The organism is Micromonospora sp. LOL_015, from assembly GCF_048060275.1.
Classification (GTDB): domain Bacteria; phylum Actinomycetota; class Actinomycetes; order Mycobacteriales; family Micromonosporaceae; genus Micromonospora_E.
In genome coordinates this window covers 115,344-230,686 of sequence record NZ_JBHMIO010000001.1, presented here as the reverse complement: position 1 = coordinate 230,686, position 115,343 = coordinate 115,344, and the positions used below count along the sequence as shown (strand labels likewise).

General features: G+C 71.3%; 100 protein-coding genes and 3 pseudogenes (1 of these 103 only partly in view). 76 read left to right on the top strand and 27 right to left on the bottom strand.

The window, feature by feature from the left end; all coding sequences use genetic code 11:
* The 7 genes and pseudogenes from mbhE to leuS form a co-directional block, all read left to right on the top strand.
* Nucleotides 1–1,475, top strand: the 3' portion of a protein-coding gene (gene mbhE, locus ACFHWU_RS00990) for a hydrogen gas-evolving membrane-bound hydrogenase subunit E (protein WP_416551812.1). It extends 1,369 nt beyond the left edge of the window; the window shows 1,475 of its 2,844 coding nt (coding positions 1,370–2,844); the start codon falls outside the window, past its left edge; its stop codon occupies nt 1,473–1,475.
* A pseudogene (locus ACFHWU_RS00985) lies at nt 1,472–1,795 on the top strand (sodium:proton antiporter); the annotation flags it as partial. The gene mbhE and the pseudogene ACFHWU_RS00985, both read left to right, overlap by 4 nt.
* Nucleotides 1,796–1,941: 146 nt before the next feature.
* Complete coding sequence (locus ACFHWU_RS00980; RefSeq protein WP_416589600.1) at nt 1,942–3,450, top strand: monovalent cation/H+ antiporter subunit D family protein; 1,509 nt, start codon at nt 1,942–1,944, stop codon at nt 3,448–3,450.
* Entirely contained in the window at nt 3,447–3,986 is a 540-nt protein-coding gene (locus tag ACFHWU_RS00975; protein ID WP_416589599.1) for a Na+/H+ antiporter subunit E, read from the top strand. Before ACFHWU_RS00980 ends, ACFHWU_RS00975 begins: the two co-directional genes overlap by 4 nt.
* Nucleotides 3,987–4,024: 38 nt before the next feature.
* Nucleotides 4,025–4,240 (top strand): monovalent cation/H+ antiporter complex subunit F, encoded by a 216-nt coding sequence (locus tag ACFHWU_RS00970; protein WP_416551814.1) that lies wholly within the window; start codon nt 4,025–4,027, stop codon nt 4,238–4,240.
* Complete coding sequence (mnhG, locus tag ACFHWU_RS00965; RefSeq protein WP_416551728.1) at nt 4,237–4,617, top strand: monovalent cation/H(+) antiporter subunit G; 381 nt, start codon at nt 4,237–4,239, stop codon at nt 4,615–4,617. Before ACFHWU_RS00970 ends, mnhG begins: the two co-directional genes overlap by 4 nt.
* Nucleotides 4,618–4,895: 278 nt before the next feature.
* Entirely contained in the window at nt 4,896–7,736 is a 2,841-nt protein-coding gene (leuS, locus tag ACFHWU_RS00960; RefSeq protein ID WP_416589598.1) for a leucine--tRNA ligase, read from the top strand.
* Here leuS and ACFHWU_RS00955 read toward each other — a convergent pair.
* Genes ACFHWU_RS00955 through ACFHWU_RS00945 form a run of 3 tightly spaced genes read right to left on the bottom strand, consistent with a single transcriptional unit; the run spans nt 7,720 to nt 10,419 of the window.
* Entirely contained in the window at nt 7,720–8,463 is a 744-nt protein-coding gene (locus tag ACFHWU_RS00955) for a TVP38/TMEM64 family protein (protein ID WP_416551730.1), read from the bottom strand. The genes leuS and ACFHWU_RS00955 overlap by 17 nt on opposite strands.
* Nucleotides 8,460–9,158, bottom strand: coding sequence for a type 1 glutamine amidotransferase (locus ACFHWU_RS00950; RefSeq protein WP_416551815.1), 699 nt, complete (start codon nt 9,156–9,158; stop codon nt 8,460–8,462). The genes ACFHWU_RS00955 and ACFHWU_RS00950 overlap by 4 nt, the downstream gene beginning before the upstream one ends.
* 40 nt (nt 9,159–9,198) lie before the next feature.
* A complete protein-coding gene (locus tag ACFHWU_RS00945; protein WP_416551816.1) occupies nt 9,199–10,419 on the bottom strand; it encodes a MurT ligase domain-containing protein in 1,221 nt (406 codons plus the stop codon).
* Between the two features lie 84 nt (nt 10,420–10,503).
* Between ACFHWU_RS00945 and ACFHWU_RS00940 the strand changes: the two genes are divergently transcribed.
* The 28 genes from ACFHWU_RS00940 to ACFHWU_RS00805 all read left to right on the top strand — a co-directional run bounded on the left by ACFHWU_RS00940 (nt 10,504) and on the right by ACFHWU_RS00805 (nt 40,877).
* Nucleotides 10,504–11,907: a hypothetical protein gene (locus tag ACFHWU_RS00940; RefSeq protein WP_416589597.1), complete on the top strand. Its 1,404-nt coding sequence runs from the start codon at nt 10,504–10,506 to the stop codon at nt 11,905–11,907.
* Entirely contained in the window at nt 11,904–13,244 is a 1,341-nt protein-coding gene (locus ACFHWU_RS00935) for an AAA domain-containing protein (RefSeq protein ID WP_416589596.1), read from the top strand. The genes ACFHWU_RS00940 and ACFHWU_RS00935 overlap by 4 nt, the downstream gene beginning before the upstream one ends.
* Nucleotides 13,196–13,627 carry a division/cell wall cluster transcriptional repressor MraZ gene (mraZ, locus tag ACFHWU_RS00930; RefSeq protein ID WP_123602607.1) on the top strand — a complete coding sequence of 144 codons (432 nt, stop codon included), beginning with the start codon at nt 13,196–13,198 and terminating at the stop codon, nt 13,625–13,627. The genes ACFHWU_RS00935 and mraZ overlap by 49 nt, the downstream gene beginning before the upstream one ends.
* Before the next feature lie 265 nt (nt 13,628–13,892).
* Complete coding sequence (gene rsmH, locus ACFHWU_RS00925; RefSeq protein WP_416589595.1) at nt 13,893–15,026, top strand: 16S rRNA (cytosine(1402)-N(4))-methyltransferase RsmH; 1,134 nt, start codon at nt 13,893–13,895, stop codon at nt 15,024–15,026.
* Between the two features lie 11 nt (nt 15,027–15,037).
* Entirely contained in the window at nt 15,038–15,616 is a 579-nt protein-coding gene (locus ACFHWU_RS00920; RefSeq protein WP_123602605.1) for a hypothetical protein, read from the top strand.
* Nucleotides 15,617–15,621: 5 nt separating this feature from the next.
* On the top strand, nt 15,622–17,856 hold the full coding sequence (locus ACFHWU_RS00915; RefSeq protein ID WP_416589594.1) for a penicillin-binding transpeptidase domain-containing protein: 2,235 nt from the start codon (nt 15,622–15,624) through the stop codon (nt 17,854–17,856).
* Between the two features lie 55 nt (nt 17,857–17,911).
* On the top strand, nt 17,912–19,501 hold the full coding sequence (locus tag ACFHWU_RS00910) for a UDP-N-acetylmuramoyl-L-alanyl-D-glutamate--2,6-diaminopimelate ligase (protein ID WP_416589593.1): 1,590 nt from the start codon (nt 17,912–17,914) through the stop codon (nt 19,499–19,501).
* Nucleotides 19,498–20,943 carry a UDP-N-acetylmuramoyl-tripeptide--D-alanyl-D-alanine ligase gene (locus ACFHWU_RS00905; RefSeq protein ID WP_416551736.1) on the top strand — a complete coding sequence of 482 codons (1,446 nt, stop codon included), beginning with the start codon at nt 19,498–19,500 and terminating at the stop codon, nt 20,941–20,943. The genes ACFHWU_RS00910 and ACFHWU_RS00905 overlap by 4 nt, the downstream gene beginning before the upstream one ends.
* Complete coding sequence (gene mraY, locus ACFHWU_RS00900) at nt 20,940–22,064, top strand: phospho-N-acetylmuramoyl-pentapeptide-transferase (protein ID WP_416551737.1); 1,125 nt, start codon at nt 20,940–20,942, stop codon at nt 22,062–22,064. The genes ACFHWU_RS00905 and mraY overlap by 4 nt, the downstream gene beginning before the upstream one ends.
* Before the next feature lie 228 nt (nt 22,065–22,292).
* Complete coding sequence (locus tag ACFHWU_RS00895) at nt 22,293–23,699, top strand: FtsW/RodA/SpoVE family cell cycle protein (protein ID WP_416551817.1); 1,407 nt, start codon at nt 22,293–22,295, stop codon at nt 23,697–23,699.
* Between the two features lie 127 nt (nt 23,700–23,826).
* On the top strand, nt 23,827–24,933 hold the full coding sequence (gene murG / locus ACFHWU_RS00890; protein WP_416589592.1) for an undecaprenyldiphospho-muramoylpentapeptide beta-N-acetylglucosaminyltransferase: 1,107 nt from the start codon (nt 23,827–23,829) through the stop codon (nt 24,931–24,933).
* A 21-nt stretch (nt 24,934–24,954) separates the two neighbouring features.
* Nucleotides 24,955–26,388: a UDP-N-acetylmuramate--L-alanine ligase gene (gene murC, locus ACFHWU_RS00885; RefSeq protein ID WP_416551739.1), complete on the top strand. Its 1,434-nt coding sequence runs from the start codon at nt 24,955–24,957 to the stop codon at nt 26,386–26,388.
* A gap of 188 nt (nt 26,389–26,576) precedes the next feature.
* Entirely contained in the window at nt 26,577–27,314 is a 738-nt protein-coding gene (locus ACFHWU_RS00880) for a cell division protein FtsQ/DivIB (protein WP_416551818.1), read from the top strand.
* A 290-nt stretch (nt 27,315–27,604) separates the two neighbouring features.
* A complete protein-coding gene (gene ftsZ / locus ACFHWU_RS00875; RefSeq protein ID WP_416551740.1) occupies nt 27,605–28,723 on the top strand; it encodes a cell division protein FtsZ in 1,119 nt (372 codons plus the stop codon).
* Nucleotides 28,720–29,460: a YggS family pyridoxal phosphate-dependent enzyme gene (locus ACFHWU_RS00870; RefSeq protein ID WP_416589591.1), complete on the top strand. Its 741-nt coding sequence runs from the start codon at nt 28,720–28,722 to the stop codon at nt 29,458–29,460. Before ftsZ ends, ACFHWU_RS00870 begins: the two co-directional genes overlap by 4 nt.
* A gap of 186 nt (nt 29,461–29,646) precedes the next feature.
* Nucleotides 29,647–30,324, top strand: coding sequence for a cell division protein SepF (locus tag ACFHWU_RS00865; RefSeq protein ID WP_416551742.1), 678 nt, complete (start codon nt 29,647–29,649; stop codon nt 30,322–30,324).
* A gap of 25 nt (nt 30,325–30,349) precedes the next feature.
* Nucleotides 30,350–30,655: a YggT family protein gene (locus ACFHWU_RS00860; protein WP_123602596.1), complete on the top strand. Its 306-nt coding sequence runs from the start codon at nt 30,350–30,352 to the stop codon at nt 30,653–30,655.
* 40 nt (nt 30,656–30,695) lie between these two features.
* A complete protein-coding gene (locus ACFHWU_RS00855; RefSeq protein WP_416589590.1) occupies nt 30,696–31,502 on the top strand; it encodes a DivIVA domain-containing protein in 807 nt (268 codons plus the stop codon).
* Between the two features lie 52 nt (nt 31,503–31,554).
* Nucleotides 31,555–32,127, top strand: a complete 573-nt coding sequence (locus ACFHWU_RS00850) for a hypothetical protein (RefSeq protein ID WP_416567981.1) — start codon at nt 31,555–31,557, stop codon at nt 32,125–32,127.
* Between the two features lie 85 nt (nt 32,128–32,212).
* Nucleotides 32,213–32,503 (top strand): DUF167 domain-containing protein, encoded by a 291-nt coding sequence (locus ACFHWU_RS00845; protein ID WP_416551819.1) that lies wholly within the window; start codon nt 32,213–32,215, stop codon nt 32,501–32,503.
* Nucleotides 32,504–32,900: 397 nt separating this feature from the next.
* On the top strand, nt 32,901–33,320 hold the full coding sequence (locus ACFHWU_RS00840; protein ID WP_278174555.1) for a TraR/DksA family transcriptional regulator: 420 nt from the start codon (nt 32,901–32,903) through the stop codon (nt 33,318–33,320).
* A 56-nt stretch (nt 33,321–33,376) separates the two neighbouring features.
* The gene (gene lspA / locus ACFHWU_RS00835; RefSeq protein WP_416551820.1) at nt 33,377–34,003 is read left to right on the top strand and encodes a signal peptidase II; all 627 of its coding nucleotides are present in this window, start codon (nt 33,377–33,379) and stop codon (nt 34,001–34,003) included.
* The gene (locus ACFHWU_RS00830; RefSeq protein WP_416551745.1) at nt 34,000–34,941 is read left to right on the top strand and encodes an RluA family pseudouridine synthase; all 942 of its coding nucleotides are present in this window, start codon (nt 34,000–34,002) and stop codon (nt 34,939–34,941) included. Before lspA ends, ACFHWU_RS00830 begins: the two co-directional genes overlap by 4 nt.
* Nucleotides 34,942–35,000: 59 nt before the next feature.
* Nucleotides 35,001–36,284, top strand: coding sequence for a hypothetical protein (locus tag ACFHWU_RS00825; RefSeq protein WP_416551746.1), 1,284 nt, complete (start codon nt 35,001–35,003; stop codon nt 36,282–36,284).
* Between the two features lie 200 nt (nt 36,285–36,484).
* The gene (locus tag ACFHWU_RS00820) at nt 36,485–37,963 is read left to right on the top strand and encodes an AAA family ATPase (RefSeq protein WP_416568011.1); all 1,479 of its coding nucleotides are present in this window, start codon (nt 36,485–36,487) and stop codon (nt 37,961–37,963) included.
* Between the two features lie 159 nt (nt 37,964–38,122).
* On the top strand, nt 38,123–38,437 hold the full coding sequence (locus tag ACFHWU_RS00815) for a hypothetical protein (RefSeq protein WP_416589589.1): 315 nt from the start codon (nt 38,123–38,125) through the stop codon (nt 38,435–38,437).
* Complete coding sequence (locus ACFHWU_RS00810; protein WP_416589588.1) at nt 38,434–40,512, top strand: hypothetical protein; 2,079 nt, start codon at nt 38,434–38,436, stop codon at nt 40,510–40,512. The genes ACFHWU_RS00815 and ACFHWU_RS00810 overlap by 4 nt, the downstream gene beginning before the upstream one ends.
* 56 nt (nt 40,513–40,568) lie before the next feature.
* Nucleotides 40,569–40,877, top strand: a complete 309-nt coding sequence (locus ACFHWU_RS00805; RefSeq protein WP_416589587.1) for a hypothetical protein — start codon at nt 40,569–40,571, stop codon at nt 40,875–40,877.
* A gap of 15 nt (nt 40,878–40,892) precedes the next feature.
* Here ACFHWU_RS00805 and ACFHWU_RS00800 read toward each other — a convergent pair whose 3' ends face one another.
* Nucleotides 40,893–42,476, bottom strand: coding sequence for a hypothetical protein (locus ACFHWU_RS00800; protein ID WP_416589586.1), 1,584 nt, complete (start codon nt 42,474–42,476; stop codon nt 40,893–40,895).
* 193 nt (nt 42,477–42,669) lie between these two features.
* Between ACFHWU_RS00800 and dnaE the strand changes: the two genes are divergently transcribed.
* Nucleotides 42,670–46,212, top strand: coding sequence for a DNA polymerase III subunit alpha (gene dnaE, locus ACFHWU_RS00795; protein ID WP_416551748.1), 3,543 nt, complete (start codon nt 42,670–42,672; stop codon nt 46,210–46,212).
* Nucleotides 46,213–46,233: 21 nt separating this feature from the next.
* Nucleotides 46,234–47,055 (top strand): DUF2567 domain-containing protein, encoded by an 822-nt coding sequence (locus ACFHWU_RS00790; RefSeq protein ID WP_416589585.1) that lies wholly within the window; start codon nt 46,234–46,236, stop codon nt 47,053–47,055.
* Here the strand turns inward: ACFHWU_RS00790 and ACFHWU_RS00785 are convergent.
* Nucleotides 46,970–47,671: an LON peptidase substrate-binding domain-containing protein gene (locus ACFHWU_RS00785; RefSeq protein WP_416551750.1), complete on the bottom strand. Its 702-nt coding sequence runs from the start codon at nt 47,669–47,671 to the stop codon at nt 46,970–46,972. The genes ACFHWU_RS00790 and ACFHWU_RS00785 overlap by 86 nt on opposite strands.
* Before the next feature lie 87 nt (nt 47,672–47,758).
* Between ACFHWU_RS00785 and hisD the strand changes: the two genes are divergently transcribed.
* Genes hisD through hisF form a run of 8 tightly spaced genes read left to right on the top strand, consistent with a single transcriptional unit; the run spans nt 47,759 to nt 53,646 of the window.
* Nucleotides 47,759–49,141, top strand: a complete 1,383-nt coding sequence (hisD, locus tag ACFHWU_RS00780; protein ID WP_416589584.1) for a histidinol dehydrogenase — start codon at nt 47,759–47,761, stop codon at nt 49,139–49,141.
* A complete protein-coding gene (locus ACFHWU_RS00775; protein ID WP_416551752.1) occupies nt 49,138–50,322 on the top strand; it encodes a histidinol-phosphate transaminase in 1,185 nt (394 codons plus the stop codon). Before hisD ends, ACFHWU_RS00775 begins: the two co-directional genes overlap by 4 nt.
* On the top strand, nt 50,322–50,933 hold the full coding sequence (gene hisB, locus ACFHWU_RS00770; RefSeq protein WP_416551753.1) for an imidazoleglycerol-phosphate dehydratase HisB: 612 nt from the start codon (nt 50,322–50,324) through the stop codon (nt 50,931–50,933). The genes ACFHWU_RS00775 and hisB overlap by 1 nt, the downstream gene beginning before the upstream one ends.
* Nucleotide 50,934: 1 nt before the next feature.
* Complete coding sequence (locus ACFHWU_RS00765; protein WP_416551754.1) at nt 50,935–51,105, top strand: hypothetical protein; 171 nt, start codon at nt 50,935–50,937, stop codon at nt 51,103–51,105.
* Nucleotides 51,105–51,770, top strand: a complete 666-nt coding sequence (gene hisH / locus ACFHWU_RS00760) for an imidazole glycerol phosphate synthase subunit HisH (RefSeq protein WP_416551755.1) — start codon at nt 51,105–51,107, stop codon at nt 51,768–51,770. Before ACFHWU_RS00765 ends, hisH begins: the two co-directional genes overlap by 1 nt.
* Complete coding sequence (locus ACFHWU_RS00755) at nt 51,767–52,093, top strand: hypothetical protein (RefSeq protein WP_416589583.1); 327 nt, start codon at nt 51,767–51,769, stop codon at nt 52,091–52,093. The genes hisH and ACFHWU_RS00755 overlap by 4 nt, the downstream gene beginning before the upstream one ends.
* Nucleotides 52,094–52,120: 27 nt before the next feature.
* A complete protein-coding gene (priA, locus tag ACFHWU_RS00750; RefSeq protein WP_416551757.1) occupies nt 52,121–52,867 on the top strand; it encodes a bifunctional 1-(5-phosphoribosyl)-5-((5-phosphoribosylamino)methylideneamino)imidazole-4-carboxamide isomerase/phosphoribosylanthranilate isomerase PriA in 747 nt (248 codons plus the stop codon).
* Nucleotides 52,864–53,646 carry an imidazole glycerol phosphate synthase subunit HisF gene (hisF, locus tag ACFHWU_RS00745; protein WP_416551758.1) on the top strand — a complete coding sequence of 261 codons (783 nt, stop codon included), beginning with the start codon at nt 52,864–52,866 and terminating at the stop codon, nt 53,644–53,646. Before priA ends, hisF begins: the two co-directional genes overlap by 4 nt.
* Nucleotides 53,647–53,679: 33 nt before the next feature.
* On the opposite strand, the gene ACFHWU_RS00740 is transcribed toward hisF, so the two are convergent.
* Complete coding sequence (locus tag ACFHWU_RS00740) at nt 53,680–54,156, bottom strand: hypothetical protein (RefSeq protein ID WP_416589582.1); 477 nt, start codon at nt 54,154–54,156, stop codon at nt 53,680–53,682.
* 56 nt (nt 54,157–54,212) lie between these two features.
* On the opposite strand from ACFHWU_RS00740, the gene ACFHWU_RS00735 reads away from it, so the two are divergent.
* Nucleotides 54,213–55,730: a beta-N-acetylhexosaminidase gene (locus ACFHWU_RS00735; protein WP_416589581.1), complete on the top strand. Its 1,518-nt coding sequence runs from the start codon at nt 54,213–54,215 to the stop codon at nt 55,728–55,730.
* On the opposite strand, the gene ACFHWU_RS00730 is transcribed toward ACFHWU_RS00735, so the two are convergent.
* Nucleotides 55,705–56,436, bottom strand: a complete 732-nt coding sequence (locus ACFHWU_RS00730; protein ID WP_416567978.1) for a YczE/YyaS/YitT family protein — start codon at nt 56,434–56,436, stop codon at nt 55,705–55,707. The two genes, ACFHWU_RS00735 and ACFHWU_RS00730, sit on opposite strands and share 26 nt — an antisense overlap.
* A gap of 59 nt (nt 56,437–56,495) precedes the next feature.
* On the opposite strand from ACFHWU_RS00730, the gene ACFHWU_RS00725 reads away from it, so the two are divergent.
* Nucleotides 56,496–57,956, top strand: a complete 1,461-nt coding sequence (locus ACFHWU_RS00725; RefSeq protein WP_416567977.1) for a PLP-dependent aminotransferase family protein — start codon at nt 56,496–56,498, stop codon at nt 57,954–57,956.
* A gap of 25 nt (nt 57,957–57,981) precedes the next feature.
* Here the strand turns inward: ACFHWU_RS00725 and ACFHWU_RS00720 are convergent, their stop codons facing one another.
* A complete protein-coding gene (locus ACFHWU_RS00720) occupies nt 57,982–59,808 on the bottom strand; it encodes an AMP-dependent synthetase/ligase (RefSeq protein WP_416568010.1) in 1,827 nt (608 codons plus the stop codon).
* A 370-nt stretch (nt 59,809–60,178) separates the two neighbouring features.
* On the opposite strand from ACFHWU_RS00720, the gene ACFHWU_RS00715 reads away from it, so the two are divergent.
* Nucleotides 60,179–61,393 (top strand): S8 family peptidase, encoded by a 1,215-nt coding sequence (locus tag ACFHWU_RS00715; protein WP_416567976.1) that lies wholly within the window; start codon nt 60,179–60,181, stop codon nt 61,391–61,393.
* 267 nt (nt 61,394–61,660) lie between these two features.
* The gene (locus tag ACFHWU_RS00710; RefSeq protein WP_416589580.1) at nt 61,661–63,055 is read left to right on the top strand and encodes a S8 family peptidase; all 1,395 of its coding nucleotides are present in this window, start codon (nt 61,661–61,663) and stop codon (nt 63,053–63,055) included.
* Nucleotides 63,056–63,213: 158 nt separating this feature from the next.
* On the opposite strand, the gene ACFHWU_RS00705 is transcribed toward ACFHWU_RS00710, so the two are convergent.
* The 3 genes from ACFHWU_RS00705 to ACFHWU_RS00695 all read right to left on the bottom strand — a co-directional run bounded on the left by ACFHWU_RS00705 (nt 63,214) and on the right by ACFHWU_RS00695 (nt 65,176).
* Complete coding sequence (locus ACFHWU_RS00705; RefSeq protein WP_416589579.1) at nt 63,214–63,342, bottom strand: hypothetical protein; 129 nt, start codon at nt 63,340–63,342, stop codon at nt 63,214–63,216.
* 172 nt (nt 63,343–63,514) lie between these two features.
* Complete coding sequence (locus ACFHWU_RS00700; RefSeq protein ID WP_416551765.1) at nt 63,515–64,459, bottom strand: terpene synthase family protein; 945 nt, start codon at nt 64,457–64,459, stop codon at nt 63,515–63,517.
* Nucleotides 64,460–64,546: 87 nt separating this feature from the next.
* Nucleotides 64,547–65,176 carry a TIGR03085 family metal-binding protein gene (locus tag ACFHWU_RS00695; protein WP_416589578.1) on the bottom strand — a complete coding sequence of 210 codons (630 nt, stop codon included), beginning with the start codon at nt 65,174–65,176 and terminating at the stop codon, nt 64,547–64,549.
* A 175-nt stretch (nt 65,177–65,351) separates the two neighbouring features.
* Between ACFHWU_RS00695 and ACFHWU_RS00690 the strand changes: the two genes are divergently transcribed.
* A complete protein-coding gene (locus ACFHWU_RS00690) occupies nt 65,352–67,283 on the top strand; it encodes an ABC transporter ATP-binding protein (protein WP_416589577.1) in 1,932 nt (643 codons plus the stop codon).
* A 113-nt stretch (nt 67,284–67,396) separates the two neighbouring features.
* Complete coding sequence (locus tag ACFHWU_RS00685; protein ID WP_278174553.1) at nt 67,397–69,130, top strand: ABC transporter ATP-binding protein; 1,734 nt, start codon at nt 67,397–67,399, stop codon at nt 69,128–69,130.
* Nucleotides 69,131–69,194: 64 nt separating this feature from the next.
* Here ACFHWU_RS00685 and rpsD read toward each other — a convergent pair whose 3' ends face one another.
* Nucleotides 69,195–69,806 (bottom strand): 30S ribosomal protein S4, encoded by a 612-nt coding sequence (gene rpsD, locus ACFHWU_RS00680; RefSeq protein WP_416551768.1) that lies wholly within the window; start codon nt 69,804–69,806, stop codon nt 69,195–69,197.
* A 74-nt stretch (nt 69,807–69,880) separates the two neighbouring features.
* Between rpsD and ACFHWU_RS00675 the strand changes: the two genes are divergently transcribed.
* Complete coding sequence (locus ACFHWU_RS00675; protein ID WP_416589576.1) at nt 69,881–70,630, top strand: DUF2470 domain-containing protein; 750 nt, start codon at nt 69,881–69,883, stop codon at nt 70,628–70,630.
* Nucleotides 70,631–70,646: 16 nt separating this feature from the next.
* On the opposite strand, the gene ACFHWU_RS00670 is transcribed toward ACFHWU_RS00675, so the two are convergent.
* The 4 genes from ACFHWU_RS00670 to ACFHWU_RS00655 form a co-directional block, all read right to left on the bottom strand.
* On the bottom strand, nt 70,647–71,273 hold the full coding sequence (locus ACFHWU_RS00670; RefSeq protein ID WP_416551770.1) for a TetR family transcriptional regulator: 627 nt from the start codon (nt 71,271–71,273) through the stop codon (nt 70,647–70,649).
* A 26-nt stretch (nt 71,274–71,299) separates the two neighbouring features.
* On the bottom strand, nt 71,300–72,055 hold the full coding sequence (locus tag ACFHWU_RS00665) for an ABC transporter permease (protein WP_416551771.1): 756 nt from the start codon (nt 72,053–72,055) through the stop codon (nt 71,300–71,302).
* Nucleotides 72,052–72,792: an ABC transporter ATP-binding protein gene (locus ACFHWU_RS00660; RefSeq protein ID WP_416551772.1), complete on the bottom strand. Its 741-nt coding sequence runs from the start codon at nt 72,790–72,792 to the stop codon at nt 72,052–72,054. Before ACFHWU_RS00660 ends, ACFHWU_RS00665 begins: the two co-directional genes overlap by 4 nt.
* Nucleotides 72,793–72,899: 107 nt before the next feature.
* Nucleotides 72,900–74,060, bottom strand: coding sequence for a hypothetical protein (locus tag ACFHWU_RS00655; RefSeq protein WP_416589575.1), 1,161 nt, complete (start codon nt 74,058–74,060; stop codon nt 72,900–72,902).
* Between the two features lie 372 nt (nt 74,061–74,432).
* Between ACFHWU_RS00655 and hisI the strand changes: the two genes are divergently transcribed.
* Genes hisI through ACFHWU_RS00640 form a run of 3 tightly spaced genes read left to right on the top strand, consistent with a single transcriptional unit; the run spans nt 74,433 to nt 77,076 of the window.
* Complete coding sequence (gene hisI, locus ACFHWU_RS00650) at nt 74,433–74,876, top strand: phosphoribosyl-AMP cyclohydrolase (protein WP_416551774.1); 444 nt, start codon at nt 74,433–74,435, stop codon at nt 74,874–74,876.
* On the top strand, nt 74,876–76,432 hold the full coding sequence (locus ACFHWU_RS00645; RefSeq protein WP_416589574.1) for an anthranilate synthase component I: 1,557 nt from the start codon (nt 74,876–74,878) through the stop codon (nt 76,430–76,432). The genes hisI and ACFHWU_RS00645 overlap by 1 nt, the downstream gene beginning before the upstream one ends.
* Nucleotides 76,429–77,076, top strand: coding sequence for a Trp biosynthesis-associated membrane protein (locus tag ACFHWU_RS00640; protein ID WP_416551776.1), 648 nt, complete (start codon nt 76,429–76,431; stop codon nt 77,074–77,076). The genes ACFHWU_RS00645 and ACFHWU_RS00640 overlap by 4 nt, the downstream gene beginning before the upstream one ends.
* Before the next feature lie 73 nt (nt 77,077–77,149).
* Here ACFHWU_RS00640 and ACFHWU_RS00635 read toward each other — a convergent pair.
* Nucleotides 77,150–77,392 (bottom strand): annotated as a pseudogene (locus tag ACFHWU_RS00635) (hypothetical protein); the annotation flags it as partial.
* A 435-nt stretch (nt 77,393–77,827) separates the two neighbouring features.
* On the opposite strand from ACFHWU_RS00635, the gene trpC reads away from it, so the two are divergent.
* From trpC to ACFHWU_RS00610, 5 genes are all read left to right on the top strand, one after another.
* On the top strand, nt 77,828–78,631 hold the full coding sequence (gene trpC, locus ACFHWU_RS00630) for an indole-3-glycerol phosphate synthase TrpC (RefSeq protein WP_416551824.1): 804 nt from the start codon (nt 77,828–77,830) through the stop codon (nt 78,629–78,631).
* Nucleotides 78,628–79,911: a tryptophan synthase subunit beta gene (gene trpB / locus ACFHWU_RS00625; protein ID WP_416589573.1), complete on the top strand. Its 1,284-nt coding sequence runs from the start codon at nt 78,628–78,630 to the stop codon at nt 79,909–79,911. Before trpC ends, trpB begins: the two co-directional genes overlap by 4 nt.
* Nucleotides 79,908–80,708, top strand: a complete 801-nt coding sequence (gene trpA / locus ACFHWU_RS00620) for a tryptophan synthase subunit alpha (RefSeq protein ID WP_416589572.1) — start codon at nt 79,908–79,910, stop codon at nt 80,706–80,708. Before trpB ends, trpA begins: the two co-directional genes overlap by 4 nt.
* Before the next feature lie 117 nt (nt 80,709–80,825).
* Entirely contained in the window at nt 80,826–82,085 is a 1,260-nt protein-coding gene (gene lgt, locus ACFHWU_RS00615) for a prolipoprotein diacylglyceryl transferase (protein ID WP_416589571.1), read from the top strand.
* Between the two features lie 44 nt (nt 82,086–82,129).
* Nucleotides 82,130–83,326 (top strand): FAD-dependent oxidoreductase, encoded by a 1,197-nt coding sequence (locus tag ACFHWU_RS00610; protein WP_416551780.1) that lies wholly within the window; start codon nt 82,130–82,132, stop codon nt 83,324–83,326.
* 49 nt (nt 83,327–83,375) lie between these two features.
* On the opposite strand, the gene ACFHWU_RS00605 is transcribed toward ACFHWU_RS00610, so the two are convergent.
* Nucleotides 83,376–84,335: a GNAT family N-acetyltransferase gene (locus ACFHWU_RS00605; RefSeq protein ID WP_416589570.1), complete on the bottom strand. Its 960-nt coding sequence runs from the start codon at nt 84,333–84,335 to the stop codon at nt 83,376–83,378.
* A gap of 146 nt (nt 84,336–84,481) precedes the next feature.
* On the opposite strand from ACFHWU_RS00605, the gene gltB reads away from it, so the two are divergent.
* The 3 genes from gltB to ACFHWU_RS00590 all read left to right on the top strand — a co-directional run bounded on the left by gltB (nt 84,482) and on the right by ACFHWU_RS00590 (nt 91,637).
* The gene (gltB, locus tag ACFHWU_RS00600; RefSeq protein WP_416551782.1) at nt 84,482–89,101 is read left to right on the top strand and encodes a glutamate synthase large subunit; all 4,620 of its coding nucleotides are present in this window, start codon (nt 84,482–84,484) and stop codon (nt 89,099–89,101) included.
* Nucleotides 89,094–90,662, top strand: a complete 1,569-nt coding sequence (locus ACFHWU_RS00595; protein ID WP_416551783.1) for a glutamate synthase subunit beta — start codon at nt 89,094–89,096, stop codon at nt 90,660–90,662. Before gltB ends, ACFHWU_RS00595 begins: the two co-directional genes overlap by 8 nt.
* Nucleotides 90,663–90,830: 168 nt before the next feature.
* The gene (locus tag ACFHWU_RS00590; protein ID WP_416551784.1) at nt 90,831–91,637 is read left to right on the top strand and encodes an SGNH/GDSL hydrolase family protein; all 807 of its coding nucleotides are present in this window, start codon (nt 90,831–90,833) and stop codon (nt 91,635–91,637) included.
* A gap of 75 nt (nt 91,638–91,712) precedes the next feature.
* On the opposite strand, the gene ACFHWU_RS00585 is transcribed toward ACFHWU_RS00590, so the two are convergent.
* Entirely contained in the window at nt 91,713–92,450 is a 738-nt protein-coding gene (locus ACFHWU_RS00585; RefSeq protein ID WP_416551785.1) for a hypothetical protein, read from the bottom strand.
* 246 nt (nt 92,451–92,696) lie between these two features.
* Here ACFHWU_RS00585 and ACFHWU_RS00580 point away from each other — a divergent pair, with 246 nt between their 5' ends.
* The 6 genes and pseudogenes from ACFHWU_RS00580 (at nt 92,697) to ACFHWU_RS00555 (ending at nt 101,711) form a co-directional block, all read left to right on the top strand.
* Nucleotides 92,697–93,380 (top strand): S1 family peptidase, encoded by a 684-nt coding sequence (locus tag ACFHWU_RS00580; RefSeq protein ID WP_416567965.1) that lies wholly within the window; start codon nt 92,697–92,699, stop codon nt 93,378–93,380.
* Nucleotides 93,381–93,510: 130 nt separating this feature from the next.
* The gene (locus ACFHWU_RS00575) at nt 93,511–96,084 is read left to right on the top strand and encodes an FtsK/SpoIIIE domain-containing protein (protein WP_416551787.1); all 2,574 of its coding nucleotides are present in this window, start codon (nt 93,511–93,513) and stop codon (nt 96,082–96,084) included.
* Between the two features lie 5 nt (nt 96,085–96,089).
* Nucleotides 96,090–97,061, top strand: coding sequence for a hypothetical protein (locus tag ACFHWU_RS00570; RefSeq protein WP_416589569.1), 972 nt, complete (start codon nt 96,090–96,092; stop codon nt 97,059–97,061).
* 244 nt (nt 97,062–97,305) lie between these two features.
* The gene (locus ACFHWU_RS00565; RefSeq protein ID WP_416551789.1) at nt 97,306–97,860 is read left to right on the top strand and encodes a Uma2 family endonuclease; all 555 of its coding nucleotides are present in this window, start codon (nt 97,306–97,308) and stop codon (nt 97,858–97,860) included.
* Nucleotides 97,861–97,936: 76 nt separating this feature from the next.
* Nucleotides 97,937–99,217: pseudogene (locus ACFHWU_RS00560) on the top strand (ATP-dependent 6-phosphofructokinase).
* A 61-nt stretch (nt 99,218–99,278) separates the two neighbouring features.
* Complete coding sequence (locus tag ACFHWU_RS00555; protein ID WP_416589568.1) at nt 99,279–101,711, top strand: ATP-binding protein; 2,433 nt, start codon at nt 99,279–99,281, stop codon at nt 101,709–101,711.
* Between the two features lie 92 nt (nt 101,712–101,803).
* Here the strand turns inward: ACFHWU_RS00555 and ACFHWU_RS00550 are convergent, their stop codons facing one another.
* Nucleotides 101,804–103,300, bottom strand: a complete 1,497-nt coding sequence (locus ACFHWU_RS00550) for a cellulose binding domain-containing protein (protein ID WP_416589567.1) — start codon at nt 103,298–103,300, stop codon at nt 101,804–101,806.
* A gap of 236 nt (nt 103,301–103,536) precedes the next feature.
* Between ACFHWU_RS00550 and ACFHWU_RS00545 the strand changes: the two genes are divergently transcribed.
* The gene (locus ACFHWU_RS00545; RefSeq protein WP_416589566.1) at nt 103,537–103,857 is read left to right on the top strand and encodes a DMT family transporter; all 321 of its coding nucleotides are present in this window, start codon (nt 103,537–103,539) and stop codon (nt 103,855–103,857) included.
* The gene (locus ACFHWU_RS00540) at nt 103,854–104,492 is read left to right on the top strand and encodes a TetR/AcrR family transcriptional regulator (RefSeq protein WP_416589565.1); all 639 of its coding nucleotides are present in this window, start codon (nt 103,854–103,856) and stop codon (nt 104,490–104,492) included. Before ACFHWU_RS00545 ends, ACFHWU_RS00540 begins: the two co-directional genes overlap by 4 nt.
* Here ACFHWU_RS00540 and ACFHWU_RS00535 read toward each other — a convergent pair.
* Nucleotides 104,419–104,823, bottom strand: a complete 405-nt coding sequence (locus tag ACFHWU_RS00535) for a hypothetical protein (protein ID WP_416589564.1) — start codon at nt 104,821–104,823, stop codon at nt 104,419–104,421. The two genes, ACFHWU_RS00540 and ACFHWU_RS00535, sit on opposite strands and share 74 nt — an antisense overlap.
* Before the next feature lie 1,976 nt (nt 104,824–106,799).
* On the opposite strand from ACFHWU_RS00535, the gene ACFHWU_RS00530 reads away from it, so the two are divergent.
* Complete coding sequence (locus ACFHWU_RS00530; protein ID WP_416589700.1) at nt 106,800–107,462, top strand: ATP-binding cassette domain-containing protein; 663 nt, start codon at nt 106,800–106,802, stop codon at nt 107,460–107,462.
* Entirely contained in the window at nt 107,459–108,697 is a 1,239-nt protein-coding gene (locus ACFHWU_RS00525; protein WP_416589563.1) for a hypothetical protein, read from the top strand. The genes ACFHWU_RS00530 and ACFHWU_RS00525 overlap by 4 nt, the downstream gene beginning before the upstream one ends.
* 740 nt (nt 108,698–109,437) lie before the next feature.
* Here the strand turns inward: ACFHWU_RS00525 and ACFHWU_RS00520 are convergent.
* The 3 genes from ACFHWU_RS00520 to ACFHWU_RS00510 are packed head-to-tail and all read right to left on the bottom strand — an operon-like array spanning nt 109,438 to nt 111,085.
* Nucleotides 109,438–109,962, bottom strand: coding sequence for a hypothetical protein (locus ACFHWU_RS00520; protein WP_416589562.1), 525 nt, complete (start codon nt 109,960–109,962; stop codon nt 109,438–109,440).
* A complete protein-coding gene (locus tag ACFHWU_RS00515; protein ID WP_416589561.1) occupies nt 109,959–110,747 on the bottom strand; it encodes a hypothetical protein in 789 nt (262 codons plus the stop codon). Before ACFHWU_RS00515 ends, ACFHWU_RS00520 begins: the two co-directional genes overlap by 4 nt.
* The gene (locus tag ACFHWU_RS00510) at nt 110,744–111,085 is read right to left on the bottom strand and encodes a hypothetical protein (protein WP_416589560.1); all 342 of its coding nucleotides are present in this window, start codon (nt 111,083–111,085) and stop codon (nt 110,744–110,746) included. Before ACFHWU_RS00510 ends, ACFHWU_RS00515 begins: the two co-directional genes overlap by 4 nt.
* A gap of 243 nt (nt 111,086–111,328) precedes the next feature.
* Between ACFHWU_RS00510 and ACFHWU_RS00505 the strand changes: the two genes are divergently transcribed.
* Together ACFHWU_RS00505 and ACFHWU_RS00500 are read left to right on the top strand one after the other, a co-directional pair.
* On the top strand, nt 111,329–111,580 hold the full coding sequence (locus ACFHWU_RS00505) for a winged helix-turn-helix domain-containing protein (protein WP_416589559.1): 252 nt from the start codon (nt 111,329–111,331) through the stop codon (nt 111,578–111,580).
* A 441-nt stretch (nt 111,581–112,021) separates the two neighbouring features.
* The gene (locus tag ACFHWU_RS00500; protein ID WP_416589558.1) at nt 112,022–112,480 is read left to right on the top strand and encodes a hypothetical protein; all 459 of its coding nucleotides are present in this window, start codon (nt 112,022–112,024) and stop codon (nt 112,478–112,480) included.
* A 148-nt stretch (nt 112,481–112,628) separates the two neighbouring features.
* On the opposite strand, the gene ACFHWU_RS00495 is transcribed toward ACFHWU_RS00500, so the two are convergent.
* From ACFHWU_RS00495 to ACFHWU_RS00485, 3 genes are read right to left on the bottom strand one after another with little or no spacing between them, the layout of a single operon-like run.
* Nucleotides 112,629–113,318: a hypothetical protein gene (locus tag ACFHWU_RS00495; protein WP_416589557.1), complete on the bottom strand. Its 690-nt coding sequence runs from the start codon at nt 113,316–113,318 to the stop codon at nt 112,629–112,631.
* Nucleotides 113,315–113,953, bottom strand: coding sequence for a hypothetical protein (locus tag ACFHWU_RS00490; protein ID WP_416589556.1), 639 nt, complete (start codon nt 113,951–113,953; stop codon nt 113,315–113,317). Before ACFHWU_RS00490 ends, ACFHWU_RS00495 begins: the two co-directional genes overlap by 4 nt.
* Before the next feature lie 20 nt (nt 113,954–113,973).
* On the bottom strand, nt 113,974–114,234 hold the full coding sequence (locus tag ACFHWU_RS00485; RefSeq protein ID WP_282231370.1) for a hypothetical protein: 261 nt from the start codon (nt 114,232–114,234) through the stop codon (nt 113,974–113,976).
* A 397-nt stretch (nt 114,235–114,631) separates the two neighbouring features.
* On the opposite strand from ACFHWU_RS00485, the gene ACFHWU_RS00480 reads away from it, so the two are divergent.
* Nucleotides 114,632–115,246, top strand: a complete 615-nt coding sequence (locus tag ACFHWU_RS00480) for a 3'-5' exonuclease (protein WP_416589555.1) — start codon at nt 114,632–114,634, stop codon at nt 115,244–115,246.
* The last annotated feature ends 97 nt before the right edge of the window (nt 115,247–115,343 follow it).

Here is a 115,343-nt window from a genome sequence, read left to right as displayed (position 1 = left end):
TGCTGAGCCTGCTGCTCGGCCCGGCGGCCGCGCTGCTCGGCCCGTTGATTGACCAGGCGACCGAAAACGCGTCCCCCGGCGGCGATCCGCCGTACGTGGCGTTCTGGCACGGCTTCAACCCGGCACTGGCGTTGTCGGCGCTCACCGTGCTGGCTGGTACGGCCCTGTTCATCGCCCGCAGCCGGGTCGACCAGCTGGTGCAGTCGGTCCGGCTGCCGCCCGCCGGGGCGGTCACCTTCGACCGTTGCTACGGCGCGCTGCTGAGACTGGGCGGGATCGTCGGCCGGCCGACCCGCTACGACTCGCCGGCCGCCCATCTGTTCCGGCCGGTGCTGCTGCTGGTGCTGCTCGGGGCGGCCGGCAGCGCCGCGCTGGGATCGATGCCGCCCTGGCCGGCCGCAAGCGCGGCGGCCGGCGACTGGCCGCTGTTGGTGCTGCTGGCGGTGGCCCTGGCCGGGATCGTGCTGGCCAGGTCGGCGCTCGCGGCGGTCGGGCTGCTGAGCCTGGTCGGTCTGATGGTCGCCACCTGGTTCCTGCTCGCCGGCGCGCCGGACGTGGCGCTGACCCTGATGCTCGTCGAGGTACTGACCGCAGTCGTCACGATGCTCGTCCTGCGCCGGCTGCCGGCCCGGCTGCCGGGCGCCGGGCGCCAGCCGGTCAGCTTTTTCGCCGCCGCGCTGGCCGTCGCCGCCGGGGCCGTCGCGGTGGCCGCGACGGTCGGGCTGACCGGTCGTCGTGACCTGTCCGCCCCAGGGGACTACTTCCTGCGGACTGCGAAACCGGCGACCGGGGGCGGCAACGTGGTCAACGTGATCCTGGTCGAGTTCCGGGCGTTCGACACCCTCGGTGAGGCGACCGTCCTCGTCGCCGTGGCACTCGGGCTGGTCGGGCTGTTCCGGACCACCGGACGCGGTGTCGTCGGCGGGCCTGGCGCCGCTGGCGGGCCTGGCGGCACCGCTGGGCGCGGCCGCACCGGAACCGGCCCGGCCGTACCGGATCCGGTGCTCCGGTTCGCGCACCGATTGCTCACCCCGGTGATGCTGGTGGTCTCGGCGTGGCTGTTCCTACGCGGCCACGACGAGCCCGGCGGCGGCTTCGTCGCCGCGCTGGTGGCCGGGATCGCGGTCGGGCTCGGCCAGCTGGCGTACGTGGCGTACGCCGGCCGCTCACCGATGGCGGCCGGCCGGCTGCGGCCCCGGCCGCTGCTCGCCGCAGGGCTGCTGACCTGTCTCGGGATCGGCCTGTCCGCGCTGCTGGCCGGTGAGCCGTTCCTGACGCCGTCGCCGGGACTGAAACTGTCGGTGCTCGGCTTCTCGGTGTCCCTGGTGACCTTCTTCGACCTCGGCGTCTATCTGATGGTGTTGGGCCTGATCACGGCGGCGGTACGGCGGCTCGGCACGGTGGTCCCGTCGGACGCTGGCGTCGCATCGGACGCGCCGGTCCCGCCGGACGCGGCGGGGGTGCGGGCACCGTGACCGTCGCGTTGGTGATCGGCCTGCTCACCGCGGCCGGCGTCTATCTGATCCTGCACCGCGGCCTGATCCGGGTCGTCATCGGCTTCGTCCTGCTCGGCCACGCCGTCAACATCCTGCTGCTCGCCTCGGGCGGGCTGTGGCGCCGGCAGCCGCCGTTCGGCGACATCGACCCGGCGGCGACGGCCGATCCGCTGCCCCAGGCCTTCGCGCTCACCGCCATCGTGATCACCTTCGGCATCACGATCTTCCTGCTCGCGCTCGCGGTGGTCGACCGGCCGCGGCCGGGCCGACCCGACTTGGAGCTGGGCGAGGCCGGTCCGGACGGCAGGGACGGTCCGGACGGCGCGGCGGGACCGGAGCCGGAACCCGGCCCGGAGCCGGTGCTGACCGAGCCACGGTCGATGTCCGACCAGGTCGCCGAACACGGTCGGACAGCGGCCGGCGGCGACACCGGGGAGCTGCCCCGATGAATGCGCCGCTGCCGCTGGTCGGTCCGATCGTGCTGCCACTGGTAGTGGCCGGACTACTGCTGGCCGTGCCGAGTCGGTTGACGCTGCACCGGATCGGCTGGCTGGGTACCGGCGCGGCTGTGCTCGCCCAGGGCGGTACGCTGCTGGCCGCGACCCGCCGTGGTGAGGTGCTGACCGAACGGATCGGTGGCTGGCCGGCCGGCTTCGCGATCACCCTGGCGGCGGACACCTTCAGCGCGCTGATGGTCACGGTCGTGGCGCTGGTCGTGCTGCTGTGCGGGGTCTTCGCCATCGGTTCCGGGGACGACCGACGGCCGTACCTGGTCCCACTGGCGCTGATGACGAGCGCCGGCGCGTTCGGGGCCTTCCTGACCGCCGACCTGTTCAACCTGTTCGTGCTGATCGAGGTCATGCTGGTGCCGTCTTACGTGCTGCTGACCGCCGGCGCCGGCCGGGAGCGGACGGTGGCCGGTCGGATCTACGTGACCGTCAATCTGCTGGCGTCCACGATCCTGCTGGCCGGGGTGGGGCTGGTCTACGCCGTCGCCGGCACCGTCGATCTCGGCGAACTGGCCGGGGCGGCCGGCCGCGACGGCGCGTTGGCCCTGGCCGGCACCGTGGTGCTGCTCGCCCTGGCGGTGAAGGCCGCGGTGGTGCCGCTGCACGGCTGGCTGCCCCGCAGTTACCCGTACGCGCCACCGGTGGTCACCGCGCTGTTCTCCGGCATCCTCACCAAGGTCGGCGGGTACGCGATCGTCCGGATCGTGGCGGTGGTCTACGACGGCGCGGTCGACTACCGGTGGGTGATCGGGCTGGCCGCCGCCGTGACCATGGTGATCGGCGTCCTCGGGGCGCTCGGCGAGACCACGATGCGTTCAGTGCTCGCGTTCCACATGGTCAGCCAGATCGGCTACCTGCTGATCGGGCTGGTGGTGTTCAGCCCGGCCGCACTCACCGCGGCGATCTTCTTCCTGGTGCAGTACATCCTGGTCAAGGCGGCGCTGTTCCTCTGCGCCGGTGCGGTGGTGGTCGGCTACGGCACCGATCGGCTGGACCGGCTCGGTGGGCTGGCCATGGCGCACCGGCTGCTCGCCCTGGCCTTCATCGGCGCGGGGCTGTCGCTGGCCGGGATGCCGCCGTTCTCCGGATTCCTGGCCAAGTTCCTGCTGCTGCGGGCCGCGGTCGCCGACGGCAACTATTTGATCTTCGCGGTCGCGGTGCTGGTCAGCCTCGGGACACTTATCTCGATGATCAAGATCTGGGATCTGGCGTTCTGGGGCGAACCCGCGCCCGCACCCCCGGACCCGGCCGGCCACCCGCCCGCCCGCACCACCGACGACGTACCGCCGCGGATCGCCACCTGGCTGACCGGGCCGGCGGTGCTGCTCGCGGCCCTCACCCTGCTGCTGGGGTCGGCCGCGCAGCCCCTGCTCGGTCTGGCGGCCACCGCAGCCGACGGACTGATCGACCCGAGTGCCTATGTAGAGGCGGTGACCGGACGGTGACCAGACGAACGCGACGGACGGAAGAGCCCCGTACCGGCCAGGTGGAGAGCCGCACCGGCCGGCGAGCCGGCGGTGGCCGGGCCGGCAGGCCGCGCCGGGGGCCGGTCCGGACGCTGCTGCACTGGCCGGTCCGGACGCTGCGCCGGGCCGGCCGGGTGCTGGGCTTTGTCGGCTACTTCACCGGTCGTCTGGTGGTGGCGAACGTGGTCGTCGCCCGGGAGATCGTCACGCCGGGCAGCGGGCTGTCGCCGGGGATCGTCGAGTTCCCGCTGCGGACCCGGACCGGCACCGAGATGGTGCTGATGGCGCTGGCCGTCGGACTGACCCCGGGCACACTCACCGTGGCGGTCCGGCCGCAACCGCCGACCCTGTTCGTGCACGGTATGCATGCCGAGGACCCGCAGCGGTTCCGTGCCGAACTCGCCCGGCTACAGGACCACCTGCTGCCCGCCGCGCGCCCGGTCGAGGCGGTCGACGCGGTCGACGCGGTCGAGCCGGTCGACCCGGCCGACCAGCCGGGGGGAGCCCGCCGGTGACCGGACTCGACCTCGTTCTCGCCGTCCTGGCCCTGGCGATGGCGACGGCGATCATCCGTCTGGTGATCGGCCCGACCGACGCCGACCGTGCCGCCGCCGTCGACTTCGGCTTCTTCGTCTTCATCGCCGGGGTGGCGGTCCTCGCCGCCCGGCTGCGGATCGCCGAACTGCTCGACATCGTGCTGACCGCGACCCTGGTCGGGTTCCTCGCCACGGTCGCGCTCGCCCGCCTGGTGCATCGGAGGAGCCGGTGACCGGCTGGAACGTGCTCGCCGGGGTACTGCTCGGTGCGGGCACCCTGCTGATCGGGATCACCGGGCTCGGCATGCTACGGCTGCCCGACGTCTACAACCGGATGAACGCGGTGGCGAAGGCGGCCAGCCTGGGCCTGGTGCTCATCCTGCTCGGCGTGCTGACCCTGCTGCCCAGCCCACGGACCGCGGCGGTGGTGACCCTGGCCGTGCTGCTGCAGGTGGTCACCGCGCCGGTCGGCGGGTACGCGCTGGCCCGGGCGGCCTACCTGTCCGGTGCGCCGATGAGCCCGCAGAGCAGGTTCGACGCCCTCGCCGAGCAGGGCGAGAGACGGCCGGGCGCGGTGCCGGAGGGACCGGGGGAGGCCAGCCGACCGTAGCCGTCGCCGTAGCCGTCGCCGTAGCCGTCGCCGTAGCCGTCGCCGTCGCCGGAGGCGGCGGTGAGGGCGGTCCACCTGGTTCTCCGACCCGGAGTACACTGGCGCCATGGCCGGCGCCTTCCTGCTCCTTCTCCGGCCGTGCTGACCCACCAGGCCGCCTGATCGGCGCAGCGGACGTCCGGCGGCGGCAGCACGGCGACCCCTCCTGTGGAGGGGTTTTTTCATGCCCACGACCAACACATCACAGCCCACAACCGACCCTGAGGTGGCGACCGACGATGAGCGAGGCAGTCGAGACCGCGGCGGACACCCCACCGTTCCGGTACACCGCCGCGATGGCCGGCGAGATCGAGCGACGGTGGCAGCAGCGGTGGGAACGTGACGGCACCTTCCATGCGCCCAACCCGGTCGGCCCGCTGGCCGACCCGGCCCACCCGCGCGCCGACGCCGAGAAGCTCTTCCTGCTGGACATGTTCCCGTACCCGTCCGGCGCGGGGCTGCACGTCGGCCACCCGCTGGGTTTCATCGGCACCGACTGCTACGGCCGCTACCAGCGGATGGCCGGCCGCAACGTGCTGCACGCGATGGGCTTCGACGCCTTCGGCCTGCCCGCCGAGCAGTACGCGGTGCAGACCGGACAGCACCCGCAGACCACCACCGAGGCCAACATCGAACGGTACCGGGCCCAGCTGCGGATGCTGGGGCTGGCCCACGACGACCGGCGGTCGGTGGCCACCACAGACGTGGAGTTCTACCGCTGGACCCAGTGGATCTTCCTGCAGGTCTTCAACTCGTGGTACGACACCGAGGCCGGCAAGGCCCGGCCGGTCAGTGACCTGATCGCCGCGTACGAGTCGGGTCGGCGCGCCACCACGGACGGACGTGCCTGGTCCGAGCTGACCGACCGGGAACGCCGCGAGCTGGTCGACGCGCACCGGCTGGCGTACGTCTCCGAGGCGCCGGTCAACTGGTGCCCCGGTCTGGGCACCGTGCTGGCCAATGAGGAGGTCACCGCCGACGGCCGGTCCGAGCGGGGCAACTTCCCGGTCTTCAAGCGCAACCTGCGGCAGTGGATGATGCGGATCACCACCTACGCCGACCGGCTGCTGACCGACCTGGACCTGCTGGACTGGCCCGAGCCGATCAAGCTGATGCAGCGCAACTGGATCGGCCGGTCCACCGGCGCCCACATCGTCTTCCCGACCGACGCCGCCCCGATCGAGGTCTTCACCACCCGACCGGACACCGTCTTCGGCGCCACCTACATGGTGCTGGCTCCCGAGCATGCCCTGGTCGACGAGCTGGTGCCGACCGCCTGGCCGGCGGGCACCCGGCCGGCGTGGACCGGCGGACACGCCACCCCGGCCGAGGCGGTCGAGGCGTACCGCAAGCAGGCGGCCGGGCGCACCGACGCCGAGCGGCAGGCCGAGACCCGCGACAAGTCCGGCGTCTTCGTCGGCGCGTACGCCACCAACCCGGTCAACGGCGCCCGGCTGCCGATCTTCATCGCCGACTACGTACTGGCCGGCTACGGCACCGGGGCGATCATGGCGGTGCCGGCGCAGGACGAGCGGGACTGGGACTTCGCCGAGGTGTTCGACCTGCCGATCGTGCGGACCGTGACGCCGCCGGCGGACTTTACCGGCAAGGCGTACACCGGTGACGGACCGGCGATGAACAGCGACTTCCTGAACGGTCTGGGCGTGACCGAGGCCAAGGAGCGGATCATCGCCTGGCTGGAGGCGGGCGGCCACGGCCGGGGCGCGGTCACCTACCGGCTGCGGGACTGGCTGTTCAGCCGGCAGCGCTACTGGGGCGAGCCGTTCCCGATCGTGTACGACGAAACCGGGCTGCCGATTCCGCTGCCGGAGGACATGCTGCCGCTGGAGCTGCCGGAGATCGACGACTTTTCGCCGCGTACCTTCGACCCTGACGACGCCGCATCCGACCCGGAGACCCCGCTGTCGCGAGCCGCCGACTGGGTCGAGGTGGAGCTGGACCTGACCGGGGTGCCGGGTGCGCCGGCCGGCCGGCGGCGCTACCGCCGGGAAACCAACACGATGCCGCAGTGGGCCGGCTCCTGCTGGTACGAGCTGCGCTACGCCGACCCGGCCAACAGCGACGCCTTCGTCGACCCGGCCAACGAGCGGTACTGGATGGGTCCGGCGTCGTCGGCCGACTGCGGCGGTGTCGACCTGTACGTCGGCGGGGTCGAGCACGCCGTGCTGCACCTGCTGTACGCCCGGTTCTGGCACAAGGTGCTGTTCGACCTGGGGCACGTGTCCAGCGTCGAGCCGTTCCGCCGCCTGTTCAACCAGGGCTACATCCAGGCATACGCGTACACCGACGCGCGCGGCGCGTACGTCGACGCGGCGGCGGTGACCGAGCGCGACGGCGGCTGGTTCCACGGCGACACCGCGGTCAACCGCGAGTACGGCAAGATGGGCAAGAGCCTGCGCAACGTGGTCACCCCGGACGAGATGTGCGAGGCGTACGGCGCCGACACGTTCCGGGTGTACGAGATGTCGATGGGCCCGCTGGAGGTGTCCCGCCCCTGGGAGACCCGGGCGGTGGTCGGCTCGTACCGGTTCCTGCAGCGGGTGTGGCGGGCCCTGGTCGACGAGCAGTCCGGGGCGTCCCGGGTGACCGACGACCCGGCCGACGACGAGCTGCGCCGGTTGACGCACCGGGTGATCGACGGCGTCCGGTCGGACATGGACGGGCTGCGGTTCAACACCGCGATCGCCAAGCTGATCGAGCTGACCAACGCGTTGACCCGGCTGCCGGCCACCCCCCGCGAGGTGGCTGAGCCGCTGGTGCTGATGCTGGCCCCGTTCGCCCCGCACGTCGCCGAGGAGCTGTGGCAGCGGCTCGGCCACACCGGTTCGCTGACCTACGCCGACTTCCCGTCGGCCGACCCGGCGCTGCTGCGGGCCGCGTCGGTGACCTATCCGGTGCAGGTGGCCGGCAAGGTCCGGGGCCGCGTCGAGGTGCCGGCCGAGGCCGCCGAGGACGAGGTACGGGCCGCCGCGTTGGACGCCGTCGCCGAGCACCTGGCCGGCCGTACGCCGCGCAAGGTGATCGTGGTCCCGGGCCGAATGGTCAGCGTGGTCCCGTGACCCGCAGCGCCGCGCGGTCCGCCCGGACCGCGCGGCGCCAGCGCAGCAGCAGCACGACGGTGGCCGCCGCACCCAGGCCGGCGGGCGCGGCGGCCAGCCAGTTGATCTCACCGGGGGCGACCACCGCCGCGCCGATCACCGCGTAGCCGACCGCGGTCGGCGCCGACGCCAGCACGCTGCCGATCAGGAACGGGACCAGCCGGGCACCGGTGGTGCCGTAGCCGTAGCTGACCATGCCGAACCCGCTGATCGGCAGCAGCCGGACCATGATCACGCCCAGCACGCTCTGGGTGGCGAACCAGCGGTCCAGCCGGGCCAGCCGTAACCTGATCCGGTCGGCTCGCCCGGCCAGGCCGGCCGGCGGGGCCGCCATCGAGGTCCGGCTGACGACGTACTCCCGGCCGAGCCACCGTCCGACAACGAAGCCGATCAGCGCAGCCAGCGCGGCCGCGGCGAGGCTGTAGCCGGCACCCGCCACCGGGCCGAACAGCGCTCCCCAGGTCAGGGTGATGAACGTGCGGGGGACCAGCACGGTCAGCAGCAGCGCGCCGCCGACCACGGCCAGCACCGGACCGGCCGCTCCGAGCTGGTCGGGCAGCCCGGTCAGTGCCGCCAACTCGGGCCGGGGAGCCAGCAGCACCAGCAGGGCGCAGCCACCGATCAGGGTGAGCAGGGCCGCGAACCGGGCCACCGCCGGCTCGCGCAGTGCCCGGCCCAGCCGCCTCACGTGCGGATCGCGGCCGTCCGTTCGGCCCGCAGCCGGTCGGCCCACAGGTCGTTGAGCGGCGGCAAGCTGGCCGCGCCGATCGCCCAGCGCAGCAGCAGATCCGCCAGCGCCGGGTTGCGGGCCAGCGCCGGGCCGTGCGCGTAGGTGCCCAGGATGTTGCCCCGCCAGGCGCCCTCGCTGGTCCCGTCGTTGCCGACCCCGGCGGTGACCCGGGCCAGCGGCGAGACGCCGTTGCCGAGATGGGTGCGCCCGCCGTGGTTCTCGAAACCGCTCAGCGGTGGTACGCCGAGCCGCGGGTCGATGTCGCCGGCGAGTTCGCCGACCGCCCGGCTCGGTCCCCGGTCGGAGTACAGGTCCAGCAACTCCAGGCCGGTGCACTGGGTGCCCTTGGCGAAGAACGAGGTGCCCAGCAACTGGTAGCCGGCGCAGACCGCGAAGATCACTGAGCCCTGGTCGACCGCGCGGTGCAACCCGGTGTCGGCCCGTAGCCGCTGGGCGGCCAGCGCCTGCGGGCCGTCCTCGCCGCCGCCGATCAGGTAGATGTCGGCCGACTGCGGCACCGGCTGGTCGGAGCGGATCTCGGTGAGCTCCACCGGTATGCCGCGCTGCTGGGCTCGACGGGCCAGGATCAGCAGGTTGCCCCGGTCGCCGTAGGTGGACAGCAGGTCGGGGTAGATCCAGACCAGGCGGAGCACGCTGGGCCCGCCGATCGACGGGCCGGTGGCCGGAAATGACTCAGTTGACACGGTCCAGCTCCGCTCGGATGTCCTGGAATGCGGTGTAGTTCGCGATGACCTCCAGTCGGCCGGGCGGCACCGAGGCGATCGCCGCGTTGAGCGACGGGACGTGCAGGAACGGCACGTCGTTGACCTCCAGCCGGACGGCGAGGTCGAAGGCGCGGTCCCCGGTGATCAGTACCTGGCGGCCGCGCAGCGGCGAGAAGTCGACATCGAACAGCCAGGAGGTGTCCAGTCCGTCGGGGTCGCGGGCGTTGATCGACAGCAGTGTCGGTGCCTGATCAGCCATGTCGAACGCCTCCAGCCAACTGGCCGGGTTCTTGGCCAGCAGCAGCCGGATGGTCCGCCCGTTGCGGACCACCTGCGCGTACCGGCCGGCCACCGAGGTGACCACCGCCAGCCGGGACACCGCGGCCACCGGGCGTACGCCGAACTCGGCGGCCACCGCCAGCGCGGTGGCGGCGTTGCCGATGTTGACCTGCCCGGGCAGTTGCAGCGTCACCTTGTGCCAGGCGCCGCTCGGGTCGATGACACCGTCCTCGTCGACCACCCACTCCGGGTCGGGCCGGCGCAGCGGGCAGCCGGCGCACCACCACTGGTTGTCGGAGCGTTCGATCGCCGAACCGCACTCCGGGCAGACCCACGAGTCGTCGTGCCAGCGCTGCCCGGCACTGAACCAGGAGACCGAGCCGGCGGTCGCGGCCGCCCACACCACCATCGGGTCGTCGGCGTTGGCCACCACCTTGATCTCGGGATGCTCGGCCAGCGCCACCTGCCACAGCTGGGCCATCATCGCCACCTCCTTAGCCCGGTCCAGCTGGTCCCGAGAGAGGTTCAGCAGGGCGACCACCCGGGGGCTGGTGGCCTCGAGTACCTGAGCCAGGTAATGCTCGTCCACTTCGAGCACCGCGTACGGCGTGGTGCCGGCCTTGGCCAGCGCGGAGGTGTGCCCGGTCGGCATGTTCGCGCCGTACGAGTTCGTCGCGACCCGGCCGAGTACGCCGACCGCCGCCGCGGCGAGCCGGGTGGTGGTGGTCTTGCCGTTGGTGCCGGAGACCAGCGCGACGGACCGCCCGGCGGCGAGATGCGCCAGCAGCTCCGGATCGATCTTGAGGCCGATCCAACCGCCGATCACCGACCCGTCACCTCGCCCAGCGGCCCGCGACAGCGCCGCAGCGGTGCGGGACACCGAGCTTGCCACCTTCGCCCGCAAGGGCATCTTCGCGTCCGTCACGCGAGCGAGGTTACCGGACCCTGTCCGGCGCCGATCGACGCACGGACGCGTTGGTACGGTCGACGACCGATGAGTAGCTCAACGGTCGCCACCGCGCTGCGGGCGTTGGCCGAGCTGGCGCCCGCCGCACCCGAGCGGATGTTGGACGTGACCCGGGGCGGCCAGCCGCTGCTCTGGCTCGCCGATCCGGACCGGCACCAGCGTGATGCCGCCACCGACCGGTTGGCCGCGGTCGACCTGTTGCACCGCGACGAGCGGATCCTGCGACGCGGCCTGGGTCTGGTCGTCGGCACCGTCGAACGGGACGGGGTCCGTCGCCGGGTCCGGCTGCCGTTGCTGTCCGAACCGGTCCGGTTGGAGCATGCGCTGCGTGGTTACCGGGTGGTGTCGGCCGGGGAGTTGGAGCTGACCTCCCTGGTCACGGATCGCGCCGTGGCGGCGAACCTGGAATCGGTGCCGGGTCTGGGCGGGCCGGGTTGGCTGACGGCGACCGGGACGCAGGCATGGCTGGCGGTGCTGTTCACCGTCCGGGATGTCTACGGGGTGGCGCTCGCCGACGGACTACGGGCCTGGGCCGGCCGGGACCTGACCGGCACCGCGCTGGCGGCGGTCTACCAGCCGACGCCGACCGGCGCTGGCGGCGGTGCCGGCGAAACAACGGCGGGGTATGCAGCCACGCCCGACGCCCGGTTCGACGCCGCTGCGGTCGAGTCACCGTTGCCGCTGACCGCCGCCCAGTCGGACGTGGTCCGGCGGGTCCGGCGGGAACGACTCACCGTCGTGTCGGGTCCGCCGGGCAACGGCAAGGGCCACACCGTGGTGGCCGCCGCCCTGGACACGGTCGACCGGGAGACCGGCCTGATCCGGCTAGCCCTGGAGACCGAGGAACTGGCCGCCGCAGCTACGTCGTGGGAGCCGCTGCTCGGTGCGCTGTCACTGACCGCACCGGGCGCGTTCGCCGCACCCGGGATGGACCTCGCCGGTGCCGCGCGCCAGGTCCGGCTGGCACGCGGCGCGGGCTGGAACTGGCGGACGAGGTGGCTGCGGCGGGCCGCCCGTCGCTGGCTGCGGCGTCGGCTCGGTGTCGCCGTCGACCTCGCCGGGGACACCGACGGTGCGTTGGACCAGGTCGCCGATGCGGTTGAGGCGGCCCGGGCGGTGGCGGCTCGGGCTCGGCTCGCCGCTGCGGGCGGCACTGATCTGGCGGCGTACTGGGACCGGCTCGATGAGGCCGACCGGGAGCTCGCCGAACGGGTCGCGACCGCGATGCGGGACCGCGCCGGCAGCGAGCGTCGATGGGATCCGGCGGCCCGGCGCAACGCCGGGGCGTTGGCGAGCTGGTCATCCTTGACGAGGCCTCGCACAGCGACCAGATCCGGGCTGCCCCGGCGCTGGCCCGGGCCCGGCGGGCGCTGGTCGTCGGTGACCCACGACAGTTGCGCTTCGTTTCCTTCGTCGCGGATGTGGACGTGACCGACACGCTGGACCGACACGGTCTGGACGACCGGCTCGACGTCCGCCGGGTCAGCGCCTTCGATCTCGCCGCTGCCAGCGCACCGGTGACCTGGCTCGACGAGCACCGCCGCTGCGTACCGCAGCTGATCGAGTTTGCGGCCCGGCGGTTCTACGCTGACCGGTTCGCGGTCATCACCCGCCACCCGGCGAACGAGTCGATCGACGTGATCGCGGTGCGGCAGGTGGTGTCGGCGGCCACCGTGGACGGGGTGAATACGGCGGGGGTGACCGCCACCGTCGAGGTGGTGCGGGAGCTCGCGACTTCCGGCCGGTCGCAGATCAGCGTCGTCACCCCGTTTCGCGCGCAGGCCGACGCGCTGGAGGCGGCACTGGTCGCAGAATTTCCGGTGGAGCGGATCGAGGAGCTGGGCCTGCGGGTCGGCACCGAGCACACGATCCAGGGCGGCGCGGCCGACACGGTGGTGGCGTCGTTCGCGGCAACCGACGACGATCCGCCGGCCAGGTTACGTTTCCTGGCCGATCCGCACCTGTTCAATGTCCTGATCACGCGGGCGCGCCGGCAGTTGGTGGTGGTGACCTCGCTGACCGCCGCCGACGGCCTGGTAAGGAAGTCTCTGCGGTACGCGCGCCAACCGCCGCCGGCGGTGCCGTGCGGTGGCGTGGCGACCACCGCCGGGGTCAGCGGTTGGGCTGAACAGCTCGGTGCCCGGCTGACCGAAAACGGCGGCGTGGTGCGGTTCGACTACCCGGTCGGACGGTGGACGGTGGACATCTGTCTCGGTGTCGGCGCCGACACCGTCGGTCTCAACCGTGTGGTCCATCCGGACGGTCCGCAAGCGCACCTGGCGCGGCAGCGGGCGTTGCGCCGGGCCGGTTGGGCGTTGGTCGACGCTTTCGCCTCCCGCTGGAACGGTGACCCGGTGCGGGCGGCGCTGGAGATCCTTGCCGGGCAGCGGGCCGCCATTGGGAGCCGACAGCCGCTACCGCGATCGGGAGCGGACAGCCCCTGCCATCGTCGCCGCGGGCGGTGTCGGTGTCCGCGCCGGACGGGAGAGAACGATGTCGCGCTGTCGGAAAGCGGACCGGCGCCCGCCCGCCCTCCACTCGGCACCACCCCCGCTGACGTGCAGTTTTGTCGGAGAGTTGGGCGTGTTTCGGTCGCGATTCTGGTTGCGGGTGGAGGGAAGTGGAGTAGAGTGGGGCGCGATGGCGGGGCCGGGAGGGCCCGCCGGCCCCGGGGGATGCGGCACCGCGAATGCCGTTCATGGGCAAGGGGGGTTGGGCCGTGTTTCTCGGCACCCATACTCCGCGCCTGGACGAAAAGGGCCGGTTGATCCTTCCAGCCAAGTTTCGGGACGAGCTGGCGGGAGGTGTCGTGATCACCAAGGGGCAGGAACGCTGTCTGTACGTGTTCCCGACGCCGGAGTTCCAGCGGATCGCCGAGCAGCTGCGCGAGCAACCGATGACGCACAAGGCGGCGCGGGCCTACAGCCGGGTCTTCTTTGCCAGCGCGCATGACGAGGTGCCCGACAAGCAGGGCCGGGTGACGATCCCGGCGCATCTGCGGGAGTACGCCGGGCTCGGCCGCGACCTCGTGGTGATCGGGGCGAGCAGCCGGGTGGAGATCTGGGACAAGCAGGCATGGGAGACATACCTCTCCGATAGCGAGGACGACTTCGCGGACATCGAAGAGGGGGTGCTGCCCGGCGGACTGTAGGGCAACGGATGATCGACCGCCCGGCTCTTCGTCGGGTGTCGGTGGCTGACGCGAGAGCCGCCGGTCGGCACCGGTCGTCCGACGTACTGCGAGATCTCCAGCCGCTCCCGCACCTGGCGCCACTTCCCCGGCGCCAGGCGCGTGTTTCGAGCACCGGTCCGGCACGGGCGGTGGGCGGGAGTAGAGCGGATGGGGATCTGGCGGTACGACGAGCGGCAACGCAGCAACCGGGCACGGCACGGCAGGCAGGCCACTGGGGGTCGACATGGGGGAGCTTCGCGGTACGCACGTACCGGTGCTGCTCGAGCGGTGTCTCGAGCTGCTCGCCCCCGCGCTGGACCGCGGTGACCGGCCGACCGTGCACGTCGATGCGACTCTCGGCCTGGGCGGTCACGCCCATGCGGTGCTGGCGGCGTTCCCGCTGGTCACCCTGGTAGGGCTGGACCGTGACCGGGAAGCGCTGGCACACGCCCGGGCGAGGTTGGCCGGGTTCGCCGACCGGGTCCATCTGGTCCACGCGGTCTACGACGAGTTGCCCGAGGTCCTTGACCAGCTCGAGCTGTCCGGGGTGGACAGCGTGTTGTTCGATCTGGGGGTGTCCTCACTGCAGCTCGACGCGCCCGAGCGCGGGTTCGCCTACTCCCGGGACGTCGCCCTGGACATGCGGATGGACCAGGGGCGGGGGACCACAGCTGAGGAGATCGTCAACGGCTACCCCCCGGGGGACCTGGTCCGGGTGCTGCGGGAGTACGGCGAGGAGCGGTTCGCCAGCCGGATCGTCTCGGCGATCGTGCGGGAGCGGCAGCGGCAGCCGATCACCTCGTCGACGCGACTGGCTGAACTGGTCGAGTCGGCGGTGCCGGCGGCTACCCGAAGAACTGGGGGAAACCCCGCGAAGAGAACGTTTCAAGCGTTGCGTATCGAGGTAAACGAGGAGCTGGCGGTGCTGCGCAGGGCGCTGCCGGCAGCGCTGGACGCGTTGCACGTCGGCGGACGCATGGTGGTGCTGTCCTACCACTCGCTGGAGGACCGGATCACCAAGCAGACGTTGGCTGGCCGGGCGCGCAGCACCGCACCGGTGGAGCTGCCGGTCGAGCTGCCGGGCACCGGCCCGACGCTGCGGTTGCTCGGCCGGGGTGCCGAGCAGGCCGGCGAGGCGGAGATCGCGGCCAATCCGCGGGCGGCGTCGGTACGGCTGCGCGCGGCGGAGCACATCGGACAGGCGGCGGTGCGCAGTGCCGGCACCGCCGGGCGGGGAAAGGGTGGGGCCGCCCGCGAACGGCCCCACCCGGGGAGAGCACCACACCGGCCCGACGCGGCGGCGTCCGGGCCATCCACACCGGACGGGATCGCCGGCCGGCGGAGACGTCACGATCGGGGTCGTGACGAGAAGGAGTAGGGGGAGGGGAGATGAACGTCGAGAAGCGCGACCGCTCGGGGCAGGTCGGTCAGCGCGGCGCCCGGGTGGGCGCACCGCGGTCGGGGGGCCGGACCGCGGCGCGGCGCAGCAACCCGTCAGGGGGCTACGTGACCCAGGGCAGCGCGGCGCTGCAGGAGCAGCCCACGACTCAGGACTCGGTCCGGGTCTGGGACAGCTCGGCGGAGCCGGCGCCGCCGCGACTGCGGGTCGCACCGCCGGCACCGGTGTCGGTGCCCCGGGCACCGTTCATCGCGATGATCCTGGTGGTCGTCGTCGGTGGGGTGCTCGGTGTGCTGCTGGTCAACACCAAGATCAACGAGAACGCGGTGCGGATCGGCACGCTGCAGCAGCAGCAGTCGAACCTGGATCTGCAGGAGCAGCAGCTGGAGAAGGAGATCGCGCAGTACGAGGCGCCGAACAACCTGGCCGCCCAGGCTCGCAAGCTCGGTCTGGTCGAGTCCGGTCCGCCAGCGTTCATCCGGCTGCCGGACGGACGGATCATCGGCGTACCGCAGCCGGCCACCGGTGAGCCGGCCATCACCAGCTCGCAGCAGGGGGCGGGGGAGTAAGCCGGGTGGCTGACCGTTCCGATCCGCCGCGCCGGGATCCACGTGGATCCCGGCGCGGCGGCGTCGGTGAACCCGGCCCGATCGGCGGCATCGCCGACGCCCGCGCCTACACCCCCCGGGGTAGGACGGTGCGCGAGTCTGCCGAGCAACGCCGCACCGGCCGCGCCGAACGCAGTCGGGATCCGTTCCGGCCCGCGCTGCAGGTGCTCGACGGGGGTCGGTCCACCAGCGGTCGGCCGCCAGCCCGGAGCGGTCCGGCGGACCCCGGCGACCGGGGTACCGGACCACGTCGCGACGCCGACCGGCGGAGCACGTCGCGCCGCGGCGTCGACCCGGACCGGGCAGCGCGGCGCGGAGCCGACTCCAACCGCCACCGGTCGACCACCGGCCATGCCGGGGCGGACGGCAAGTCCCGGCAGGCGTCGTCCGGCTCCGCCCGGCGTGCCCCGGGCCCGGCCCGACAGGGCACCCGGGGCCGCCCACGGCGGCCCGCCACCCTGCCCCGGCTGGCCGACCCCCGGCGCCGGCTGCGGCTGGGCACCTTTCTCACCCTGGCCATGTTCGTGGTGATCGGGATCCGGCTGATCGTGCTGCAGGTCGTTGACGCCCCGGCGTACGCCGACGGCGGCGTCTGGGACCGGATCGGCTCGGTCGTCGTGCCCGCCCCCCGGGGCAGCATCTACGACCGTACCGGCGCTGTGCTGGCACACAGCGTCGCCGCCCGGTTCGTCTACTCCGACCCGGGTCTGGTCGAGGATCCGCAGGCGACGGCGGAGGCGCTGTCACCGCTGCTCGGCATCCCCCGCTCCACGCTGCTGGACCGGCTGGTCCCGCAGACCCGCGAGGACGGGCAGGAGTCGCGGTTCGAGTTCCTGGCTCGTGGGGTGGACGTCGAGCTCGCCGACCAGGTGATGGACCTGGAACTGGCGGGTATCGGGGTGGACTACGACGAACGGCGCGAGGTGCCCGGCAACGACCTGGCCGCGAACCTGCTCGGCTTCGTCGGTCTGGACATGAACGGCCTGGAAGGCATCGAGGCGCGCTACGACGAGGTGCTGCGCGGGGTGAACGGGCAGCGGATCGCCGAGCAGGGCAACCGCGACCTGCGGTTGGCCGAGATTCCCGGCGGCTACCGGCAGGAGACCGAGCCGCAGCCCGGCAGTTCGCTGGTGCTCACCATTGACCGGGACCTGCAGTACGAGGTGCAACGGATCCTCAGCGCAACGCTGGAGCAGTGCGCCGTCAGTGTGGCCGCTGCGGTGGTGCTGGACCCGCGTACCGGGGAGGTTCTCGCCCAGGCCAGCGAGCCCACCTACAACGCCGCCGACGCGTGGTCCAGCGATCCGTCCGACCGGCAGGACATCGCCACCACGTTCACCGCCGAACCCGGCTCGGTGCACAAACCGCTGGTGCTCGGAGCTGCCCTGGAGGAAGGGCTGATCGGGCCGGACACCACACTCGACCTCGGTCCGACGATCCGCAAGGGCGACACCACCTTCCGGGACACCCGCCCGATCGAGGCGGGTGTCGCGACCAGCCTGGCCGGTATGCTGGCCTACTCGTCGAACGTCGGCACGATCAAGATCGCCGACCAGCTCGGGCCGGAGCGGCTGCACGCGTACCAGCAGGCGTTCGGTCTGGGCAGCCCGACCGGGGTCGGACTACCCGGCGAGGCCAGCGGCAGGGTGCTGCCGCTGGACGAGTGGAGCGCCTCGTCGTACGGGTCGGTGCCGCTCGGGCACAGCGTCGACGCCACCCCGCTGCAGATGGCCGCCGCCTACGCGGCGATCGCCAACGACGGCGTCTACGTACCGCCCCGACTGGTCCGGGAGATCGTTGACGAGCACGGGCAGCGCGCCCCGACCGAGGCGCCGACCACCCGCCGGGTGCTCAGTGCCGACAACGCCGCCGCGCTGCGCATGATCATGGAAGGCGTCACCACCATCCCTGGTGCCACCGGCACCGCGGCGGCGGTCCCCGGATACCGGGTGGCCGGCAAGACCGGCACCGGTCGGCGGATCGTCAACGGCTCCGTCGCCCCCGGTGCGGTGACGTCGTTCATCGGCATGGCGCCGGCCGACGACCCGCGCTACGTGGTCGCCGTGGTGTCGCACACCCCCGGTGGTGGCTGCGGGGACGTCGCCGCCCCAGCGTTTCGCGACATGATGCGCTTCACCCTGCTGCACTACCGGGTACCGCCGACCGGCACCGAGCCACCCGAGTTCGTGGTGCACCCGTGACGCTCCGTGCCCGGGCGACGTGCGGGAGTCACCCGTACGGACGAAACGCCGCGCGATGCGGAGCGACCGGTACGCCGCTGCGCGGGCCCGGACCGCGGACCGGGTAGGGTCTAGCGCCGTGCCCGGCAATCCACGACCCCGCACCAATCGTCCGATTCCGTTCGCGGAGCTCGCCGCGTCGCTGGCGGTGCCGCCACCGACCGCCGCAGCCCCGCTGATCAGCGGAATCACCCACGCCAGCAGCGACGTCAGGCCCGGTGACCTGTACGCCGCGCTGCCCGGAGCCCGCCGGCACGGCGCCGAGTTCGTCGCCGACGCCGGTGCCCGAGGCGCGGTGGCCGTGCTCACCGATCCAGCCGGCGCCCCGGCGGCTGCCGAAGCCGGGCTGCCCGCCCTGGTGGTCCCCGAGCCGAGGACGGTACTGGGCCGGGTCGCGGCGGTCGTCTACGGCGAGCCGACCCGGCACCTGGCCATGATCGGGTTGACCGGCACCGCCGGCAAGACCTCCACCGCGTACCTGGTCGAGTCGGGGCTGCGGGCCGCCGGCCAGTCGACCGGGTTGATCGGTACGGTCGAGACCCGCCTCGGCGACCTGATCGTGCCCAGTGTGCGGACCACCCCCGAGGCGACCGATCTGCACGCGATGTTGGCCGTGGCCCGCGAGCACGGCGTGGTTAGCGTGGTGATGGAGGTGTCGAGCCACGCGCTGGTCCTGGACCGGGTCGGCGGTGTGCGGTTCGCGGTCGGCGGCTACACCAACTTCGGGTCGGACCACCTCGACTTTCACGCCGACGCCGCCGATTACTTCGCCGCCAAGGCCCGGCTCTTCGACGGCCGCTGCGCGGTCGAGGTGCTCAATCACGACGACCCGGCCCTGGAGCCGCTGCGTCGTCCACACACGGTCACCTACTCGGCCGCCGGGGACGCCGCCGCCACCTGGCGGGCTGCGGCGGTCAGCGACGACGGCTACCGGCAACACTTCATCGCCCTGGGCCCGGACGGGATCTCCATCGAGGCCGCCGTCGGGCTGCCGGGGCGGCACAACGTGGCGAACGCGCTGCTGGCCATCGCGACCCTGGTCGCGCTCGGCGTCGATCCGGCCACGGCCGCCGCCGGAGTGGCCGACTGCCCCGGCGTACCCGGCCGGTTGGAACAGGTCGCCGCCCCCGGCCCGGTGCTCGGCGTGGTGGACTACGCGCACAAGCCGGACGCTATCGTCGCCGTGCTGACCGCGCTGCGCGGTCTCGCCGACTCCCGGCGGGGCCGGCTGATCTGCGTGATCGGGGCCGGGGGCGACCGGGACCGGGGTAAACGTCCGACGATGGGCGCCGCCGCCGCCCGCGGTGCCGACCTGGTGATCGTCACCGACGACAACCCGCGGACCGAGGACCCGGCGGCGATCCGGGCCGAGGTACGCCACGGGGCCGACGGCGTCGCTGGAGCCGAGGTGGTGGAGGTCGCCGGCCGGCGGGCGGCGATCGACGAGGCGGTCCGGCTTGCCGGGCCCACCGACGTGGTCGCGCTGCTCGGCAAGGGCCACGAGCAGGGACAGGAGATCGACGGCAACGTCCAGCCGTTCGACGACCGGGTGGAGCTCGCGGCGTCACTGACCGCCCGGTTCCCGGCACTGGTGAGGCAGGCATGATCACGATGACGCTGGCCGAGGTGGCCGAGGCGGTTGGTGGGCGGCTGCAGGACGCCGATCCAGCCAGCCGGGTCACCGGCGGGGTGGAGTTCGACTCCCGCAGGATCGGGCCCGGCGGGCTGTTCGTCGCCTTCGCCGGCGAGCGGGTCGACGGGCACGACTTCGCCGGCGCGGCGCTCGCCGCCGGAGCCGTCGCGGTGCTCGGCACCCGCCCGATCGCCGTCGACGGCGGCGCCACCCCGGTGCCGATGGTGCTCGTCGGCGATCCGCTCGACGCGATGGCCCGGCTGGCCCGGGCGGTCCTGGACCGACTGCCCCAGCTGACCGTGATCGGCCTGACCGGATCGTCGGGAAAGACCACGACCAAGGACCTGATCGCGCAGCTCGTCGCCGGGATCGGCCCGACGGTGGCGCCGGCCGGCTCGTTCAACAACGAGCTCGGCCACCCGTACACCGTGCTGCAGGCCGACGCCGAGACCCGGTTCCTGGTGCTTGAGATGGGCGCCCGGGGCATCGGCCACATCCGGCACCTGTGCGAAGTCGCGCCGCCCCGGATCGGCGTGGTGATCAACGTCGGGGTCGCGCACCTCGGGGAGTTCGGTTCGGTCGACGCCATCGCCACCGCAAAGGGCGAGCTGGTCGAGGCGTTGCCGGTTGACGGCGTCGCGGTGCTCAACGCCGACGACCCCCGGGTGCGGCAGATGGCTGAACGCACCGCCGGGCGGGTGGTGCTGGCCGGAGCGGACTCCGCGGCGACGGTGCGCGCCGAGAACGTCACAGTGGATGACCGCGGGAGGGCCGCGTACCAGCTGGTCACCCCGGCAGGGTCGGCGCCGGTGCGGCTAGCGGTGAGCGGCCGGCATCAGGTCGGTAACAGCCTGCTCGCCGCGGCCGTGGCGATCGAGCTGGGGATGTCCGACCCGGCGGAGCTGGCGGCCGGGCTCGGCCAGCTCCGGCTGGTCTCGACTCGTCGGATGGACGTGATCGATCGGGCGGACGGAATCACCGTGATCGACGATTCCTACAACGCCAACCCCGCCTCCACGGCGGCGGCGCTGCGGGCGTTGGTCGATCTCGGCTCGGGGCGACGGACCACCGCGGTGCTTGGCTATATGGCCGAGCTTGGCGAGTACGAGGAGCAGGGGCACGCCGAGGTTGGCAGGTTGGCTGCCGAGCTCGGCGTGCACCGGCTGCTGGTGGTGGGTGAACAGGCCGCGCCGATCCGGCATGGGGCGGCGGCGGTTGCGACGTGGGAAGGGGAGTCGGTGCTGGTCACCGATCAACAGGCGGCGATCGACCTGCTCCGGCGGGAACTCACCGACGGGGACGTGGTGCTGGTGAAGGGCTCGCGGTACCGCACCTGGGAGGTCGTCGACGCGCTGCGCGACGGATCGGCCTCCGAGGGTACGCCGGTGACCGGGGTCGGGGAGGCGACGGCGTGAGAGCGGTCATCGTCGCGGCGGCCGTGGCCTTCCTGGTGTCGCTGTTCGGCACCCCGGTGGCGATCAAAGTCTTCACGCGGCTCAAGGCCGGCCAGCCGATCCGGGCCGAAGGCCCGGTCATGCACCAGGGCAAGAAGGGCACGCCGACGATGGGCGGCGTGGTCTTCATTGTGGCGACGGTGGTCGCGTACGTCGCCGGTCACCTCGCCCTGACCACTTTGCCGGCCCAGCAGATCGCCCAGGTCGGGCCGACCATCACCGCGCTCGTATTGCTCGGCCTGTTGGTCTTCTCCGGGGCAGTCGGCTTTGTTGACGACTTCCTCAAGGTCCGCAAACGCAACAGCGCCGGGCTGAACAAGCGGGGCAAGCTACTCGGTCAGATCCTGGTCGGCGCGGTGTTCGGGGTGATCGCGCTGTACTTCCCGAGCACGATGGTGGACTCCACCGGCGACGCGACCAACACCGAGACGGTCGGCAGCACCACGCTGTCGTTCATCCGCGACATCGACGCCCTCGACGTCGGCAAGGCCGCGTCGGTGGTCATCTTCATCCTGGTGGTGATGGCCACGACCAACGGCGTCAACCTGACCGACGGGCTGGACGGTCTGGCCACCGGCGCGTCGGTGATGGTGCTCGGCACCTACGCGTTGATCGCCTTCTGGCAGTACCGGCACTGGTGCGCCGACCCGAACTACACCGCCCAGTACTGCTACCAGGTGCGCGACCCGCTGGAGATCGCGTTGATCGCTGGTGCGGCAGCCGGAGCCTGTGTCGGTTTCCTCTGGTGGAACACCTCGCCGGCGCGGATCTTCATGGGTGACACCGGCGCGCTCGGGCTCGGCGGGCTGATCGCCGGGATGGCGATGGCCACCAGGACCATGCTGCTGCTGCTGATCATCGGTGGGCTCTTCGTCATCATCACCATGTCGGTGGTGATCCAGATCATCTCGTTCCGCACCACCGGCAAGCGGGTGTTCCGGATGTCGCCTCTGCAGCACCATTTCGAACTGGCCGGGTGGAGCGAGGTCAACATCGTCGTCCGGTTCTGGATCATCGCCGGGATCGGCGTGGCGATCGGCCTCGGCCTGTTCTACAGCGAGTTCCTTGCGGTGATGGGCTAGCCCAGCCGGCCCGCGCCCGTTGCGGCGGCCGGCCCGACACGCCGGTGCGGTGTTGATGTCCGGCCGCCGAGGGCGGCAGCGCCGATGATGGACCGATGGCGACGACAGGTGGCGGCCCGGATGAGCGCTGACTCGGGCCGGTCCGTCACTGATCGGCCTGGCACCGCTGCGGACCGGCCTGTCCCAAATCGGCACGGCCCTGCGGCCCGGCTGGATCCGACCGGCGGACTGGCCGCGTTGCGTGGTCTGCTGGCCCGGCCGCTCGCGTCGTACTATCTGCTGATCTTCAGCAGCGGGCTGCTGCTGATGATCGGCCTGACCATGGTCTTCTCCGCGACCAGCATCAAGGCGTACATCGACGACGGCAGCGCGTTCAGCGTGCTGAGCCGGCAGGCGACCTTCGCGGTGATCGGTCTGGTCGCGTTCTGGATCTGCCAACGGCTGCCGGCAGCAACGTTTCGTAGTCTGGGCATCGTGGTGCTCGGCGCGGCGGTCGCCCTGCTGCTACTGCTCAACGGCCTGCTGCTGGTGTCCACGCTGGCGGGCTGGCAGGCCGCCCGGGTCGGTCCGGTGGAGGCGGAGCTGCTCTGGCTCTACTTCGGTTCCTTCCAGCTGCAACCGTCCGAGCTGGCCAAGCTCGGCCTGGTGCTGTGGGGTGCCGACGTCATCGCCCGCAAGGGTGCCGAGCTGGGTCACTGGCGGGAGTTGGCCATCCCGCTGTTCCCCGCCGTCGGCCTGCTGTTCCTCCTGGTCGGCTACAACGACCTGGGCACCATGCTGTGCATCCTGGCCCTGGTCGTCGGGCTGCTCTGGGCGGCCGGTGTACCGCTGCGGATCTTCGCCACGTTGGGCGCGGTCGGGCTGGTCGGCATCGGCCTGCTGATCGCCGCCGCCTGGCAGGGCGCCGGTTCCGGTGCCCAGGACGCGGACAACTACCGGCTGGCCCGGCTGACATCGTTCTTCACCCCACCGGACCAGTGCGTCGACGACTGCTACCAGGCGCTGCAGGCGAGGTACGCGATCGCGAACGGGGGATGGTTCGGTGAAGGGCTCGGCTCCAGCCGGTTGAAGTGGGGCTACCTGCCGCAGGCCGAGGACGATTTCATCTTCGCCATCGTCGCCGAGGAACTCGGGGTGGTCGGCTGCGTCGTGGTGCTGGCCCTGTTCGCGGTCCTCGCGTACACCGCGTTGCGGATCGCCCGTCGGGTGGACGACCCGTTCCGGCGACTTGCCGCCGCCGCGGCGGCCAGCTGGCTGATCAGTCAGGCGGTGATCAATATATCCGGGGTGATCGGGCTGCTGCCGATCACCGGTATTCCGCTGCCGTTCATCTCCGCCGGTGGCAGCGCGCTGGTGGTGACGCTCGCCGCGATCGGCATGCTGGCGTCGTTCGCCCGGGCCGAACCCGACGCCGCCCGAGCGCTCAACGCCCGTCCGCCGGCCCGCTGGGTGCGACTAGTTTGGGCCCCGCTGCCGCCGATGCCCCGCCAGCGCCACCCGGCCAAGCCGCGGATGACCGGCGTCGGACCGCGGCGGGCCGGCACCGGGCAGCCGGGCGGTCGCGGTACGTCACGGTCGGGTAGCCAGAGCGAATCGGCGCCGCCCCGTGTGCCACGGCGACGGGACGGGCGTTAACGTACCCCCGCGAAGCGCGCATCCGGGTCGACGGGCCCCGTACGCACCGCCCGGCGTGCCGCGTAAGCCGTCGGTGGTCCCGTCGGGTCCGCCGCGCGGCCACCGAGTCGAGCGAGAGGAGATGCTGATGGGTCCGCTGCGATCGGTGGTGCTGGCAGGTGGGGGGTCCGGTGGGCACATCTACCCGCTGTTGGCGTTCGCCGACTGTCTGCGTCGGCACGACCCGAGCGTGCAGATCACCTGTCTCGGTACCCCCAGAGGGCTAGAGAACGAGCTGATTCCGCCGAAAGGGTACGATCTGCGGTTGATCCCCGCACATCAGCTGCCTCGGTCGGTCAGCATGGACCTCGTGCGTACACCAGACCGGATGTTCAAGGCCGCCCGCGCCGCCGGCAAGGTCATCGACGAGGTACGGGCCGAGGTGGTGGTGGGCTTCGGCGGGTACGTGTCCGTACCGGCCTACCTGGCGGCGTGGCGTCGTGAGATGCCGATCGTGGTGCACGAGGTGAACGTGCCTCCGGGGGTGGCCAACCGGATGGGTATGAAGTTCACCAAGCACGTCGCGGTGGGCTTCCCACACCAGCCGGGCCAGGCCGAGTCGCTGCGCGACGCCCGGGTGGTCGGAGTGCCGCTGCGCCGATCCATCACCGGGCTGGACCGGGCGGCCACTCGGGAAGCCGCCCGAGCGCACTTCGGGCTGCGGCCGGATCTGCCGACGGTCTTCGTCTCCGGTGGATCCCAGGGTGCCCGGTCGATCAACCTGGCGGTTTCCGGTGCGGCCAAGGAGCTGGCTCGGGCCGGTGTCCAGGTGCTGCACGCGATCGGTGCCCGCAACGAGCCGGTCTCGGTACCCAGTGATCTGCCGGTGCCGTACGTGACGCTGCCGTACCTGTCGGAGATGGAGCTCGGGTACGCCGCAGCCGACCTGATGGTCTGCCGGGGGGGTGCGATGACCTGCGCCGAGGTCGCCGCGATCGGACTGCCTGCGGTCTACGTGCCCTATCCGCACAGCAATCAGGAGCAGAAGCGAAACGCGCTGCCGGTGGTCGAGGCCGGCGGCGGTCTGCTCGTCGATGATGCCGAACTGACCCCGGCCTGGGTGGAGCAGGTCGTGGTCCCGTTGGCCCGCGACCCGCAGCGGCTGGCCGCGATGGGCTCGGCGGCGGCGCAGTACGGTCGCCGCGACGGCGACGAGGCGCTGCTCGACTTCGTCTACGAGGCGGTGTCCCGATGACCCGCACGGGAAGGTGACCACGTGAACATCACCGAGTTCGCCCCCACCGGCACGCTCACCGCCGAGGAGCTGGGGACCGTACACCTGATCGGTATCGGCGGGGTCGGGATGAGCGGCCTGGCCCGCCTGCTGCTGACCAGGGGGATCCCGGTGACCGGCAGCGAACTGCGGGACTGGCCGTCGCTGGCGGTGCTACGGGCGCTCGGCGGCACCATTCACATGAGCCACGAGGAGGCCAATCTCGACGGGGTGGACACGGTGGTCTACTCCACCGCCATCCCGGCCGACCATGTGGAGCTGGCGGCCGCCCGTCGGCGCGGGCTGCGGGTGCTGCACCGGTCGGAGGCCCTTGCGGCGGCAATGACCGGCCGGCGGACCATCGCGGTCGCCGGCACCCACGGCAAGACCACGACCACCTCGATGGTGACCCTGACCCTGCAGCGGGCCGGCGAAGACCCGTCGTTCGTCATTGGCGGCGAGATTTCCGAGGTGGGTTCGAACGCCCACCACGGTACGGGTGAGTACTTCGTTGTCGAGGCCGACGAGAGTGACCGTTCGTTCCTGCTCTACCGCCCGTTCGTGTCGATCATCACCAACATCGACGCGGACCACCTGAACACGTACGGTGATCTGGCCGGGCTCGCTGCGGGTTTCGCCGAGTTCGCCGGGTTGACCGATCCGGACGGGTTCGTGGTGACCTGCGCGGACAACCCCGGGACCCGGCAGCTCACCGAGGCGCTGCGCGACCAGGGTCGGACCGTCTACACCTACGGCGAGTCCGCTGACGCAGATCTGCGGCTGTCCGAGATCACGTCGTCCGCAGCCGGGGTCCGCTATCTGGCCACGCTGGACGGTACGACGCTCGGCGAGATCGCCCTGCCGGTGCCCGGCCGGCATCTCGGGCTCAACAGCGCCGCTGCGGTGCTCACCGCGCTGCGCCTCGGGCTGCCGTTGAGTGACGTGGTCGCCGCCCTGGGCGCGTTTCCCGGGGTACGGCGCCGTTTCGAACGCAAGGGCTCGGTCGGCGGCGTCACCGTCTACGACGAGTACGCCTACCACCCGACGTCGATGACCGCGGCGCTGCACACCATGCGGGAGGTCGCCGGTGCCGGACGGCTGGTGGTGGTGTTCCAGCCCTACCGGGTCTACCGGACCCGGGACCTGCAGGCCGAGCTGGCCGCTGCCCTGGCGATCGCCGACGAGGTGATCGTGATGGAGGTGTTCGGACCGGGTGAGCTGCGGGAGCCGGGCGAGGGCGGGGTGGCGCTGACGGCGGACGTCCCGTTGTCGGACGATCAAAAGGTGTTCGTACCGTCCTGGGAGGACGTCCCGCCGGAGGTGGTCCGCCGCTGCCAGCCGGGTGACCTGGTGGTCACGATGGGCGCTCCACCGATTTCGTTGCTGGGTGACGAACTGCTCTCCGCGCTCGCCGTTGCGGCGGCTGACGCAGGATGACCCCGCCAGGTCGCTCGCCGCGGCCCGGCTCGGGCCGGTCCGGCGCCGGTCGGGTCGGCGATGTCCGCCCGGCAGGTCGGACTGGTCGGGCCGGGGTGCCTGCCGCCCGGTCCGGTCCGGCGGGAGCGGACAGCGGACACACCCGGCGCCAGCCGGGCGGCGCGGACGGGTCCACCGGCCGCTGGCGGCTGGTTCGAGCGAGCCGGGAGGCGGTGCCGCCGTCGGTCCGGCGGTTCATGCGCCGGGCCCGGCGACGACGGTTGCGGGCCGCGCTGCCCTGGGCGGTGGCCGGCGGCCTGGCGGCCCTGGCCGCGGTCGGCTGGTGGGTGGTCTCGGCGACCTCGGTGTTCGGCGTGGAACAGGTCCGGGTCGCTGGGGCGGAGCTGGTGACCGAGTCGGACGTACGGCAGGCCGCGCAGATTCCGCCGGGAACCCCACTGGCCCGGGTGGATCTGGTCGCGGTGGCTGACCGGGTCTCCGGCCTGGCTGCGGTGGAGCGGGTGGTGGCGAGCCGGGACTGGCCGGGTACGGTGGTGATCACCGTGGTGGAGCGGGTACCGGCCGCCGTGGTGCCCCGAGGCGACGCGTTCGTGGTGGTCGATGGGGCCGGGGTGGCTTTCCGGACACTGGCCGCGCGCCCGGACGACTTGGCGGTCGTCCGGCTGGATACGGCCGAGTTCGACCAGGCGCTGGTCCGCGACGCGGTCGGGGTGCTCGAGTCGCTGACCGCCCAGCTACGTGAGGTGCTGGTGGAGATGGTGGTCAGCGGCCCGGCCGGGATCGAGCTGCGGATCGCCGACGACCGGGTGGTGATCTGGGGTGACGCCACGGAGAATGCGGTCAAGGCCCGGGTCGCCGACGCGTTGCTGGTGCAGGACGGCAGCGTGATCGACGTCAGCGCGCCGGACGTGGTGACCATCCGCTGATCCGGCATGTCGTCTGGGTGATTTCAGGACGGCTCGGTGAAGAAGGTACATTACGGGCTGCCGAGACTGGCTCGGCCCGGCGCGGCCTGCGACACGCCCAGCATGGTCCTTGGATCACGCGGTACGTGCGCATACGTTGCCCGGAGAGGTTCAGTGGTTGACATAACTCTAAGCCTCTAGTAGAGGGTGAGGGTTCGCCCCCGCTCTCGTGTACCGACGGGTCTGTCCTCCGTGGTCCCAGTGGGCCGGGTCAGGCCGGCGCCCGCCACTCTCGAAGGGAAGGCACCCCGATGACACCTCCGCACAACTACCTGGCGGTCATCAAGGTCGTCGGCATCGGCGGAGGCGGAGTCAACGCCGTCAACCGGATGATCGAGGTTGGCCTCAAGGGCGTCGAGTTCATCGCGATCAACACCGACGCCCAGGCGTTGCTGATGAGTGACGCCGACGTCAAGCTCGACGTTGGCCGGGAGCTGACCCGGGGCCTCGGCGCCGGGGCGAACCCGGACGTCGGCAAGAACGCCGCGGAGGACCACCGCGACGAGATCGAAGAGGTGCTCAAGGGTGCCGACATGGTCTTCGTCACCTGCGGTGAAGGCGGTGGTACCGGCACCGGTGGGGCGCCGGTGGTGGCCAACATCGCCCGCAAGCTCGGTGCCCTGACGATCGGCGTGGTCACCCGGCCGTTCTCCTTCGAGGGCAAGCGACGCCAGGTGCAGGCCGAGGCCGGCATCGAGGAGCTGCGCAACCAGTGCGACACGCTGATCGTCATCCCGAACGATCGGCTGCTGGCCCTCGGTGACCGGGGGATCAGCATGATGGACGCCTTCCGGCAGGCCGACCAGGTGCTGCTCTCCGGTGTCCAGGGCATCACCGACCTGATCACCACGCCTGGCCTGATCAACCTGGACTTCGCCGACGTCAAGAGCGTGATGAGCGGGGCCGGCAGCGCGCTGATGGGGATCGGCAGTGCCCGGGGCGAGAACCGGGCGGTCGAGGCGGCCGAGGCGGCGATCTCCAGCCCACTGCTGGAGCAGAGCATGGACGGTGCCCGGGGGGTGCTGCTCTCCATCGCCGGTGGCTCCGATCTCGGCCTGTTCGAGATCAACGACGCGGCACAACTGGTCACCGACGCGGCGCACGCCGACGCCAACATCATCTTCGGGGCGGTCATCGACGACGCGCTGGGCGACGAGGTGCGGGTCACCGTCATCGCGGCCGGCTTCGACGGTGGGGCTCCCGCGTACAAGCCGGCCGAGGGTCCGCGTAAGGTCCCGGCCGCACCGGTATCACCGGCCGCGCCGGCCAGCCCGGCTGTCGCCCCGGCGCCTCAGACGCCGACCCAGCAGACCCGCCGGGTGCTCTTCGACGACGTTGACGTCCCGGACTTTCTCAAGAACGGGTCATGACCGTCGACACCGAACGGCGACGTGCGGAACTGGCCGACCGGCTGACCGCCGTACGGTCCCGGCTTGCCGCCGCCACGGCGGCGGCGGGTCGGCCGGCGGACAGCGTCACACTGATCGCGGTGACCAAGACCTATCCGGCCGCCGACGTGCGGCTGCTGGCCGAACTCGGGGTCACCGACGTCGGCGAGAACCGGGACCAGGAGGCGGCGGCCAAAGTCGCCGAGCTGGCCCCCGGACCGTCCGGCGCGCCCGGACTGCGCTGGCACTTCGTCGGCCAGTTGCAGCGCAACAAGTGCCGGTCGGTGGCGGGTTACGCGGACCTGGTGCACTCGGTCGACCGGGTGCCCCTGGCCTGGGCCCTGGCCGCCGCCGCCGGTCGGCGTGGTCGACCGCTCGACGTGCTGGTGCAGGTCAGCCTGGACGGCGTGACGGGGCGTGGTGGCGCGCTGCCGGACTCGGCGGATGCGGTGACCGGCTTCTGGCCGGTGGTCGAGTGCGTCCTGGGCACGTCCGATCTGCGACTCGCCGGGGTGATGGCGGTGGCTCCGCTCGACCAGCCGCCGGAGCCGGCGTTCGCCCGGCTGGCGGAGGTGTCTGCCCAGCTCAGAGCCGCCGCGCCGGAGGCGTGGATGGTCTCGGCCGGGATGAGCGCCGACCTGGAGGCGGCGGTGAACGCCGGCGCGACACATGTCCGTGTCGGAAGTGCGTTGCTCGGAAAGCGCCCAACGCTACGGTAGCCTGGCGGCGGATACCAAACTACATCAGTGTTGTTTGAGCCGGGCTCCCCGTCGTCGGGGGTCGACGTCCGTGACCGCACATCGGTCACGGCGGGGAGCCGGTTCGGACCGGTGGGCACTGCAGTGTTCACGCGCGACAGCGGCACGGCGGGGGCGCGTGCCGCACGGCGGACGGAGGGGCGCGGCATGGGTGCACTGCGCAAAGCGGGGGTCTGGCTAGGTCTGGTCGAGGAGGACGACGACCAGGGCTACGACGACGGCTACGACAAGGGTGGCTACCGAGAGTCGCGATACCGCGACAACAGGTACGCCGACGAGTTCGCCGACGACGAGGAGCCGGACGACCCGCCACCACGCGCGCGGCCACCGGTGGAGCGGCTGCGGCCGTCGGAGCGGCTGCAGGCCCGGGCCGCCGAGCGGGAGCACCGGGGTCTGGATCCCGACCGGGGTGAGCGTGCCAGTGTGCGATCGATCACCCGGGCCGGTGCCGAGGCCGCGCCGGCCAGCTACCCGACCAGGGACAATCTGGCTCTGGCGCCACAGCCCGTGGTGCGGGAGCGGATGGTCGTCGCCGAGGAGGAGCAGCGGTACCAGATCACCACGCTGCACCCGACCACCTACCGGGAGGCCCGGACGATCGGGGAGCACTTTCGCGACGGCACGCCGGTGATCATCAACCTCACCGAGATGGATGAGGCCGACGCCCGCCGTCTGGTTGATTTCGCTGCCGGTCTGGCGTTCGGTCTGCGCGGTACGATCGAACGCGTCACCAACCGGGTGTTTCTGCTCTCACCGGCCAACGTCCAGGTCACCGCGGAGGACAAGGCCAAGATAGCCGAGGGTGGATTCTTCAGCCTGGGCTAGCCCTGACCCGAGGACCTCGCCTGCCGTGTTGTCAATCTTGTTTCAAGTCCTGTATCTGCTGCTGTACGTCTTTCTGCTCACCCTGTTGGCGAGGTTTGTCCTGAGCGCGGTGCTTCAGTATGGTCGACGCTGGCAACCCGGTCGGGGTGCCGCAGCCGGATTGGAATCGGTGTGGAGCGTCACTGATCCCCCCCTTAAGGCGTTGAGGCGGGTGATCCCACCACTGCGAATTGGTACCGTGAGCTTCGACCTGGCCTCCCTTGTGCTCCTGGTTATCCTGTTCGTGCTGATCACGTTCGTGGTGGAGCCGCTGATCAGGGCAACCAACTGACCGGCGCGCTACGCGGCCGCAACTGACCCGAGGAGTTTCGATGCCGCTAACCCCGGCCGACGTCCACAACGTCGCCTTCAAAAAGCCTCCGATCGGCAAGCGGGGGTACGACGAGGAGGAGGTCGACGCCTTCCTGGACGAGGTCGAGCGTGAGCTCGCCCGTCTGATTGAGGAGAACAACGAGCTGCGCGCCCAGGTGGAGCGCGGAGGTCGTGGCGGGCCGGCGGGCCCGGGTGGCGACCCGCGTCTCGCGGCGGAGCTCAACGATATGAAGGCCCAGCTCGACCGCGTACAGCGGGACAAGGCCGCCGCCGAGCAGGCCGCCCGTGCCATGCAGGCCGAGCTGGAGCAGGTCAGGTCGGCCGGTGGCCCGGTCGTCGGTGGTGGCGGCGGCGACGGCGAGCAGCAGGCACTGCGGGTGCTGATGATGGCCCAGCGGACGGCGGACGACCACGTCTCCGACGCCCGCCGGGAGGCGGACAAGCTGCTCACCGACGCCCGCACCAAGGCCGAGGAGGTCACCCGCGAGGCGCGGGCCAAGGCCGACGCACTGGAGCGGGACGCGCGGCAGCGCCACCAGGAGGCGATGGGTGGCCTGGACGCCAAGCGAACTGCCCTGCAGAAGCACATCGAGGAGCTCAAGCAGTTCGAGCGGGAGTACCGCACCCGGCTCAAGGCGTACCTGGAGAGCCAGCTGCGCGACCTGGACGGTCGCGGGCAGGGCCTCGAGGCCGAGATGGGGCGGGTCGAGGGCGGCCGCTCCGCGTCGGGTGGTGGTCTGGCGACCGCCGGCCTGGCCAGCTCCTACGGCGGTGGGCGGTCCGGCGCGCTGGAGGCCGGCCGCTGAGGCCGAGCCTCTCGCGGGGGGTACGTCAGCAACGAGGCGGCGGGGGTGAGCCGTGATAGTGGCAAGTCTGGTGCTCATCCTCGTCGCCGTCACTCTGCTCGTGTTCGGCTTGGCGAGCGGGTCCAGCCTGCTGCTGGTCGGCTCGATCGTCGCCAGTCTGCTCGCGGCGGTGGCTCTCGTGGTCGGTGCTCGGCAGGCCGCTGCGGCCCGGGCCGGCAACCTGCGCACCGGCCCGTTCGACCCGGAGCCGGTTTCCCGGCCTGAGTTCGGCGTTGGCCCCGATCCGGACCAGTGGGTTGGTCAACGGTCATTCGCCGCGCCGGTCGGTCGGCAGCCGACCGACCCGGCCGACGACCGTCTCGGCAGCGGGGCAGCCGACGACGACCCGCCCGACGAACCGGCGGTCGAGGAGACGGGTGAAACCGATCACGCCCGGCTGGCCGGGCTCGATGCCGAGGTGATCGTGGTCGACGGACGGCCCCGCTACCACCGGGCGAGCTGCCTGCACCTGGTGGCCAGGGACGGTGAGCCGCTGCCGGTGCGGGAGGCCCTGGAACTTGGATTCACCCCGTGTGGGCTCTGCCAGCCGAACCGGACCCTGCTGGCCGAGTCCGGCCGCGTCTGAACAGGCGGCTTCCTTCGTGTCCCGTGCGAGCAGCCGCCGGCCCACCCGGCCGGCCGCCGGTGCCAGCGGGCGTCCGGAGACCGGCCTGGTGGTCGCCGTCCGGGTCAAGCCCGGTGCGTCCCGCGCCCGGATCGGTGGTTGTCACCCCGGCCCGCAGGGACCGGCGCTGATCGTCGCGGTCACTGCCCCGGCGGTGGACGGCCGTGCGACGGAGGCGGCCCGGCATGCGCTCGCGACAGCGCTCGACGTGCCGACCCGGCGGGTCACGCTACGGACCGGTGCCGCCAGTCGGGACAAGCTGTTCTCGGTGGACACCGTGTCCACCGACGAGGCCGAGGCGTTGGACGCCCGGCTGCGGCGGCTGCGGGACGGGTGAACGGTTGACCACCGACACCCCGACCACGCGGCACACTCCTCGACAAGGCGCGGCAACTGTCCTTCTTGGGTGATATGTCGGCGCACGCCGCGTCGTCGTTCTCTTCTGCTCGATCTGGCCAGGCAAATCGGTGCATCACCGGACGAAAGCTGTGCCATTGTTGTCGGATGTCTTCACGTTCCGTATCCTTGCGAATCTCCGGAGTGTGCAACGGACCCGTTGTACGCCCGTTTTGTGCTTTGGGGGCAGCATGGCCGAGCTGACGGGAGCGAGGTGCCGGCCGGGTCGGGAGACCCTGTCCACCGCGCCGCGCCGTGTACCGTCCGGCCTGCCGACGCCGGAGGATCCCGTACAGGCACTGCCGATCGCCGCGGGTGACGCGGCCGAGGGAGCGACGATGGCGAAGCCAGCCGACACGAAGACCGCCGCCCGCGGGCGAGCGGCCCGGGCACCGCGCAGCGCGGCCGAGACCACCAAGATCCAGATTGCCCTGCAGGCCCGTCGGGACGAGTTGCGAGCCGAGTATGATCAGACGCTGAGCGAGATCACCGAGCTGCAGCGGGAACGGCTGACCGACTCGGCCGGCGACGACCAGGCCGACACCGGCACCAAGACGTTCGAGCGGGAGCAGGAGATCTCCCTCGCCAAGAGCATCCTGGATCGCATCAACCAGGTCGAGCGGGCGCTGGAGCGGCTGGACGAGGGTAACTACGGCTGGTGTGAGCGGTGCGGCACGGACATTCCGGTCGAGCGGCTCGCTGCCTTCCCCTCGGCCACGCTCTGCGTGTCCTGCAAGCAGATCGAGGAGCGGCGCTAGCCGGGCGGTGACGGGCCCGACGCGGGTGAGCCGCTCCACTGAGAAGGGAGAGGCGTCTGTCCGCCGACGGCGATCCGCGCCCGGACGTTCCGAACGCCGGTGGCGACGCCCCGCCAGCACCTGAAGCGGGCCCTGGCGTGCCCGTCACCGGCCAGCCGGTGACGGGCACCGGCCGACGTGCGCTGTGGGTCTTCGCCCTGGTCGCGTCGGCGGCACTGCTCGTCGACCTCGGCGCGAAGCAGTGGGCGATCAGCGCCCTGACCGACCGGGAACCGGTCCGCCTGCTGGGCGGCGCCCTCTACCTGACGCTGATCCGCAACAGCGGTGCGGCGTTCAGCCTCGGATCCGACTACACCTGGATATTCCCGCTCGTCACCGTGGCGGTCGTCGGCTGGATCGGCTGGTTGACCAGAGGGCTGCGGTCGCTGCCCTGGGCGGTGGCGCTCGGGCTGGTCCTCGGTGGGGCGCTCGGCAACCTCCTGGACCGGGTGTTCCGCGCCCCCGGGCCCCTTCTCGGCCATGTGGTGGACATGTTCAGCGTCTTCCATCCGTACGGCCAGGTTTTCCCGATCTTCAACGTGGCCGACAGCGCGTTGGTCGTCGGCGTACTCCTTGCCGTACTGCTGGAACTGACCGGCCGACAGCGCGACGGCCGCCGGCTGTCCGGAAAGGTGGACCGTTGACCACACCTGCCCGCCATGGGGAGCGACGGTCGCTGCCGGTGCCCGACGGGCTCGACGGCACCCGGCTCGATCAGGCCGTCTCCCGGCTGTTCGGACTGTCCCGCACTGCGGCCGCCGCGTTAGTGGAGTCCGGCGACGCCGCGGTGGACGGGGTGACCCGGCACAAGTCCGACCGGGTGACCGCCGGTGCCTGGCTGGAGGTGGTCCTGCCGGCGCCCGTCGCGGCTCCGGTGGTGATCGCCCAACCGGTCGACGGGCTGCGGGTCGAGTATGCCGACGAGGACATCGTGGTGGTGGACAAGCCGGTCGGCGTGGCGGCGCACCCGAGCCCCGGATGGACCGGCCCGACCGTGCTGGCCGGTCTGGCGGCTGCCGGTCACACCATCGCGACCAGTGGCGCGGCCGAACGCCAGGGCATCGTGCACCGGCTCGACGTCGGCACCAGCGGGCTGATGGTGGTGGCCAAGAGCGAGCGCGCGTACTCGGTACTCAAGCGTGCGTTCAAAGAACGCGAGGTGGACAAGCGGTACCACGCCGTCGTACAGGGGCATCTCGACCCGTTACGCGGGACCATCGACGCCCCGATCGACCGCCACCCCACCCACGACTACCGGTGGGCGGTCGTCTCGGGCGGCAAACCCAGCGTCACCCACTACGAGACGGTGGAGGCATTCCCCGCCGCCAGCCTGGTCGACATCCGCCTGGAAACCGGCCGCACCCATCAGATCCGGGTGCACTTCTCCGCGCTGCGGCACCCGTGCCTAGGTGACCTGACGTACGGTGCGGATCCGACACTCGCCGCCCGACTCGGACTGACCCGCCAGTGGCTGCATGCCCGTGCGCTCAGTTTCCTACACCCCCGTACGGTGGAGGAAGTTCGCTTTCACAGCGACTACCCTGACGACTTGAAGCGTGCCTTGGCCGTGCTCGGCGATTGAGAGCCGGCGAACACGCGGTCACTCAGCGTCCACCCGCCATCGGGGAAGGAGAGTCGCCCGTGCGTGCCGGCGACCTGTTGCGGCGAATCGACCGACGGCTGCTGCCGATCCTGGTGGACGCCGCCGTCCGGCTCGCGCAGCGACCGGTCCGTCCCCAGCTGCTCGTCGGGGTGGCCGGGGTGTCGATCAGCGCGGTGCTGGTCGCCGCCGTCTGGGCGGTGGATCACGACGACGGCGCCGTCCGCGCGGTGGACGACATCGTGCAGGTGGGAGTAGCCGAGGGCGAGTCCATACCCGACTACCTCCGGGCGGTTCGTGGTGAGCTGGCCACCCTACCGGAGGATCCGGCCCCGGCCGGGTCGACTGGCGACAGCTACGCACTGGTGACTTTCGATGGATATCTGGCACCCGACCGGCTCGCCGCTGTCCTGTCCGGAGTGTCCGCCGTGGAGGTCTACACCCGGGTCCCGCTGGGACGGGAGAAGACTCAGGTGATCCGGATGCCGGCCTTCCAGCTGCCCGAGGACGTGCTGACCGGGATGGATCAGGTCACCGAGCGAAAGAACAGGCAGGCGACCGACTACCGCCGCCGGGTCGCCGAACTCGGCCGGGCGGCCGACCTGGACCAGTGGCTGGCCTACGACAAGGGCGCCCGGGTGGCCACCGCCGAGGCCGCCGCCTACCGCGAGCACTGTGCCTGCGTGTTCGCAGCGGTGGTCCAGGGCGTCCCGGTAGACCTGCGCAGGCTGGCCCGGCTGGCCGAGGTCCGGGCCGTCGATCCCGCGCCCGAGGTCCGCCGCCTGGACCGGGCGGTGTTCCTGCCTCCGCTACCGGAGTACGACGGGGTGGTGCCGATTGGCGACGCCGCGCTCACCAGCAGCGGGTTGCCGTTCGATGTTCTGGCCGCCGAGCCGAGCGGTGCGGCCGACAGTGCGGTCGGCGGTGGCCCGACCGGCGTTGCTCCGGCGACCGACGGCGCCCCGGACGTGGGGCCAGGGGCGCAGACCGGGCCCGCGCCCGACCACGATTCCGCCCCGGACAGCGCCGATTCCGCCCCGGACGCCGACGTCGGCACCCGGGACGGAGCCGACACGTCGCCGGCCGGTCCTGGGATCCCGGCAGCTCCTGGAAACCCGGTCGGTCCTGGAAACCCGGCAGCTCCTGGAAACCCGGCGGGTCGGGCCAACCCGTCGGCCGGGTCGGGGAGCCCGACCACGGCTCCGTCGGGCAGGTCGACCAGCGGTGCGGGCCGTCCGGCCACGCCGGCTGGCTGTACCCCGTTCCAGACCGGCGCGTCGTCGGCCACCGTCGGACCGTCGGGCTGCCCGGAGCACCCCCGGTGAACCTTGGTAGCGGGCCGGTATCGACCACCGGTGTCTCGGTTCCGTACGCTACCCCCGGTGCCGCCACGATCCTCGTAAGGTGACGGCTGCGGTGACCGGACTGGGGGAGTCCGGCAGAGATGGCCGGTAGGGGCGAACAACGGGCCTTTGGCGGTGTGGCCTGAACAGGTCTAGCTTCGTAGCCTGTCAGGCGGGGACCGATAGCGCTGGGAGGGCGAGCCGTGGAGGGCACCGAGTCCGGCTGGGGCCGGCCTGCCGAACCAGCGCCGCGCTGGCGTGCGCTGCTCGACCGGGCTCGCCTCGGTGGCCGTACCGGTGAGCAGCCAGAGGTTGCGGATCGCAGTGGGGCGGCGCCCCGCTCTCGGGAGAACGGTCGCGGAACCGCGCAGGTGCCCAACGGCGTCGCGCAGGTGCCGGGTCACCACCCGGAGCCGGGCAATCCCACCGGTTCCAGCTGGATGGGCGACTCCGGCCATCCAGCCGGTCCCGGTCGCGCGTCAGGCCTTGGCCGCCCTGCCGATCCCGGCTATCCGGCGGATCCCGGCTATCCGGCCGACCAGGGTCCACCGGCACCGGCCGCCGGTCGGTACGCCGCGCTGGCACCGCCTCCGGGCCCGGTAGCCCCGGGTGGCTACGCGCCCGGCTACCCGGTGATGCCCGGCCCTCCTCCGGACCGGGGCGCTCGCCCGGTGCGCCCGAGTGTGCCGCCACCCCAGGAGCAGGGTTTCCCGGGCGGCCCCGAGGTGGGCGGCTATCCGCCGGTCGCCGAGCCGCCCCGCCGGGCCGGGCCGGGGCCGGGGTACCCGCCGGGTCCGGACGGCGGCGGCGGATATCCGGCGCGGATCGAGTGGCGGGAGAGTCGGCCCGACGCCGAGGTCGACCGGGCCACTGGCATCCTGCGGCGCAACCTCGGCATACCGCGGGTGCTGGCGTTCGCGAATCCGAAGGGCGGGGTGCACAAGACGACGGCGACCGTCCTCGCTGCGGCGACGATCGGCAGCGTCCGTGGCCGCGGGGTGCTCGCCTGGGACGACAACGAGCTGCGCGGCACGCTCGGCCTGCGGGCCGGCAGCGCCCGACATGCCCGGACCATCCGCCATCTGATCTCCGATCTGGTGGAGATCGAGGGCGCGCACGGCTACGAGTTGACCGACCGGCTCGACGACTACCTCCGGCACGCCTCCGACGGCTCGTACGACGTACTCGCCGGTGAGGAGAGCCCTCGGTTTGCGCAGCGTCTCGACCCGCACACCGTACGGCGGGTGTTGGAGCTGCTCCGCCGCACCCACGACGTGATCTGTGTGGACACCGGCAACAACGTGGAGAGCGCGAACTGGCAGACCGTCCTGCAGGCCGCCGATCAGCTGGTGGTCACCTGTGTGCCCCGGGAGGACGCGGCGTTCACCGCGGACTGGATGCTGGACCTGCTGGACGACGTCGGCATGGGCGACCTGGTACGTAACGCGGTGACGTTGCTGTCCTGCCCGAGCCCGGGGGCGATGCCGTTGCTCGACGACCTGCGCCAGCACTTCGCCACCCGGACCCGGGCGGTGGCCGTGGTCCCCTACGATCCGGCGCTGGAGACCGGATCGTCGATCGAGTACGTGCAGTTGCAGCCGGAGACGCGGCAGGCGTGGCTGCAGGCGGCCTCGATGATGCTGGAGCCGTTCGTCCGCTGACGGTGCCACCCCACGATCGGTCAACTGTTGGTCGGCCGATCGTGGGGGTGACCCTACGACCGATTCTGCGGGGCCGTGTCTGATCAAGCTATGTCGCTGCGCCACCGCAATGAGTACGGTGAGTGACGAAGCTGGACATGGTCTCAACGAGGAGGCGGCATGTCGACCCCACGTGAACTCTGGTTGGCGGCCCAGTCCGCCAGCCGGCGGGCCCGCCCCCGGCCCACGGTGCGAACCTGCCGGTTGATCTCCCGGCCGGACGGGTGGTTCGACGTTCTCATCGACGGCAGCGACCTGCGTACCGGTGCGGTCCCACCCCGGATCGAGGTGGGCGGCCAGCCGGTGATCCGGATCGAAGGACGGGACGGCAGCCGGCTGACCGGGGTGGTCGACCGCGGCGAGACCGGCGACGAGGTGACGGTGGATCTCGGGCCGGCCGGTGCGGTCCGGACCGTGGTGGAGGGGGTGGCATGAGCCCGCATACTCCTCGCATCCTGGAGCCGGTGGCTGTCGGTGACGGCGTCGTCTGGGTCAGCGGAGTGACCCCCGGCGCGACGGTCGCGATCCGCCAGGGCGACATCGAACGGGGTCGGCGGCTCGCCGCTTCCCCGGTCACCCCGGTAGGCGTCACCGGGGTGACCGGGGAAGCGGTTCGGGCCGTCGCGCACCTGGCAGCGGAGAGCACCACCAGCGCCGCCGTCACCCCGGTGCGTGATCCCGGCGAGGCGGGCGAATTCGCCGGTGCCGTCGTTCGCGACGTCGACTACGGCGACTTCACCGTCCCCACGCACGACACCCCGCAGGGCGCCGAAGGCGGGTTCGCCGCCCCGCTGCTCGGCCGGGTGTGGCTGCCGGCCGGCAGTGACGGGCAGGTGCCGGACGGTCTCGGCCGTCGACCGCTGGTGATCATCGCGCAGGGCTACTGGCTGCACCCGGAGGAGGACGTCGAGAGCCTCAAAGGGTACGCCTGGCTGGCCGGGCATCTCGCCAGGTGGGGCATGGTGGCCTGCTCGATCGACCTGTCCACGGTCAACCGGCAGACCGGTAGCCTGACCCAGCAGTGGTCCCGTGGCGAGGTCATCATGGCGATGCTCGACCGGCTGACCACCGGCGCCGACCTGGCCAGGTACGTCGACCGGGGGCGGGTCGGGCTGGTCGGCCATTCGATGGGCGGCGAAGGCGTGGTGCTCGCTCAGGCGATCAACCGCACCCGTCGGCCGCGGTACGGGATTCTCGGTCTGGTCAGTCTCGCCCCGACCAACTACCGGCCGGAGGTCGCCGCGACCCACACCGCGTACCTGCAGCTGCACGGCAGCCTGGACTATCTGTTGCGGGACCCGCAGGAGGTCACCGGGGAGTCTCCTCGATTCGGCGGGATCCGCCTCTACGACCGGGCCTGGCGGCCGCGCAGCCTCGCCTTCATCGAGGGCGCCCGGCACGAGGGCTGGAACCCGGCCTGGCTGGCCAGCCCCAACAGCCTGGAGCCGCCGTCGGACCCGGCGCTGCCGGAGCTGCCTACCGACCGGCAGCGCCGGATCGGCCAGGCGTTGACGACAGCATTCCTGCTCGACGCGCTGACCGGGCAGGTCGCGTACCGTGGCTATCTCGCCGGTCCAGCGCTGCCCAGGGTGGTCGGTCCAGCGGTGGTGCGCCGCCAGCACCAGTCGGCGTCGGTCGTGGTGGTCGACGATTTCGGTGACGCCGACGCCCAGCTCGACCTGCCGGCCGAGGAGCCGATCGACAAGACCGTCAACCGGCGCGGACTGGCCGCTCGGACCACCGGCGCGGGCACCGACCGGTGGCTGGACGTCGACCACCGTACGGAGCTGCCGCTGAGCGTGCACGACACGCACGGCCTGGACGTTGCCTGGCGCAACGACACCACCAGCTACGAGACCCTTCTGGATGCCATCGGCGTCGCAGCTTCGGACACGCTGACGATGCGGCTGGCGCAACACTACGGTGAAACGGACAGCGGGCATCCGGACGAGAGGCACAACCCGGTCGGCGAGGACCTCGATCTCGTTGTGGAGCTCGACGATGGGGTCCACCGCGCGGCCGTACCCGTCTCGGTGATCGACCGGGTGCGCTATCCGCTGATCGGCCTGCAGACCTACAGCGTCTTCCAGACGGTACGGCTGCCGGTCGACGCGTTTACCGCCGTCAATCCCGAGCTGGACGTGACCGCGCTGAAGCGGATCCGGTTGGTCTTCTCCGAGCGGCCCACCGGCCGGCTGCTGGTCGACGACATCGAGTTCACGACGGCCGTGCTCACCGCGCCGTCGATGATCAGCCTGCTGCGGGTGCACGATCTGGGCGGCGGGTACGGCCCGCCTGACGACCACATCGACACCGAGGTCATCGTCCAGTTGGCCGGTCGGCCGGGGGAGACGTTCGGGTTGAGGCTGCGCGTCGACGACGCGCTACCCGGCAACTGGGGGATGTTCACCGGGCTGCGAGCCGCGTTGACCACCGGAGGGCGGGTCCGGCTGGCGTACCGGCCGGTCGGGCCCACGGTACGCGAGATCGTCGCCGTCGTTGCGGACTGACCCGTCCGACACGCGGCCACCAAGTTCAGCCAGGGTGAAGTGAGAGGAGAGCGGTCATGGCGGTACTGCGGGTCACCGGGAAGGTCTCCTTCCTGCGGGTGCACGATCTGGGCGGCGGGTACGGCCCGCCCGACGACCACATCGACGGTGAGCTGATCGCCCGGGTCAGCGGTCGGCCGGCTCACGCGTTCGGCACGACGCTGCGCACCGACAGTCGGCTGCCGTCACACGAGGGGATGCTGGCGCTGCTGCGCGACGGACTGGTGCACGCCTCGACCATCGACACCGCCGTCGAGTACGACCTTGACACCGTGGCCGGGCGCGAGAACGGCCGGATCATGCGGGTGGAGCTGCGTCCGGCCTGACCGACGTGCGGTACGTCAGTCGGCCGGCACCCGGTCGGCCGTTGGCTGACAGCCGTGCGCCACCCCCCAGCGGGAGCATCGGCCGTCCGGGTAGGGCGTCGTGTGCGCGATCCAGGCGAAGTAGCCGGCGTGGTTGGTCCGCTCGTCGGGCAGGTACCGGTCGACGGTGGCGGACCCGGCGGAGGCGAGCACGAACAGCAGCGGCACGAGCAGCAGCCCGACCGGGGCGGTCGGCTCTCGGCCGGCTGGGCCGGTGGCGCCGGGGCCGGTGGCGCCGGTGCGGTCGCGCCAGCGTTGGACGGCGAGCAGGACACCGAATCCGGTGAGGATCAGTAGACAGTAGAGCACCACTGCGGTGGTCCGCGGATACAGCCGTACGGTCTGGGTCTCCCACTGTTCACTGGCCAGCCACATCCGCAGGAACCAGGCGCTGGCCGCGCACGCGCCGAGGGCGATCACGATGCTGCGGCGCCAGGCCAGCGCGAGGGCCAGCCCGAGCCCGCCCGCGAGCAGCAGGGTGAACAGCCCGACCCCGCCGAGTTCGCCGACCGGGGGCCAGACCGGGCCGACGTCGGCCGGTCGGTCGTTGCGCCACATCGCGATGTACGCCGGCTCGGTGTCGGTGTCGAAGTAGAAGTAGTCGTCGGAGGTGCCGCCGGTCGGGGCGAGCAGGCCGCGTAGATGTACCCAGCCGACCAGCACGAAGCTGACCACGGTCGCGCCGCCGAGTAGCAGGACCGACCGCCAGCCGGTCCGCCACGGGGCGGTCAGTGCGACGGCCACCAGCATGCCGCCCGCGCACCAGACGAACCATCCGGAGTAGAGCAGGAAGAGCAGCCCGAGGCCGACCCCGGCCAGCGTGCCGGCCAGCAGTGCCCGCCGGGCGGTCATCCGGTCCGCCCGGCGGACCGTCGACAGGAACTTCACCAGCACCGGGATCAGCATCACCAGGGTGATCTGCGGGTACGGCTTGACCGGTTCGATCATCGGCAGCATCGCCAGTACCCCGACGGTCACCGCCCAGAGCGGACGCAGCACCAACCGCCAGGCGAGGTAGGCGGCCGGGCCGAACAGGGCCGTACCGGCCAACTGGAGGTCCTTGAGGGCGAGGACGTGCGGTTGGTCGGTCAGCCGGGCCCAGGCCCCGATCATCCAGAAGACGGCCGGTGGGTAGTGGTCGGAGATTTCCTGCCCGGACCACAACGCGGCGGTCCATTCGAGAATCCACTGGTAGTCGCCGCCGCCGGCCCACAGCGGCAGCTGGGTGCCGCGCAGTGCCACCGCGATCCCACCGGCGACGAGCCCGGTGGCGAGCCCGGCGATCGCGGCGCAGCCGGCCCGGACGATGTACGGGCGGTGTGCCGGGGCGAGCAGCCGGTGGGTCAGCACCATCGCGACGACCAGCACGCCGGCCAGCACCGCGAACCGGAGCTGGAGTGCCGCCAGGCCGCTCACCTGGCCTTTCCGGTCCAGTGGATCGACATCTATGTCTTTGCTCCAGGCCAGGAACCCGAACGCGGTGCCGATGCTGACCAGCGCCTCGATGCCGATGCCGGCCAACCTGGAGCGAAATGTGGGTCTCTGTCTGGTTGCCTTCACACAGAGACGGTAAACCCTCACTGGTGGTGTTGTCGGGTGGAGCTCGTGGTCCGCCGAGAGTGTCGCGAGTCGGGGCGGGCGAAAGTGGGTGTCGACCGGGTGGCGGTGGATCCCCGCGTGGCTCGATGCGGTGCCGGCGGCGACACGATAGGGTTCGCTGGTCGTGCCGGGACGGGAGAAGGGGGCCGGGTCGGTGTCCGATGGTTTTGTGCACCTGCACGTGCACACAGAGTATTCGATGCTCGATGGAGCGGCCCGGTTGAAGGAACTGTTCGCCGAGGCCAACCGTCTGGAAATGCCGGCCCTGGCGATGACCGACCACGGCAATCTTTTCGGCGCGTACGATTTCTTCAAGCAGGCGACCGGTGCCGGGGTGAAACCGATCATCGGCCTGGAGGCGTATCTGACGCCGGGGACGGATCGTCGGGACCGGACCAGGGTTCGGTGGGCCGACGGCGGGGAGAACGACGTCTCCGGTGGTGGCGCGTACACCCACATGACGATGCTGGCGGCGGACGCGGACGGCCTGCGTAACCTGTTCCGGCTGGGCTCGCGGGCGAGCCTGGAGGGGTACTTCTACAAGCCGCGTGCGGACCGGGAACTGCTGAACGAGTACGGCAAGGGGATCATCGCGACGACGGGGTGCCCGTCCGGTGAGGTCCAGACCTGGTTGCGGATCGGTGACTTCGAGAAGGCGTGCGCGTCGGCGGCTGAATTCCGCGACATCTTCGGGGCCGACAATTTCTACCTGGAGTTGATGGATCACGGTCTGGGTATCGAGACCCGGGTCCGGGATGATCTGATCCGGCTAGGTAAGCGGTTGAATCTCAAACCGGTCGCAACCAATGATCTGCACTACACGCATGAACGGGACGCGGATGCGCACGAGGTGCTGCTGTGCGTTCAGTCCGGTTCGACGATGGCGGACCCGAAGCGGTTCAAGTTCGACGCGCGGGACTTCTATCTGAAATCCGCTTCGGAGATGCGGAAACTGTGGGACGCCGAGGTGCCGGGGGCGTGTGACAACACTCTCGAGATCGCCGAGAAGATCGGCGACTATTCGGCGTTGTTCGCGTCCCGTGACCTGATGCCGCAGTTCCCGGTGCCGGCCGGGGAGACCGAGGAGTCGTTCCTGCGGGCCGAGGTGCTGCGTGGGCTGGAGCGCCGGTTCCCCGGTGGGGTGCCCGAAGGGCACCGCCGGCAGGCCGAGTACGAGCTCGACGTGATCCTCAAGATGGGTTTCCCCGGCTACTTCCTGGTGACCGCGGACCTGGTGCACTACGCCAAACGGGAGGGGATCCGGGTCGGTCCGGGCCGTGGTTCGGCGGCCGGGGCGCTGATCGCGTACGCCCTGGGTATCACGGAGCTGGACCCGATCCCGCACGGCCTGCTGTTCGAGCGGTTCCTGAATCCGGACCGGGTGTCGATGCCGGATATCGACATGGACTTCGACGAGCGTCGCCGCGGTGACATGATCCGGTACGCGACCGAGCGGTACGGCGAGGAGCGGGTCGCCCAGATCATCACCTACGGCACGATCAAGGCGAAGGCCGCGATCAAGGACGCGGCGCGGGTGCTCGGCTATCCGTTCGCGATGGGTGACCGGATCACCAAGGCGATGCCGCCGCCGGTGATGGGCAAGGACATCCCGCTGACCGGCATCTTCGACCCGAAGCACCCGCGCTACCCGGAGGCGGTGGAGTTCCGGGCGTTGTACGAGTCCGACGGCGAGGTCCGCAAGATCGTCGACACGGCCAAGGGTCTGGAGGGGCTGAAACGGCAGTGGGGGGTGCATGCGGCCGGGGTGATCCTGTCCCGGGATCCGCTCGTCGACGTGCTGCCGATCCAGAAGCGGGAGCAGGACGGGGCGATCATCACCCAGTGGGACATGGGCGCGTGTGAGTCCATCGGCCTGCTGAAGATGGACTTCCTCGGGCTGCGCAACCTGACCGTGATGGACGACTGCCTGGCCGGGATCGCCGACAACCAGAACCTCAACCTGGTCCTGGAGGATCTGCCGCTGGACGACAAGCGCGCCTACGAGCTGCTCGCCCGCGGTGACACGCTCGGGGTGTTCCAGCTCGACGGCGGGCCGATGCGGTCGCTGCTGCGGTCGATGGTGCCGGACAACTTCGAGGACATCTCCGCCGTCCTCGCCCTGTACCGGCCGGGTCCGATGGGCGCCAACGCGCACAACGAGTACGCCGACCGCAAGAACAACCGCAAACCGGTGGTGCCGATCCACCCCGAGCTGGCCGAACCGCTCGCCGACATCCTGGGCGACACCTACGGGTTGATCGTCTACCAAGAGCAGGTCATGGCGATCGCCCAGCAGCTGGCCGGCTACACGCTCGGCGCCGCTGACCTGCTGCGCCGGGCGATGGGCAAGAAGAAGAAGGAGATCCTGGACAAGGAGTACGTGCCGTTCTCGCAGGGCATGCGGGACAACGGCTACTCCGACGAGGCGATCAAGACGCTGTGGGACATCCTGGTCCCGTTCTCCGACTACGCGTTCAACAAGGCGCACACCGCCGGCTATGGCCTGGTGTCCTACTGGACCGCCTATCTGAAGGCCAACTACCCGGCCGAGTACATGGCCGCGCTGCTGACCAGCGTCGGCGACGACAAGGACAAGGCCGCCGTCTACCTGGCCGAGTGCCGGCGGATGAAGATCAAGGTGCTGCCGCCGGACGTCAACGCCTCCGGGGCCCGGTTCACCGCCGTCGGCGCCGACATCCGGTTCGGCCTGGCCGCCGTGCGTAACGTGGGCACGAACGTGGTCGACGCGATCGCCCGGTGCCGCAAGGACAAGGGCGCCTACACCGACTTCTACGACTTCCTGCGCAAGGTCGACCCGGTGGCCTGCAACAAACGCACCGTCGAGTCGTTGATCAAGGCGGGCGCGTTCGACTCCCTCGGCCACACCCGCCGGGGCCTGCTGACGGTGCACGCCGACGCGATCGACTCGTTCATGGACCTCAAACGCAACGAGGCGGTCGGCCAGTACGACCTGTTCGGCGACGCGTTCGGCGCCGCCGACCCGGCCGGCGGCGGCGCGGGCCCGATGGTGGTCACCCCGCCGATCCCCGACGACGAGTGGGACAAGACCGACCTGCTCACCTTCGAACGGGAGATGCTCGGCCTGTACGTCTCCGACCACCCGCTGTTCGGAGTCGAGCACGTCCTCGCCAACGCCGCCGACATGTCCATCGCCGCCCTCGCCGAGGACGGCGCGGTCGCCGACGGCACCGTGGTCGTCCTGGCCGGCATCCTCTCCGGGGTACAGCGGCGGATCACCAAGCAGGGCCGGGCGTGGGCGTCGGCCACCCTGGAGGACCTGGGCGGCGCCGTCGAGGTGCTGTTCTTCCCGAACACCTACGAACTCGTCGGCCAGTACATCGCCGAGGACGCCATCGTCGTGGTCAAGGGCCGGGTCGATCGACGCGACGACCAGCCCCGGCTGATGGCGATGGACCTGTCCGTACCGGAGATCACCGCCGCCGACGAGATCAAACCCATCGTGATCGCGCTGTCCCCGGCCCGCTGCACCCCGCCCCTGGTCGACAGCCTCCGCGACGTGCTGACCAGCCACCCCGGCTCGGCCGAGGTACACGTCAAACTCGTCAACGGCGGCCGCGCCACCCTGCTGCGCCTCGGCCCGCACCGGGTCGCCCCGACGACCGCCCTGATGGCCGACCTCAAGGCGCTCCTCGGCCCTACCGCCGTGGCCGGCTGAGACCTGCGAGAGGATCGACGGGTGAGTTCCACCGCCGACGCCGGCCCACCCGGCGACCCGACCGGCCCGTCCGGAGCGTCGCCGGCACCCTCGTCCGACGTCGGCGCGGCGGGGTCCACCCCGGCCGCCAGCCGGCGCCGGATCTGGCGACGGCCAGGGCTGTACGTCGCCGCCGCGATCACCGTGGGCGGTGCTCCGCTCGGCGTCGCCTGGTCGATGCTGGCCCCCTGGATCCCGGTGGTCAAGACCGAGCAGGGCGCGGCGGTACGGGGCGGCGACCCGGAGGTCTTCGTCGCCGCCGACGGCTGGTTCGCGATGCTCGGCGTCGGCTACGGGATCCTCGCCGGGATCGTCGTCTGGGCGTCGCTGCCCCGGTCCCGTGGCCCGTACGGGCTGGTCGCCGTCGCCGCCGGTGGGCTCGGCGCGGCGGCGCTGGCCTGGGCCCTGGGCCGGCAGATCGGCCTGGCCGGCTACCAGCGGGCGATCGAGGCGGCGGCGCTCGGTGCCCAGTTGGAGCGGCCACCGGACCTGCAGGCCGGCGACTTCGATCTGTGGTTCGGCGTGCTGCCGACGGTCACCGGCGCGTTCAGCGCTCCGGCGCTCGGCGCAGTGCTGGCGTACACCATGCTGGCCGGCTGGTCCAGCCACCCGGACCTGCGTCCGGGGCCGGACCGGGGCGAAGCCGGGCCTGACCTTCCGATCCTCCCAGCGGCCCCGGACGTTCGTCCGGCCCCGGACGTCGCCGCCGATCCGCGGATCAGTTCGGACTCGCCGGAACCGCCAACTCGGGCAACGGGACCGGCACCGCCCGCACCCGGCGCAGCAGCGCCACCTCCCGATTGAGCATCCGCAGCTCGGCCCGCAGCCGTCGGGCGGTGTCCAGCTCCGCTAGCAGCGCCTGCCGCTCGCTGATGTGCAACGCGGCGGTCGCCGCCACCAGGTGGGAGAGCACGGTCGGCGTCTCCGGCAGCTGCTCGGTGATCTCGGCAGAGTCGGTCCGGACCAGGTCGAGATACTGCCGGAACACCGCGAGCACCTGCGGGGCCAGCAGGTCGGCCAGCTCCTCGGACCCGGTCGGCTCGGGCAGCCACTGCACCGACGCGGTGAGGTACGGCGTACCTTCGGTGGCCAGGTCGGTGATCCGGAACCGGCGCCGGCCCACCGTCACGATGTCGTACCGTCCGTTCGGCAGCTCGGTGACCTGCCGCAGCTGAGCGGTGCAGCCGATTTCGTACAGGCTCACCGAGGTCGGTGCCGGCGCACCCGGCGGCCCGGCGCTCGGCAGCACCTCCCAGCCACGCCGGATCGCCACCACCCCGAACTCCCGGGTGACGCCCTCGGGCAGGCTGGTCAGATGCCGGACCAGTGCCCGGTAACGCTCCTCGAAGATGTGCAGAGGCAGCACCAACCCGGGGAAGAGCACCGTCCCGAGCGGAAAGACCGGTAGCCGCTGACCCACCGGTCGAGCCTAGCGTGGTCACGCTCACTGTCCCGTCCGCTGGACGGCCGGCGTCCGGCCAGTGGGAGGACGCCTAGACTCGCAAGCGTGCTGAACCGGATCGACCTGCGAGGCGGGTCACCTGACCCGCGTGGCCTGCTGCCCCGTGCCCAGCTCGACGTCTCCGTGGCGGTCGAGCGGATCCGCCCGCTGGTGGAGGCGGTCCGTGACCATGGCTACCCGGCGATCCGGGAGGCGGCCGAGCGGTTCGACGGGGTCAGCCCGCACCGGCTGCGGGTGCCCACCGAAGCGCTCGCCGCGGCCGAGCGCGACCTCGATCCCGGGGTCCGGGCCGCGCTGCTGGAATGCATCGACCGGGCCCGGCGGGTGCACGCCGACCAGCGCCGGACCGACGTCACCACCCAGGTGGTGCCCGGCGGCACCGTCACCGAACGCTGGGTGCCGGTCGGCCGGGTCGGGTTGTACGTGCCCGGCGGGTTGGCGGTGTACCCATCGACCGTGGTGATGAACGTGGTCCCCGCCCAGGTCGCCGGGGTGGCATCGCTGGTGGTGACCAGCCCGCCGCAGCGCGACAACGACGGGCTGCCCGATTCGCGGGTACTGGCCGCCTGCGCCCTGCTCGGCGTCGACGAGGTGTACGCGGTCGGCGGAGCCCAGGCCGTCGCGATGCTCGGCTACGGTGCCGCGGTCGACCCGGACGGGACCGACCGGTGCGCCCCGGTCGACGTGATCACCGGGCCGGGCAACATCTGGGTCACCGCCGCCAAACGGCTGCTGCGCGGGGTGGCCGGTATCGACGCCGAGGCCGGCCCGACCGAGATCGCCATCCTCGCTGACGACACCGCGGACCCGGTGCACGTCGCCGCCGACCTGATCAGCCAGGCCGAGCACGACCCGTTGGCGGCCAGCGTACTGGTCACCCCGTCGACTGGGCTGGCCGACGCGGTCGACCGGGAACTGGCCCGGCAGGTGCCGGCCACCCGGCACGCCGACCGGATCGCGACCGCGCTCGGCGGCGAGCAGTCCGGCACCGTCCTGGTCGACGACCTCGACGCGGGTCTGGCCGTGGTCGACGCGTACGCCGCCGAGCACCTGGAGATCCAGACCCGGGACGCCCGGCAGTGGGCGCTGCGGGTCCGCAACGCCGGGGCGGTCTTCGTCGGCGCGTACGCCCCGGTGTCGCTGGGCGACTACTGCGCCGGCTCCAACCACGTTCTGCCCACCGGCGGCTGCGCCCGGCACTCCTCGGGCCTGTCGGTGCAGTCCTTCCTGCGCGGCATCCATTTCGTCGAGTACGACGCGGACGCGTTGCGTGACGTCGCCGAGCACGTGGTCACCCTGGCCGAGGCGGAGGACCTGCCGGCGCACGGGCAGGCGGTCCGGGCCCGGTTCGCCGACCCGGCCGGCAGCGCCGCCCCGGCAGCGAACTCACCGGCCGTTTCCCCGGGCGGACCGGCGGTGACCAGATGACCGGCCCGGTCACCCTGGACGACCTGCCGATCCGCGACGATCTGCGCGGGCGCAGTCCGTACGGGGCACCGCAGTTGGACGTACCGGTGCGGCTCAACACCAATGAGAACTCCTACCCGCTGCCGGACGTCGTGGTCGAGGCGATCGCCGAGGCGGTCACCGCCGAGCTGCGGCAACTCAACCGCTACCCGGACCGGGACGCGGTCGCACTGCGGGCCGATCTGGCCGGCTATCTCGGGCACGGGCTGACCACCGCCGGGGTGTGGGCGGCCAACGGCTCCAACGAGATTCAGCAGCAGTTGCTGCAGGCGTTCGCCGGTCCCGGCCGGGTGGCGCTCGGCTTCACCCCTGCGTACTCGATGCATCCGCTGCTGGCGGTGGGCACCGGCACCCGGTGGGTGGACGGCCGACGCGGACCCGACTTCGACCTGTCCGCCGACGACGCGGCCGGCCAGGTGGTCGAGCACCAGCCGGACCTGGTCTTCCTCTGCTCTCCGAACAACCCGACCGGGACCGCCCTGGACCCGGCGGTGGTGCGGGCGGTACTGGCCGCCGCGCCGGGCATGGTCGTCGTCGACGAGGCGTACGCCGAGTTCGCCCGCCCCGGCACGGCCAGCGCGGTGCGGCTGCTGTCGACGCATCCACGGCTGGTGGTGACCCGGACGATGAGCAAGGCGTTCGGTTTCGCTGGCGGTCGACTGGGCTACCTGGCGGCGCATCCCGCGGTGGTCGACGCGGTCCAACTGGTCCGCCTGCCCTACCATCTGTCGGCGCTGACCCAGGCGGCGGCCCGGGCGGCGCTGGCGCACCGGGACACCCTGCTCGGTACGGTACGGGTGATCATGCAGCAGCGGGACCGGATCGTCGCCGAGCTGCGTCGGCTCGGGCTCACCGTGGCGGACAGCGACGCCAACTTCGTGCTGTTCGGTGTCAACGGCGCCGGTGGCGCCACCGGCGACCAGCGGGCCGTCTGGCAGGCGTTGCTGGAACGCGGGGTGCTGGTCCGTGACGTCGGGCTGGCCGGCTGGCTGCGGGTGACCGCTGGGACGCCGCAGGAGACCGACGCGTTCCTCGACGCGATGACCGAGCAGGTCACCGGGTCCGAACCAGCCGCCACGTCGCAGACAGCCGCAAATCTCCTCCCTGGCCTGCGGGCCGGAGCGTCCACGGAAGGAATCTGATGAACCGCACCGCACGGGTCGAACGCACCACGGCCGAGACCAAGGTGCTGGTGGAGCTGGACCTCGACGGCACCGGCACCGCCGACATCGGCACCGGTGTCGGCTTCTACGACCACATGCTGCACCAGATCGCCCGGCACGGCGGGTTCGACCTGACCGTACAGACGGTCGGTGACCTGGAGATCGACGCGCACCACACGATGGAGGACACGGCGATCGCGCTGGGCACCGCGCTGCGCCAGGCGCTGGGCGACAAGGCGGGCATCCGCCGGTACGGCTCGGCCACCATCCCGATGGACGAGGTACTGGTACGGGCGGTGGTCGACCTGTCCGGCCGGCCGTACGTGGTGCACGACGAGCCGGCGCTGGCGCCGTACATCGGGCCGGTCTACCCGACCAGCATGACCCGGCACATCTGGGAGTCGCTCGGCCACTCGGCCATGATCACGCTGCACGTGTCGGTGCTGCGGGCCGCCCGCGACGGCGGCCACCCGGACGCGCACCACGTGGTTGAGGCCCAGTTCAAAGCGGTCTCGCGGGCGCTGCGCGAGGCGGTGGCGATCGACCCCCGGTCGGCCGGCTCGGTGCCCAGCACCAAAGGCGCGCTGTAACGTGGACAGCTTCCTGCCGGTGGCGCTGTTCGCGCTGGCCGGGGTGCTGGTCGGTGGCGTCTGGTCGCTGCACCGTCAGGGTGCCGGGCGGGGTGCCATCGGTCTGGCCGCCGGCCTCGCCCTGCTGGCGGTCGCCGCCGGCGTGTTCTGGTTGCTACCGGGAGGTGACTGATGGTCACGCCATCGCCGGCCGTCGTGGTGCTCGACTACGGCTCCGGCAATCTGCGCTCCGCCGAACGGGCTCTGGCCCGGGCCGGTGCCGAGGTGACCGTGACCGCCGACCTGGCCGCGGCCGACGCCGCCGCCGGACTGGTGGTGCCGGGCGTCGGCGCGTACGCGGCCTGCATGTCCGGTATCGACGAGCTGGGTGCGGCGCCGGTGATCGCGCGGCGGGTCGCCGAGGGCCGCCCGGTACTCGGCATCTGCGTCGGCATGCAGATCCTCTTCGAGTACGGCGAGGAGCACGGGGTGGTCACCAAAGGGCTCGGCCTGCTGCCCGGCGGGGTTCGCCGGCTGCCCGCCGAGCGGGTGCCGCACATGGGCTGGAACACCGTCGCCGCGCCGGCCGGCAGCACCTTGTTCGCCGGTCTGCCCGGCGACGCCCGGTTCTACTTCGTGCACTCGTACGCGGCACTCGCCGTCGACCAGCTGAGCGCCGCCGGCGCCCTGGTCACCACCACCGAACATGGAGCCGGTTTCGTGGCCGCCGCCGAACGTGACGCGCTGTCGGCGACGCAGTTCCATCCGGAGAAGTCCGCCCAGACCGGGGCGATCCTGCTGGGCAACTGGCTGGCCACGTTGACTCCACCGACCATGACGGGAGGGGAGGACCGGTGAGCAAGGAACGGGCCCGCCGCCGGGCCGCCCGGCTGGCCGAGGCGGAACGCGAGCGGGCCGCCCGCGCCCGGACCAGCGCCCGCCGGCAGCGGCGCCGGTCCGCGCTGCGCCGGCTCACCCCGCGTCGGCCGGGCGGGCGCACCGGGCGGCTGTTCATCCGGCGTAGCCGCGCCGAACGTGCCGGGATCGCGGTGCTGACCGTGGCGGCGCTGGCGGTCGTCTGGCTGGCCGTGCCCGACATGGCGCTGCGCCTGCTGCTGATCGTCGTACTGCTGCTCGTGGCACCCGCCGTCGTGGTCATCGCACTCGGCCGACGGACCTGATACCCACCACCTTCGAGGAGACAATCCGTGACCCTGACCCTGCTTCCCGCTGTCGACGTCGCCGACGGCCAGGCCGTCCGCCTGGTCCAGGGCGCGGCCGGTAGCGAAACCTCCTACGGTGATCCGCTGGAGGCGGCGCTCGCCTGGCAGCGTGACGGGGCGGAGTGGATCCACCTGGTCGACCTCGACGCCGCCTTCGGTCGGGGCAGCAACGCCCATCTGCTCGCCGAGGTGGTCCGGCAGATCGACGTAGCGGTGGAGTTGTCCGGCGGGATCCGCGACGACGAGTCGCTCGCCGCCGCGCTGGGCACCGGCGCGGCCCGGGTCAACATCGGCACCGCCGCGTTGGAGGACCCGGTCTGGTGCGACCGGATCGTCGCCGAGTTCGGCGACCGGGTGGCGATCGGCCTGGACGTGCGTGGCCGTACGCTGGCCGCTCGAGGCTGGACCCGTGACGGTGGTGACCTGTTCGAGATCCTCGAACGGCTGGACAAGGCCGGGGCCGCGCGGTACGTCGTCACCGACATCACCAAGGACGGCACCATGCGGGGACCGAACCTGGACCTGCTCCGGGAGGTGTGCTCGCGGACCGACGCGCCGGTGATCGCCTCCGGCGGTGTGTCCACCCTGGATGATTTGCGGGCGCTCGCCACTTTGGAATCGGCCGGGGTGGAGGGAGTGATCGCAGGCAAGGCGTTGTACGCCGGCGCGTTCAGCGTCGCGCAGGCGCTCGCCGCGCTGCGCGACGCCGGCCGATCGGAGGCCTCGGCGTGACCGTCGCGGTCCGGGTGATCCCCTGCCTCGACGTGGACGCGGGCCGGGTGGTCAAGGGGGTCAACTTCGTCGACCTGCGTGACGCCGGGGACCCGGTCGAGTTGGCCGCAGCCTACGACGCGGCCGGCGCGGACGAGTTGACCTTCCTCGACGTCACCGCCTCCTCCGACGCCCGCGGCACCATGCTGGACGTGGTCCGTCGGACCGCCGAGTCGGTCTTCATCCCGCTCACCGTCGGCGGCGGGGTGCGGTCGGTGGAGAACGTGGACACGCTGCTGCGCGCCGGAGCGGACAAGGTCGGGGTGAACACCGCGGCGATCGCCCGACCCGATCTGATCGCCGAGATCGCCGACCGGTTTGGCCGGCAGGTGCTGGTGCTGTCCCTGGACGTGCGCCGCGCCGGGCCGCAGACGGTGGCCAGCGGTGACACGCCCAGCGGTTTCGAGGTGACCACGCACGGCGGTCGGCGGGGGACCGCGATCGACGCGGTGGCCTGGGCACGGCGCGGCGCCGAACTGGGCGCCGGGGAGATCCTGCTCAACTCGATGGACGCCGACGGAACCAAGGCGGGCTTCGACGTCGAACTCATCGCCGCGGTACGGGCGGTGGTCGACATCCCGGTGATCGCCAGTGGCGGGGCCGGTGCCACCGCGCACTTCCCGCCGGCGGTGGCCGCCGGGGCCGACGCGGTCCTCGCCGCGAGTGTGTTCCACTTCGGCGAGCTGACCATCGGCGCGGTCAAACGGGAGCTGCGCGACGCCGGCCACCCGGTGCGCTGACCGCCATAGCCGGCCCTGTCGACCCGCCCGAGGTCAGGCCCGGCCCTGCCGGGCGGCGGCGGAGTTCTCCACCGGACGCCGGGGCGCCGGCGGTAGGAAACGCCCGGTGTATTCGAGCATCGCGGCGGCGTGGTCCTGGTCGTCCAGCTGCCAGTCGGCCTCGGCGGTGGTGTACCGCTGGTCGAGCACCCCGTGCACACTGTCCACGGTGGTGGTCAGACCGCTGCGTGGCCGGTCCCGCCACAGCCGTTCACCGGCCTCGGTCACCTGGAACCAGCCGTCGCTGACCGAGACCAGCCCGGCACCGAGTAGCCGGCGTACCCCGGTCTCGATCTCTTCCCGGGTGGGGATCGCCTGGTTGAGGTGTTCGGCGGTGGTGAGCACGTCGACCAGGCGTACCCCTTCGGGCCGGCGGCTCAGCGGAGACCTGCGGTGCCGACCCACCTTGCCCGCGATGACCGTCGAGACGAAGATCCACGCGTCCGACCAAGCCCACCCCTCGTCCATCATCTGCCCATGATGCCGCGCCGGGCGCGCGGGCGGAACTCCTGTGCTTGGCTGTGGACATGCTTTTGCCGCGTCCCACCCGGCTGATCCGTGCGGCCGGGCATTTCACCCTCGAGGCGACGACCGGTGTGTGCGCGCCGGCCGGCGTCGCCGACCTGCTGCGCGAACTGCTCACCCCGGCGACCGGGCTGCCGCTGGCGGCAGCGGGGGCGCCCGGCGATGGCGTGATCAGTCTGCTGGTGCGCGACGATCCCGCGCTCGGTGCCGAGGGCTACCGGCTGCGGGTCGACCCGTCCGGGGTCCGGGCGGTGGCCGCCGCCGAGGCCGGGCTGCGCTGGGCGGTGCAGACGCTGCGTCAGTTGCTGCCCGACCAGGTGTACGCGGCCGGTCCGGTCACCGGGGTGCCGTGGCGGCTGCCGACGGTGGAGATCGTCGACGTGCCGGCGTACCCGTGGCGGGGATCGCTGCTCGACGTGGCCCGCTGGTGCCACCCGCTGCCGCTGCTCTACCGCTATGTCGATGTGCTGGCCATGCACAAGCTCAACACTCTGCACCTGCATCTGACCGACGACCAGGGTTGGCGGTTCGAGGTGCGGCGGTACCCCCGGTTGACCGAGGTGGGCGGGTTCCGGGCGGCGTCGCCGGCCGGTCATCTTCGGGACGGCCGCAGCGACTGGGTGCCGCACGGCGGCTGGTACCGGCAGGCAGAGCTGCGTGACCTGGTGGCCTACGCGGCCCGGCGCGGTGTGCGGATCATGCCGGAGATCGACCTGCCCGGGCACGCTCAGGCGGCGATCGCGGCCTATCCCGAGTTCGGCAACGATCCGACCCGCCGGTTGGCCGTCGGGACGACCTGGGGGATCTCCACCCACGTACTCAACCTGGAACCGGCCACCCTGGCCGCCGTGCACCACATCCTCGACGAGGTGGTCGAGGTCTTTCCGTTCGAGTACGTGCACGTCGGCGGGGACGAGGTGCCGACCGCCGAGTGGGCGGCGAACCCGGCGGCCGTCGCCCGGGCCACCGAGCTCGGCCTGCCCCGGGTGGCCGACCTGCAGGGCTGGTGGACCGGGCGGCTGGCCGAGCATCTGGCCGGTCACGGTCGGCGGACCGCGGTCTGGGACGAACTGCTCGACCGGGGAGTTCCGGGCGGGTCCACCGTCTTCGCGTGGCGGGGCATCGACCGGATCGACCTGGCCCGGTCCGCCGGTCTTCCGGTGGTTGCCGCGCCGTACAGCCACACGTACTTCGACTGGGCCGAGTCCGACGATCCGGCCGAGCCGTTGGCCATCGCCGGGGTGCTGCCGCTGCGCACGGTGTACGGGTTCCAGCCCGGCGACGTGCTCGGGGTGCAGGGGCAGCTGTGGAGCGAGTACCTGCCCACCGAGCAGCGGGTGTGGTGGCGGGCCTTCCCCCGGCTGGCCGCGTTGGCGGAGGTGGGTTGGTCCGGACCGGTGCCGACCGACGACACCGGCGCGGTGCCGCCCGGGGTGTGGGCGGAGTTCCGTAGTCGGCTGACCGGGCAGCTGCGCCGGCTGGACCGGGTCGGCGTCAGCTACCGTCCGCCGGACGACTGACCGCCGGGACCGGCTCGGGCGCGGTCGCGCCGGTGGGTACGGTGCACAGCGGCAGGAAGAACTGCACCAGCGGTCCGATGCCGACCGCGTAGAGCACGGTGCCCAGCCCGCCGGTGCCGCCCAGCAGCCAGCCGCACGCCAGCACGGTCAGCTCGATCACGGTGCGGACGAGCCGGACCGAGCTGCGCGGGTGCCGGGCGACCCAGCCGGTCATCAGCCCGTCCCGGGGGCCGGGGCCCATCCGCGCCCCGATGTACAAGGCGGTGGCCAGGCCGTTGAGCACGATCCCGGTGACCAGGAACGCGCCCCGGACCGGCAGCTGCGTCGGTGCGGGCAGCAGTGCGAGACCGGCGTCCACCGCGACGCCGATCACCACCACGTTGCTGACCGTGCCGAGGCCGGGCCGCTGCCGCAGTGGTATCCACAGCAGCAGCACGGCTCCGCCGACGAACACCGTGACGGTCCCGAAGCTCAACCCGGTCAGCTGGGTCAACCCCTGGTGGAAGACGTCCCACGGGTTCAGCCCGAGATCCGACTCGATCATCAGCGCCATGCTGACGCCGTACAGGGCGAGGCCGGCGTAGAGCTGTCCGAGCCGTCGGGGCAGTCGCCGACCCGGGTGGCGGCCGGGGCGGCCGCCGGGATGGTGACCGGGGTTGGGGTCCGGTCTGCGGCGGAGTCCACCGCCGTTGCCAATCTTGGTCATGCATGCCACATTGAAGGCCAATCGGCGATCGCGATACGACCAATTGGAGGCAACTGGCTATGGCAGTGATCGTGCGGGGCAGCCAATTGGCCCGGCTGCTCGGCCAGTGGCATGCCCTGCCCGGCCGGCGGCGCAACCCGGACTACGCCGCGTTGGCCGGGGCGGTCCGCGGCCTGCTCGCCGACGGGCGGCTGCCGCTCGGCGTACGGCTGCCGGCCGAGCGGGAACTGGCCGAGGCGCTGCGGATCAGCCGGACCACCGTCACCGCCGCGTACCGCAGTCTGCGGGAGACCGGCCACCTGACCAGCCGCCGGGGGGCCGGCAGCTGGACCACGCTGCCCACCGGACACCAGGTGGCCAGCTCCGGGCTGTGGACCGCGGAGACCGCCCCCGACATGATCGACCTGGGGTACGCGGCGCTGGCCGCCCCACCCGAGCTGGTGCCGGCGGCCCGCGCCGCCGCCGAAGACCTGCCCCGCTACCTTCAGCATGCCGGCTACTACCCGACCGGGCTGGCCGAGCTGCGGGCCTCGGTCGCCCAGGGCTACACCCGGCGTGGTCTGCCCACCAGCGCGGAGCAGATCATGGTGACCAGCGGCACCCAGCACGCCCTCGACCTGGTGCTACGGCTGCTGCTGCCAGCTGGCGCACCGGTGCTGGTCGAGTCGCCTACCTACCCGAACGCGCTCGCCGCGCTCGCCGCCCGTCGGGCCCGGATCGCCACCCACGGACTGGCGACCACCGCCGGCGGCGGTTGGGACGCCGACCTGCTGCTCGGCGCGATCCGACAGGACGGGCCCCGGCTGGCCTACCTGATCCCCGAGTTCCAGAATCCGACCGGTCACCTGATGTCGGCCGAGCTGCGGGAACGGGTGGTCGCGGCGGCCCACGCCAGCGGCACCGACCTGGTGGTCGACGAGTCGTTCGTGGACCTGCCGCTGGACGGCACCCCGGTGCCACCGCCGACCGCGGTCTTCGATCGGCACTCCCGGGTGATCTCCATCGGGGGGATGAGTAAGCCCTACTGGGGTGGGCTGCGGATCGGCTGGGTACGGGCCTCGGCGCCGTTGGTACAGCGGCTCGCCGCCCTGCGGGTCGGGGTGGACATGGCCGGTCCGGTGCTCGACCAGCTGGTCGGGGTCCACCTGCTGGCCGCGGCGGACACCATCGTGCCGGCCCGGTTGGCGCAGCTCACCGCCCAGCGGGACGCGCTGCTCACCGAGCTGGCCAACGTGTTGCCCGAGTGGCGGGTCAGCGTGCCGCATGGCGGGGTGACCCTCTGGGCGGAGCTGGACGGCCCGATCTCCAGCGCGCTCGCCCGAGCGGCCGAGGAGTCCGGGGTACGGCTGGCCCCCGGCCCCAGGTTCGGCATCGACGGCACCCTGGAGCGGTTCCTGCGGTTGCCGTTCACCCTGCCGGTGCCGGTGCTGACCGACGCGGTACGGCGGATCGCCGCCGTGCGCTACGACCTTGACCGCACCAGCCGCCGTCAGTGGCGGGAGCCCGCCATGATCGCCTGACGGCGGCTGGTGCCCGACCCCACGGTCAGATCTCGGCGAGCTGACCGGCGTACATCCGGTCGATCTCGGCGGCGAAATTGTTCTCCACGATCCGGCGTTTGATTTTGAGCGACGGCGTCATCTCGCCGTCCTCGATGGTCAGGTCCCGACTGAGGATAGCGAACTTCTTGATTGTCTCCCACCGGTTGAGCTTGCCGTTGAGTTCGGCGACGTAGCCCGCCACCAGAGTGTGCACCTCGGGCGAGGCGACGATCTCGGCGTACGGCCGGCCAGCCAGCGGCCCGTCGGCTGCCCAGCCGGTGATGGCGTCCGGGTCCAGGGTGACCAGCATGGTGCAGTAGTTGCGGGCCTGGCCGATCACCACCGCCTGCGAGGTGTACGGGCAGACCGCCTTGAACAGGCCCTCGATGTGCGACGGTGCCACGTACTTGCCGCCGGACGTCTTGACCAGGTCCTTCTTGCGGTCGGTGATGGTCAGGAAGCCCTCGTCGTCGAGATTGCCGATGTCGCCGGTGCGGAAGAATCCGTCGGCGGTGAACGCCTCGGCGGTCTCCGCCGGCAGGTTGTGGTAGCCACGCATCACCGGTGCGCCGCGCAGCAGCACCTCGCCGTCCTCGTCGATGCGGCACTCCAGGTCGCCCAGCGCCTGCCCGACGGTGCCGATCTTGATCTGGACCGGCCGGTTGACGAAGTTGGCCGCGCTCGCCTCGGTCAGCCCGTAGCCCTCGCAGATCGGCAGGTTGGCGGCGGCGAAGAACTCGGCGATGTCCGGGCTCAGCGGCGCCGAACCGGAGACCAGCGCGTTGATGTGCCCGCCGAGGCGGGCCTGGAGCTTGCTGAAGACCAGTTTCTCGGCGATCGCGTACTTGAGCTTCAGCCCACCCGGCACCGGCCGGCCGGCCTGTTGCAGGGCCACCCGCTGGCGACCGACGCGGACCGCCCAGTCGAAGATCCGGGCCTTGGCGCCGCCGGCCTCCTGCGCTGTGGCGACCGCCTTGTTGTAGACCTTCTCGAAGATCCGCGGGGCGGCGCACATCAGCGTCGGCCGGACCACCGACAGCATGTCGACCAGCTTGTCCACCCGGCCGTCGACATAGGTCGGCAGCCCGACGTGGATGATGCTGCACAGCAGGGTCTTGCCGAACGAGTGTGACAGCGGCAGCCAGAGGTACTGCAGGTCGTCGGGGTTCATGATGCCCAGCTGGGACTGGGCGACGGCCTCCCAGCACCAGCCCCGGTGCAGCAGCTCGACGCCTTTGGGCCGGCCCGTGGTGCCGGAGGTGTAGATCAGGGTGGCCAGGTGCTCCGGCTCGATGGTGGTGGCGATCCGTTCGACCAGGCCGGGTTCCTCGGCGAGTGCTTGGGTGCCGCGTTCCTCCAGCTCGGCCAGGGTGAGCTGGGGGACCGTCGCGGCGGGGTCGGCTGCTCCGTCGATGAGCACCACGTGGGTCAGCGCCGGCAGGTCCGCGTCGGCCATCTTGTCGGCTTGGGCACGGTTCTCGGCGATCAGAATTTTCGAGCCGGAGTCGCCGACGATGAACGCCGCGTCGGCCGGCTCAGTGGTGGGGTAGACCGTGGTCGTCGCGCCGGCGGCGCACATGATGCCGAGATCGGCCAGCACCCATTCGATCCGGGTGTTGGCCAGGATGGCCACCCGGTCCTCGTTGCCGACGCCCAGTGCGTACAGGCCGGCGGCGATCGCCCTGGTCCGGCCGGCGACCTCGGCCCAGGTCATCCAGGTCAGGCCGGAGTCGCCGGGGGCGGGTCCGGCGATCGCGTTCCGGTCCGGCGTGGCAGCCACCCGCTGCAGAAACATGTCGGGAATCGACCGGTATGGGACGTCGAGAGCCATCGGGTCCGTCGCCTCCGCATATGTGATAGTGAGCGCTGTCACGTAAATTCTGTGTTACCGAACAGTAGTGCCAGGCTCGGTTTTCGGCTAGCCCCAAGCCACGCCCAGCGCGGCAAACCCGGCCAAGCCTCGCGGTGTCGTTCCTCGTCAAGGGCTGGTTCGCTCGTGCCCGGCGGTGTCCGGCCTCGGGGTCGGTGGCCGGCGCCCGGCGCCGGCCACCGGAAACCATGCGTCGGCGGTATGGGGATATCGATATATAAACCTGCCAACGCTCACGCATAGGATTTCATCAATCGATATCCCGCTCGCCCGCCCGCGACCGAGACGGCCACAAGCCGACGCGGGTGTCCGCATCCAGGAAGGAACAGGGATGACCGTTCTCCGTACCACTGGCCGCCGGCTACTGCTGGCCGGCTGCGCCGCCGCCGTCGCCACCGCGCTCGTCGGCAACCCGGCGGCCGCCGCTCCGGCCGGGGAGATCAAGCTCGCCGGCGGGGCCACCGCGGTCGCGGGCAGCTACATCGTGGTGTTCACCGACGCCGCCGTCGCAGCCCGGGGTGACGCAGCCCGCGCGGCCGCCGTCGCGGACCGGGCCGGCAGCCTCGCCGCACAGTACGGCGGTGCCGTCAACCGTGTCTTCGGCGCCGCGGTCAACGGCTTCGAGGCGCGGCTGTCGGCGTCGGCCGCCCGCCGGCTCGCCGCGCACTCGTCCGTGGCGTACGTGGAGCAGAACCACACCGTGTCGCTCGCCGCCACCCAGACGAACCCGCCGTCCTGGGGTCTGGACCGGATCGACCAGCGCAACCGGCCGCTGAACAACGCCTACACCTACCCCACGACGGCCAGCAACGTCACCGCGTACATCATCGACACCGGCATCCGCACCACGCACAACGACTTCGGTGGGCGGGCCCGCGCCGGCTACGACGCGTTCGGCGGCACGTCGGCGGACTGCAACGGGCACGGCACCCACGTCGCCGGTACGGTCGGCGGCAGCGCGTACGGGGTGGCCAAGGGTGTCCGGCTGGTCGCCGTGCGGGTGCTGAACTGCTCCGGCGGTGGCACCGTCGCCGGGGTCGTCGCCGGGGTCAACTGGGTCACCGCCAACGCGGTCAAGCCGGCGGTGGCGAACATGAGCCTCGGCGGTGGGGCCAGCAGCACGCTGGACAGCGCGGTGGCGAACTCGATCTCCTCCGGTGTCAGCTACGCGGTGGCGGCCGGCAACTCGAACGCCAACGCCTGCAACTACTCGCCGGCCCGGGTCTCCAGCGCGATCACCGTCGGCGCGACTACCAGCAGCGACGCCCGTGCGTCGTACTCCAACTACGGCCGCTGCCTGGACATCTTCGCGCCGGGCTCGTCGATCACCGCACCGTGGTACAACAGCAACACCGCCACCCGGACCATCAGCGGCACCTCGATGGCCGCTCCGCACGTGGCGGGTGCCGCCGCTCTGGTGCTCAGCCGGTTCCCCTCCTACAGCCCCTCCCAGGTGACCAGCTACCTGGTCAGCAACGCCACCACCGGCGTGGTGTCCGGTGCGGGCTCCGGCTCGCCGAACCGCCTGCTCTACGTGGTCAACTGATCCGGTGATCCGCTGACCGACCCGACAGCTCGAGCAGCGCGCGGCCCCTGGGCACCCCAGCGCCCGGGGGCCGCACCCTGCGGCATCTCGCCCACACTCCGACGGCGCTTAGGGTAGCCGGATGCATGCTGTCAGTGATATGACTCAAGAAATATAGGAAGTCGTCAATAGGCTCCGCCCTACGATCGGTCCGATCGGCATCGTCGATCGTTCATCTGTCCGCAGTAGATCGACTACTGCGGACAAAAGACCGAAGGAAGGACGGAGATGACACCCATGCGCACGCACGTCCGGCGCGCCCTGGTGCTGGTCGTGGCGGCAGCCGTCGCCACCATGACGGTCACCCCGCCGGCCACGGCCGCCCCCACCGGCGAGATCCGCCAGGCGGGTGGTGCCACCGCGGTGGCGGGCAGCTACATCGTCGCGTTGAAGGCCGGCGCGGTGAGCGGCTCCCGCTCCATGCGGACCGCCCGGATCGCGACCCGCGCCGCCGAACTCGCCGGGACCTACGGCGGCGTGGTCAACCGACTGTACGAGACCGCCTTCACCGGCTTCGAGATCAAGCTCTCCGAGGCCGCCGCCCGTCGCCTGGCGGCGCACTCGTCCGTGGCGTACGTGGAGCAGAACCACACCGTCTCGCTGGCCGGCACCCAGGTCAACCCGCCGTCCTGGGGCCTGGACCGGATCGACCAGCGTTACCTGCCGCTGGACCGCTCCTACACCTACCCGAACACCGGTTCGACGGTCACCGCGTACATCATCGACACCGGCATCCGGTTCGACCACACCGACCTGTCCCCCCGGGCCGTGCCCGGCTACGACGCGTTCGGCGGCACCGCGGCGGACTGCAACGGGCACGGCACCCATGTCGCCGGTACGGTCGGCGGCACCAGGTTCGGCGTCGCCAAGAAGGTCCGGCTGGTCGCCGTGCGGGTGCTCAACTGCAGCGGCAGCGGCACCGTCGCCGGAGTCCTCGCCGGCGTCAACTGGGTCACCACCAACGCTGCAGGCCGGCCGGCGGTCGCGAACATGAGCCTCGGTGGCGGTGCCAGCGCAACGCTGGACAGCGCGGTAACCGCCTCGATCTCCTCCGGAGTCAGCTACGCGGTGGCGGCCGGCAACTCGAACGCCGACGCCTGCAACTTCTCGCCGGCCCGGGTCCCGACCGCACTGACCGTCGGGGCCACCGACCGCAACGACAACCGGGCCTCCTACTCCAACTGGGGACGCTGCCTGGACCTGTTCGCGCCCGGATCGCAGATCACCTCGGCCTGGCACACCAGCCCGACCGCGACCAACACGATCAGCGGCACCTCGATGGCCGCGCCGCACGTGGCCGGCGCGGCCGCCATGGTGCTGCAGGCGTACCCGAACTACACCCCGGCGCAGGTGTCCGCGTTCATCCTGCGGATCGCCACGCCGAACGTGGTGGTCAACCCTGGGCCCGGCTCGCCGAACTTGCTGCTCTACGTCCTGTTCCGCAACGTCATCACCCCGGTACCGACGCTGACCGTCAGGCCGACTGTGATCCCGACCGTGATTCCGACCCTCACCCCGCGCCCGACCCTCACCCCGCGCCCGACCCTCACCCCGCGCCCGACGTTGACCGCGGTGCCGACGCTGACCCAGCGTCCGCCGCTGCTGCCCGCACCGATTGGCTGATCACGTCCGGCCGCCGGGACGGACATCACCCCGTCCCGGCGCCCGGCACGTTCGGGCCGCCGCGGCTGAGCGGTCCCGGCGGTCGTGGCCGTCGCCGTCCCAGCGGTCATCGTCCTGATCGTGAAGGTTCCGCTCGGCGCCGTCGGTCGTCGCGCCGGTCAGCGTGACGGCGAATGCGGTGCCGTCCGGGTGTGTGCGAAGGCGTTGCCCAGCACCGCGTCGACTGCGGCGGCCAGGTCCTCGGCGTCGATTCCCACCGGCGGACCGTCCGGCAAGTCGAGCCGCACCACCCGGACGGTGTCCTCGGGCAGCTCCGACCGCCGGAGGACGACGTCGAGGTGAGCTTCGTGGGGCCGGCGGGGGAGCACGAGGTCGACGCCGTGTGCGCCGGTGACCAGCCGGAGATCGGCTGGGAGCTGGACGGCTGAATCCCGTCCACACCGGCGGTGCGACGCCCGGTCACTGGTACCGGCTGGAGATCACCGACCAGTCGTAGGTGCCACGGATCCAGTTTCGTCGCGTCGCGACCAGGCGGTGCACCGGCGGCGGCGCGTCGGTCAGCACCTCGGCCTGCAGCCGGAGGAACAGCGCGAGACCGTCGTTGAACCATTCGGCGGCGGTGGCCAGGGCCGCCGCCGGACCGTAGCCGGTCTCGTGGGCGATCACGGTGGCCAGGTTGTGGGGATCCTGGCCATGTTCCTTGCCGTACGAGAACAGGTCGTTGCACCAGCAGACCAGATCCGCCGCCACAGTGTTCAGTCTGGCGAGCGTCGGGTCAACCCGGTGACGGGAATGCGGCAGTCCGCTTTCTGCGAGGTCGGTGAGCGCGAAACTGGGCAGTACCGCGCCGGCGTGCCGGCGCATCTGGATGTACTCGGCGACCGCCGGCACCCGGCCCTGCTGGCGGTTGCCGGCCTCCCAGAGCAGCGCGAAGAGGTACTGGTGCAGCGAAGCGGTGAACCGCAGCAGGATCCCGGGCCGGCCCAGCCGGCGGACCCGGTGGCACAGATCCGCGAGGGTCAGCGCCAGTGGCGACCGGTCGCCCAGGTCGGTCGGTGGCGTGGCACCGGGTCCGTCGAGTGTCCGCATCAGCGGGCTGATCACCGGCGCGACCCGGCCCGGGTCGGTGCCGAGCCCGTCCTCGTCGCAGCGGTCGTCGAGCGCGAACAGCCAGGTGAACAGGTCGCTGAGCAGTTGCACGCGGACGACGTCGGCGTCGGGCGCGACCCGGGCGGCCAACTCGGCGGCGTTGGCGCGGCGCAGCCGGGCGGCACGCTGCGGATCAGCCGTCAGCCCGTGCCGGTCCGCCCAGCCCGCCGACGCCCTGGCGAGCGTCGACCGGTACGGGTTGACGCGGGGCCGGAACGGTGGGGCGACCACGGACGTCGGGGCGAACGCGCGCATACGGCCTCCAGCCGGCCGCCAAGGGGAGGGATGGCGTACCGGTATGATCATCATCGCGGTCCGGCCCGGCCACGACGAGGATCGCCGCTAGAAGCCGAAGCGGGCGTTACGCAATCGTTCTTCGACCGCAGCGGCGCAGTCGAGCTGGACCCGGGCCACCCGCTGTCGGCCGGTCAGGAAGAGCACCAGCTCCCCGGGCGGGGCGCTGAGCGACACCCGGTCCCCGCCGGTCCCGGTCGCCACGTCCCCGTAGCCGTCGGCGACGACGGTGACCGTGCCGGGGAACCGGCGCAGCCGCAGCCTGGTCAGCGCCGAGACGCGTTTCCACAGCGCGGCCTGCTCGCCGGGCGGCAGGTCCCGGGGGTGCCAGTCCGGCTGGGCCCGTCGGACGTCCTCATGATGGATGAAGAACTCCATCAGGTTGACCACTTCGTCGGTGATCCGGTTGCTCACCGGGCTCCACGCCGGTGGCTGCCGGACCATCCGGACCAGGTCGGGGAAGGGGCGGGCGGCGAGTTCGAGCCGGACCCGTTCACTGTAGCCGCGCAGCACCGGCAACCAGATGCCCGCTGCCGCGTCGGGCCGCTGCTCCCGGACGACCAGGTGCGCGGCGAGGTCCCGGGTGGTCCACCCGTCGTTCACCGTCGGGGCATCCGGACCAACGGCAAGGAACAGGTCGGCCAGGGCATGACGTTCCATTTGTGCGAACCGCGCCATGAACCGATCGTAGGCGGGCGACGGACGGCGCGCCGAGCGAGTCGACGTCGTGGTACCGGGTCGGGTGCCGGGACCGGGGGCGTGCTGTGGCGGTGGCCACAGTCGTCGTACCCCGCTGGCATCGTGGGTCGGTAAGGACGAGATTTGATGACCAGGACTTACAGTCGGGGGTAGCGTGGCCAATCGAACAAGCCGTGACGTCCTGCTCCGCGGCCTGTGGGTGCTCGGCCAGGGCATCCGCGAGCAGCCGGGGCTGTTCACCGTCGGCGTCAGCGGCAGCGTCGTGTTCGGGCTGCTCACCATCGCCAGCGCGTACGTGGTCGGGGCGATCGTGGGCGAGGTGGTGGTTCCGTCGATCGAGTCCGGGCGGGTGGAGACCGGCCTGCTCGGAGCCGGCGCGGCGGCCCTGCTGGCGGTGAGCGTGGTCAAGGTGGTGGGCATCTTCGGCCGGCGGCTCGGCGCCGGCTTCATGCAGTACCGTCTGCAGGCCAGCTACCGCCGCCGGGTCACCCGCCGCTACCTCGACCTGCCAATGTCCTGGCACCAGCGGCACCCCACCGGCACCCTGCTGTCGAACGCGAACTCCGACGTCGAGGCGACCTGGTTCCCGGTCGCCCCGCTACCGTTCGCCGTCGGCACGGTGGTGATGCTGGTCACGGCGATCGCCGCGCTGTTCGCCACCGACTGGGTGCTCGCACTGGTCGGGCTTGCGGTGTTCCCGGCGCTGTTCGCCCTCAACGTGGTCTACTCGCGCCGGATGGCCCCCCGGCAGGTCCGGGCACAGCAGCTGCGGGCCGAGGTCAGCGGGATCGCGCACGAGAGCTTCGACGGTGCCCTGGTGGTCAAGACCATGGGGCGGGAGGCCCAGGAGACCGCCCGGTTCGCCGGCCGGGCGGCCGAGCTGCGCGACGCGCTGATCTCCGTGGGCCGGCTGCGCGGGTTGTTCGACCCGCTGCTGGAGACCCTGCCCAGCCTTGGCACCCTCGCCGTGCTGCTGGTCGGTGCCGCCCGGCTGCGGCAGGGCGCGGTCAGCGTGGCCGACCTGGTCAGCGTCGCGTTCCTGTTCACCGTGCTGGCCTTCCCGGTCCGGGCGATCGGCTGGGTGCTGGCCGAGCTGCCCCGCAGCGTCGCCGGATGGGACCGGGTGCGGCACGTGCTCACGGCCACCGGCGAGATGCCGTACGGCGACACCGAACTGCCCGCCGCCGGCACCCCGGCGAGCCTGGTCTTCGACCGGGTCTGGTTCAGCTACCGGCCCCCGGTCGGCGAGCCCGCCGCGCCGGCCCCGGCCGACCAGTCCGTCGACCCGACTGCGGTCACCGCGCCCGGCACCGACGGCGCGCTGCCGCCGGTGCTGCGTGACGTGTCGTTCACCGTGCCCGCCGGGCGAACCGTGGCCCTGGTCGGGCCAACCGGAGCCGGCAAGTCGACCATCGCCGCGTTGGCCGCCCGGCTGGTCGATCCGACCGGCGGCCGGGTCGTGCTGGACGGCGTCGAACTGCCCCGGCTGACCGCCGGCTCGCTGGCCCGCACGGTCTCCCTGGTCGCCCAGGTGCCGTTCGCCTTCGACGACACGGTCCGGGCGAACGTCACTCTCGACCGGCCCGGGCTGACCGACGAGGTGGCCTGGTCGGCGCTGCGGCTGGCCGAGGCGGACGGGTTCGTAGCGGCGCTCGACGACGGGCTGGACACCGTCGTCGGTGAGCGCGGCACCACGCTTTCCGGCGGCCAGCGGCAGCGGCTCACCCTGGCCCGCGCGTTGGCCGGGCAGCCCCGGCTGCTGGTGCTCGACGACGCGACCAGCGCCGTCGACCCCCGGGTGGAGGCGGCGATCCTGGCCGCACTGCGCAGCTCCGAGTTCGCGACGTCGATTCTGATCGTCGCGTACCGGCGGGCAACCATCGCCCTCGCCGACGAGGTGGTCTACCTCGACCAGGGCCGGGTAGTGGACCACGGCACGCATCAGCAGCTGCTGGCCCGCTGTCCCGGCTACAACGACCTGGTGACCGCGTACGAGCAGGCGGAAGCGGAGCGGGAGCGGACCCGGACCGGCACCGACGGCGATCCCGGTGGCGGTCCGGCGCGGGCGGCGGAGGTGGTCGCGTGAGCGCGCCCACCGTCGACCGCGCCGGCGGCGAGCGTCGAGGCGACCCCGTCGACCCGTCGGGCGGGCCGGCCGCCAACCCACTGGCGGGCAGATCCGAGTCGACCTGGCAGACGATGCGCCGCGGGCTGGCGCTCTCCCCGGAGCTGCGGACCGGGCTGGCCGGCACCCTGCTGCTGGCGCTGGTGTCGATGATCGGCCGGGCCGCCATCCCGGTCGCGGTCCAGCAGGCGATCGACAACGGCCTGCGGGCGCCGGGCGGCCCCGATCTCGAAGTGGTGGGCACGATCGTCGCGGCCACCGCCGCCGTGCTGGTCGTGACGACCGTCTGCGGCTACTTCATGGTGCGCCGGCTGTTCACGGTCAGCGAGACCGCTCTCGCCGCCGTGCGGACCCGTGCGTTCCGTCACGTGCACGACCTGTCCATGCTGCACCAGCAGTCCGAGCGGCGCGGTTCGCTGGTCAGCCGGGTCACCAGCGACGTCGACCAGATCACCCAGTTCCTGCAGTGGGGCGGGGTCATCCTGCTGATCAGCATGGGTCAGGTGGTGGTGACCGCGGTCGTGATGGCGGTCTACTCGTGGCAGCTGACCCTGGTGGTCCTCGCCGCGTTCGTCCCCGCGCTGCTGATCATCCGGGCGTTCCAGCGTCGGCTCGCGGCCGCGTACGGCGTGGTTCGTCAGCGCACCGGCGCGCTGCTCGCCGCGGTCGCGGAGAGCGTGGTCGGCGCGGCGGTGATCCGGGCGTACGGCGTGTCCCGACGCACCGCCGGTCGGCTGGACGAGGCGATCGAAGGGCAGCGCCGCGCCCAGCAGCGCGCGCTGCGGACCAGCGTGGTCAGCTTCTCCACCGGGGAGATCGCCGCCGGTCTGGCGTTGGCCGGGGTGGTGGTGGTCGGCGTCCGGATGGGGGTGGACGGCGGGCTGACCGTCGGCCAGCTCACCGCGTTCCTGTTCCTGGTGACCCTGTTCATCCAGCCGGTCCAGATCGCCACCGAGGTGCTCAACGAGGCGCAGAACGCGATCGCCGGCTGGCGGCGGGTGCTCGACGTGCTGGACGTCGCCCCGGATGTGGCCGACCCGGGCGACGACGGGGTGCAGCTGCCGGGCGGGCCGCTGGACGTGCGGTTCGAGCAGGTTTGCTTTGCCTACCCGGGCGGGCCGCAGGTGCTCTCCGAGGTGACCCTGGAGATCCCGGCAAAGACCCGGGTGGCGGTGGTCGGCGAGACCGGCAGCGGCAAGACGACTTTCGCGAAGCTGCTCACCCGGCTGATGGACCCGGTGTCCGGGCAGGTGAAGCTCTCCGGTGTACCGCTCGACCGGGTCCGGTTCGAGTCGCTACGGTCCCGGGTGGTGATGGTTCCGCAGGACGGTTTCCTGTTCGACGCGACGGTCGCCGAGAATGTCCGGTTCGCCCGCCCGGAGCTCACCGACGGGCAGTTGTCCGCCGCCTTCGTGGAGCTGGGGCTGGCCGACTGGGTGACCGGCCTGCCGGACGGGGTGCACACCCCGGTCGGTGAGCGCGGCGAGGCGCTCAGCGTCGGTGAGCGGCAACTGGTGGCGCTGGTCCGGGCCTACGTGGCGGATCCAGATCTGCTGGTGCTCGACGAGGCGACCAGCGCGGTGGACCCGGCGACCGAGGTGCGGCTGCAGCGGACCCTGGAGGCGGTGACCAGGGGCCGGACCACGGTGGCGATCGCGCACCGACTGTCCACCGCCCAGGCCGCCGACGAGGTGATCGTCGTGGACCGTGGCCGGGTGGTGCAGCGCGGCCCGCACGAGGAACTGCTCGCCGATCCGGAGTCGGTCTACGGTCGGCTCTTCGCCTCCTGGCTGGAGCAGACCCGGTGACCGCCGGCTCCGCGCCGTACCCGCCGGGGCAGGTCACCGGGTCCGGCGGGAGCGGCGGCCGGGGTCAGCGGGAATAGAACTCGACGACCAGCTGCTCGTCGCAGATGATCGGCACCTCGCGGCGGGCGGGCTCGCGGACCAGGGTCGCGGTCAGTTCGGCGAGGCTGACCGACAGGTACGGCGCACCCGGTCCCTCGCCGACGTGCGCCCCGGCGGCAGCGATCTGGAACGGCGGTTTGGTCCGGCTGCGTTCCCGGACCTGGACCAGCTGACCCGGGCGCAGCCGGTACGACGGCCGGTCCACCTTGTGACCGTCCACGGTGAAGTGGCCGTGGGCGACGAGCTGTCGTGCCTGGTAGATGGTGCGAGCCAGGCCGGCCCGGTGCACGATCGCGTCGAGGCGTCGCTCCAACAACGTGACCAGGGCCTCGCCGGTCTTGCCGGTGCCGCGGACCGCGTCGTCGAAGGCGCGCCGCAGTTGGGTCTCGCTGACGTTGTACTGGTGCCGCAGGCGCTGCTTCTCCAGCAGCCGTACCTGGTAGTCGGAGGGCTTGCGGCGGGCGCGACCGTGCACGCCGGGCGGGTACGGGCGCCGCTCGAAGTACCGGGTGCACTTGCGGGTCAGCGGGATGCCGAGGGCGCGGGAGATTCGCGCCTTGGGTCGTGGGTGGTTCACGTGGACGTCTCCGGGTTCAGTAGGTTAGCCTGCCCTCACTAAGGTGAGCCTAACTGATCTCGGAGGTCCGTGTCATGCAGCCCAGTCCCGCGGAGATCGCCCGGACGATGGCATTCGGCCGGCTGCCCGGCATGGCGCACGTCGCCTGCCGCCCCGGACCGCACGCCGTACGGCACGCGACCGACCCGATGGGGCGGATCCTGCTGCTCGCCGCCGGGTCCGACCTACTCGACGGCGCGCTGCGACCCGTCCCCGGGACCGACGACACCGCCGTGGTGCTGGAGGTGGCCGACGTACCGCCGGTGGCCGGTTCGCCGACGCACGGCCGGGTCTGGGTGTCCGGCTGGGTCGGCCCGCTCGACGGTGCCCCTGCCCGGATGGCCGCGCTGGACTTCGCCGACGTGCACGCCTGCCCCGACCTGCTCGACGTCGGCCGGGGTGCCACCATCTTCCGGATGGAGGTGGCCGAGGTCCGGCTGGAACGCTGCGGCGTCACCATCGACGTCGACCCGGACGTGTACGCCGCCGCCGAGCCCGACCCGATCGGCGCCATCGAGTCGGAGCTGCTCGTCGACCTCGCCGACCACCACCGAGCCGAGATGACCGCGTTCATCCGCCGGCAGTTGCGCGACGCCGGTCACCGGTCGCTGGCCGGGGATCCGCAGGTCGTCCGGATGGACCGGTACGGGTTCGTGGTCGCGCTCGGCCCGCACGGGCCGCGCGCCCGGTTGGCCTTCCCGGCCCCGGTACGTGACCGCGCCGAACTCGCCCGCCTGCTGCACCCGGTGCTCTGCCGGCGCTGCACTCCACCGGCCGCCGCCTGACGCGGGCGGCGCGGGCTCAGCCCGACGTCGTCTCGGCCGCCCCGGCCGCTGTCGTCAGCGGCCCCGTCAGGTAGCGCTGGATCGTCGGACCGACCGCTGCGGCGACCTCGTCGGCCGCCATGGTGGACAGCGGTGCCAACCGCAGGATATACCGAACCACCAGCAGGCCGGCCATCTGCGAGGCCACCAGGGCGGACCGGACCGGCAGCTCCGCCTGGTCCAGGTCGAGTTGACCGAGCACCCGTCGGATGATCTGGGTGGTGACGAACTCGCGCATCAGCCGGGCGGTCCAGTCGTTGGTCAACGCCGACCGCAGCAGCGCCAGGGCAGCCACTCCGGCCGGCGAGTCCCAGACCCCCAGCACCAGTCGGACCAGCCGTTCGCCGACCTGCTCGGGCCCGCCCGCCAGCGCCTGCGGCAGCAGCTCGCCCGGATCCACCGGCGCGTCCATCGCGGCCAGGAACAGGTTGTCCTTGGTGCCGAAGTAGTGGTGCACCAGCGCCGGGTCCACGCCGGCCGCCGCCGCGATGGCGCGCACCGACGCCTGGTCGAAGCCACGTTCGCCGAAGACCTGCCGGGCGGCGGCCAGGATCGCCTCGCGGGTGTCCGGGTTGCCCGGTCGCCGGCCGGTGCGTCGTGCCATCAGTACCGCTTCCTGTCGCGTCTGGTTCAGCCGCTGCGGCGGCGCAGCGTCGCGGCGGCGAGCACCAGCGCGGCCACCACCGCCCCGGCGACCACGGTCAGGTCACGCCAGAGCGTCGCGGTCGGCTCCGGATGCGCCCCGACCTCGGTCAACGCCGACACGGCGTAGGACAGCGGCAGGACGTTGCTGACCGCCTCCAGCCAGCCGGCCATCTCGTCGCGGGCGACGAACAGGCCGCAGAGCAGCAGCTGTGGGATCACCACCACCGGCATGAACTGTACGGCCTGGAACTCGGTGCGGGCGAAGGCGCTGCATAGTAGGCCGAGCGCCACGCCGAGCAGGGCGTTGAGCACCGCTATCGCGATCACCAGCGCCGGGCTGCCGGCGGTGGACAGGTCGAACAGCCAGTACGCCACAGCACTGGCCACGGTGGCCTGCACCGCCGCCGCGAGCCCGAACGCGAGGCCGTAGCCGAACAGTAGGTCCAGCTTGCCCAGCGGGGTGGTGAGCAGTCGTTCCAGGGTGCCGCTGGTGCGTTCGCGCAGCATCGCGATGCTGGTCACCAGAAACATGATCACGAATGGGAAGACGCCGAGCATGACCAGGGCGACCCGGTCGAACAGCATCGGCTGCCCGCCGGTTGCCGGCTGGTCGCCGTACATGTAGTGAAGCAGGGTCAGCAGCAGCGCCGGTACGACGACCAGCAGCGCGACGGTACGCCGGTCGTGGCGCAGCTGGCGCAGCACGCGGCCGACGGTGGCGGCCAGGATCCTCGGGTTCACCGGTCTGCTCCTCGGCTCGGGTCGGTTGGCTGCCGGTCGCGGATCAGCCGCAGGAACGCTTCGTCCAGGTCGTCGGTGCCGGCGGCGGCGCGCACCGCCGCAGGTGTGTCGTCGGCGATCAGCCGCCCGTCGCGGATCAGCAGCAGCCGGTCGCACCGGCCGGCCTCGTCCATCACGTGGCTGGAGACCAGCAGGGTGGTGCCGGCGGCGGCGAGAGCGTGGAACCGGGCCCACAGCTCGGCCCGCAGCACCGGGTCCTGGCCGACGGTCGGCTCGTCGAGCACGACCAGTTCGGGGCGGCCGACCAGTGCGCAGGCCAGCGAGGCGCGGCTGCGCTGTCCGCCGGACAGGTCGGCGACCAGCTGCCCGGCGGCGGCCGCCAGGCCGACGTCCGCCACGGCCCGGTCGGCGTCGGCCGCCGGCAGGCCGTACAGCGCGGCGAAGTACCGGGCGTTCTCCCGGACGGTGAGGTCCGCGTAGACGCTGGGCGCCTGGGTCAGATACCCGACGGTACGCCGCAGCTGTGGCGCCCCGGCCGGCTGGCCGAACACCCGGACCTGTCCGGACCGGACGGTCTGCACGCCGACGACCGCCCGCATCAAGGTGCTCTTACCGCTGCCGCTCGGGCCGAGCAGACCGGTGACGCTGCCGCTGCCCACGGTGCACGAGATGCCGTGCAGCACGCGGCGCCGGCCGCGGTCGACCACGAGGTCGGTGACCTCGACGACAGGGTCCATGGCTGCCTCCGGACAACTCATCAGTTGTAGAACTCAACGATAGATGAATTATCTCGGCAGGTCGACCCGGGCGGGCGGGACGGAACGGGCCGCCCCGCCCGCAGCGGTCAGATCGCCAGCAGCCGGTCCAGGAACTCCCGGTACTGCCGCAACGCCATCCGCATCGACTCGGTGTCCGGCGTCTCGCTGTGCCGGTGCGGGTCAAGTTCGACCTGCTCGGCCAGCAGCCGCTCGGCCAGCGTACGGACGGTGTGCCCGACCAGTGACTGAGCCTGCGCCAGGGCGACCTCCGGTTCGTCGACGAACCGGGCCTTGATCTCGTGCCACTCGTCGCGCAGTTCGTCGGCGGCGTCCTCGGTCCAGATGGTGATCGGTGGCAGCGTTACGTCGCCCGGTCTCGCCGGCCGGGCTACTGCCGGCTGGTCGTCGTGTCCGGCCGCCGGCCCGGTCGTCTCCTCCATCGTGGTCAGCATGGCAGCCCGCTCCTCGTCGTCCTCGTCGTCCTTCGGATCTTCGCCGAAGTCCTCGTCGTCCTCATCGTCGTCGAACTGGTCGTCGTCGGCGGCGGCGTAGAACAGGTCACCGGCGTCGCCGTGCGCGGTGACGGTCTCCTCGTCCTCGGCCGGGTCGTCGTCCGTCTCGGCTGTCGGTCCCGACCGCTCGTCGTCATCCGGGTCCGCCTCGTCCGTCGGCCGGTCCGCCTCGTCCGTCCCATCCGGCTCGACCGTCTGGTTCGCTGGAACATCGGTGTCGGCCGGCTCGTCGGTCCCGCCGGCCGGGCCGGCTGTCGGATCCCCATCGCCGTTCCCGTCCTGGTCGTCGGCTGCGGGGTCCTGCTCGACCGGCCCGGAATCCTCCCCGGCCGGTTCGGCGTCGGTCTCCGCCCGTTGCCCGTCCGCCCGTTGCCCGTCCGCCTGGCCGTCGTCCGCCTGGCCGGCTGCCGGTGTCGGGGGGACACCCTGGGCCGGCGTCGTTGCGGCAGCCGGCGCGTCCCGGTCGTCGTCAGCGGAGTCACCGGCCGGTTCGCCGGTCACCTCGCCGTCGCCGCCGAGCAGTTGTGTGGCGATCGGCGGCAACGGGCTTGGGCCGTTGCGGTGGGCCGGCTTCGGCACGATCATCGGGATCTCCGTCGTCGCCTCGTTGATCGGATTGTCGTCGAGGGCGGGTCGGGGCGTCGGTACGGGAGTGCCGTGCACGGGACCCGGACCTGTGCCGGTCTCGTCCGGCTTCACCGGCCCGGTGTGCGCAGGGGTGGGGGTGGGCTGCATTGCTGATCCTCCGTCCGCTTCGGCGGGGCGACCCGGTCCCGGGGTGACCGGAGCCGTCCGCACGGGCGTGGTGCTGGGTGGTGCGCCGACTCGCTGCGTCGGCCACGGCCGACAGGCCCGGCGGACACACATCGCCGGCTCAGGCGTGGAACCTGAGCGGAAAGGTGCGATCGGCGGGCACCGGGATTCGGTCCGCCGAGCAGTGGGCGTGCCCGCAGACCTGGACCGTGGCGGCGCACCGCCAAGGTACTCCTGATGCCGCACCGGCACAGCCCCCGAACCGTCGATTCCGGCCGACCGCTGTCGGGCTCACGACACCGCATGCCGGACGCCGCGCCACGGCGGTCCGGGCGTACGGAACAATCGGGCACTGTGTCCGTACCAGATGAACCGGAAGCCGGCCCACCGACCACCGCCCGGCGACCCACGCCCGGCGACCCGCCACGGCGCTCCGCGCTCGATCCGGCCGTCGCGGCCCGGCTGCGCCGCTCCGCCGATGGGCTGATCGCCGCCGTCGTGCAGCGGCACGGCACCGGCGAGGTGCTGATGATGGCGTGGATGGACGACGAGGCGCTGCACCGCACTCTCACCACCGGGCGGGCCACCTACTGGTCGCGCAGCCGGCAGGAATACTGGGTCAAGGGTGCCACCTCCGGGCACCACCAGTATGTGCGGTCGGTGCGGCTGGACTGCGACGGCGACGCGGTGCTGGTCACGGTCGAGCAGGTCGGTGCCGCCTGCCACACCGGGGCCGACAACTGTTTTTTCGACGAGCTGCCGGTGACCGGCACCATCGCCGACCTCCAGGAGAATTGATGATCACCGGTACGGTCAGTCCGGACGAACCGACCTTCCAGACCCTGGCCCGGCAGCGTCGGGTGGTGCCGGTGACCCGGCGGCTGCTGGCCGACGGCGAGACCCCGGTCGGGGTGTACCGCAAGCTCGCCGGCGGACCCGGCACCTTCCTGCTGGAGTCCGCCGAACAGGGCGCCGGGTCGGCCGGCACCGCGTGGTCGCGCTACTCGTTCATCGGAGTACGCAGCGCGGCGACGCTGACCGAGTCCGGTGGCGGTGCGCACTGGCTCGGCGACCCGCCCGACGGGGTGCCCACCGAAGGTGACCCGGTCGAGGTGCTCCGGGCGACCGTCGCCGCGTTGACCGGGCCGCCCCCGGACACCGACCCCGTCGGCGGCCTGCCGCCGCTGACCGGCGGCCTGGTCGGCTACCTCAGCTACGACTTCGTCCGCCGGTTGGAGCGGATCCCCGAGCACACCGAGGATGATCTCGCGCTGCCCGAGTTCGGGTTGCTGCTCGCCACCGACCTGGTGGTGCTCGACCACTTCGACGGTACGGCGATCCTGGTCGCCAACGCGGTCCTGCCGGCGGCGGCCGACCCGGTCACCGCGGCAGCCGCCTACCACCACGCGATCGGTCGGCTCGACGCGATGACCACCGCCCTGTCCCGGCCCAACCCACCGATGGTGTCGATGATGGACGCGCCCGGTGCGCCCGGGCCGGCGGCCCGTAGCCGCACCGCCGCAGGCGCGTACCCCAAGGCGGTGGAGGAGGCCAAGGAGGCGATCCGGGCCGGCGAGTGCTTCCAGATCGTGCTGGCCCAGCGGTTCGAGCGGGACACCACCGCCGACCCGGTGGACGTCTACCGGGTGCTGCGGGCGACCAACCCCAGCCCGTACATGTACCTGCTGCGGTTCGACGACTTCGACGTGGTGGGCTCGTCACCGGAGGCGCACCTCAAGGTCACCGTCACCGCTGGCGGCACCCGGCGGGCGATGCTGCACCCGATCGCCGGCACCCGGCGGCGGGGTGCCACCCCGCAGGCCGATGCCGCCCTCGCCACCGAGCTGCTCAACGATCCGAAGGAGCGCGCTGAGCACGTGATGCTGGTCGACCTGGGCCGCAACGACCTCGGTCGGGTCTGCCGGCCGGGCACCGTCGAGGTGCCGGAGTTCGCCACCGTCGAGCGGTACAGCCACGTGATGCACATCGTGTCGACGGTGGTGGGCGAGTTGCGCGAGGACCGGACCGCGTTCGACGCGCTGGCGGCCACCTTTCCGGCCGGCACCCTGTCCGGCGCGCCGAAGGTCCGGGCGATGGAGATCATCGAGGAGCTGGAGCCGACCCGTCGGGGCCTGTACGGCGGCACCGTCGGCTACTTCGGGTTCGGCGGCGACCTGGACATGGCGATCGCGATCCGGACCGCACTGATCCGTGGCGGCCGCGCCTACGTGCAGGCCGGTGCGGGGATCGTGGCGGACTCGGATCCGGCCGCCGAGGAACGGGAGACGCAGAGCAAGGCGGCGGCGGTGCTGGTGGCGATCGCCGCCGCCGAGACGCTGCGTCCGGCCCGGTGACCGGCCCCGGTCTGTCGGCCGCGCCGTGGCGGGCGTTGGCCGGCGCCGCCGTCACCTGTCTGGCCGGGGCCGGCCTGGTGCTGTACGCGGCCGGGCGGGACTGGGCGGTCGAGGTGACCGGGCGCCCAGTGCCGCTGCCGGCCGTCGAGGTGGCCCGCACCGGTGCCGACGTGCTGCCGTGGCTGCCGGCGGTCGCTCTGGTCGGACTGGCCGGCACCGGCGCGGTGCTGGCCACCCGAGGGCTGGCCCGGCGGTTGGTCGGCGCGCTGCTCGCGGTCCTCGGCGTGGCGATGGCGGCCGGTGGGCTGACGGTGCTGCTCACTGGCGCAGGTCCGGCCGGTCCGACGACGGACAGCACCGTGTCGGCTCCGCAGTGGCCGGCGGCGACTGTGGTCGGTGCGGTGCTGCTCGCCGCCGGTGGGTCGGTCACCGCGCTGCGCTCCCGGCAATGGCCGGCGATGGGCGCCCGGTACGAGCGGAGCCGGCCCGGTGGCGGCCGGTCCGGTGCCGACGGGTCCGGTCCGGGTGCCGACGGCCGGGCGGCTGGTCTGGGCGGCCGGTCTAGGCGGTCGACGCTGGACGCGTGGAACGCTCTGGACCGGGGCGAGGACCCGACCGACGACGACCCGGGCGCCGACCGGTGACGGCTGCGGTGGCGGTGGCGGTGACGGCTTCAGCGGTGGCGGCTTCAGCGGTGGCGGTTGGCTCATCAGCGGCGTCGGATACCTCGACGGACCGGGCGGCGGTGAGCGTGGCCACCAGCCGGCGGATCTCGTCCCGCTGGTGGGCGCGGGCCCGGTCGGCGCAGATCGCCTCCCAGGCATTGCCCTTGGCGGTACGTACCCGGTGATCGCCGATCACGGCGCGTTCCATGGTGTGCACGACCTCGGCGGCCAGCGAGACCACGGCCCGGGGGATGGCGATCAGGTCGACGTTGGCGTCCCGTGGTGTGCTGCTCATGGCGTCCCCCAGGTGGTTGCGCGGCCGGCGGCTACCGCCGACCAGTCTGCCCGAACCCCATGCTGACCGGAGGCTGTTTCACGGCGGTGACCCGCAGGTCAACTATCACCCAACGGACCGGGCGGCACCCGTACCGCCGGTGTTGATCTGCACCACAGCGGAGCCGGCACCGCCGACGCGATACGATCAGCGTCGATGGAGTCCGGTGGTGCCCGGGTGGCCCGGCCCGCTGGCAGCCGTTGGCACGGTGGGTGATGCTCTTCTCACAAAAGATCGGCATTATGCCCCAGCCCAGATGGTGAGGCGCGCCATACCCCCGACTCCAGCTCACCTGCGCCGCCACCTAGCATCGGGCGCATGACACCCGGAGAGGGGAGTCCGTTGGTGACTGCTGACCAGGAGGACAACGCCGGACCGTCGGCGCCGGCGCTCGGAGTGCTCGACGAGATCATCGCCGGCGTCCGAGCCGAGGTTGACCGCCGCGAAGGGCTGGTCCCGCTGAGCCGGATCCGTGAGCTCGCCGCCGCCGCGCCACCGCCGATCGACGCCTGCGCAGCGCTGCGCAAGCCCGGGGTCGGGGTGATCGCCGAGGTCAAGCGGGCCTCGCCGTCCAAGGGCGCGCTGGCCGACATCCCGGACCCGGCCGTTCTGGCCTCGGAGTACGCCGCCGGTGGTGCCCGCTGCATCAGCGTGCTGACCGAGCAGCGCTGGTTCGGCGGCTCACTGGACGACCTCACCGCCGTACGGGCCGCCGTCGACGTGCCGGTACTGCGCAAGGACTTCATCGTCTCCAGCTACCAGGTCCACGAGGCCCGCGCCTACGGCGCCGACCTGGTCCTGTTGATGGTGGTCGCGCTGGAGCAGAACGTGCTGGTCGGTCTGCTGGAGCGGATCGAGTCGCTGGGCATGACCGCGCTGGTCGAGGTGCACACCGAGGAGGAGGCCGACCGAGCCCTCGAAGCCGGTGCCCAGATCATCGGGGTCAACGCCCGAGACCTGCGCACCCTGGAGGTGGACCGGTCGGTGTTCGAGCGGATCGCGCCAGGGCTGCCGAACAGTGTCGTCAAGATCGCCGAGTCGGGGGTGCGCGGACCGCACGACCTCATCCGGTACGCGTCGGCCGGCGCCGACGCGGTCCTGGTCGGCGAGGGCCTGGTGACCCAGAAGAGCCCCCGGGACGCGGTCGCCGAGCTGGTCAACGCCGGCAATCACCCGGCGACGCCGAGGCCGGTCCGATGAGCGCCCCGAACGCCGCCGGCGTCGATGCGCCCGGCACCGGTGCGCAACCCGCCGCGCTGCCCGACTACACCGGCCACTTCGGCCGCTACGGCGGGCGGTTCGTGCCCGAAGCGCTGATCGCCGCCCTCGACGAGCTGGACGTCGCGTACCGGCAGGCAATGGCCGACGACGGCTTCCGGGCCGACCTCGACCGGCTGCTGCGCGACTACGCCGGCACCCCGTCGCTGCTCTACCGGGCCGAGCGGCTGTCCGCGCAGGTCGGCGCGACGGTGCTGCTCAAGCGCGAGGACCTCAACCACACCGGCGCGCACAAGGTGCGCAACGTGCTCGGCCAGGCGTTGCTGACCCGGCGGATGGGCAAGCCCCGGATCATCGCCGAGACCGGCGCCGGTCAGCACGGTGTGGCCAGTGCCACCGCCGCCGCCCTGCTGGACCTCGAATGCGTGGTCTACATGGGCGAGGTGGACACCGAACGGCAGGCGCTCAACGTGGCCCGGATGCGGATGCTCGGTGCCACCGTGGTGCCGGTGACCACCGGGTCGCGCACCCTCAAGGACGCGCTCAACGAGGCGCTGCGCGACTGGGTGGCCAGCGTCGACCACACCCACTATCTGATCGGCACCGCCGCCGGGCCGCACCCGTTCCCGGCGATGGTCCGCGACTTCGTGCGCGGTATCGGTGACGAGGCCCGCCAGCAGTGCCTGGACAGCCTCGGCGCGCTACCGGACGCGGTCACCGCCTGCGTCGGCGGCGGCTCCAACGCCATCGGCATCTTCCACGCCTTCGTCGGCGACGACCAGGTCCGGCTGTACGGCTTCGAGGCCGGCGGCGACGGGGTGGGCACCGGCCGGCACGCGGCCAGCATCACCGGCGGTGCCGCCGGTGTGCTGCACGGCGCGCGTACCTACCTGCTGCAGGACGCCGACGGGCAGACCCTGGACTCGCACTCGATCTCGGCCGGGTTGGACTACCCGGCGGTCGGGCCGGAGCACGCCTGGCTGCACGACGCCGGCCGGGCCCGCTACCGACCGGTCACCGACGCCGAGGCGATGTCGGCGTTCCAGCTGCTCTGCCGCACCGAGGGGATCATCCCGGCGATCGAGAGCGCACACGCTCTCGCCGGCACGCTGCGGGTCATCCCGGAGCTCACCGCCGAGCTGGGCCGTGAGCCGACCATTGTGGTCAACCTCTCCGGCCGCGGCGACAAGGACGTGCACACCGCCGGCGCGTACTTCGGCATTCTCGACGGACAGGACCGACTCGACGGGCAGGACCGATGAGCATCTCGGTGGCGTTCGACAAGGCCCGGGCCGAGGGCCGCGCCGTGCTGGTCGGCTGCATGCCGGCCGGCTTTCCCAACGTCGACGACAGCATCGTCGCGATGCGGGCGATGGTCGACGCGGGGGTCGACGTCATCGAGGTCGAGCTGCCCTACTCCGACCCGGTGATGGACGGCCCGGTGATTCAGCGGGCCAGCGACATCGCCCTGGCCGGCGGGGTCCGCACCGCCGACGCACTGCGGATCATCGAGGCGGTCGCCGCGACCGGCGCGCCGGTGGTCACCATGACCTACTGGAACCCGATCGAGCGGTACGGCGTGAACGCCTTCGCCCGTGACCTGGCGGCGGCCGGGGGTACCGGGCTGATCACCCCGGACCTGATCCCGGATGAGGCGGACGAGTGGCTGGCCGCCTCGGACGCGTACGGCCTGGACCGGACCTTCCTCGTCTCGCCGTCGTCGACCGACGCCCGGCTGGCGATGACCGTGCGGCACTGCCGGGGCTTCGTCTACGCCACCGCGTTGATGGGTGTCACCGGGGCCCGCGAGCAGTCCTCCGGCGCGGCACCGACCCTGGTCGGCCGGCTGCGCCAGGTCACCGACCTGCCGGTCGGCGTCGGCCTCGGGGTGGGCAACGGCGCCCAGGCCGCCGAGGTGGGTTCGTTCGCCGACGGGGTGATCGTCGGCAGCGCGTTGATCCGGTGCCTGCTGGACGCAGCCGATCTGCCCGCCGGGCTGGCCGCGCTGCGTTCGCTCAGCGGTGAACTCGCCGCCGGCGTACGCGCCGTGACCCGGTGAAGCGGGTTGGGCGACCCGGCAAAGCAGGGCACCGTGACCTGGTAAGCCGGCGACACGCCTGACGCTGGCCGGCTGGGGGTCCCGGGTTGGCGGGTCGCGACGGTAGCGTGTGCACCCGTGACACTCGCCGCGATCCCCAGCCCGGCCACCGCAGTCTGGCAACTTGGTCCAGTTCCCATCCGGGCGTACGCGCTCTGCATCGTCCTCGGCATCGTGGTGGCCAGCGCGGTCACCGAGTACCGGCTCCGCCAGCGCGGGGTCCGCCCGTGGGCGGTGCTGGACATCGCCATCTGGGCGGTGCCGTTCGGCATTCTCGGTGCCCGGCTCTACCACGTCGTCTCCTCACCGCAGGCGTACTTCGGCGCCAACGGCATCCCGATCGAAGCCTTCTACATCTGGCAGGGCGGTCTCGGTATCTGGGGCGCCGTCGCCGGTGGCGCGGTCGGCGCCTGGCTGGCCGGCCGCCAGCTGGGCATCCCGCTCAGCGTGGTCGCCGACGCACTCGCCCCCGGCCTGCCGCTCGCCCAGGCCGTCGGCCGGTTCGGCAACTGGTTCAACAACGAGTTGTACGGCGGCCCGACCACGTTGCCGTGGGGCCTGCAGGTGCACCAGATGGACCGCAGCAACCCGGGTCAGGCGCTGCGCGACCCGGAGGGCAACCCGGTGCTGGAGCCGGGGCTCTACCATCCGACGTTCCTGTACGAGGCGATCTGGAACATCGGTGTCGCCGCGCTGGTGTTGCTCGCCGACCGCCGTTGGAAGCTCGGTGCCGGTCGGGCCTTCGCGGTGTACGTGGCGGGCTACACCGCCGGCCGGTTCTGGATCGAGATGATGCGGACCGACGAGGCCAACGAGATCCTCGGTGTCCGGCTGAACGTGTGGACCTCGGCGGTGGTCTTCCTGGCCGCGCTGGTTTATCTCGTCCGGGTACGCGGCCCGCAACAGTTCCTTGTCCCGCTGGACGCCGAGGGTCGGCCGTTGCCACCTGTAGGCGCGTCGACCCCGGCCGCCGGCGGTTCGACCGACGCCGGGTCGGGCACCGCCGAGCCGACCGAAAGCGGGGCGGCCGAGTCCGGGGCAACCGGTGGGGTGTCCCAGATCGACGTCTCGGGCAGGAAACCCACCGCCGAGTTGGCCGCCGGCTACCGAGTGGTTACCGAGGAACAGTTCCGGCGGTACGAGAGCACCGGTGAGCTGCCGGCCGAGACCACCGCCGGAACGGATACCGGCAGCACCACCGACCCCGGCGCGGACGGTGCCGACGACGGTGTCGCCGAGAGCGACGCCGACGCCAAGACCGGCACCGAGACCGGCACCGAGACCGGAGCCGACGCCGAGACCGGAGCCGGCACCGGCACCGGTAAGACCGGAAGCTGACCGCCGGTCGGCGGGTGCCGATCGACCGGGGGAGAGGGGGCGGGATGCGTACTGCGGTCGTGGTGGGGGCGGGCATCGGCGGTCTGGCGGTCGCCGGTGCCCTGGCCCGCACCGGTTGGCGGGTCACCCTGCTGGAACGTGAGGACCGGGTCCGGTCCGACGGCACCGCCCTGGTGCTCTGGGCCAACGGTGTCCGCGCATTGCGGGCGTTGGGCCTCGGCGCCGGGCTGGAGGCGATCGCCACCCCGGTGTCGTACACCGGGGTACGCCGCCCCGACGGGCAGTGGCTGGTGCAGCCCCGGCCGCAGCCGGAGGACCGGGCCCCGGTGGTGGTGCACCGGGAGGATCTGCACGACGCGTTGATCGCAGGTCTCGGCGAGCAGGCCGAGATCCGCACCGGGGTGACCGTGAAGGGCCTGCGACCGGCGGTGGACCGGCCGGCAGTGACCATCGGCCGGGGCGTCGTCGAGGCCGACCTGGTGGTGGCGGCGGACGGCGTGCACAGCGCGCTGCGTCCGGCGTTGGCCCCGGGCAGTTCGGTGGTCAGCTCAGGGAGTTCGGCCTGGCGGGCGGTGATCCCCTGGTACCGGGCGCCGCAGCTGGCTGCCGGCCAGGTCGGCGGCGAGATACTCGGCGCCGGCTATCGGTTCGTCTCGGCCTCGTTGGGTGAACGGGGTTCGGCCGGCGGCTCCAGCCGGGGCGGCATCTACTGGGTGGCGACCGCCGCCGGGGCCTCCCGCCCGGAGCCGCCGGCGACCCAGCTGACCCTGCTGCGCCGCTGGTTCGCCGGCTGGCCGGCCCCGGTGGGCGAGCTGCTCGCCGCCACCGAGCCGGCCGACCTGGTGCAGCAGGAGGTCCGCGAGCTGCGGCCGCTGCCTCCGGCGTACGGGTTCCCGGTCGGGCCGGGCGGAGTGGTGCTGCTCGGTGACGCGGCGCACGCGATGCCGCATCATCTCGGGCAGGGCGCGTGCCTGGCGTTCGAGGACGCGGCGACGCTGTGCGCCCTGGTCCGGAACACCGTGCCAGGGCCGGCGCTGGCCGCAGCGGTCGATTCGTACAGCCGGTTGCGCCGGCCGCGGGCGGTGGCGATGGTGCGCCAGACCCGGCGGATGGCGGCGGTGCTGTCGGCGCGGGGACGGCTGGCGCTGCGGGCCCGGGACGCGACGCTCGGCACGATCAGCCCTCGGCTGATGGGCAGTGTGGCCGCCACCGCAGCGAAGTGGCAGCCGCCGCCGTCCTGACCGTATCGCCTGTGGCAAGTGGGCCGGTCGCCTGCGGCGATTGGGCCGGTCAGCCGACAAGATGGGCGGTGGGCTCGGCGATGCAGGAGGTACCCACTCGGCGGAAGCCGAGTCGGTGGTAGAGCATCGCCACGTCGTCGTCGCCGGCGGCCAGGAAGATCAGGTCGACGCCGGCGGCGAGCGCGTGCCGGGCCAGCGCGGCGGTGATCGCAGACGCCAGACCCTGGCGGCGGGCCGGTGCCACGGTGCCGACACCGACGATCTCGGCGACGTCGTCGACCCGGTTGAGCGATCCGACGGCGGCCAGCTGCCCGGCCGAGGGCAGCCCGGCCGAGGGCAGCCCGGCCGAGGGCAGCCCGGCCGAGGGCAGCCCGGCCAGGGCGATGGTGTGGCTGCCGGCGGCGATCGCCGACCGTTCGCGGTCGACCAGGGTGTCCGGCAGGGCCGGGCCGCCCGCGCCGCCGCCGGGACTGCCACTGTCGACAGTGGGAAATGTCACTGTAACAATCTCGGGGGTGTCCGCGCCGACGGTCGGCAGTCCGGTACCGGTGCCGTCGGACGGGGCGAACGCGGCCTGGGCGATGGTGAACCAGGTGGTGAGATCTGCCGCGAAGCCGGGTGAGTCCGGGTCGAGCAGCCGTACCGGCCGGTCGGCGAACCGGCCAACCGGGGGCAGAGCGGTCGGGTCGAGCACCATCAGCGGTGCCTGCCGCACGCCGAGCCCGGCCGATCGGGCCACCGCCAGCAGGTCGGGGTTGATCTCGTGGATCCATTCGAAGGACTCGGGAAGGCCCAGTTCGCGCTGCCGGGCGCGTACGGTGGTGATGTCGGCGGCGGCCGGCGGCGCGGTCACGCCTACCCGGGGGCGGGCGTAGAACGGCCAACCCGCCTCCCCATTCCGCACGAAAAGTACATAGTCACCCAGCTCTTCGGGGCGGGCGGCAGCACGCGGTACGGCATCGCAGAACCGGTCCAGCCGGCCAAGGAGTTCGTTCTCCTGGTTGGCCACCTTGTGAGACTACACGTCCCATACAATGGACGTGTGATCAATTCGCACTGGTGATGTCCGGTGGCCCCTCACGTAGACTCAGAAAACTCTCCAGGGCCGACGTCGTCCCGAAATCTGTTCATGCGCGAGTGACGACAGGAGGCCCGGTGGTTCTTCCGTACCCGCAGGGACCGCACCCCTGCCCGCCGCAGGCATCCCAGCCGCCGGCGCAGGGTCTCTACGACCCCGCCCACGAGCACGACGCGTGTGGTGTCTCTTTCGTGGCGGACCTCAACGGCCGCCGCTCGCACGACGTGGTGGCCAAGGGCCTGGCCGCGCTGTGCCGGCTCGACCACCGTGGTGCGCGGGGTGCGGAGCAGAACACCGGTGACGGCGCCGGCATCATGATCCAGGTCCCGGACGCGTTCCTACGGGCCGTCGTCGACTTCGACCTGCCGCCGGCCGGGCAGTACGCCACCGGCCTGGTTTTCCTGCCCGCAGACCCGGCCGACGAGGCCCGGGTCCGCCGGATCGTCGAGAAGTACGCCCTGGTCGAGGGTGCCGACGTACTCGGCTGGCGGGACGTGCCGGTGCAGCCGGACGGGCTCGGCGAGACCGCCGACGCCGCCCGCCCCCGGATCGCGCAGCTCTTCCTGTCCGCGCAGCGGCTGACCGACTCGGCGGCCGGCCCGGCCGGCACCCCGTTGGCCGGGCTGGACCTGGACCGGGTGGCGTTCTGCGTACGCAAGCAGGCCGAGCGGGAGAGCGCCGAGCGCGGCGTGACCGCCTACTTCCCGTCGCTGTCCGGCCGGACCATGGTCTACAAGGGCATGCTCACCCCGGACCAGCTGCCCGAGTTCTACCCCGACCTGCGCGACGAGCGGGTGGCCAGCGCGATCGCCCTGGTGCACTCCCGGTTCTCCACCAACACGTTTCCGTCCTGGCCGCTGTCGCACCCGTACCGGTTCATCGCGCACAACGGCGAGATCAACACGATCCGGGGCAACAAGAACTGGATGAACGCCCGCGAGGCGCTGCTCGCCACGCCGGACATCCCCGGCAACATCCGCCGGCTGTTCCCGGTCTGCACCCCGCAGGCGTCCGACTCGGCCAACTTCGACGAGGTCCTCGAACTGCTACACCTGGCCGGGCGCAGCCTGCCGCACGCCGTCCTGATGATGATCCCGGAGGCATGGGAGAACGACCCCGGGATGGAGCCGGCGAAGCGTGACTTCTACCGCTTCCACGCCAGCCTGATGGAGCCGTGGGACGGTCCGGCCTCGGTTGCCTTCACCGACGGTGAGCTGGTCGGCGCGGTGCTGGACCGCAACGGGCTGCGGCCGGGCCGCTGGTGGCGCACCAGCGACGGCCTGGTGGTGCTGGGCAGCGAAGCCGGCGTGCTCGATCTCGACCCGGCGACCGTGGTCGCCAAGGGCCGGCTGCGGCCGGGGCGGATGTTCCTGGTCGACACCGCCGCCGGGCGCATCGTCGAAGACGAGGAAATCAAGGCCGAGCTGGCCGCCGCCCACCCGTACGGCGACTGGCTGCACGCCGGCCTGATCGACCTGCGGGACCTGCCGGAGCGGGACCACATCGTCTATACGCATGACTCGGTGCAGCGCCGCCAGCAGACCTTCGGCTACACCGAGGAGGAGCTGAAGATCCTGATCGCGCCGATGGCCCGCAAGGGCATCGAGCCGATCGGGTCGATGGGCACCGACACCCCGGTCTCGCCGCTGTCCACCCGGCCCCGGCTGCTGTTCGACTACTTCCACCAGCTGTTCGCCCAGGTCACCAACCCGCCGCTGGACGCCATCCGGGAGGAGATGGTGACCAGCCTGCAGTCCACCATCGGCCCGGAGGCCAACCTGCTCGACCCGGGTCCGGCCTCCTGCCGGCAGATCGTGCTGCCGTACCCGATCATCGACAACGACGAGCTGGCCAAGATCCTGTCCATCGACGAGGACGGCGACCTGCCCGGCTTCAAGGCGGTCCGGGTCTCCGGCCTGTACCCGCTGCGCGACGGCGCCGCCGGCATCAAGGCCCGGCTCACCGAGATCTGCCGGCACGTGTCCGAGGCGATCGAGGACGGAGTACGGATCTTCGTGCTGTCGGACCGGGACTCGACCCTCGACCTGGCGCCGATCCCGTCGCTGCTGCTCACCGCCGCCGTGCACCAGCATCTGGTGCGCGAGCAGACTCGCACCCAGGTGGCGCTGGTCGTCGAGTCCGGTGACTGCCGGGAGGTGCACCACGCCGCCGTGCTGATCGGCTACGGTGCCGCTGGAGTCAACCCGTACCTGGCCTTCGAATCGGTCGAGGACCTGATCGCCACCGGCGCGCTGGCCGGCATCACCTCCGCCGAGGCGATCCGCAACTACGTCAAGGCGCTCGGCAAGGGCGTACTCAAGATCATGTCGAAGATGGGCATTTCCACGGTTTCCTCGTACTGCGGGGCACAGGTCTTCGAAGCGGTCGGTCTGGATCCCCGGCTGGTCGAGCGCTACTTCGCCGGCACCCCGGGCACCGTCGGCGGGGTCGGGTTGTCCGGCATCCACGCCGAGGTCGCCGCCCGGCACGCCCGCGCCTACCCGTCGAACAGCGCCGAACGCTCGCACCGCCGCCTCGACGTCGGCGGCGAGTACCAGTGGCGGCGCGAAGGCGAACTGCACCTGTTCAACCCGGAGACGGTGTTCCTGCTGCAGCACGCCACCCGCTCCGGGCAGTACGACGTGTTCCGCCGCTACACCACCACCGTCGACAACCTGGCCGCCGAGGCCGGCTCGCTGCGTGGACTGTTCACCCTGCGCGACGGGGTCCGCGAGCCGGTGCCGATCGACGAGGTCGAGCCGGCCAGCGAGATCGTCAAGCGGTTCTCCACCGGCGCCATGAGCTACGGCTCGATCTCCGCCGAGTCGCACGAGACCCTCGCCATCGCGATGAACCGCCTCGGCGGGCGGTCCAACACCGGCGAGGGCGGCGAGGACGTCGACCGGCTCTACGACCCGGCCCGCCGTTCGGCGGTCAAGCAGATCGCCTCCGGCCGGTTCGGCGTCACCAGCGAGTACCTGGTCAACGCCGACGACCTGCAGATCAAAATGGCGCAGGGGGCCAAGCCGGGTGAGGGCGGCCAGCTGCCCGGCAACAAGGTGTGGCCGTGGATCGCCAAGACCCGCCACGCCACCCCCGGCGTCGGGCTGATCTCCCCGCCGCCGCACCACGACATCTACTCGATCGAGGACCTCGCCCAGCTGGTGCACGACCTCAAGTGCGTCAACCCGGCCGCCCGGGTGCACGTCAAGCTGGTCAGCGAGATCGGCGTCGGCACCGTCGCCGCCGGTGTCGCCAAGCTCAAGGCCGACGTCATCCTGATCTCCGGGCACGACGGCGGCACCGGCGCGTCCCCGCTGAACTCGCTCAAGCACGCCGGCACCCCGTGGGAGCTGGGCCTGGCCGAGACTCAGCAGACGCTGCTGCTGAACAAACTGCGCGACCGGGTCACCGTCCAGGTCGACGGCCAGCTCAAGACCGGCCGCGACGTGCTGATCGCGGCGCTGCTCGGTGCCGAGGAGTACGGCTTCGCCACCGCCCCGCTGATCGTCTCCGGCTGCGTGATGATGCGCGTCTGCCACCTGGACACCTGCCCGGTCGGCATCGCCACCCAGAACCCGGTGCTGCGGGAACGCTTCACCGGCAAGCCGGAGTTCGTGGAGAACTTCTTCCTGTTCCTCGCCGAGGAGGTCCGCAGCTACCTGGCCGAGCTGGGTTTCCGGTCGATCGACGAGGCGATCGGTCGGGCCGACCTGCTGGACACCACGCCGGCCGTGGAGCACTGGAAGGCCAAGGGCCTGGACCTGTCCGCGGTGTTGCACGTGCCGGCGCTGCCGGCCGGCGCCGCGCTGCGCGGCGTCCGCGCCCAGGACCACGGCCTGGACAAGGCGCTCGACAACGAGCTGATCGCCCTGGCCGGGCCGGCGTTGACCGACCGGGCCCCGGTGCGGGCGTCGGTGCCGGTACGCAACGAGCACCGCAGCGTCGGCGCGATGCTCGGCGGCGAGGTGACCCGCCGGGTCGGCGGGGCCGGGCTGCCCGACGACACCATCGAGTTCACCCTGACCGGTACCGCCGGGCAGTCGTTCGGTGCGTTCCTGCCGCGCGGGGTGACGCTGCGGCTGGTCGGCGACGCCAACGACTACGTCGGCAAGGGTCTGTCCGGTGGCCGGCTGATCGTGCGTCCGGACCCGGCGGCCCCGTTCGCCGCGCCCGGTGGTGCCGGCGCCGAGGAGCAGATCATCGCCGGCAACACCATCCTGTACGGGGCGACCGCCGGGGAACTGTTCCTGCGCGGGCGGGTCGGCGAACGGTTCGCGGTGCGCAACTCCGGCGCGGTCACCGTTGTCGAGGGCGTCGGCGACCACGGCTGCGAGTACATGACCGGCGGTACGGTCGTGGTGCTCGGCCCGACCGGGCGCAACTTCGCCGCCGGTATGTCCGGCGGTACGGCGTACCTGTGGCGCCTCGACGAGCAGCTGGTCAATCGGGAGTTGGTGGATCTGGAGCCGGTGGCCGCCGACGCCGAGCCGATGCTGCGTGAGTTGGTCGAGCGGCACTTCGCCGAGACCGACTCGGCGGTGGCCGAGGCTCTGCTCAAGCGCTGGCCGGAGGCGGTGGAGGAGTTCACAGTGGTGGTCCCGCGCGACTACCGCCGGGTGTTGGAGACGATGAGGGCCGCCGAAGCCGCCGGCCGTGACGTGGATGAGGCCGTCATGGAGGTGGCTCGTGCCTGACCCGACCGGATTCCTGCGGATCGACCGGCGGCTGCCGCACCGCCGACCCGTGCCGGTGCGGATCATGGACTGGCGGGAGGTCTATCCGCCGGCCGCCGACGAGCTGATCCGCGAGCAGGCGACCCGCTGCATGGACTGCGGCATCCCGTTCTGCCACGACGGCTGTCCGCTGGGCAACCGCATCCCGGACTGGAACGACCTGGTCCGTACCGGTGGCTGGGCGGCGGCGATCGAGTCGCTGCACGCCACCAACAACTTTCCGGAGTTCACCGGCCGGCTCTGCCCGGCGCCGTGCGAGGCGGCCTGCGTGCTGGGCATCGCCGGGGGTGCGCCGGTCACCATCAAGCAGGTCGAGGTGGAGATCATCAACCGGGCGGTGGGTGCCGGCCTGGTCACCCCGCATCCGGTGCCGGATCCGTCCGGCCGGCGGGTCGCGGTGGTCGGTTCCGGCCCGGCGGGGCTGGCCGCCGCCCAGCAGTTGGCCCGCGCCGGGCATGCGGTCACCGTGTTCGAGCGCGACGACGCCATCGGCGGCCTGATGCGGTACGGCATCCCTGACTTCAAGTTGGAGAAGGAGCACATCGACCTGCGGTTGGCCCAGTTGGCGGCCGAGGGCGTGCAGTTCCGTACCGGGGTGAACGTCGGCGTCGACGTGACCGCCGAGCAGCTGCGGGCCGACCACGATGCGGTGCTGCTGGCCTGCGGGGCGCTGGCCGGCCGGGACACCCCGGCGACGCCGGGCCGGGCGCTGCGTGGGGTGCATCTGGCGATGGAGCACCTGGTCGAGTCGAACCGGGTGGTGGCGGCTGCGGCGGCGCACGCCCGCACGGCCGAGGCGGCCGGGGTGGTGGCCGTCGAGCCGCCGTCGGAGTCCGGGTCATCGCACGTGGACGGCGTACCGGTGGACCGGCCGGCGATCGACGCGGCCGGCCGGCATGTGGTGATCATCGGCGGTGGTGACACCGCCGCCGACTGTCTCGGGGTGGCGCACCGGCAGGGTGCGGCCGGGGTGTACCAGCTGGATCTCTACCCGGAGCCGCCGAGCGCCCGCGACGAGGCCCGGGACCCGTGGCCGACCTGGCCGTGGGTGCTGCGCGAGTATCCGGCGCACGAGGAGGGCGGCGAGCGGGTCTTCGCCGTCGCGGTGCAGGAGTTCGTCGACGACGGCACCGGCGCGGTACGGGCGGTCCGGATCGCCGAGGTGACGGTGACCAAGCGTGACGGCGAGCGGATCCTGACCGTGGTGCCGGGCACCGAGCGGGAGCTGCCGGCGGACCTGGTGCTGCTGGCGATCGGCTTCGAGGGCACCGAGCAGCAGCCGTTGCTGGAGCAGCTGCGGCTGGTCCGTAACCGGCGCGGGGCGATCGACTCCGACGGTGCCTGGCAGACCGCTACCAAGGGGGTCTTCGTCGCCGGTGACATGCACCGGGGGGCATCGCTGATCGTGTGGGCGATCGCCGAGGGACGGGCAGCGGCGGCCGCCATCCACTCGTACCTCGGTGGGGTGGGGGAGTTGCCGGCACCGGTGGTGCCGACGGCACAGCCACTCGCCGCTCGGTGACCGGGACCGTTCCGTTCGGCCCTGCTGAAGATCTGCTGGTCTTCGGTGGGGTCGTTCCTCTTTCGGGGATGCAGATGTTTCGATAGCATTACTGGCTAGTAACAACCGTTACTCCCCACGGCCACGCGCGCGGCCACGAGGATCCCCCCATCCTTGTGAGGTCCGTCCATGCTCCTTCGTCCCCTGGCCCGCGCCGCCGTCGCGCTGGCCGTCACCCTTGGCGCCACCGGCGTCGGCGTCGTCGCGGCCACCGCCCCGGCATCCGCCGCACCCGCCGCCGTTCACTACGTCGCCCTCGGCGACTCGTTCTCGTCCGGCGTTGGCGCTGGCCCCTACGAGACGACCTGCCTGCGCAGCGACCGCTCGTACGCGCCGCTGTGGGCGGCCGCCAACTCCCCGGCCAGCTTCCGCTTCGTCGCCTGCGGCGGTGCGGTCACTGACGACGTGCTCGACAACCAGGTGTCCGCGCTTGACGCCGGCACCACGATGGTCACCATCACCATCGGTGGCAACGACGCCGGATTCGCCGATGTCGTGCTCAGCTGCCGGCTGGGCAGCGAGTCCTCCTGCGCCAGCGCGGTCGACCGGGCCGAACGGTTCGCCACCACCGAACTGCCCGGCCGGCTCGACGCCACCTACGCCGCGATCCGGCAGCGGGCACCGCACGCGCAGCTGATCGTGCTCGGCTACCCGCGCCTGTTCGACGAGGTCCGCTACTGCGGTCTGTTCGGTATGAGCCTGACCAAGCGGTCCATCATCAACGACGCGGCGGACCTGCTGGCCGACGTTACTGCCGCCCGCGCGTCGGCTGCCGGGGCCACCTTCGTGGACACCCGGCCGCAGTTCGCCGGGCACGGCGTATGTGCTGGCAGCCCATGGATCAACGACTTCTCCGCGTTGATCGCCGCGTACCACCCGAACGCCGCCGGCTACCGCGACGGGTATCTGGCCGCGCTCAACACGGTCACCGGCTGACAGTTTCACGTACCGAACGGAGCCAAGTACCTGGCGGTCCGGTCCCCGCCCGCACCACGGGGACCGGACCGTCCGTCAGGTAGTTGCCTGATCCCGGTCCCGGTCCCGGTCGTCATCGCTGGGAGCTGGCCGGTTGCTGAGGAAGTAGGCGCCGAGCGCGCCGGCCAGGGTGCCGAAGACGACGACCGAGTACGCGGCCAGAACAAGCTCCAGACCTTGGGCGAACGGGTCCCGCGCGGCCATCCGCTGACCGGTGATCGTGGTGAGCGTGACGTCGTGCAGCGCCTGCGCGTAGCTCGGATACGAGCCGGAGACCACCAGCAGTTGGCCGGCGGCGAGGATGAGGCTCACCGTCACCGCGAAGAGCCAGGCTAGACGGTCGGTGAGTAGCCGACCGGCGGAGCGCGAACCGCGTACGGCGGCGGAAATGGCCGCACCGGCGCGGGCCGTCCGTAAGGCCAACGCCACCCGGGCGAACCGCAGCACCGGTACGGCCAGGAAGAGCAGCTGCCACCAGTTGCGCCGCCAGAACCGGCCCGGGTGGTGCCGGCCCAGCCAGGCCCGCAGCGAGAACTCGGCGACGAAGACCACCCACAGCACCCAGCTGGCCGCGCCCAGAACGGCGGCCGTCGGCGGATGGGTGGTGACGAACTGTCCGATCACCAGGAGCAGGAACAGCACACCGAGGACGCCGAGCGGCTTGTCGAGGCGGTCGGCGAACCGGCGCAACGTCTCGTCGCGCTCGGTACCGTCGCGGGTGCCGTGTCTGGTCTCGCGGCCGTCGTCGGTGCCGTCGTTGTCGCCAGGTCGCATCGATCGCACTTCCGACGGTCGTCGGGACACTCCGATTACGGATACTAGGGGCTTATCGGGCTCGGTGCTGGCACTACCGGCCGCTCCGAGTGCCGACCAGGCCGTCCGGCACCGGGCCGACCGCGCTGCTAATTATGCAGGCGAATGCGTATTGTGTGTCGATATCCTCAGCGATAAGATCGACGCCGGGGACCTTCGATGAGGGCGACGCCAGGGCTGGGCGTTCGCTCGGTGAGGAGCACCATCTTGCGTCTCCGCCAACTATTGATTGCGGTCGTGACGGCACTCGCCGGCGCTGTCATGACTCCGTCGACATCCGCTGCCGCACCGCAGCAGATCATCGGCGGCGACACCGTTTCATCAGCGCCCTGGGTAGCCGCTGTCTACAGCGACGGCTCGTTCAGATGCTCCGGCTCGATCATCGCCTCCCGCTGGGTGCTCACCGCGGAGCACTGCATCGGCGGCTCGATGTCGGTCCGGGTCGGCAGTGTCCATCACGCCACCGGCGGCCAGGTGAGTGCGGTCAGCGCGACCTACTCCCAATACGGATACCTATACGACATCGGGCTGCTGTATCTCAGCACACCGATCGTGACCACGTATGTCACGCTCGCCGCCAGCAACCCGCCGGTCGGCTCGACCAACACCATCTACGGCTGGGGCCGTACCTGTCTCAACTGTCACCTGTCACCACAGCTCAAGACAGCCTCGGTGCAGGTGGTGTCGGTGCGGGGCCGGGACGCGTACGAGGGACCGGCGCTGCGCAGCTCCCCGGTGACCGGCATCGCCTGGCAGGGCGACTCGGGCGGCCCGCAGTTCTACAACGGACAACAGGTGGGTGTCTGCTCGAACTCCAACGGGTCGACCTCGCAGAACTACGCCTCGGTCGCTGCCAGCCGCGACTGGATCACCTCGATCACCGGCGTCTGACCGTCGGCACCTGACCGTCCTGACCCGGCTGCCCGGCCGGCGACCGCCGCCGGCCCGGCAGCCGGGTTAACAGCGCCCGCCCGATTCGGATAGTGTTCCGGTGGCTACCCGAGTGGCAGGTGGGGGTGGGATGAGCTTCGGTGCCGCGTACCGTCGGGCGGTCGCCGCCCACCGGCAGGCCGTGACCCACCTGACCACCGCACGATCGGCTATAGCGGACGGCCCGGCACCACCGCCGCCGGACCTCGGCGACGTCACCGAACGGCTGCGCCACGTCGGCGAAACCCTCACCACCGGCGCGACCAGCGCCACCCAGGACCTGTCCGCCGGCCCGGCACCGGTGCGGGTCGGCATGGCCCGCCCGGTCGGGCTGGCCGGCACCGGCGACCCGGTCGAGTTCCCCGCGCTGGTGCCGCTCGGCGCCGGCACCCACCTGGCCATCGACGCCGACGCCCGGCAGCCACGGATCGCCGCCCTGCTGCGCAGCCTCGTCGTTCGGCTGCTCGCCGCCGCCCAACCCGGCACGGTACGGGTGACCGCGCTGGACACCACCTCGATGGGAGCCACCTTCCTGCCGCTGCGCCCGCTGGTCGAAGCCGGTGTGCTGACGGCACCGGCCGCCACCGACGCCGAAGCCAAGGAACGCCTCGACGACGCCGACCAGCACGTACGCGCCGCCCAGGCCCGCACCGGCGGGCAGCCGGGGGAGCTGCTGGTGGTGGTCGCGGCGGCGCTGCCGGACAGCCGCGCCGAACTGATGCGCCTCGCCGCGCTCACCCACGCCGGCACCACCGCCCGGGTCTGCGTGATCGTCGCCGGCTACCCGCCGACCGGCACCGGAGCGCAGCCGCCGACGCTCGGCCCGACCACCCAGCTGCGACTCGACGGCAACCGGGGCTGGGTCGGCGACCCGCCCGGCCAGCCGTTCAGCTCCGACGGCAGCGGGCTGGCCGCACCGGTCGCCCTCGACGGCGACCCGCCGGCCCGGGTCGTGCAGGCCCTCGCCGACCGGCTCGGCGAGATTCACCGGCGCGGCTCCGCACTCGACTTCGCCGACCTGCTGCCGCCCCGGGTCTGGACCGAGACCGCCGGCACCGGCCTGCACACCGTCGTCGGCCGCGCCGGCCGGGAGCCGGCGATCCTCGCCTTCGACGACGTCACCCCGCACTGGCTGGTCGGTGGGCGCACCGGCTCCGGCAAGACCGTCTTCCTACTCGACCTGCTGTACGGCCTGGCCGCCCGCTACCCACCCGACGAGCTGGCGCTCTACCTGCTCGACTTCAAGGAAGGCGTCAGCTTCACCGAGTTCGTGCCGACCGGCCGCGACCCGTCGTGGATCCCGCACGCCCGCGCCGTCGGCATCGAATCCGACCGGGAGTACGGCGTCGCCGTGCTGCGCGAACTGCGCCGCGAGCTGAACCGGCGGGCGGCGGCGATGAAACGCCACGGCGTGACGAAACTGGCCGACCTGCCCCGCGACGGTGCCCCGACGCCGCGTACCGTCGCCGTGATCGACGAGTTCCACGTGCTGTTCGACGGCAACGACTCGGTCGCCCGAGAGGCCGCCGCCCTGCTGGAGGAGCTGGCCCGCAAAGGCCGGTCGTACGGCGTACACCTGGTGCTGGCCAGCCAGAGCATGTCCGGAATCGAAGCCCTGTACGGCAAGACCGACTCGATCTTCGGCCAGTTCCCGCTGCGGGTGGCGCTGCCCGGCGGCAACGGCGTCCTCGATCCGCTCAACCACACCGCCGGTGGGCTGCCGGTCGGGCAGGCGATCGTCAACGCCTCGGCCGGCATCGCCGGCGCCAACACGGTCGTCCGGTTCCCGGACGCGCACGGCGGGGCCCGGCGGATCGCCGCGCTGCGCCACGAGCTGTGGCAGGCCCGCGCCGCCGGCTCCCGGCCACCGGCGATCTTCAAGGGGTACGAGGCGGCGCACCTCGACGGCGACCCGACGTACCGCTCACTGGCCCCCGGCGGGCGGCGCCCCCTCGCCCTGGTCGGCCGGCAGGTCGACGTGGACCTGACGTCGGCGGTGTTCCCGCTGGACGCCACCCCGGGCCGGCACATCGCGGTGGTCGGCACCACCGGCCACGCCGCCGACGTGCTGCACGCCGCCACGGTCAGCCTGGCCCGGCAGGAGCCGGCCGGCCACCCCCGGTTCCTGTTCGCCCCGCTGGTCGCCTCCGCCGATGAGGTCGCCGATGAAACCGCTGAGGCGCTGCACGCCCTCGGGCACTCGATCACCCGGCTGACCGCCGCCGAGCTGCGCGAGGAGCTGCGCCGACTGGCCAACCCGGACACCGCCGCGTCGGCCGACGGCGGCCGGACGTACCTGGTGGTGTTCGGCATGGACGCCGCCGCCGGGGTGCTCGGCGCGAAGGACGACATGTTCCGGTCCGGGCTGGACGACCTGCAGGTGGTGCTGCGTCAGGGTCCCGGCCACGGCGTACACCTGTTGGGGTGGTGGCGCGGGCTGCGCCGGCTCGCCGACGACCTGGGCGGCTCGCACAACCGCGACGACCTGGCCTGCCTGGTGGCGATGAACGTGCCCGGCGGTGAGCTGGGCTCCTACCTGGGCACCCACGACCTGGCGTACCGGCCGCGGCCGAACCGGGCGCTGCTGATCGACCGGCACGACCAGCGGACCCGGCTGATCGTGCCGTTCGCGTTGCCCGGCCGCGAGCTGGACGAGGAGGGCTGAGCGCGGTGAGCAGCGACTTCGACGAGTACGCCGCCCTGGCCCGGCACCTGCACGACCTGCACCGCACCGGCCAGGCCGGTGCGGCGCAGCACCAGACGCGCCGGCAGCGGCTCACCGGCTACGCCGACCAGCTCGGCCAGCGGCTGTATGCCCAGTGGCAGCGGCTGGCGGCGATTGCCCAGGCCGCCGGTATGCCGGCACCGCCCGCGCCGCCGCCGATCGCGGCGACCCCGGCCGCCGGCAGCGCGTCGGGCCAGCAACAGTCCGGCGGGTACGACGCCTCGCCGGCCGGCGTCCCGTGGCCACCGCCGCCACCGCCCCCACCGGGCCGGGCGATGCCAGGTCAGGCGATGCCGGGGCCGGTCGGGCTTCCGCCACCGCCGCGCCGCCCCGAGCTGGCCACCGGCGAACAGCCGGTGCCGCTGCCGACTGGGGCTTCCGGGCCGCTTTCCCCTGCCGCCGGGTCGGTGCAGCCGTACGGCGGCGGCGCGGGCGCGTCCGGCTCGGTCTCGGCCGCGCCGGTCTCCGGCGATCCGGCGGCGGCTGGCGGGTTCCCACCGGATCCGGAGCAGGAGCTGGAGGCGGCCCGCCGCCAGCTCGACGAGGCCGACGCCGCCGCCACCGAGGCGGAGCGGGCCGCCGGCCGCCCGCCGCTGTTGCCCGGCTGGTCACCGCTGGCCCGGGCGGTCACCGTCTACCTGGGGTTCGCCGCCGCCGTCGCAGTCCTGCAGTTCGGGTTCTTCCTGAACCCGGTGACCGCCGGCGTCGACTACAGCACCAAGTGGATCTGGTCCTGCGCCGGCTTCCCGGCGACCGGCTTCTTCGCCGCGTACTTCGTGATCAGCAAGTGGGGGCGGTCCCGGTTGGAGACCGACGGCGGCTCTCGGTTCCCGAAGCTGGGGTTCCTGATCAGCTTCGCCGGTGCCGCCGCCTCGATGCTCCTGCTGCTGGTCTTCCTCCAGCTCGACGAGTTCTGAGGCGATTCGGTCTTGGGCCTGCACTATTTGCACCACCGTCTCCGAGGTTTTGGATAAATGTCGAACATCCAGAGCCTTGTGGTCAGCCTGCAATGGCAATAGCCAATGAATCGGAAGTGCTGACTGTGACATCAATTTGGGGGGAGGGGCCGACGGCGCTGGCGAGTCGGCTGTCGAGCTGACAGGCGCAACCGCGACGCGCTGCACCGGTCAGTGTCCTCGGGCGGTTGGTAGGATCGGGACCATGACCGAGCCCGTGCTCGCCTACCGATGGAGCCAGAGCGAGTTTCTGCGCGCCTCGGAAGCGGGGGCGTTCGACCACCGGGTGGAGCTCGTCGAAGGAGACATCTGGCCCGTGGTGATCGGATCATGGCACGGTGACACGGTCGGTCAGCTGCTGACGATGCTGCCGCGAGACGGGGTGCGGGTGACGACTGCGACCCTGCCGACCGGGGAGTCGCTTCCCGACCCGGACTGCTGGGTACGTCGCGTCGACGCTGGTCCGATCGGGATGGTCGGGTCGCGGTTGTCGGTCTGGGACGCCGCCGATGTGCTGCTCGTGGTCGAGGTCGCCGACGAGACGATGATTCAGGACCTCAACGTCAAGACCAGGCTGTACGGCCAGGCGGGCTACCCGGTGTACTGGGTCGTCACCCAGCGGGCGATCTACGAGCACACCGGGCCGATCTCGTCCGGTTACCGGACACGGGTCGAGTACCTTCCCGGGGAGCGCATCCCGGTCCCGTACGCCGGCATCGAGCTCGCCGTCGATGACCTGATCGCCCCGCCCGTCAGCTGAGCGGATCGCGGTGGTGCGACCGGCCAAGGGTGCCGTTCGGTAACGCTGCTGAAAACTACGGCGGGACCATGGGTGGATGGCCGACGAGCCGGTGCGACTGGAGATCCGGACGCTGGGCGGGTGCCTGTTCGACTCGCCGCTGGCCCGACTGCTGCTCGGGCGCAACACCAGCTGGCACTACGTCGACGAGCCCGACCGGGTGCTGCTCGACGACACCGTCGGGATGCTCACCGGCCGGGGTCTGCCCATCGACGAGCTACCCAGCCTCGAACCGGGCGGACCGCGACAGAAGATCTTCTTCGAGCCGGCCCGCACCCGGGTCGGGATCGTCACCTGCGGCGGGCTCTGTCCCGGCCTGAACAATGTGATCCGGGCTCTGGTGCTGGAGCTGACCACCGGCTACGGGGTGCGCCAGATCGTCGGTTTCCGCAACGGCTATCAAGGGCTGGTCGCCCGGCACGGCCACGACCCGGTCCCGTTGACGCCGGCGGTCGTCGACCGGATCGACGAGTACGGCGGCACGATCCTCGGTACGTCGCGGGGCAACCAGGATCCGGAGGAGATTGCCGACACCCTCGACGAGCTCGGCATCGACATCCTGTTCGTGATCGGTGGTGACGGTTCGATGCGGGGTGCGTCGCGGATCACCGAGGTGCTCGCCCGGCGGGGTCGACCGGTTGCCGTCGTCGGGGTGCCGAGGACGATCGACAACGACATCCCGTACATCGAATAGAGCTTTGGTTTTCAGACGGCGGTCGCGCACGCCACCGAGGTGATCCGGGTCGCCCATGTGGAGGCCACCGCGTTCCCCGGCGGGATCGGGCTCGTGCAGCTGATGGGCCGGCACAGCGGCTTCATCGCCTGTTACGCGGCCCTGGCCACCCACGACGCCGATTTCGTCCTGGTGCCCGAGGCTCCGTTCGCCCTGGACGGCCCGGGTGGCTTCCTGGCGCACCTGCGTCGCCGGGTCGCCGAGCGGGGGCACACGACGGTCGTCGCCGCCGAGGGCGCCGGCCAGGAGCATCTGGCTGGCGAACCCGCCGGCCACGACGCCTCCGGCAATCTGCGGCTGCACGATTTCGGCCGCTACCTGCGGCGGCGGATCGTCGAGAACCTCGCCGCTGCCGGGCACGAGTCGAGTGTGAAGTACATCGATCCGAGTTGCACGATCCGTGGCGTGCCAGGTCGACCCGCACGGCGACCTGTGGCTGTCGGTCCTGGAGGCCACCGGTTAGCCGCCGTCGATCGCCTGATCGAGCGGCTGGGAGTCCATGCCGGCGCGGGCCGGGTTCCGGCGACTCGTCACTGTTTTGTCACGACTGCGATCACACTCTGTGCCTATTGTCGCCGATTCTAGTTACCTAGAGGTGGCGGCACGCACGTCATGTGCGCCAGGGCGTTGGGTGGTTGGGGAAGCCATGGCTACCGGTCAGGTGCAGCATGACCAGTTCGGGGATCTGCTCCGGGCCCTCCGCCTGCAGCGGAGGCTGACCCAGGAGGAGCTTGCCGAGGCGGCGGGTTCCAGCGTCCGCAGCATCCGGGAAATGGAGCGCGGCCGGGTGCGCAGCCCGCAACGACGGACGGTGGTGCTGCTCGCCGATGCCCTGCGGCTGGCCGGGGCGGACCGCGACTGCTTCGTCGCCCTGGCCCGGGCCGAGCGGCAGCCGCGCGACAGCGGCACGGTGCCGCACGGGCAGTACAACAGCGGCACGGTGCCGCACGACGGCCCGGCGGTGGTCGTACCCGGGGAACTGCCGTCCGCCGTCCCGGACCTGGCCGGCCGGGCGGAGATCCTGCAACGGCTGTCGACTCTCGCCGCCGAGGTCGCCGCCGGCCGGCCGGACACATCCTCGGTGGTGGTGCTGCACGGTCCGCCGGGGATCGGCAAGACCAGCCTCGCGGTCGCGGCCGGACATCGACTCAGCTGGGCGTTTGCCGGCGGACAGCTCTTCGTCGACCTGCAGGGCGCCTCGCCGGACGGACCGCTCGACCCGGCCGAGGCGCTGGCCGGGCTGCTGCGGTCGCTCGGGGTGCCGGACAGCAGGGTGCCGGTGTCGCCGGCCGAGCGGGGCGGCCTGTTCCGCACCCTGACCCGGGACCGGCCGCTGCTGGTGGTCCTGGACAACGCCGCGAACGAGGCACAGGTACGTGCGCTGCTGCCGGCCGGGCGGGGATGCCTGGCGCTGGTGACCTGCCGGCGTCCGCTGGCCGGCCTGGCCGGCGCGGTCCGCCAGCCGCTCGACCTGCTCGCCCCGGCGGCCGGTCGAGCGCTGCTCGCGGCGATCGTCGGTGCCGACCGGATCGCTGCTGAGCCGGCCGCCGCCGATCAACTCGTCACACTCTGCGGACAGCTGCCGCTGGCCGTGCGGATCGCCGGCAACCGGCTAGCCAGCCGGCCACAATGGTCAGTAGCGTGGCTGGTGGACCTGCTCCGCGACGAACATCGAAGGCTGACCGTACTGACCGCCGGGGACCTGGGCGTACGGTCGGCGTTCGAGGTCTCGTACCGGCAACTGGACCCGGTCACCGCGCGAGTGTTCCGGCGGGCCGCGCTGATCCCCGGCACCGATTTCGCACCCGCACTGGCCGCCGTCGTGGCCGGCATCGACGAGGAGACCGCGGCGGTGGCCCTGGAGGAGCTGGTCGAGGCGGGTCTCCTGCTGACCCTGGGCGACCGGTACCAGTTCCACGACCTGGTTCGGCTCTACGCCCGGGAACGCCTCGACGTCGAGGAACAGCAGGACCGGCGGACGGAGGCGCACGATCGGATGGTCGGCTGGCTGCTGCTGCGTACCCGGCAGGCCGGGGTGATGTTCGAACCGGACGCCGGTCGGGCCGATTCCCCGTTCGACGACGATCAGGCGGCGGCGTACTGGCTGGACCGGGAATCCGGCAACTGGCTGGCGGCGCTGCGCTACGCCGCCCGGTGTGGGCGATACGCCGACGTGATCGCGCTCGCCAGGGCGTTGCACTGGTACTCCGATGCCAACAGTCACCTGCACCCCTGGGAAGAGATCTTCTCGCTGGCGGTCGCTGCGGCCCGGGCCGTCGGCAGCTGTCGCGACGAGGCGGTACTGCTGAACTTCCTGGGTTGGGCCCAGTACTTCTGCCAGGACCGCAACGTCGACGGGCTGGCCACTCTGGACCGGGCGCTGGCCCTGGCCCGGCGGATCGGGGACCGCCGGGAGCAGGCGTGGGCACTGACCTACACCGCCGCGGTCCTGGTCCGCACCGGCCGCGCCGGGTCGGCCGTCGACCACAGCCGCCGGGCGGTCGGTCTGTTCCGCGAGATCGGGTACGCCCTCGGCGAGCAGAGTGCGGCGAGTGCGCAGGCGGGGGCGCTTGCTGCGCTCGGCCGGTTCGCCGAAGCGGCCGAGTTGCACCGCGAGGTGCTAGCGTTCTACCGACGGAACAGTGGTCTCAGCCGTACCGGCGCGGCGGTGGCCCGGGCCGGCGCGATGGTGAGTCTCGGGGCGGATCTGGCCGGGATGGGCCGGCTGCGGGAGGCCGCCGACCAGTACGCCCGCGCCCGGCGGGTGTTCCACCGGTGCGGTGCGACGTTCAGCGAAGCCAACGCCGTGCACCGGTACGGGCTCGCGCTCGCGTCGTTGGGCGAGGCCCACGCGGCGGCCGAGGCGCTGCGGGCGGCGCTGGACCTGTACGCGGCACTGTCCTGCCCGTGGTGGGAGGCGCAGACCTTGTCCGCGCTCGCCGCTCTGGCCGGCGCGGCGTCGGACCCGGCCGCCGCGCGCCTGCTGCGCCAGCGGGCGCTCGACTGGTGCGGTGAACTGGACGCCCCGCAGGTGCGGACCCTGCGCGCCACCCTGCGGCGCGAACTGGCCGGGTCCTGACCGGGATTCTGATGCGCGCCGAGATGCTGATCCGCCGCGAAGGGGACCGGGCCCCGCCGCGATTCGGCGGGACCCGGTGTCGGTGGACAGGGTCAGTTGCAGGTGGTCCCGTTGAGAGTGAACGGCGCCGGGACGGTGGGGGAGCCGTCCGCGGTGTAGCCGAAGTTGACGGCACCGCCGGTCGGGATGGCGGCGTTGTGGTTCTCGTTGGTGACGGTCACCGCCGATCCGGTCTGCTGGAAGACGCCGTTCCAGTGACCCCGCAGGAGCTGCCCGCCGGGGAAGGTCCAGCCCACCGACCAGCCGTTGACGGCCGGGCCGTCGTTGTAGACGGTCACGCTGGCGGTGTAGCCGGTGCCCCACGACTGGGTGACCACAAAGGAGACCCGGCAGCTGCTGGCGATCGCCGTCGCCGGCACGAGGTTGCCGTAGTCGTCGCGGGCGGTGGCGAAGTCCTGGAACCCGAAGCCCGGTCCGGCCGACCGGGTGGTGGTGCCGGCTGCGAGCACGGTGCCGTCGGGGTTGACGAAGTAGACCGGGCCACCGCTGTCGCCGCCCCGGGCGGAGTCGTGGCCGTCGAGCTGGGTGGCCTCGACGAGGTCCTCGATGTCGTCGTAGTGGTAGTCGACCCGCAGGTTGCAGATGGGTCCGCCGAGCACTCCCGCCGAGGTGTACCCGGACTGGCACAGCAGCTGACCGGGGAAGACCTCGGTCCAGCCGACCACTTCGGCGCGGACCTCGTCGTGCTGACCGCCGACGTAGATGTGGCCGCCGGGTGCCGACGTCGAGATGATCATCGTGTCGTGGTCGTCGTTGCTGTCGACCGCGTAGCCGATCAGCGTGCCGGTGCCGGTGGTGGTGTCCCAGCCGGTGTGCCAGGCCGAGCCGATCGACCCGCAGTGTTCGGCGGTGAGGATGTAGCCGGCGGTGGTGTCCGCGTCACGTACGCCGAAGCCGGCCGTACACCAGGGCGTGGTGGGCCCGATGCCGGCCCCGCCGTCGAACGGTGCGGCGTCGTCGGTCCGCGACCGTTCGACCAGCTGGTCGCGTTCGACGAAGGTGGTACGGACACCGGTCTCCGGCAGCGTCGGCAGCTCGGTGCTCGAGCTGTAGTCGACGCCGATCTCGATGCCGGTGCCGTCGGTACGCAGCCGGACCGAGTGGCTGGCGTCGGTCGGGTCGGCCTCCACCACCGGGGCGATCCGGGCGGCTGCCGTACGCAGTTCGGCGCGGGAGTAGGTGGCGTCGGCCACCTCGACCGGCGCGGTGCGGCGGGCGGCGGCGACGGCCGCGGCGATGTCGGCGGGCGGCTCTCCCTTCCACCACAGGGTGACCTGGTCGTCGACCAGGCCGATGCCGGCGTAGCCCCGGCCCGGCGCATGGTCGACCGCGGTGCGGATGACGTTGGCCGCGTCGACCAGTGGAGCCTGGGCGACCATCCGGTCCAGGGTCGGTGCCGGGATGAGGTCGAGGATGGACTCGGTGGTCCCGGCCGGCTCCGGCTGGTGGGCCTCGGCGTAGCCGGAGGTGGGACTGGTGAGCGTGGTCGCGCCGACCATCGCTGCGACGACCACCGCAAGGGTGGTCACTTTCCGAACTGATGCCATGACGCTCAGTCAAGCAACGTCTGATGTGGGGTGACAGGCAGGACGCCCGGCAGGAGTCGACCTGCCGGGCGTCCTGCCGGTAGTTGCGTACCGGCTCATGGTCGGGCCGATCCGTGCGGCAGCTGCTCATCCGGTGGTCGGCCGGGGATGTCCGCTGCCGACTCATCCCGTTTCTTGTACGCTTGTACATGTACGTGTGTACAAGAACGGAGACGGTCATGGCGTACCTGTTCCTCGCCGCCGCGATCACCGCCGAGGTGATCGGGACGAGCCTGCTCAAGTCGACCCACGGGTTCACCCGGCTGTGGCCGACGCTCGCCCTGGTCGTGGCGTACGTCACCGCGTTCGCCTGCCTCGCCCAGGCGGTGAAGACGATCCCGGTCGGTGTCGCGTACGCGCTGTGGGCCGGGCTCGGCACGGCGGCCATCGCCGCGATCGGCGCGACGTTCCTGGGTGAGCCATTGACCCTGACGAAGGTGACCGGGATCGGGCTGGTCATCGCCGGTGTGGTGGTGCTCAACCTGGGCGGTGCCCATTGACCGCCGACCCGGGTGGCGCGGCCAGCCGCCGTCCGGTGCGGCCCCGGGATCCGGAGGGCCGCCGCCGGGCGCTGGCCGCCGCCACCCTGGAGGTGGTCGCCGAGGTCGGGATCGGGCGGACCACGCACCGGGCGGTCGCCACCCGCGCCGGTGTCCCGCTCGGGGCGACGACCTACTACTTTCCGACCCTGGCCGATCTGGTCGTGGCCGGGCTGCGGCAGGCACAGACGGACGTCGAGGCCGAGCTACGCCGCTGGGCCGATCAGCTCGGCGACGGCACCGACCTGCCGGCCCGGCTCACCGGGCTGATCGGCGAGTACCTGGCCGACCAGGGCCGGGCGCTGACCGAGCTGGAGCTGTACCTGGCCGCAGCCCGCAGCCCCGAGCTGCGGCCACTGGCCCGCGCCTGGCGGGACCGTCTCTGCGAGATCCTGACCCCGCTGACCGGCGACCGTGCGGCGTACGCGGTCGCCGTCTTCGTCGACGGTGTCCTGCTGCAACACTTCGCCATCGGTGAGCCGCTGGACACCGCTGCCGTCGAGTCGTCGATCGCCGCTCTGGTCAGGTCGGATCAGCCGGCTGCTGCTCGTGGTCGTCGGGCTGCTGGTGGTCGGCCGGCTGCCCGTCCGAGGTGACAGCGGCCGACCCGTCCGGGGTGACGGCGGCCGGCCGGTCGTCCGGCTCGGCGGCGATCATCGTGGTGGTGTCGTCGATCAGGTCGGCCAAGCCGGCCGGGCTGAGTCCTTCGTCGTTGACCAGGGCGACGACGAGCAGTGTCTGTGCGGTGATGGTTTCGGCGGTGGTGGGCAGGGTGTCGTGTTGGCCGAGGGCGGCGTACATCAGGGTTTCGGCCACGGTCGGGTCGATGGCGGTGCCGGCGGGGTCGAAGCGTTCCCGGACGCTGGCGACGAAGCGGATCACCGCGGCCGGGTCGCCGGGCCGGAAGCGTCGGTCCACGGTGAGCACGAACAGTCCGCTGAGCAGGTCGAGGTATTCCTGCCACTGGTCGTCGTCGAAGCGGGCGAGTTGGCGTTCGTGTGCGCCGGTCTGCCCGGCGACCAGGTAGGTCAGGGCGGCGCGAGTCCGCGTCCGTCGGCCGGTGGCTGCCGTGCGGCGGAGTTGGCACCGTCGCCGGGCGGATCGCCGTCGGTGTCGGCGGTGGCGTCGGGTGGGTGCTGGTGAGCGCGCGTTGTGCGGCGAGCCGGCGTAGCCGCTGCTGCGGCGGGTCGTAGCCGTTGGCGAGGGCGTTGAAGTAGCGGTCGATGGCCCCGGTGCCGATGCGCCGAGGCTGCCGCTGAGCTGGTCACAACGCAGGTGGTGGCTGCCGCGCCAAGCCGCCTATCAGCGTCCTGACTCGCAGTTTTCAACATCGCAATGATTCTGTCAGACGCGCACTAAACAAGTTGCCAGCGCTAGCCGCTCCGAGACCTGCAGTCGTCGTTGCCGGTCTGTGGCCAACCTAGACCTCGATGCTTGAGTCTCCTTGCACTGTCAGATAGTCTCATGTCATGTAATTGGCGGGAGCGACTTCCAATGCGTTGCAAATGCTCAGGCGCTATCGCGTTTCAACGCCACCCCCGTCCATGTCACTCGTGCGGATCGGGAGGTGATTGTCTCGTAAGATTCCTGCCGAATGGTTCGGCTGTTGCGTGGACGCTGAAACGTGCCACGTCTCCGGTCTGCTACTTGCCTGCGCCCGGCCAAGTTTCGCCACCGATTGCGATGATCTTGCTGGTAGCCTAATCGAGAGCTGGCACAATTGAATTGGAGGCAAATTGGGGATCGCATACCTTTCTGGCCGTTCTGTCCGTGGACTCCTGGCTGCGTTTAGTCTTGGCGTTATCGCAGTTCTCGCATTGCCATATCCTGGGATGGCATACAGTTGGGGTACGCTCACTGTGTACTCGGGAAGTGTGGCTCAAGGGGCGGGGTATGGGTCATGGTCGATGCAGGGAAGCCTTTCGAATGGTGACGGCTATCTCATCGATTATCAAGCAACTGGAGAGTCGATCTACTACCGCGTAAGCACCGACGGTTCGAGCTGTAACTGGAGTTGCCCAGGAAGGTCTTGGAGCTACGCCTACAAGGAAAGTACGAAGTGGAACGGAGACTACTGGCGCTTCTGGGACGCCGACACTACGATTAGTCCGAATCTGGATTACGAGGCCGCCAATGTGAGGGTCTGTGAAGACCAGCGATTTTCTCCTGATGACTGTTCTAGCAACGCGCACATGGGTCAGTTCTAGTCAGATATCAGATGGACTTAGAACCTAGGGGTGACATGCCTTCAAAAAAAACTCGCGGCTTCAACCGATTTGCAGTGCTGTCCATCGTGGTGGCAATGCTGGTACTCCAGGCTGGTCCGGCATCGGCGCTAAATACCGTTAGAAATTGGGCTGGCCAGTCTAACCCGTGGGTCCTCACTGTTGGTGGTGTCGATCAGGGTGCGGCGTACGGCAATTGGCGACTGACTTATCAGGGAACCAATCTTCGGTCAGTTGCGAATGGTTACGTCCGAGACTATCGAGTCGGCGGTGCATCTATATACTTCGAACTTGGGACGCAAACAAACTCTGGGATCTGTATCGCGCCGGCTTGGATATCTTGCAGCCAGCAGTGGCATACATACGGATTTCCTACCGGCTCTGCGCATTCGAATTCGGATCGTTGGGTGAGCACCTCGGCTTCCATCTCGGTGAGCGGGACTGCGGACTTCGCGAGGGGAAATTTGAGGACCTGTGAAGAAGTGAACTACTGGCCCGATGACTGCAGTGGCTATTACTACACTGCCGGTGATAGCTACACGTGATTTGTAGAGCGTTCCGGTTGATCCATGGCGGGTTCGACCGGAACGCTTCAACCCGGATTGGCGAATCAGCTTGCTCAAGGTATCAGTCGAAGGAATATCGCAGGTTTACAGTTCCGGCTTCCGGCTGGAGAAAATGGACCTTTCTCTCTGCTCGGGTGTCACCTGCCTGATTGGATCCAATGGCTCGGGGAAGACTACGCTGCTGCGAATACTGTCAGGTATCGACATGCCGGCAACTGGTAGGGTTCGCGTATCCGAGAGAAATTTGTCGACATCAGAACATCTTCCCGGATTTCTTCCGCAGGACTTCTCCGCCCCAAGGAAAGCTACCTGTCTAGATTTTCTCTACTACGTTGCATGGTCTCGGCGGGTGCCATCAACTCGTCGCCGGCTCGTTATCGAGAACGCGCTGTCCCGCACCGGCCTCAAGGATCAGGAAAAGCGCAGGATTGGCGCTCTCTCCGGTGGCATGCTGCGGCGCTTGGGTATCGCGCAGGCAACCATTCACGATCCGAAGTTCCTGATCCTCGACGAGCCGACAGTCGGCCTGGACCCGGGCCAGCGCCTCGCCATCAGGGATCATGTCCGAAAACTCGCAGAAGATGGCGTCGTCGTCTACTCGACGCATATTGTCGAGGACGTCCGTGCTCTGGCCGACCGAGTACTCGTCTTGCGGTCCGGGAAACTGATCTTTGACGGCACGGTTTCCAGTATCAAGGAGTCAGCTCACCGACCCGAACCTGGCGAGGACGGCCTAGAGCAGGCGATCGGATCGCTCATGGGAGCGCAGGAGTGAGACTGACGACTTTTCTCTTCCGCACGCACTCGGCGCCGAAGGTTGCCCTGCTGCTACTCGCGGTCGAAATGTTCAACGTCTTCAACCGGGGTATGCCGTGGCGCGGTGAACTGGTCTGGTCCGTGGACTGGGCCGGCACTGTGCTGGTGTTGGTTGGTCCGGTGCTGGCCGGCGCGGTGGCGGTCGACGCAGGCCGCTACGCCAAGTCGGGCGTCGACTACCTCGCCGCCCAGCCTGGCCCAAGAAGCCGTGTGTCCATCCTCACCTGGGCCGCAGGCGTGGTACCCACAATGATCGCTCACCTCGTCGCAGTCGGCTTGATCCTCATGATTTCCCGGCCGCAGTCGGAAATCTCGCCTTGGCCGAGTTTGCTCGCGGCGGTCGCACAGTTAGGCGGGATCGCCTTCTACGGTGCCGTCGGCTCGGCCTGCGGACGATACCTCGGCTCTGTAGCAGGCGCTCCGGCCGCCGTCCTGCTGAGCGTGCTGCTGTTCTGGCAGTTCGGCACATCGCCCGATCGTTTTTCGCCACTGTTGTTCGGCCGCGCAACGAGTTCGGTTCTCGGCCTTCAGTTCAACGTTGTTCAGATTTTGTATCAGGTGGCCATGCTGATTCTGCTCACCGGCGTGCTACTGGCACTTCCGGTGCGGGTGATTAAGGGGATCCGCCGCCCACCCCACGTGATCACTGCGGTGCTGCTGGTTGCCGTCATCGCCGCCTACGTGCTGACACCGCTGACCTCGGTGAACCGTTTCAATCGAGTCGCTGTGGCGCCATCCTCGTGTGCCGGTCAAGAGCCGGTGATCTGTGTTTTTCCAGACCATGAGCGGTTCCTCCCCTCAGCCGAAGCTGCAATCAGCGAGCTTTACGCCGGAGCGGCCAGTCTTGGCATTCGTGATCTTCTTCCAGAGAAAGTTCAGGAACGCGTCCCGGGGGAAGGCTCTGCCCAGGATGGGAATGGTCGATTCCAAATCCCGGTCGCCGCATTCAGCGGCGACAAGCTGTCAATCGACGATCTTGCGATAGAGATGGTGGTGCCACATCACTGCCCGGCACTGTATGGGGACGTCCCTCCCTCGATGGAGTTCGGTGAGGATCTGCATCGAGCCGCACAGACCCTGGTTTTGGCGGCAGTCGGGCAGGCCGGATCAGGGCCATGGGGGGGCGAGGTAGATCCGATGTCCTCGAACGAGCTAAGAGAGGTGCTCGTCAACTTCCAGAAATGCAGTCTCTAGTGGGGCACCTGCGCGGTACGCTCGTTGACGTTCCAAGGGCATGGTGCGCCGTCCACCATGCACGAGTGGCCGCGGCACTCTTCATCGTCGCAGGTGTGTCGAGCCTGGCATTCCGTGATCAGGTTCTCAACCGGTTCGTTGTCGACCTAGTGGTCCCGGTTCCGGTACCGATCTTGGTGCCGGTCGTCGTGGGTATGGCGGTTGGCCTGGGAGCAGCCAGCCAGGTGGACCGCAGGATTCTTCCGGCCCGGTCGATGGTCCTTCCGCGGGTCGCCTGGGCCACTGTCCTCCTACTGACCGGGTTGCTTACTCTCCTTCCGGGAGTAACCGGCTTGTCCGCAACCCCGAGCGGGCTGGCACGCAACTGCCTGGCATTCAGCGCGTTGGGTCTGGCGAGCACCGTGTGTCTAGGCGCGGTTGGTGCATGGGTGGGACCCGCCCTCGTCGGACTCTTCGTCATCCTGTTCGGCGGTGGACGCCCGGAAGGTCTTCCTGTCTGGGCCTTTTTCTTGAATGAGGAAGGCGGTCCAGCCGCTCTCGCCGGATCAGTTGTCGGGTTTGTCCTTGCGGTGGTGCTCTACTCCCTAGCGGGCACGGGCCATGTCCGTATCACGAGTGGGTGGACCTGACCGATCACCGTTAGGTTTCGCAGATCTGGCCAACGACGAACTGATTGCTTCATGTCCGCCGAACGAGGCGTAGTGGGCGGCCGCCCGGCCGCCCACTACGCCTCGTTCGGGTCACTGCTGCGCTGCGCGGTCGTCGTCTACTGTGGTGTCGGATACCGGCAGATCGGCTTCCTCGGCGGGCGCGGGGTCGATGGCGTCCGGCGGTTTCTCCAGCTCGTCCGGCTCGGCGGCGATCATCGTGGTGGTGTCGTCGATCAGGTCGGCCAGGCCGGCCGGGCTGAGTCCTTCGTCGTTGACCAGGGCGACGACGAGCAGTGTCTGTGCGGTGATGGTTTCGGCGGTGGTGGGCAGGGTGTCGTGTTGGCCGAGGGCGGCGTACATCAGGGTTTCGGCCACGGTCGGGTCGATGGCGGTGCCGGCGGGGTCGAAGCGTTCCCGGACGCTGGCGACGAAGCGGATCACCGCGGCCGGGTCGCCGGGCCGGAAGCGTCGGTCCACGGTGAGCACGAACAGTCCGCTGAGCAGGTCGAGGTATTCCTGCCACTGGTCGTCGTCGAAGCGGGCGAGTTGGCGTTCGTGTGCGCCGGTCTGTCCGGCGACCAGGTAGGTCAGGGCGGCGGTGGGTGCGTTGGTCACCGGCTCCTCCAGGTGTGGAAGGCGTCTTCCCAGATGTGGTGGCGGACGAGCTGCCAGAAGGTGCGGAACCTGACGTGGTGGCGGCCGGTGGCGACCAGCGACGCGGCGGTACGGGCGGCGAGGCCGCGTACCTCGGTCGGTGGCTGATGCCCGGCGGAGTCGGCACCGTCGCCGGGCGGGTCGCCGTCGGCGTCGGTGGTGGTGGGTGGGGTGCTGGTGAGCGGTCGGCGCGCGGCGAGCCGGCGCAGCCGCTGCTGCGGCGGGTCGTAGCCGTTGGCGAGGGCGTTGAAGTAGCGGTCGAGGGCGCCGGTGCCGACGCCGAGGCTGCCGTCGAGCTGGTCGAGGCGGGCCAGGGCGGTGCGCAGCCGGGCGGCGGCGGCCTGGGCGTACGGGTCGTCGCTGCGGGCCAGGCGGTCGGCGGCGGCCAGCACCCGGGGCCGGGCGTCGCCGGTGGTGCCGGCGGCGTGGCCGGCGTGCTCGCGGGCGGTCCGCAGGCCGCGCATGATGCTGGCGACGCCGACCGGGCGGCTGCCGGGCAGCTGCGGCCGGGCGACGGTGACGGCGTCGAAGACTTCGCCGTACGCCTCCCACGCCTGGTGCAGGGCCTCCTCGTAGCGGTCGACGGTGAGCCGGGCGTCCGGGGCGAGCGTGTGGGCGTCGCCAAGCTGCTCGGTGACGTGGGTGACGGCGGTCTCCAGGGCCAGGCAGACCGCCCGGAGCGCGCCGATCGTGTCGGCGGCGACCTGCAGGGCCGCGGCGTCGGCGGCGTACTCCCGGGCGCTCATGCCGACCTGCTCAGCCAGGAGAAGCGGGGCCGGTCCGGGGCGTCGGCGACCCGGCCGGGGTCGAGCAGGGTCGCGCCGGGCCGGCGGAACGGCAGTCGGTGGTAGCGGTGCATCGTCGCTTCGGCTTCGGTCAGGTCCGCGCACGGTCCGGGCCGTCCACAGCCGAGACAACAGCCGGTGTACGCCGAGGTGGTGTGACGGTCGATGGTGCGTTGCGCCTCGACGACGCGGCTGCGGGCGTACCGGGTGTAGTAGGTCGCGGATCGCTGGTCGCCGGCCGGGCGCAGCCGGGTGGGTGGTGGTGGGACGGTCGGGGTGGGGCGGGGGTCGGGTGTCACCGGACGTTGCCTCCCGTACGCGTGGAGATGGCACCCGCCGCTGGGGCGACTGTTGTCACAGGTGGCGGGCAGGTTGATGCACCCGGCCGACCGACAGGCGACGTCGGCCGACCGGGCTCCTTGCGGGGCAACCACTCCGGTTTGCAGACCAGGGAGCGGCGCGGAGACAGCTTTACATATGCGCCCATACGAAGCAACCCATGAGCGCCGATTTCTTGCCATACAAAGCTGGCGCGTGATCAAATGGGTGCGCAGATCAGGGAGCCGCCCATGCCCGCCAAGCCCAAGTGGGAGAAGATCGCCGACCACCTCCGGAGCCAGATCGTCTCCGGTGAGCTGGCACCAGGCGACAAGCTTCCGTCCACCGTGCAGCTGTGCAAGGAGCACGACGTGTCAGCGATCGTCGTGCGCCAAGCCATCTTCAAGCTGCGGACCGAAGGGCTGATCGAGGGCGTGCAGGGCGTCGGCGTGTTTGTCGTCGACCCGAACGGGTGACGGCTGCTCCCTGCCCGCGTCGCAGGGAGCGCCAGCGGCGGCCCATACCCCGCTTCTGTGTCCCGAATCTGACAGGATCGACTACTGTCATCCTCTGTGCTCGTTTGTTTACGTTCAGCTATGGCACGGAGGCTGCGTAAACAGAGGATCAAATGTCGGGGACCACGGGATGAGGACGGGCGTGCCTGCCAACGCCTTGTCAGCCGTCCTGGTCAGAGGTGTCCGCAGCACGTCGGTCGACCAGAAGTACCGCTGCGCGGACGCTTGGCTGAGTACGCCAAGCATCCTTCCAAGAAGGCCAAGTCAAAGACACCGCCGGGGACTCGACGAGCGGCAAGCTCACCACGTCTGACCAGTGAGTCGACTCGACCGAGGCGGCGGCCTTCACCCGCAAAGCGGGAGGCCGTCGTTGCAGAGGCGGTTGGCTACTTCGAGGCGGCGGTGACGCTCGGAGCAGCCGAGGCTGCCGTGGCTCAGGCGGCAAGCTACGCGGGGGACAAGGTGTGGGTCCGACTGACCGATGACTGGTCAGGGCGGAACTGTAAAGGGCTTGCTCGTCTTGCCCGCGCCGCTTTGGACGGCAAGGACTGGCTTCACGGTCTGATCGGGGATCTGGTGGGCTTTTTGCTGGAGTTGCTCAGCACCCCTCGAGTAGCCAGGGCTTTCGGCAAGGAGATCGCCAAGCGGATACCCCTGCCCTGGGATCAGCAACTAGTGGCTGTGTCGAGAGGGATGCAGATCGCAGGCATCGCGGTTTGCATGATCAACGGCAGGGATCTGTTGAAGTGCGAGTGCTTTGTCGATGTGGTGGTCAACGAAGGGAAAGAGCGTGTGCGCCAGTTGATGGACTGGGCCGCCAAGGACTGGCGGAACCTGGAGCAACTAATACCTTCCTCTTGAGTGGGCCGTCAGGGAAACTCCGCGAACTGACACAGCGCAAAGCTTTCGGACAGTCCTGAATCAATCGCCCTGGCGGCTGGTTTTGGTCGTTAGCCGTTCGTGAAGAGGGCTGACCTAGCAGTACGGACGAGTTCTCAGCCATACAAGCCTACAAGTTGGATATGTACGCGCCAAGGCTTCTCGTGGCTTGGTGAGTGAGGACAGCGGCTTCTTCGATGTTGGAGCGGGACAGCTCGGCCCAGGTGTAGATCTCCTGGGTGCGGTCCTGCCGCCCGCCGGCAAGCAACTGGGCCAGGCGGAGCTGCCTGGCCCGCATCGCGTTAGCCGCGTTCGCCAGCTTGGCCTGCTGGGTCTCGATCTCGTCGAGGATCCGGCGTAGTTGCTGAAGATAGGAACCAGTGCTGGAAGCTACTTGGCTGTTACTGTCATCTCTTGTCGACCCTAGTCCGAATCTTTCAAGGGGGCTCCGTCTTCTCTGCTGGGGCAATCCTGGGGTGGTCGGCGGGGTGGATTTCACTTGATGCGGCACTGCTGGCTCGGCTTTTGGCTTCTCTGAATCATCGGGCTTTGCCTCAGATTCCCTCACTTCGTCAACAAGGGCGTTGATGAATCCTTTCGCTGCCATCCCTGCCGCTTGGCCGACAATCAGCCCTGTCGTCACGGCAGTATGCACCGGCATCCCGAGCTTGTTGCTGATGACTCCCGCCACGGTGCCAGCAAGGAGTCCCAAGTTCTGGAGCAGCACTCCGCCGGCCTCTTTCAGGGTTTCGTAGGCCCAGCGTCGAGCGAATGGGCGCTCCGGCTCGTCTTTGCCTTGGAGGCTTTTCCGCCATTTCATGTCGCCGGCAACGGGTCAAGGAATGCGCAGGCTGAGGCCAGTAATACTGGTAGGTGTTGTGCAAGATCCTTGGCGATGCTCTTTCCGGAGTCACCAAGTGGCCTGCCGCCGTCCGCGACGTGTTCGGAATCGTCTGCGTAGTAGACGCACGCCTCCCACAGGTTCGGCAGAAGGTACGAAAATGACCATAAGCCATAGACGTGGTTAGGTAGTGCGACGATCGGCTGATCGCCAACTCCGATGGCGTGTTGGTGGGGGGCTTCGGGGGTGGAGCCGAGGCCCTGGGCGAGGGGGAGCAGCTTGTGGCGGCTGAAGACCGGTTGCAGGTCGCCGTCGGGGTCGAACTCGACGAGCAGGCCGCGGGCGATGAGGTCGTCGACGTACCGTGCGGCCTGCGGCTCCGGCTTCGGCGCGGTCTCCAGCATGCGTACCAGGGAATCGCGGTTGACGGCGAGCTTCGCGTGCTGGTCCGGGTAGAGGAAGGCGGCGGCCCAGACGGCGGCCTCGGTTTCGGTCAGCTCGACCAGGTCGTCACCGAGGTGCACCTCGTAGCACTCCGGTGTCGGGTCCGGTGGGCGGACGTACCGGTAGCGGGGACCCATGCTCAGCCCGGCGGGCACGATCACAGTCGACATCAGGTGATCCTCCCAGCCGGTCAGAAGCTCGCGGCGTAGCCACGGCTGGACTCGATGGCGCTCTGCGTCAGCGCAGCCGCCTCGGCCAGCTTCTGCTTCGCCTGCTCGACCTTGGCGATCGTCTCGGACACCTGCGAGTGGCTGGACCCGCTGGTGATGCCGCGCAGCGCCGCCGTACTGCGGTCGAGGGCTTCCGCGCTCGCCCGGATCGCGCCGACCTGCTGGCCGACCTCGTCACCGAAGCGGGCGACGCCCGCCTTGACCTCTTCAACCGAACTCACGCCGACATCCTCCCCATCGGACAATCGCAGTAGCTTCGACCGTACCGGATGAAGTAGGTCCTCGTCGGCCTTACTGTCGGCTTCGCGAACGATCCTCGGGGCGATCTTGCCGGATGGACAGCCCGCGTGGCGGTGGAAGGAACTTCTCCGGCTGAACCTTGGACCGTGAACATGAACCCTTCGGTGGAACCAGACGCGGAATCCAGCGAGCGACGTAAGGTGCCGGTCTGAGTCAGTGGAAGTGATCCACAGAGAAGTGTTTCGACCGCCTTGGACCTGATCCGCTCGCCGGTCGGCTGAGGTTGTGAATCGCCGTGCGTCGGCTCGGAAACGCCGTCCTCTGCGTATCACGCGGAGATACGCGCTATCGACATGATTTTGATGGAGGTCGTTAGTTATGTTCACTCGTGGTGAACTCACTCGCCGAAGTGGCGCCGACCCGCGTGCCCTGACGTACGCCGTCATCGACCTGGAGACCACCGGGCTGAACCCGAACAGAGGGTCCCGCGTCTGCGAGCTGGCGATCGTGCGGATGCGGGGTGACGGCGTCGGCCTCGACGAGTACTCGACCCTGATCAACCCGGGCATGCGGATCAACAGCGACGAGTACTACGTCAGTCACAACCTCGACCACGAGGAAAAGTTTCTGGTCGCCGAGTTCGGGCGGCTCGGCGTCAACCTCAGTGATGTACCCGGGCTGTGCTCGCTGGTCACCGCCCGTACCCAGATCGACAGTTGGGGCTACAAGCTGGAGTACGTCCACCACCTGGTCACGGGGGAGTGGCTCGACGCGGTGCACTCGGCGCTCGGCGACGCAAGGGCACTTGCCGTGACCCTGACGAAGTTCGTCAACGAGGCACCGCAGCGGCTTTCCTGGATCGGGCCGCAACCGGCACCGATTCCGGTGCTACCCCGCACCGGCATCGTCGCGCCCAGAGCTGCCGGGCTGCGCAAAGGCACCGAAGGATGGCTGGCGACTCATGAAGCGCAGACCGCCAAGGGGGACCGGTAACCTGGGTCGATGCTGATGCGATAGTCGCCTCGACTGGCAGTTGCTGCTGGTCGGGGCCGATGGTTGCGGTGAGCGACTGCGGCTCGGCGGCCGAGCT

Bases quoted from the DNA above. Each gene is read 5' to 3' on its own strand.
- ACFHWU_RS00715 (WP_416567976.1), top strand. From the start codon at position 60,179: ATGACCGTTCTCCGTACCACTGGCCGCCGGCTACTGCTGGCCGGCTGC.
- ACFHWU_RS00505 (WP_416589559.1), top strand. From the start codon at position 111,329: ATGGGTGCGCAGATCAGGGAGCCGCCCATGCCCGCCAAGCCCAAGTGG.
- ACFHWU_RS00940 (WP_416589597.1), top strand. From the start codon at position 10,504: ATGAGTAGCTCAACGGTCGCCACCGCGCTGCGGGCGTTGGCCGAGCTG.
- hisB (WP_416551753.1), top strand. From the start codon at position 50,322: ATGAACCGCACCGCACGGGTCGAACGCACCACGGCCGAGACCAAGGTG.
- ACFHWU_RS00645 (WP_416589574.1), top strand. From the start codon at position 74,876: ATGATCACCGGTACGGTCAGTCCGGACGAACCGACCTTCCAGACCCTG.
- murG (WP_416589592.1), top strand. From the start codon at position 23,827: ATGGGTCCGCTGCGATCGGTGGTGCTGGCAGGTGGGGGGTCCGGTGGG.
- trpA (WP_416589572.1), top strand. From the start codon at position 79,908: ATGAGCATCTCGGTGGCGTTCGACAAGGCCCGGGCCGAGGGCCGCGCC.
- ACFHWU_RS00810 (WP_416589588.1), top strand. From the start codon at position 38,434: ATGAGCCCGCATACTCCTCGCATCCTGGAGCCGGTGGCTGTCGGTGAC.
- ACFHWU_RS00910 (WP_416589593.1), top strand. From the start codon at position 17,912: ATGCGGAGCGACCGGTACGCCGCTGCGCGGGCCCGGACCGCGGACCGG.
- ACFHWU_RS00585 (WP_416551785.1), bottom strand. From the start codon at position 92,450: ATGCGACCTGGCGACAACGACGGCACCGACGACGGCCGCGAGACCAGA.
- ACFHWU_RS00920 (WP_123602605.1), top strand. From the start codon at position 15,038: ATGAACGTCGAGAAGCGCGACCGCTCGGGGCAGGTCGGTCAGCGCGGC.
- ACFHWU_RS00685 (WP_278174553.1), top strand. From the start codon at position 67,397: ATGCGCCGCGGGCTGGCGCTCTCCCCGGAGCTGCGGACCGGGCTGGCC.
- ACFHWU_RS00700 (WP_416551765.1), bottom strand. From the start codon at position 64,459: ATGCGCGCGTTCGCCCCGACGTCCGTGGTCGCCCCACCGTTCCGGCCC.
- ACFHWU_RS00675 (WP_416589576.1), top strand. From the start codon at position 69,881: ATGCAGCCCAGTCCCGCGGAGATCGCCCGGACGATGGCATTCGGCCGG.
- ACFHWU_RS00980 (WP_416589600.1), top strand. From the start codon at position 1,942: ATGAATGCGCCGCTGCCGCTGGTCGGTCCGATCGTGCTGCCACTGGTA.
- ACFHWU_RS00495 (WP_416589557.1), bottom strand. From the start codon at position 113,318: ATGAAATGGCGGAAAAGCCTCCAAGGCAAAGACGAGCCGGAGCGCCCA.
- ACFHWU_RS00590 (WP_416551784.1), top strand. From the start codon at position 90,831: ATGCTCCTTCGTCCCCTGGCCCGCGCCGCCGTCGCGCTGGCCGTCACC.
- ACFHWU_RS00805 (WP_416589587.1), top strand. From the start codon at position 40,569: ATGGCGGTACTGCGGGTCACCGGGAAGGTCTCCTTCCTGCGGGTGCAC.
- ACFHWU_RS00695 (WP_416589578.1), bottom strand. From the start codon at position 65,176: ATGGCGCGGTTCGCACAAATGGAACGTCATGCCCTGGCCGACCTGTTC.
- ACFHWU_RS00815 (WP_416589589.1), top strand. From the start codon at position 38,123: ATGTCGACCCCACGTGAACTCTGGTTGGCGGCCCAGTCCGCCAGCCGG.
- ACFHWU_RS00725 (WP_416567977.1), top strand. From the start codon at position 56,496: ATGGCAGTGATCGTGCGGGGCAGCCAATTGGCCCGGCTGCTCGGCCAG.
- ACFHWU_RS00945 (WP_416551816.1), bottom strand. From the start codon at position 10,419: ATGCCCTTGCGGGCGAAGGTGGCAAGCTCGGTGTCCCGCACCGCTGCG.
- ACFHWU_RS00655 (WP_416589575.1), bottom strand. From the start codon at position 74,060: ATGCAGCCCACCCCCACCCCTGCGCACACCGGGCCGGTGAAGCCGGAC.
- ACFHWU_RS00480 (WP_416589555.1), top strand. From the start codon at position 114,632: ATGTTCACTCGTGGTGAACTCACTCGCCGAAGTGGCGCCGACCCGCGT.
- ACFHWU_RS00565 (WP_416551789.1), top strand. From the start codon at position 97,306: ATGACCGAGCCCGTGCTCGCCTACCGATGGAGCCAGAGCGAGTTTCTG.
- ACFHWU_RS00905 (WP_416551736.1), top strand. From the start codon at position 19,498: ATGATCACGATGACGCTGGCCGAGGTGGCCGAGGCGGTTGGTGGGCGG.
- ACFHWU_RS00870 (WP_416589591.1), top strand. From the start codon at position 28,720: ATGACCGTCGACACCGAACGGCGACGTGCGGAACTGGCCGACCGGCTG.
- ACFHWU_RS00855 (WP_416589590.1), top strand. From the start codon at position 30,696: ATGCCGCTAACCCCGGCCGACGTCCACAACGTCGCCTTCAAAAAGCCT.
- ACFHWU_RS00515 (WP_416589561.1), bottom strand. From the start codon at position 110,747: ATGAGCGCCCGGGAGTACGCCGCCGACGCCGCGGCCCTGCAGGTCGCC.
- ACFHWU_RS00610 (WP_416551780.1), top strand. From the start codon at position 82,130: ATGCGTACTGCGGTCGTGGTGGGGGCGGGCATCGGCGGTCTGGCGGTC.
- ACFHWU_RS00490 (WP_416589556.1), bottom strand. From the start codon at position 113,953: ATGTCGACTGTGATCGTGCCCGCCGGGCTGAGCATGGGTCCCCGCTAC.
- ACFHWU_RS00710 (WP_416589580.1), top strand. From the start codon at position 61,661: ATGACACCCATGCGCACGCACGTCCGGCGCGCCCTGGTGCTGGTCGTG.
- ACFHWU_RS00720 (WP_416568010.1), bottom strand. From the start codon at position 59,808: ATGGCTCTCGACGTCCCATACCGGTCGATTCCCGACATGTTTCTGCAG.
- leuS (WP_416589598.1), top strand. From the start codon at position 4,896: ATGAGCGAGGCAGTCGAGACCGCGGCGGACACCCCACCGTTCCGGTAC.
- hisH (WP_416551755.1), top strand. From the start codon at position 51,105: ATGGTCACGCCATCGCCGGCCGTCGTGGTGCTCGACTACGGCTCCGGC.
- rsmH (WP_416589595.1), top strand. From the start codon at position 13,893: ATGGGGGAGCTTCGCGGTACGCACGTACCGGTGCTGCTCGAGCGGTGT.
- ACFHWU_RS00575 (WP_416551787.1), top strand. From the start codon at position 93,511: ATGAGCTTCGGTGCCGCGTACCGTCGGGCGGTCGCCGCCCACCGGCAG.
- ACFHWU_RS00730 (WP_416567978.1), bottom strand. From the start codon at position 56,436: ATGACCAAGATTGGCAACGGCGGTGGACTCCGCCGCAGACCGGACCCC.
- ACFHWU_RS00775 (WP_416551752.1), top strand. From the start codon at position 49,138: ATGACCGGCCCGGTCACCCTGGACGACCTGCCGATCCGCGACGATCTG.
- ACFHWU_RS00740 (WP_416589582.1), bottom strand. From the start codon at position 54,156: ATGATGGACGAGGGGTGGGCTTGGTCGGACGCGTGGATCTTCGTCTCG.
- ACFHWU_RS00865 (WP_416551742.1), top strand. From the start codon at position 29,647: ATGGGTGCACTGCGCAAAGCGGGGGTCTGGCTAGGTCTGGTCGAGGAG.
- ACFHWU_RS00735 (WP_416589581.1), top strand. From the start codon at position 54,213: ATGCTTTTGCCGCGTCCCACCCGGCTGATCCGTGCGGCCGGGCATTTC.
- ACFHWU_RS00660 (WP_416551772.1), bottom strand. From the start codon at position 72,792: ATGGACCCTGTCGTCGAGGTCACCGACCTCGTGGTCGACCGCGGCCGG.
- ACFHWU_RS00840 (WP_278174555.1), top strand. From the start codon at position 32,901: ATGGCGAAGCCAGCCGACACGAAGACCGCCGCCCGCGGGCGAGCGGCC.
- ACFHWU_RS00545 (WP_416589566.1), top strand. From the start codon at position 103,537: ATGGCGTACCTGTTCCTCGCCGCCGCGATCACCGCCGAGGTGATCGGG.
- ACFHWU_RS00530 (WP_416589700.1), top strand. From the start codon at position 106,800: ATGGACCTTTCTCTCTGCTCGGGTGTCACCTGCCTGATTGGATCCAAT.
- trpB (WP_416589573.1), top strand. From the start codon at position 78,628: ATGAGCGCCCCGAACGCCGCCGGCGTCGATGCGCCCGGCACCGGTGCG.
- ftsZ (WP_416551740.1), top strand. From the start codon at position 27,605: ATGACACCTCCGCACAACTACCTGGCGGTCATCAAGGTCGTCGGCATC.
- ACFHWU_RS00970 (WP_416551814.1), top strand. From the start codon at position 4,025: ATGGCGACGGCGATCATCCGTCTGGTGATCGGCCCGACCGACGCCGAC.
- ACFHWU_RS00670 (WP_416551770.1), bottom strand. From the start codon at position 71,273: ATGGCACGACGCACCGGCCGGCGACCGGGCAACCCGGACACCCGCGAG.
- ACFHWU_RS00555 (WP_416589568.1), top strand. From the start codon at position 99,279: ATGGCTACCGGTCAGGTGCAGCATGACCAGTTCGGGGATCTGCTCCGG.